Here is a 115343-nt window from a genome sequence, read left to right on the forward strand (position 1 = left end):
GCTGACCAATAGTCAGGTTGAGGGGGTGAAAATGACCCCAGAAGATGCCAATAAATTTTGTTTGCTTAACTTCGGTGCTCCAGGTGTTGCAAGTCGTTATATTCATAAATACAACGGTGTTGGTGTTGGGCTAATGCATGGTTGGCCAGAAGACCTGCTTTCTCAAGACTTTATGGTTAAAGAGCCTGACGGTTTCTTTGTGGATAGTGAGGAGAAGTTTAGTGCTGTAGAATCGAATGAAAAATATGCTTTTTCTTGTATGTCGATTGTACAATAGCTGAATTTAAGGTATGGAATTAGTTGTTGGTTAAGTATTCAGGTGGTGGTTTTCTGGTGTGGAGAGCGCTCGCCTCTAATATTAACAGGATGAGTGTGAGTGCATATAATCACCAATAACGACCATACATTATTACGTAAAAAAACGGCCCTTTATTGGGCCGTTTTTTTATCTGTATTTAAGTTGTTTGTAAAACGACTTAATGATTACTCAGCTACAGTAATTACGTTTTTATAGTGTTTCGCACGTGCACGAAGAAAATCGACATCTGGCGGGAAGTCTTTATTTGATTTTGCATGGCGCATAACATCAAATACTTTAAATTCAGTCAGAATAGCATAGCGGTAAGGTTTAAAATCACCTTTGATTTGTAACGTAGGATCAAAGTACTCATCACCTCGCTTAATAATCGCGTGATCAACAACGTCACCTTCGTTTTCGCAGCGGTAACCTAATACATAACGATCGCCTTTCGTGAAGATTACATTCATATAGCTGTTATAAAAACTTTCGTCTTCTGTAGTCGTACAGCTTTCTAGTAGTTCTTCATCCATCGCGTTTACAGTTACAAAACGCATATTTTCAGGCTTTAGGTTTAAAGCCGCTAGTTCTTTATGAGCAGCTTCGAGAGTCAGTTGGGTCACTTTTTATACCGAATTATCAATAGAATCCCCTACATTATACATCTAAATTCAGCAAGTTCACCTTAAGAGTGTAGATGTGATAAAAGCATAAAAATGCCTTCTTGGCGTATTTAGGGTTTACAAAACTTTACGAATGCAAAGAATGTAAATTTAACTGCAAATAATAATGGTTATCACTAATATTTCGCTAAATTTTGCAGTGGCCGAAAGGCTGCGATGAGCCATCTAAACCCAAAAACAAAAATTAGCTCATTACATACTTATTTGGAGATAACGGATTATGTTTTCTAAAACTCAGCTGGCTTTACTTATTGGTGCAGTACTCACTGTTCCTGCTGCTTATGCAGAAACAACGCAAGTGGATGAGCACATGGTTGTTACTGGCCGTGATCACGGCTACAAAGCAGATACCAATACGACCGCAATGAAAATTGAGGCGACTCAGCTTGAAACCCCAGGACAAGTTACCGTTATTGATGAGCAAATCATCGATGAGCAACGTGCAAGTACGCTAGGTGACGTTCTAGCAAATGATGCAAGTATTGCAGCTGGTGGTGATAGTCGTAACCGTGAGCGCTTTTCGCTACGTGGTTTTGACTTGGAAGTATTGCGTGATGGTCGTAAGCACTGGTCTCACTATAAGCAGCCAATTGAACTTTTAGAGCGTGTAGAAATCCTAAAAGGCCCATCAGGTTTGCTATATGGCACTTCGGCACCAGGCGGCATGGTGAATATGGTTTCTAAGAAACCAACTTACGAAACACAAGTTAACGTAAGCCAAGATATTGGCTCAAATAATCATTCTCGTACAGTTGCGGATATTAGCGGTGCATTGAATGAAGATAAGACATTACGTGCGCGTGCTGTATTGTCGAAAATGACCGAAGATTCATGGCGTAAATATGGTGATGGCAGCACTCACTCAACAGAACGTTTTGTTGGTGGGCTATTTGTTGATTATGACTTTAACGATGATGTCACTTTGTCTGTTCATTATGATAATACGCACGACAAAGGCAGTGTAGATTCTGGTGCATTCGTTGTTGATGGTAAAGTTGTAAATGGCCGCGAACATATTTGGGATGCACAATGGTCAACTATAGAGAACCGTTCTGAAAACATTGGATTTGATGTTAATGCTCAGATTACTGATGCTTGGGCGGTTACAACAGGCTTTAATTATCAAGATTTCAATCGTCAAGATATCGAGAGTTTCCCTAGCCTATCTGCAGTTAACCCAGACGGAACGGGTTCAGTCACTCATGGTGGTTCAGACCGTAAAGATCATTGGGTACATCAAACAGGTTATGTTGATTTTGTTGGTAACTTTGACGCTCTAGGTGTATCTCACCAAATGTTGGTTGGTGCAAACTGGTTAGGCTATAGCTACGATAGAGATCAAATGAGCTTTAATAAGGTTTCGACAGATCCAAGCGAACCAGTTCCAACACCAACACCAAAACCATCGACAGGGAAGAAACCAAATCCAAGTCAGTCACATAGTCATTCCGATTCATACGGTGTCTATGTACAAGATATGATCACGTTTAATGATCAATGGCAAGCACTTGCTGGTGCTCGTTTTGACGAAACGCGTAGTAGTGGTCGTAAAGATAACGCTCTATCGCCTAAGCTAGCTGTGATTTACCATCCTGCAGAAAATGGCTCACTGTACCTGACTTATTCTGAAAGCTTTGAGCATCAAGGCGAGGTATCAGGCAGTGAATACGTGAATGATGGTCAACAGCTAGATCCTCGTCGTGGTAAGCTTTACGAATTTGGTACGAAGTGGAATCTACTAGACGATTCACTGTACTTAACAGGTGCGCTTTTTGATATTACAGAAGAAGGCCGAACGTTTGTAGAAGAACTTAGCAATGGCATGAAAGATATGACACAAGCTGGTGAACAAAATCACCGTGGTGTTGAAGTTTCTGCGCAAGGCTTTATTACTGAAAAGTTATCATTAAGTGCTTCGGCGATGTACCTAAATGCAGAGTACGTGAAATATCAATCACGAGGTACAGACTATTCTGGAAACCGTCCAGCAGACGTACCTGAATACTCAGCTAGTGTATGGTCTCGTTACAGCTTCGTGACTGGCACTGACATGAACTTAGGTGTGATTTACGTAGGTGAGCGTTTTGGTGATGCAGCAAATACCTTCCAAAAAGACAGCTACACGCGCGTAGATTTAGGTGTGGCACACACTTATAAATACGATGAAAAGCTAGACATCATTGGCCGACTAAACGTGGAAAATGTATTTGATACTGAATACTTTGGCGGTGGCGGCAGTAAAGATGGTGAAGGTTACAAAAACGTTGTTGTTGGCGAAGGTCGTAACTTCATGGCTTCAATTCAATTCCGTTACTAATCGAATTTAAGGGGAAAGCAGATGCTTTCCCCTTTATTTGTTTAAATGAGATTTGTTTTCAATTAGAATCGATATTGTTTTAAGCCCGGCTTGGTTCGGGATTCTTTATTTTTAGTTTTTATTATTTTTTCTATTACGTCATTTTATGTTTAAGAGTAAGAAAATGAAGGGATTTAAGCCTTCGCTAGTATGTCTAGCGCTGAGTATTGCCATGGGTGCACAAGCGAACAGCTTGGACAGTGCCCGTGCTGTCGAAAACAAGATCAACAAAGCTTCTGCTGTTAGTCAGACCAAAATTGATAAAAGTGCAGAAGCAGCTTTGACGATGCAGGCTGAAATTGAACAGCTTCAGGAAGAAGTGAAAAACCTGACAGTTTACCGTGATCACATGGCACGCTTAGTGGCGAACCAAGAGCAAGAGAGTGCGAGCCTAACCGATCAAATTCAGGGCATTAAAGATACGCGTCAAGGCGTGGTCCCTCTAATGTACAAAATGATCGATGGCCTAAAGGTTATCATTGCACAAGATAAACCGATTAAGCGTGACCAACGATTAGCACGTATTGCCAAGCTAGAGCTGATGATGTCACAAGCTGATATCAGTGATGCAGAAAAATACCGCCGTATTTTAGAAAGCTACCAAATTGAAATGGATTACGGCACTAAGCTGGGTGTTTATCAAGGTGAGCTTGCACTTACCTCCAGCGATACTATTGAAGCTGAACTGCTTTATCTAGGTCGTATCTCGCTAGTGGCTCGTAGCTTAGACGGCAAGCGATACTGGACGTGGAACGATCAAAATGCAGGCTGGCAAGCCCTTGATTCACAGTTCTCATCAGGGGTTGATAAAGCCTTCGCGATTGCAAACAAACAAGTCGCGCCAAGCTTGATAAACCTTCCTGTATCTTTGCAAGCAACAACAAATAACGTGGAGACGAAGTAACATGAAAATCAAAGCGTTAGTTGCAGCACTGTGCCTATTTAGCTTACCGCTTACGGCAACAGCGAATACCGAATTATTACAAAGCACTCAACAAGAGCAAAAAGTACAACGCGCACACGATCAAGCGCGTGAATCTGGCTTTAAGCACACAGAACAAAACATCAAGGCACAACGAAACGCCTTGATTGCACAGCGTAACCAGCTACAGCAAGAAACAGAACAGCTGAGCGATACCTTTAGTGATAATGAAAATAAACTCGCTATTCTTGAAGAGCATTTACGTTTAGAAACGGGCAGTTTAGGCGAGTTATTTGGTGTGGTTCGTCAAACCGCGAAAGATTTGAAAAGCGAGCTAGGTGCTTCTGTTACCGCCGCTGATCGTCACCAATACAACCATGTTATTGGCGATATTGTGGATGCGAAAGCCTTGCCATCATTACCTCAGCTAACAGGCTTGTGGTTAAGTATGGAAGAGCAGATTAAGGCAAGTGGTGAACTTGCTGATGTTAACGTGCCATACATTAACGGTGAGGGTCACAAATCGAGTGTTCATGCGTACCGTTTAGGTAGCTTAGGCATGATTGCCGATCACGGTTACATCGAATGGGATGGTGCTAAAAACACGGCAAAACCTTACTTAAAACAACCAGACAATGGCCCGGTATTTTCTGACTTTACTCAAGCAAACCAAGTCCAGTCGGTTGTGGTCGATCCATCGCGTGGCATGATGTTGGCGCAGCTTGCCAATGAACCCGATTTGAAAGATCGTCTCGCACACGGCGGTGTCGTCGGTAAGATTATTTTGGGCTTATTAGCTATCGGTGCTGTGATTGCGCTGTTCCGTGGCGGTAAATTGATGATGACTCGTCAACAGATCCGTACGCAGTTGAAAAATCCAGAACAGCCGGGCAATAACCCATTGGGCCGTGTTCTTTCTGTTTACAATAAAGAACAAAACCGCAGTGTTGAAGCGCTTGAATTGCGTTTGCTTGAAACTATCGTCGATGAGCAGCAAAGCCTAGAAAAAGGCCTATCCATGCTGAAATTATTAGCGGCATTAGCACCGATGTTAGGCTTGCTGGGTACAGTAACCGGCATGATCGAAACCTTCCAAGTGATTACTCAATTTGGTAACGGCGACCCTAAAGTGATGGCTGGCGGTATCTCGACGGCCTTGGTAACGACGGTACTGGGTTTGATCTCTGCGATGCCACTACTGTTAGCGCATAACGTATTAAGCACACAAGCTGAGAACATCCGTAATATCTTGGAAAAACAGGGCATCAGCCTCGTTGCTGAACAAGCCGAGAAAGTAGGAAAAGCAGCCTAATGGGATTCAGTCTTTCAGAAGCCTTGCATTCAACGGTTTTCGAAGCCTGGTGGTTGTCACTATCACATTTCATGGACCAAGGCGGCCTTATTTTATGGTGGTTGGCCGCCGTGGTTGTACTGTGCTGGTTGTTGGTGATTGAACGCGTCTTGTATTTATTTGTGACTTATCCTGCTCAGAAAAAGCAGTGGTTAGCGCAATGGCATCAACGTGACGATCAAACATCTTGGTATGCGCATGCTATCCGCGATGGTTGGTTAAGCGAAGCGCGTATCGCCCTTAATCAGAATCTGAATTTGATTAAAGTGTTAGTGGCTATTTGCCCTATGTTGGGCTTACTTGGCACGGTAACCGGTATGATCTCGGTATTTGATGTGATGGCAACGCAAGGTAGTAGCCAACCACGATTAATGGCATCAGGTATTTCTTTAGCGACTTTACCGACGATGGCGGGCATGGTTGCTGCGTTAGCGGGAATGTTTGTTCACGCACGTTTATCAAAAGCGTGTTTATGGCGTGAACAAAAACTAGAAAAATTATTAAGGAGCCGATGATGAGACTTAGTCGTCCATCTTCCGCACGTGAAGAAGCACAAATCGATATGACTTCCATGTTGGATATTGTATTCATCATGTTGATTTTCTTTATTGTTACTAGCTCTTTTGTGCGCGAATCAGGTGTCGAAGTGAATCGCCCACAGGCAAGTAATGTTGTGAGCAAAAAAGATGCGGGCATTTTTGTTGCTATCACTTCAGCTAACGATATTTACATTGATAAGCGTGTTATCGATGTAGAGCGTGTGCAAGCCACGTTAGAGCACTTGCTGCTCGAACAACCAGAAGCCTCATTAGTGATTCAAGCGGACGAACATGCTTATAACGGCACAGTCGTTAAAGTGATGGATGCGGCAAAAGGTGCGGGTGTTAAGAGTATTGCATTGGCTGCGGAGAAGAGCTAATGCGTCGATTATTGATCGCTTTACCTTTAGCGGTTGTGGTGACTTTGGGCTTGTTCACGTTTATGGCATGGATGGTCGATAACGGCCATCGAGGTAAACCTGAGTCAGGTGAAGTCTTAGCTTTTGATATGGTGATGGTCGAGCAAGAACGCGATGCGCAGCGTCGTCAACGTGCCGTACCTGAAAAGCCTGATACACCAGAACCACCGCCAGAAGCAAAACCGATGGCGAAAGCACAAGCTGTTGCGACCTCGATGCCGAACACACCGACCTTAGCACTAGATATGGCAGCGACAGGTGTAGCGATTAGCATGCCTGAGTTTTCTGATTTTGGCGCTAATCAACAAGCGATGCCGCTCTATCGTGTCGAGCCCCGTTATCCTGCTCGCGCCTTGAAACAAGGTGCTGAGGGTTTTGTGGTGATGTCGTTCACCATAGATCCGCAGGGTAGGCCAACGGATGTCGCTATATTAGATGCAAAACCACGTCGCTTATTTGAAAAAGAAGCGATTCGAGCACTGCGTAAATGGAAGTACCAGCCTAAAGTTGTTGATGGTAAGGCGATTGCGCAAGTTGGACAAACGGTAAGACTGGAGTTCAAATTAAGCAAATGATCAAGACATTAACTAAAACCTTAGTGCTACCTTTAGGCGTCGCACTTGGCCTTGCTTTTAGTAGCAATATCGCCACCGCAGGTGAACAACTGTCGCAATATACGGCGGGCAAAGTTCAGCGTGCACATCAATTGCAGCAGGACGAAAAAACAGCAGAAGCGATTGCGTTATTAGCGGGTTTAACGCCGTCAAAAGCTTACGATAAAGCTTTTGTTCAACGTATGCTCGGGGTTTTTTATTGGCAACAGGGTAATACTAAACTAGCGATTAGCAATTTAACTCGAGCGGTTGATAGTGGTTTGTTGCTCGATGAACAAGCGTGGATCACTCAACGTATGCTGGCTGATATCTTGTTATCGAATGAAGAATTTAAACAGGCGCTACCGCATTACTACGCGTTAACCAAGTCTATCCCTGAGAATCAAAAAGCCGATGAACTGTGGCTACGTATAGCGCAGTCTCACTATCAGCTTGAAGATTGGAAGCCGGTATTATCTGCGATCAAGCGCTATGAAAGCCTACATCGTAAAGATGAAGTTCAGCCGTTAACAATCAAGTTGGGGGCACAGCTTCAGTTGCAACAATGGAAGTCATCATTACCAACTTTACAGCGCTTGATTATCTTAGAGCCGAATAAGTTGGTTTGGTGGCAACAAACGGCTGGGATTCAATTACGTCTGAGCCGTTCAAAAGATGCATTAGCTACTTTAGCGTTGGCTAAACGCCAGGGTGTCGAGTTGAGTCAGCAAGATCTTCGCACTTTAGCACAGCTTTATGCTCAGCAAGGTATTCCTGAACGAGCAGCTAAGTTATTAGCTGAACTTGATAATGCGCAAGCGGATGCTCAGCTGTTAGCCGATCAAGCCTCTTATTGGCAAATGGCGAAAGAGTGGGATCAATCTATTCGGTATTGGCGTTTAGCGGCGGCCAAAAACAATAAGCACCGTTGGGCGCTGGCACAGTTGCTATTGCAAGAAGGTAGGCATAAAACGGCATTGAAAGAGCTCGATAAAGTGTCAGGACGAAAATCAGATGTCGAGTTAGCGCGGGTACGTGCTTACTACAAACTGGAATCGTTTGAACAAGCACTCATTCATGCTAAACGTGCCAACAATATTAAAGCGAGTCCTGCGTCAAAAAGCTGGATTAAGTATTTAACGCAGATGCGTAAAATGCAGCAATCACAAGTGAATGAGCCACAACTGACAGCAATTTAATAGCAAGCGTCCTTTCTATCTTGTGCTTATGTAATAAAAGCACAGTTAACATCATCTCTGTTTGTATAACTTCTGAAGCTCCCTCGACACTTGTCGGGGGAGCTTCACGTTTATTTGAGATAAAATGTAACACCAATGGAAAAATCAGACCTAAATCATAATTGAGAACTTTATTATTAACGGCAAGCTAGAGACTAAACGTCTTAAATGTTTTCGCTTAATATTAAATCGCCAAATGTTAGCGTTATGTATACAGAGTGATCTGTTTTCGTTTCATTTCTCTTGTTTTAGTTTGTTTAAATTACGTCAGACTTTCATTTTAACATCTTGTTAACGCCGCGATATCCGTGTCATTACCTTAATGTGCCCCTGTCACACATTGTAAGTATCTTCCAGTTTGTCCTTGTCTAATCCCCTATATTCCCTTCATCGAATCTCCAATGCTCTACACACATAATAAAGGATTGATAACGATGAAAAAGGTTTTGTTCAATGTTGCTGCCCTTACACTTGCTTTAGCTACGGCAGGCGTTCAGGCAAAAGACTATGAAATTGTGAACGTCGTGAAGGTGTCTGGTATCCCATGGTTCAACCAAATGAACAAAGGTATCGATCAAGCAGCTGTTGATTTTGGCGTGAATGCGCGTCAACTTGGCCCATCAACCCCAGATCCTGCTCAGCAAGTTAAGATCATTGAAGATCTGATTGCGAAAGGGGTAGATGCAATCACAGTTGTACCTAACGATGTGACGGTTTTAGAGCCTGTATTTAAGAAAGCTCGTGAGAAAGGCATTATTGTCCTAACTCACGAATCACCAGATGGCCACAGTGCAGACTGGGATATTGAAACCATTGATAATCAAGCTTATGCCAAAGCAACCATGGATGAGCTTGCTAAAAATATGGGCAAGAAAGGCGGATATGCGGTGTACGTTGGCTCGTTAACTGTACCATTACATAACAACTGGGCAAACTTAGCGATTGATTACCAAAAAATGGCTTACCCAGATATGTATGAAGTGACCAGCCGTATGCCGGTTGCAGAGAGCATTGATGCATCATATGCAGCGACCAATGACTTAATGAAAGCGCACCCAGATATGGCGGGTATCGTTTCTTATGGTTCACTAGGCGCTATTGGTGCGGGTGAAGCGATTAAGAAGAAACGTGCTAAGAACAAAATGACCACAGTCGGCATCATGATGCCAAGTCAGGCTGCACCATATTTGATGCGCGGTGAAATTGATAAAGGTTTCTTATGGAACCCAGCGGATGCGGGCTATGCCATGGTTGCTGTTGCTAAGCAAATGCTGGATGGCAAGAAAGTGGCTGACGGTGTGACTATCGACAACCTTGGTGTGGCAGAAATCGATAAAGAAAAACGCGTGATCAAGTTTAACAAAATCCTTGAAGTGGATAAGTCAAACGCACGTGAATTAGGTTTCTAACCGATATTTCTGTAAACCTTATACAGGGCAGTGCAATGCTGCCCTTTAGCTGGAAATCCATCATGTCAAACGAAGCATTCATTACCTTAAAACGTGTATCCAAACACTTTGGTTCCGTTAAGGCCCTTGATGGCATCAACTTAACCTTTAATAAAGGGGAAGTGCATTGTCTTGCAGGAAAAAACGGTTGCGGAAAAAGCACGCTATTTAAAGTTATCTCTGGGGTTCATGCACCTGAAAAAGGGGCAGAGATTATCCTGGATGGTAAAAGCTATTCTCAGCTAAATCCGCAACAATCCATTGAGCACGGTATCCAAGTTATTTACCAAGACTTATCTTTGTTTCCCAACCTGACTGTCGCTGAAAATATTGCAGTACAAGACCACATGGCTTGGACCAAAGGCCTTGTTAAGCAATCTCGTTTGAATACTATTGCGCAAACAGCGATGGATAAAGTGGGTGTCTCGCTACCGTTAACCAAACGTGTAGAGCAACTGTCGATTGCAGAATGTCAGTTGGTTGCTATTTGTCGTGCCATGGCTTCAGACGCCAAGCTGGTGATCATGGATGAACCGACAGCTTCGTTAACCCGTACTGAAGTGAATAATTTAATAAGCGTTGTTGCTGATCTTAAGTCTAAAGGCATCACAGTGGTGTTTGTTAGCCACAAGCTTGATGAGGTAATGGAAATCTCTGACCGTATAACGGTTATTCGCGACGGTAAAACCATAGGTACCTACCCAGCAGAAGAGATGAACAGTGATGAACTGGCTTTCTTGATGACAGGACAGCGTTTTGAATTTTCGCCATTGGGAGAGTACAAGCAACAAGGCGAAGTGAAGCTTGAGGTCAATAATCTAACCAAAAAAGGCCAGTTTGATGATATTAACCTGCAAGTACGTGCTGGTGAGATCGTGTCGATAACGGGTTTACTTGGCTCTGGTCGTACAGAATTATGTTTAGCGCTATTTGGTATGACGAAGCCCGATAGTGGTCAAATAAAAGTGAATGGTAAACCGGTGGCGTTTAGCTCAAATAGAGATGCGATTGAGCACGGTATTGGTTACGTGTCAGAAGACCGAATGAGCACAGGGTTAGTCATGGAGCAATCGATCCAAGACAACACAACCGCGACGGTTTTACCTCGATTAAGAAAACAAAATGGTTTCCTCGACCACGTTAAGGCGACCCATTTAGTTAAAAAGCTTATTTCTTCGTTATCAATCAAAGTTGCCGATCCTATGTTACCTGTGACGAGTTTATCGGGTGGTAATGCGCAGCGTATTTCTATCGCAAAATGGATTGCCGCAGAGCCTGAGGTATTAATCCTCGACTCCCCAACGGTTGGCGTTGATATTGCGAATAAAGAAAGTATTTACCAGATAGCAAAAGATCTCGCGTTGAAGGGGATGGCAATCATTATGGTCAGTGATGAAATTCCTGAAGTGTTTTATAACAGTCACCGTGTGATCGTGATGAAAGATGGACGTTTTTCTCATGATTTTCATCCAGTAACATCGTCAGAAAAAGAGATCATGGAGGCCGTCAATGCGTGATCGTATTTGTTTAAATTGGGCTGCTTTAATCAAGCGCCACGAGTTTTATCTCGCTGCTCTAATTGGTTTAATGGTTGTTGGTTTAGGTGTGAGTTCAGAGGACTTTCTAACCTTAGGCAATATCTTCGATATGTCAGTAAGTTCGGCCATTTTGGGCATCATGGCTTGTGGACTGTTTGTTGTTTTGATTGCGGGCGGGATTGATATTTCATTTCCAGCAACCGCCGCAATTGCGCAGTATGTGATGGCGACGTATGTACTGTCGATTGGTGGCAACTTCTTTATCGCATTTTTGATTGCAGCAGCCGTGGGCATGTTACTTGGTCTTATTAATGCCGCATTGGTGTATAAGCTCAAAGTGCCAGCCATTATCATCACGATTTCAACACTGAATTTGTTCTTTGGCTTACTGATTTACTTTAGCAATGGCGCTTGGCTATACGGTTTCCCTGATTGGTTTATGGATGGCGTTGAGTTGTTCAGCTTTGTGGGTAGCGATGGCTACGATTATGGGCTTTCACTGCCAATCATAACCTTGGTTGCTGTTGTTTTATTTACGTCTTTCTTAATGTCTAAAACCCGTCTTGGACGCCAGATTTATGCGATGGGCGGTAATGCCGATGCTGCAAGTCGAATTGGTATTAATTTATTCGGCATTCATTTGTTTGTATACGGCTACATGGGCGCACTTGCTGGTATTGCTTCTGTTGTCCAAACCCAAATCACTCAATCAGTGGCGCCAAACTCGTTAATGGGTTTTGAGCTTACCGTACTTGCAGCCGTGGTATTAGGCGGAACAAGCATGACAGGTGGTAAAGGAACACTAATGGGGGTGGTTCTTGGGGTGGCATTATTAGCCATTATGAAGAACGGATTAACATTGCTCGGTGTTCCATCTTATTGGCATGCGGTTGTTACTGGTCTCATCATTGTATTCAGTATCAGTATGACGGCACTGAATGAAAAGAAACAAGCATTGCAGGGGGCATAATGGATCAGGTATTGAACGCATTAAAACTACCGACTGATAGAAATATCCGTTATTTATTAGTTATTTTAGCCAGTATTATTGCCATCATGGCTATCGCGAGTGGGGACACTTTTTTCTCGATAGCAAATTTACAATCGATGTCATCGCAAATGCCATTACTGGGAATGTTAGCGCTCGCGATGGCGGTATGCATGCTAACTGGTGGTATTAACCTTTCTATCATTGCAACAACCAACGCGTGTAGCCTAGTGATGGCAAGTATTATCACCATGGCGCCCGATAATGTCATGGTACTGCTATTAGCCTTAGTAGCTGGTTTAATTACTGCGATTGTTATTGGCTTACTCAATGGTGCTTTGATTGCTTATGTCGGGGTTTCGCCAATATTAGCAACACTTGGGATGATGACATTAATCAATGGTCTCAATGTGCTAATTTCTGGCGGCAGTGTGATGTCTGGATTCCCAGAGGCATTACTGGTGATCGGCAATGGCTCGATATTGGGCATTCCTATGCCGTTGTTCCTCTTTGTCTTTTTCGCAATTGGTTTATGGGGTTTACTTGAGCATACCAGCCTTGGACGCACTATTTACTTGATGGGCTCGAACGAGAAAGCAACGCGTTTCTCTGGTATTAACACCCAAAAGGCAGTGCTGTATGTCTATGCTATTTCATCGATTCTTTGTTGGGTTGCTGCCCTTGTCATGATGGCGAAATTCAATTCAGCAAAAGCTGGTTACGGCGAGTCTTACTTACTGATTGCTATCTTAGCATCGGTACTTGGGGGGATTAACCCTGATGGTGGTTTTGGCCGAATCATAGGTATTGGCTTGGCATTGGTTGTATTACAAACGTTAGAAAGTGGCTTGAACTTACTTGGTGTCAGCAGTTATCTGACAATGGCTCTTTGGGGGGGCATTTTAATTCTATTCATTACCCTGCAAAAACGTAAAGCTTAGTGGAGAGAGCAAGATGAGTATTTATTTTATTGGCGTTGATGTTGGTAGTGGCAGTGCAAGGGCGGGAGTTTTCGACGCCTCTGGTCGAAAACTCGGGGAAGCAAAACGCGACACAGAAATGTTTAAACCTCGTGCAGATTTTGTTGAACAATCGTCAGAGAACATCTGGCAAAGTGTGTGTATGGCAGTAAAAGATGCTGTCTCTAAAGCGAATATTGATCCAGTCCAAGTCAAAGGTATTGGCTTTGATGCAACCTGCTCACTGGTTGTGCTTGATAAAAAAGGGTTACCACTCACGGTGAGCCCAACAGGTCGCAGTGAACAAAATATTATTATGTGGATGGATCACCGTGCAATTGCGCAGGCTGAGCGGATTAATGCAACTGAACATCCAGTATTGGCTTATGTTGGCAACCGTATTTCACCTGAAATGCAAACGCCTAAGTTACTTTGGCTAAAGCAAAATATGCCAAATACATGGTCTCAAGCTAAGTACTTTTTTGATTTACCTGATTTTCTAACATGGAAAGCAACGTTTGATGATAGTCGTTCGCTTTGCTCTACCGTGTGCAAATGGACGTACCTTGGCCATGAAAATAAATGGGATACGCACTTTTTCGAGCGTATTGGGTTAGAAGATTTATTGGCTGATGATGCAAAAGCCATCGGTAATGTGATTAAACCAATGGGTGCCCCGGTAGGTGAAGGTTTAACGGCTCATGCAGCCAATGATTTAGGTTTGATGCGTGGTACGCCTGTTGGCACATCAATTATCGATGCTCATGCTGGTGGTATTGGTGTGTTAGGCGCTGCGGGTATGACGGGTGAAACGGCAGACTTTAATAAACGCTTAGCATTAATTGGTGGTACATCATCGTGTCATATGGCCGCGTCAAAAACAGCGCGTTTTATTGATGGCGTGTGGGGAGCTTATTACGGTGCGATGATCCCCGATCATTGGCTAAATGAAGGTGGTCAGTCTGCCACTGGGGCATTAATTGATCATGTGATTACGTCGCATCCACTTCATGACCAATTGAAATCGCAAGCAACAGAAGAGGGAACGACGGTTTATCAACTACTCAATGATCACTTATTGAAGCTAGCAGGTACCAAAGAAGACATTGCGTTTTTAACAAAAGATATTCATGTGTTGCCTTATTTCCATGGTAACAGGTCGCCACGCGCAAACCCTAACCTAACAGGTACAATGACAGGGTTAAAAATGTCGAAAACAATCGATGATATGGCGCTGGCATACCTAGCGACAATTCAGGCGATAGCATTGGGTACTCGACACATCATTGAGGTGATGAACCAAGCAGGGTATGAGATTGATACCATCATGGGTTGCGGTGGTGGTACTAAGAACACGATTTTCATTCAAGAGCATGCTAATGCGACAGGGTGTGTGATGGTACTCCCTGAAGAGAGTGAGGCCGTGTTATTGGGCTCTGCAATGCTTGGCTCGGTGGCGTCTGGTTTTTATTCGGATATTCCTAATGCCATGAATGCGATGAGTCGTATTGGACGTGCTGTCACACCACAAACCGATAGAATTAAGCGTTTCTACGATATGAAATATCAAATATTCCATCAAATGTATGAAGACGATATGAAGTACAAACAGCTAATGTCTGAATTCTAGCGTTACCCTTCATTCTCTGCCTTCCTTGTTATAAGCCGCTGCTCAGCGGCTTTTTTTTATCCAATGTAAACATTGTAAATTGAATCACAATGAAAATTATTATCACTTAAAATGTGATTCATTCTGATTTACCACTGAAACGTAATTGATGCTAAAGAATAAAACAGTGCAGCTATGGTCTCGTCGACTGCATATCTACATTTCCATGGCCTTACTGCTTGTCGTGCTGTTTTTTGCCATTACGGGCATCACGCTAAATCGCCCACACTTATTTGTGAAAAGTCAGCCTGATATTACAGAAATAACGTTAGCTATCCCCGAATCATTACTGCATTCAGAAAAAGGGCAGTTCAGCCCCGATGAAGCGCGTTTACTGACTTATTTAACAAAAGAAGCGCAGGTATCCGGTCAACCTTCTGGCTTTAATGTTTACCGTGATATTGAAGACGGTGAGCTGATTGAAGGCGAAGTCGCAGTGGATTTTAAAGGCCCTGGTTTTAATTCGGCAGTTTTCATCGATATGACAACCCAAGAAGCTGTGATTGAAAAAACACATTATGGCTTAGTAGCGGTGCTGAATGATTTACACAAAGGCCGTAATAGTGGGGAAGTCTGGCGCTGGTTTATTGATATTACCGCCTTATTAATGGTGTTTTTCGTTCTTACTGGCGTGTGTCTACTTATTCCTAAAAAGAAAACGTTAAAAACGTCGTTGAAATGGATGACGCTAGGTACAGCAGTCACTTTATTTATCTTTTTTGTTGCAGTGCCTTAATGGGCGTTTATTCGGTCAATACCGCTCTGCAATCGTAATGCTTCACCTTAACTCTATAGAGTTAATTGCTTCATATATCAAGGATTATCTGATGAATTTGGCATTAAAAACCGTGTTGAAATCTAGCGCACTTGTTGCTGCATTATCAGCACCATTAATGGCACAAGCAGCACCAATACCAACAAACGCCCAAATGGATGTGGAGTTTGAAATACCTTACATCAAGGCGTCGCCATATGCGCGCCCTTACGTCGCAATTTGGATTGAAGATGCTAACCGTAAACCTGTTCGCACCATTGAGCTGTGGGTTGGTAAAGATGAGTGGCTAAAGGATTTACGCAGTTGGTGGCGCAAAGTAGGGCGTTACGATCGCGAACTGGTTGATGCAGTGACGTCTGCAACCCGTACTGTCGGTGAATACCGTTTCACGTGGGATGGATTAGATGATTCAGGTCAGCGTGTCGAGCAGGGCGAATACACATTTTATGCTGAATCTGTGCGTGAGCACGGTGGCCGTAGTGTTATTCGTCAAAAACTGAATCTAGCAGATAAAGCTTTCAAAATAGACATTAAGCCAGCAGTGGAAATTGGCAACGTCGTGCTGACATACAAAATTAAATAGGACTTAAGAGAACAATCATGATCAAAAATAACAAAATGAAAGCGGCAGCACTTGCTTGCACTGTATTCGCTGGTTTAGCGGTTTCTGCTGTTGCAAATGCACACCCTCGTTGGATTCTGCCATCTCATTTCACCGTATCAAAAGAGGGTGGTGATTGGTTGACATTTGATGTAACGGCTTCGCACGGCACCTTTGTTTTTGATAAGCCTGCAGGCAGTGAGTCAGCGCAAGTATTGATGCCAGATGGTCGTTTTGAGCGTCCAAACTTTGTGATTCGTGGCAAGCGCCGTTCTATTTTTGATTTCCACTTTTCAGAAGAAGGTACGCACAAAGTTGCGGTAAATAACGAACCATCATACTGGACAGAATATAAAGCGGGTCGCCGTGACACAGTTAAGTGGGCAAAAGCATCAAAAGCTGAGCGCGAAATGCTGCTTCCTGAAAAGGCGCGTGACGTTGTCACTAAAATCAGTTTTACCCGTGCTGAATCTTACATCACTGTGGGTAAGCCAACGCAAAAAGCATTGGAAATTGAAGGTAAGCTGCTTGAGCTAAAACCCATTACACACCCAGCAGATATTGTTGAAGGCGAAGAAGTGACATTCCAAATGTTCTTCAATGGTGAGCCTCAGAAAGGTGTAACTGCCGACATTACGCGTGAAGGTAGCCTTTACCGTAACCACCAAGAGCAAATCGAAGTGGAAAGTGACAAAGACGGTTACATCCGTTTTGTTCCTGAACATGCTGGACGATACCTAATGCGTGCACATTACAGTGGTGACCTTAAAAACCACCCACTAGCAGACAAAGCTGGCGTGAATGTTCACCTAACATTTGAAGCGGTTCTTCAGTAATTATACCCATTTGACCAATTACTTAATTGAATTGGTATTACTTTTAGCTCTTATAGAAAGCCTGCATCGGCAGGCTTTTACTCTTTTTCGAGGTTGTTATGCAAAAGCAAATCGCGCTTTTCTTATTCTCATCAGTTGCTCTTTTCTCTACATCGGCTCAGGCACACTTTCCTCTTATGAGTTGTTGGTTTGCGGCTGATCAGGTTGTCTGCGAGGCGGGCTACAGCGACGGCAGTACTGCGGTTGATTACGATATTAACCTTTATGATTACGACGACAATTTAATTGCGAAAGAGAGCACGGATAAGGCATCAAAAGTGAGTTTTTCTAAACCTGATACTGACTTCTATATCGTGTTTGATGCAGGCCACGAAAATCCTGTGGAAGTTGACGTTGTAGAGATATCTGAAAAATGATCACCCAAAAAGTACACTCCGATAACGGGGGGCGAGAAGGGAAGTGGGTTGCTTTATCGATCATACTTATCTTGCTGGTTTCGGCTGTGTTACTCCCTTATCACAAGCAACAATCAACTACTGCTGAGTTAGCTCAGCATCAAATTGCGGTTGCAGACATCGAGCAGAAATCACTGGGTTTAATCGCTGATTTACGTCTGGCACATGAAGAAGTAAGAAATCTATACTTTGATGCACTTGAGCAACAAGTGAATGTGACTGATGTAGACCTTACCGATAGCACTGTAAGTCAATGGGTTAATATTGCTGAGTTACGCGATATGTGGCTGCCTCCTTTTATTGAAGATAAAAGTTGGGAATTTCAAGGTAAACATCAGTGGACATTGATTGCGCCAGCGACTTACCAGGGCATCGCTCAGACGCATGATGGAGCTAAATCTCTAGTCTTGATTGCCGCGCATGAAGAACCTGAAATTTGGTTAGACCTGAATAATAACGCGGCGCCAATGATGGCATCAGATACGGTTATTTCTGATCAAATGCTAATTGATGCTAGCTGGATCCAAATTGCATTTGAACAATCAGGCTCTGCTCCTCACGGGCATTAATACGTCTTTTTGCTTTAAACATCGATACCCTTACTATCAGTGGTAACACAATGATAAAAACTAAATCATCAGTAATTTCTTTCAAAGCGCTTTCATTCAAACAATTTTCACTGAAAGCAGCCTCTCTCTTTATTCTTTCCTTATTTAGTTCATTTTCTTATGCAGCCGATAAGATCAATATCGGGATCACTCTTCAACCTTATTACAGCTACGTAAAAGCAGTTGTCGGTGATAAAGCGGAAATTTTGCCTTTGGTTGATGCAGGTTTTAACCCACATAATTATCAGCCACAGCCGAATGACTTACGTCGTTTACGTGAAATGGATGTGATTGTGGTGAATGGTATTGGTCACGATGATTTTGCAATGAAAGTGATTCAAGCAGCTAATCGCAGTGATCTTGTTGTGATTGAAGCGAATAAAGATGTGCCTTTGCTTCCGGCAATGGGGCAGTCAGTGGGTGATGGTGCGGTAAATCCGCATACGTTTGTTGGTCTTTCAACCACCATTCAAAAGGTTTACACCATCGCTAATGAGATGGCGAAAATCGATCCAGAGAATGCCCGTTACTACCGTGCTAATGCGCGTAAATACGCTACAACTTTTCGCAAAATGAAACACAACGCCATGATGACATTGGGCGACCTTGATACTGCTGGCATGACAGTGGCAACCACGCATAACGCGTACGGCTACTTGCTTCAAGAGTTTGGTGTGGATGTGGCGACTGTGATTGAACCTGCACACGGCGTAGAACCTAGTGCTAGTCAGTTGCAAGAAACAATCGAGAAAATCCGCAAATCAGGCATTGATGTTCTGTTTTACGAGCTAAACATGCCTAACCGTTATGTTGATACTATTGAGAAAGCAACTGGCGTTCAGCTGTACCGTTTTTCTCATATGACCCACGGCCCGTATGAGGCGAAAAAAGTTGAAATTGAAACGCGTGAGAACCTAAATACCTTGGTTGAAGCGATGAAATTTGCCGCTGAAAAGAAAGGTAGCTAACTGTGGGACCTTCAATTGAATTAAGAAATGTTGGACTGACGTACGGTGAAAACGTCATCTTACAAGATATAAACCACAGCTTCACTGCTGGCGAATGCCATATTGTTATGGGGCCAAACGGTGGCGGTAAAACCTCGCTATTACGCTCTATTTTAGGGCTAACCCCTTTCACTGGTGAAATCGATATTCAGTGGCCTGAAAGCAAAGGCAAGCTTGGTTATGTACCGCAAAAAGCCATGTTTGAAGGCAGCCTACCTCTGACTGTGATGGATTTCATTCTATTAAACCAAAGTAGCAGCCCACTATTTTGGCGTCAAAGTGCGAAGAATAAAGCGCGAGCTCTGACTCAACTTGAACGTGTTGGCATGGCAAGTCGTGCCGATCGCCGTATGGGGCAATTATCCGGTGGTGAACAGCAGCGCGTGTTGTTTGCTCAAGCATTACTTGATGATCCTCAGTTATTGGTTTTAGACGAACCAACAACAGGTATGGATGAGCAGGGTGTACGTTATTTAGAATCTTTGATTCATGAATTAGTGGCTGATAACCGAACTATCTTAGCCGTTCACCATGATGTAACTGCGGTTCGCCGTTTAGATGGTCATGTTCATGTTGTTAACCGCAGTGTTATTGATAACGGCAGTGTCGCGGAAGTATTAGTGCCTGAAAAAATTGAACGCTTGTTTAATCATTACACCGCAGCGTCATCGACTACAGAATCAAACAATAAGAAGGAGGTCGCATGATGGATATTGTTCGTCAATGGGCACTCTTGGGTGTGGATGCGGGTTGGTTAAGCGAAAGCTTTTCCTACGCATTTGTTGTTAATGCTGTCGTTGCCGCCTTGATGGTGGGTCCTTTGCTCGGTGGACTAGGCACCTTGGTTATTGCTAAGCGTCTGGCCTTCTTTTCGGAAGCCGTAGGTCACGCAGCATTAACCGGTATTGCATTAGGCGTATTACTTGGCGAGCCGCCAGATAATCCAATTATCGGCCTGTTTAGTTTCTGTATGATCTTTGCACTACTACTGCATTTCGTACGTAACCGAACCAATGTGCCTTATGACACTTTAGTGGGTGTATTCCTTGCGTTAGCATTAGCTGTTGGTGCGGCATTACTGATGTATGTTGCGCGTAAAATTAACGTTCACTTACTTGAAAACGTGCTATTTGGCTCGATCCTGACAGTAACAGACAGTGATTTATTGTTATTGGCAGGCAGTTGCTTGTTGATTGTATTGGTGTTGATCCCCACGTTTAATCGGATTTTATTAACCTGTATTAGCCCTGATATCGCCCGTGTACGTGGTTATGCGACCAATTTTTACGATTACCTGTTTGTCATGATGATCACCTTAGTGACTATCGCTTCAGTCAAAATCATTGGTGCTGTACTTGTGGGGGCATTATTGCTTATTCCTGGTGCGACGGCGCGATTACTTACCAAAAACATGGGTAGTTTTGTAGTGTTATCGGCGGTGTTAGCAACCATTAGCTGCTTAGTCGGAACGATTCTCCCGATGGAGCTTAAACTACCGATCCCATCTGGTGCGGCGATTATTATTGTTTCTGCTATTTTCTTTTTGACTGCGACTTTCTATCGCATCGTACGTAAAGGGTAATTCTGTGCTTCGATCATTATCGACTAAAAGTGTTCTATCAATCACTGCGTTAGCTATGGCGTTATCAAGTACGACGGCGCTTGCTAAAGATATACTGACTGCGACACCAGTAACATACATGCTAGCGACGGAACTCACGAAAGGTACCGAGCTGACGACCGAGTATTTGCCGCCTAAACGTTACGGTGTTTCACGTTTGCCGAATTGGTTTAGTAGTCAAGGTGCAGCAGCCACTGAAAAAGCAGCAAAAGAGGCAACAGTTGCGTTAACCCTAGGCGCTGTATGGGCCGATGATCCACTGTTTGTTTATGCTCGCCAAGGCAACATTAATATTATCGAAGTGGATGCATCCCAAGCGATATCACCACGTGCAACAGGGGTTGCAGCACTACGTTTAGAGGATGGCTCGCTTTCTCCGTTTGCATGGCTTAATCCCTCAAACCTGAGCCGTATGGCTGCGATTGTGAGCGATGATTTACAGCGTGTATGGCCAGATAAAGCTGAAGTTATCCATAAAAATCAGCAGGCATTAATGGTGAATGTGCGCCAGCTAATCAACAAACAGCAGGCACAATTAATTGAAGCTAATATTGATTCCGTAATTCTCTTATCTACGGAACTCGAAGATTTTGCATCGGGTAATCAGCTCTTTGTGGTAGATCGTTTAACCTCACCAGAATTGGAGTGGACAGATGCTGATAAAGCAAATTTGAAAGCATCGTTAGAAGAAGATGAAACATTATGGATTCTAACCACTCGCAAAATGAGCGCACAGCTAAAATCAATAGTACCGAATACAGATCGTGTTCTTGTGATTGATAGCTTAGATCGTTGGGGTAGGGTTGGCATTGACCAAAAAGCCCCGCTGAAACGTTGGCAGCTAGCTTTATAAAGCGCGTAGATTTGCAGTTTGTATTAGAACAAAACAGCTGATAACACAAAGCCCGATAGCTATCACATGCTATACGGGCTTTTGTTGTTATGAAGCTAGTCATGGAAAGAGGGCTATTTTTAGTCGTGAAAAAGAAAGAGGCTTCCCGAAGGAAGCCTCTTGAAAGTAAGGTTAAAGCCAGTGGAAACGTAAGCTTATTAGCTTAGTCTTTCCACTCTTCCTCGCTCCAGATAGGGTTCAGGCGTTTGATAGATGTGGTGAATGCTTTCTTCATTTCATCTTGTAATTCAGCCGGAATATCTTTAACACTTTCTTCCAACATATCCGTTAGAACAACAGACAGTTCGTCATGAATAACCTTGCCTTTTTGAGTGATGAAAATGCGTTTTGCATTTTTATTTAGCTCATCAGGTGTCGTTGCCACTAAACCATGCTTGGTTGAGTGGCGAAGAATACTACTAATAGTACCCTTAGAACGACCCATACGGCGTGCAAGTACGCTTGGGCGAAGTCCGTCTTCGAAATCAAGTTCAATCAGTAACGCAAGACGCTCTACATTGAGTTCAGGGTGGCGACGTACCACTTCAGCTTGAACTTTATTTTGCAGAAAGTGCGTGAAAATCCAGGATAAACCTGCAAGTGACTCAAATGGTTTCATAATGCTCTCCTATATGTTTAACATCTTATATTGTTTATTGATAAATACAATCAGAGAGCGTTGTTTTTTTTATATGTTATCAAATGTATTTAACGAAATCTCTTTTTGACTGACTTGAAAGGTACTTAATCGTAACTATTTAAATTGTTTTTAAAGTTATGATTTATAGTTATATTGTTTGTGGTGATGAATATAATTCATAGAAAGGTAAATAATCTAACAAAAGTTCTGCGTGTTAACATTCGCAACGAGATTTAAAATTAAACGATATGTTTTTCACATGCTTTAGTGCGTCTTTTTTGCATGGAACGACGTAATAATATGCTGTCTAGTGCGTACTAAGGTTCGGTGTGCCTCTGGCATCGTTGTCAAAAATCATTACAATGGCGCCTTCGTTTTTTATTGAGTGCCATCACCATGCGATTATTAAAATCCTCTACACATCCTGATTTAACTGAATTGGCAGGATCGGTGTTTCATCGCCGTGCTGCGAGAGGAATCATTTTAGATGGCGACAATATTCTCATGCTTTACACTGCGCGTTATCACGATTACACCTTACCTGGTGGTGGTGTTGATGATGGTGAAGATTTGGTTGAAGGTTTGATCCGTGAACTTGAAGAAGAAACGGGTGCACAAAATATTCGAGATATTCACGAGTTCGGCATGTATGAAGAATACCGCCCTTGGTACAAACCAGAGCATGATATTGTTCATATGGAATCTTACTGCTACGTGTGTACGATCGATGCAGAGCTGGGTGAAACCAAGTTTGAAGATTACGAAATCAAAAATGGTATGAAGCCTGTGTGGATGAATATCTTCGACGCCATTGTCCACAATGAAGACACCATGGCCAATAGCGATAAGAAAGGCATGTCGATAGAGCGTGAGACCTTCTTATTGAAGAGAATTGTCGAAGAGCTGATTGAACAGCCCTTGCAGAAAGCATCGTAAGCCTTATAGCAAACGTATTGTTAAATGAAACCACCTTCGGGTGGTTTTTTGTTAGCTATCGAATCAGTCAAATTAAGCTGATTCGATAGAGATTAATGAAACTAGCTTGTTAGGCGACACAAATACCATACTTAGGAAGCACATCTCTTATAATGTCTAGCCTATATGTTTTGAGTGCATCGTGAAAATATTTCCAGTCAGAAGTTATAAAGCTTTCATCGTAGTGATAAGTAATTAGATCACTAGACATTGGAGAAGCAACAGCTTTTCCTCGTGCAATTTCTTTCCAACTACCTTTTCCGTGAGCTAAAAATTTCAGCTCAACAGGATCAAAATTAAACTTTCCTTGCGATATCCACTTTAACCATTGTTTGTGTCGCTCTTCTCCATTCTCATCTTTGAACTGTTTCAATGCGTTTTCAATAAGTTTTAATTTTTCTGGAGGCATATCATCTTGACTATCAATATTCATTGATTCATCTTCTTCAAGGTAACATTTAATGACTTTGTACATTTGGTTGGCTGCTTTTAAGAAGTCTTGAGTGTTATCTCTCTTGATAGTGTTACCTTCTCCATCTTCGTAAGTCCAAGTAATGTATGGACGGTCTGGAAAAGAAAGTGCAGGCCCATGGCTGATGACACGCTCCAGTTCAGAATGCTATCCCTAACTCTATCTAGTAAGCTTTCATCTTCGTCAGATTCAATATTTTTCACATCATTAATTTTATGGCTAACACCAGCGAAGCCTTGGTGAGAAAATGTATCGGCATACACATGTAGAGCAATTCCCATAATATATAGACTAAGTGGGGTTTGACGATATTTACTGACTGAACGGAGCATATCTCGAGCAACAGGGCTATCTGGTTTACAGACTAAACGCTCAATAAAACCACCATTCGGTATCGAGCCGCTCTTCAGACCATCGTTTCCAGGCAAAAAATGAAATGGGATCCATGCTAAGTGGTTAGCGAGTTCATTTCCATTTCTATAGTCCAGCATTTTATGAGCGGATGATATTCGATTGAACATTGCACCATTTTTGAATCTTATAGGCTCCGAGTTTGTTGCTTCATCTACATATTGTGCGCAGTATGCTAGTTTTTCTGCATTGGTATGTTCCATACCTGCCATTCTAGCAACAACATAAGTTAAAGTGTGATGTCCATCAATTTGCATTTTAAATACTCCAGTGTGATTGTTTTTTATACAGTACTGGATGTTTGGCTAGTATTCTTTTGTTGTAGTCACAAATAGAAATGTGCAGCTAGATGCTTAAAGCGAAAGAGTGCTCTGCGGTGTTACGCTGCTCACCCAATAAATCATCTATAGTTTTAATCATCACAACTCATTGTAAGGGAAAATGAATGTTTAAAGCTAAAGCGCTATTGGTTGCACTCGCGATGGTTAATGCACCTGCGGCACTCGCGGATTGGATGTTAGAGAATGACAGTTCATCGATAAATTTTTTATCGGTTAAAAACGCAAGTGTTATCGAAAACCATTCCTTTTCTGCACTCGAAGGCACACTGTCAGATTCGGGAAAAGCGCATGTTGTGATTAGTTTAGCGAGTGTCGATACTAATATTGATATTCGTGATGAGCGTATGCGCACCATGTTGTTTAATACCGATTTGTTTCCTAGCGCAATTTTGGATGCTCAGCTTGATAGTAAACAACTAGAAGCGATGCAGGTTGGTCAAACTCTTATGCTCCCAGTGTTGTTTACCCTAGAGCTTCACGGTCAGCAGCAAACGCTAGAAACAAACTTGCAGATCACCAAGCTTGAAAATGGTGATCTTCTTGCTAATTCTCTTCAGCCTGTGGTAGTTGATGCGGCTAAGTTTAAGTTAGATGCCGGGGTAGAAGCACTACGAGAAATCGCCAAGTTGAATACCATAGTGCCGAGTGTGCCTGTTTATGTTTCGCTTCATTTTAAAAATACCCAAGTGCCATTAGATAGCGACAAATAACCTTGGTATTATCTATGCAAAGTTAATACAGGTTTGAACTATGTTTCAGAAAGAACACTTGGTAAAGCTCGCGAACATGAAAATGCCATTTGGTAAATACAGTGGTCGCGTGCTTATTGATTTACCAGAAGAATACTTACTCTGGTTTAGAAAGCAGGGCTTCCCAGAGGGTGAGCTGGGTACATTAATGGCCTTGGCTTTAGAGTTTCAAATTGAAGGGCTTGATAGAGTGGTTAAGCCCTTAAAGCGCATGTAACCTGCCACAATATCCATAACCTCTTAAGAAACAAACCTCTCTCATTTAAAAGAGTCAGACCGTCAGGCTGACTCTTTTTTGCCCCATTGTTTGTTAGGTTGCTTTTCTGCATAACATTCAGTTTGGTCTTTGGCTTACTTTTTTATAACAAATGTTCTAGCTATATGGCCAAATTTTTAATCCGCTACACGAATTCATCAGTGTGATGTGCTGACATGGCATAAGATACGGTTTGTCTGTACTATAAACTTTATTGAATGATGAGTCGAAAATGCACAGATGCGATTACCGAAAAGAACCAGAGCCCACATATTAGAAGAATTATCTGTAGACAAATTTAAATCTCTACTTCCTCACGAGTGGGTGTACCGCATACCGACACACGACTACGGGATAGATGGAGAAGTTGAAGTTTTTGATAACGATGGCCTTAGTACAGGGATTAAGTTTCTCGTACAACTCAAGGCGACCGATGAGAAAAATAGTATCAAAGCGCTGAAGCTTCGCATGAACATAGAAAAGTTAAACTACTTTAAACAACTCGATTGCCCTGTATTGGTTGTGCGCTACTTGGCTCATTCGGATACAATTTATAGTCGCTGGTTCCACTCGCTAAATCCAACCACCGATACCCTAGCTGAAAAAAGTTTCTGCATGCAGTTCTCTTCTTCGGACGAATGGAACGAACATTCAACAGAGCTACTTTACGAAGGGCTGAAAGCCTATAACAACTTCAAAAGTAAAACCCTTCAAAAGCCTATAAAAATAAATGCATCAATAAAATCATACAAGGGATTATCCACGCACTCTGCGCTAGTAGCTTCCAACCTAATCAATTCAACAAAAGAGAATGAAAACACGTTTACATTCGAATTTAAACCGACCAAATCCTCCCCCTCCATCTTGGAAATTGATGAAAATGACTACTACATAAATCTTGGAGGAGTCGGAAGCAGTCGAGGTTCATTTGACAATTTGAGTAATGTTACTGACGCTTTAACGTTAGTTGCCGACATAAACGTAACTATCGGATTGTTACTACAGCACTTGGGGCATACTAAGGAAGCTGAGGTTCATTTCGATAATTACATACAGGCGTCAAAAATAAAAAGCCATGGATTAACTCTCATCAGCTATACGCAGTGCAAAATAGCTACAAGAGCACCCTCCGATGCATTACTCCTTATCGAAAGCATTGCCAATACAACTAATATACTTGAACACGACTTGATAAATGAAATCCAAGTTTGTTTAAGTTTTATCACTAGCTTATCTAATAAAGTCGATGTAGAAAGCGTAATAAAAACATACAAGTGTATCGACCGATCAATCCCGTCAGATCACAAAGACTTGAAGGCAACTTTACACTACAACCTCGGTAACTTTTTATCTGCAAGAAGTGAACTAAGCAAAGCGATACATCAATACAATAAAGCTGCAAAGATGAACCCAGATTACAAAAAAAGGGCTTACTGGCTGAAAGAAGTCGCTGGGTTATTATTCAGCACAAGCAAGTACACAACTGCCTCCAAGTTCTATACAGCCGCAATTGACATCGAAGATACAGCAGAGAATGCGGTGTTACTGGCAGATAGCCTAATCTTTTGTGGACGTTTTGAGGAGGCATTTGATTTGCTCGAAACCTCCATTCCGAAACTTAAAGTAAGAAGCTCTATCTGGTGCCTAAAAAAATGGACTCTTGATCTATTAGTGAATGACTTAGGCATAAAGAAACAACTTATAGGTAAAGTTGCCACTGCTAAGTTTATCGAAAATGCTAACGAAGACGAAATAATAGAATACTTAGTCAAGACAAATGCTACATGTCCAGAGTGCTGGTACTCATTGGCTCAAAAGTTTGTTACTGCTCAAGACTACAATAGAGCATGTATTAGCTATTTACTTTCAGCATTTTCAGATGAACGCTACAGAAATACATGGATGAACGCATTGCAGTGTGCCTACAACATAGAAGACCTAACTGCATTTTCTCATTTAATAGAAGTCATTGGTAATAAGTTTGGAAGTGAAGTCATTGGTGAGTTCTTCTCTAACTTCCCTGTAGATACAAATGATGATTTCCATGAAAAATTAAGTGACGCTGCATTACAAGCAATACAGCACTGTGAAGACTATAACAATGAACAAAAAAACAACACTTATGAAATTAGGTTTGGAGATAGCAACTCAATCAATACAGTTGCTCTAAAACGCCATTGATATAATGGATTAGTATAGTTGGTCTAAGCTAGAAGCTCTGCTTTAACTCTAGTAATTCGCGAAATACTAATTTAGCAATATCACTGACTCACTTATGTCCAGAGGTGTGCTGACGTGAATGTGTAACACACCTTTGCCCCTTTATGCGTTAGAGTAGAAGCGCTCTAATCCCTCAAAGCTGTAGTTTTGCCCAACCAAAACTTATCCGAAACGCGAACTTTTATCTGAATAGTGACATTAGATTAACCTTAGCAATCTAACTCACACCTTTTATCGATAAGCTACTGATTTTAAATTGATATGATTTTTTAAAAAAGGCATTATGGTGGAATTAAAAAACGGCTTTTAGTCGTCTGAATAGCGTTACATTTTTTGGTAAGTATGATGGAAGTAACAAGCTTTATAGTAAAACATATAGCGGTAGTTTTGCCTGCTGCTGTTGGTGTATCAACATTGATTGGTAAGTATTGGTTTGATAAATCTTTACAAAAGCATAAACAAGCATTTGAAAAAGATATCAAAGAAAGCGACGCAAACAATGCGAAGAAAATTAAAGAACTAGATAATAAACATGCAGCAAGCATGAAAGCTCTAGATGAAAAACATGCGCTGGAAATGAAAAGAAATGAGCGTTTTTTTTCTATATCTCAATCGACCTTTGAAAAACTCTTTGATAAGAAAGTAAATGTATATAATAGGTTGTTAATGGTGAGTCTTGAATTTAAAAAGTTCAATTCTGAAAACGGATTTAATGAGGTCTTCGACTATCAGTTTGATTCATGCCTAAACTACGTCAATATCCTAAAGAAAGAGATAGAAGATAATCGTTTGTACTTGTCCGACTCATTAGTTAATGACTTTAATTTTTGGTATGTAAAAGCGGCACCATTCTATCTTCGCTTGGATACGATTGAGATCAATATTCGACGTGATAACAGTGATAATGAGCATATAGGAACGATAATTTCTGAAGCTCAAGAAGAGGTAATTAGAGAGATGCTAATTGAGACTAATGACGCTCTAAATAATATCTTTAATCAAATTGAGGCTGATGCATCTGCTTTTCGAAAAAGCATGCATATCATTTAGTGCCTGCAAAAAACTTTACAAACTGTTTAAGAGTGATTCGCAATGCGTGGCATTTTTACTATTCGCTGAGTTTAGTTTTTAAGAGAGAATTGTGGAAAAATTACTAAATATATTTGGCTATTACAAAAGAAAGCCCAAGAGCACTAGCCCTTCAATTATTACGTATAGGGAGCCTCAATCCCCCGAAGAAAACACTCGAAAATTGAAAGAAATCGTAGCAGAGGGAAATAAGTGGTTTAGGGCTAGAACGCAGGAGTCCAACGCTAAAACTGGTATGTTTTTTAGTATTGTTCTTCTCATTGAATTCAAGCTAAGTCATCTACTAGTGTGCATTGAGCCTGATATCAAAGGTGCGATGTTAGGTAAGAAAATTGATACTTTTAAGTCCTTTATTAATATTTATGACTTTGAGGATGCTAGTGAGAAGAAAGAGGTTAGGGAGTTGTTACCTGCCCTGCATGAAATAAAGAATATTCGAAATAAGCTCGCTCACGACCTTATGAAATCAAATATTGAGTTCAAAGAACTTCCTAGGACTATGGCTTATGTCCGAAAACGAGATAAAGACTTTGTTAAGGATGTTCTCGGTAAAATCGAAGATGATGGTGAAAAATCCTGTGTGTTGTTGGCTAAGTTCGGCTTCATGTTTTCAGTAGAACTGGCACATTTAGCTATAACAGTAGATCTGTAGCCCAACATATACAGAATTTAAGAGAGATTCTCAATGCTTGGCATTTTCAGTCTAAGGTTGGGTTTTGTGTGAAAAGTACCATCAAAACTGGACTCTAAGTTGAGCGATTTTCAGTTTTGCCATACCTGAATTAATTCATGTAATGCTAATGTTCGATTTTCTGAAACTGATTTATGTCCATAAATGAGTTATGAGAGTGAGACGCATGCTGCGAACCAAGTTTCGTTTCCCGAAGGTAACTGTTTTGTTTTTGGTTTGATAAAAAGGGCTGGCCGAAAGGGGGAGTTGGGGGGATTTAATGCAGATCTGTTTGGCTCTCAAGATTGAGGGCTTAGATTCTGTTGTGAAGCCACTGAAAAATATTGATTACCCCAGAAATCTATAACTATGTCCGCGTTAGCACTACCAAGCAGTTGCAAGGCGTTGGTTTAGAAACGCGGCAGCAGGAAAGCGTGCTTGAAATTGCTGGCTTGGCATTTGTCATGGCGATCTGGTATCGCTACCCACCTTCTAATACTTTTGCTTTATAGCAACGAAGGCAACTTCATCGTCCCAAATGCTACGGGCATCGCTTGTGTCATTGTAAAAGCCAGTACCGCACTCGCTACACGTTACACTGTCTGACTCTGGTTCTGCGTTGTAATAGCCATATGCATTGAACGTTTTTTCTTCTCTTCAAATAACACCATTACTTTTTCTACGCTAGTCGGTATCACGTTCTTTGCTGCACATGCCGAGCAAAATATTCATAGCGAAAATCATGTAGGCGGTTCCTAATCCCGCTCCAATACTACCAGCGAGTGCGCCGAACACACAACCGCCAATCGTAAAGACCGAAGCGCCAATTAGAAGTCGCTTAATCGATAGGTTGAAAAAGCCGATCTTATCGAGAAAGAGAATAACGAATGATGCGCAACCAAGCAGGACGAATCCGTTCATTAGTAGATTGTAGAAATCATCAGAATCGGCTGTTGCAATCACTCGAATGAAGTCTTCTATATATTCCATTTTTTCGTATTCTGGCTGTTCATTGTGCTTTGGTAGAAACTCAGCGTATTCTGGTTTTAGGTGATCCACTTCCACTGTCATTTTTACCTCGATATAAATTGAGGCGAAGTATACCCATAAGAATTATTCACTAGATTGTTTTTTATCAAATTAAAATTGCATCTTAATTTGAAATATTTATCTTAACGATAAATGAAACGTATCAATTAATAACGAAGCGGAACTCTTCTCAAACCATTGTTTTTTCTTTATGTCTTTTTGTTTTCTCTACGTTGACGTTCGACAAGTTTTGCCAAATTTTAAAAGCGAAGAAGCGAAGAAGCGAAGAAGCGAAGGAGGTTTCTGTTAGTTACTAACACGTACAACGGTGAACGGCAGATGCAGCGACTTCAGGTCGATTACAGTCTAATGCTTGGGCGCTCGAAACTTCGCATAAATTATGAATTGCATAAAGAAAGAGACTAAAAACCTAAAGAAAGTTGTTTTCTTTTGGTTTCGCAAGCAGGGCTTCCCTGAGGGTGAGCTAGGTACACTGCTGGCGCTGGCATTAGAGTTTAAAATTGAAGGCTTAGAATCTGTGATTCGGCCTTTAAAGCAGGTGTAACTCCTCTGAAGGCCTTAAATATTTCACTGCAATCCCCTGCCATTACTGATCAGTTTCGGGGTGGCTAATATTAGGGTCTGCATAAAATTGAGTGCTAACTTCAGGAAGTAGTAATACCCGAGAGCCTGAATTAAAAATACGAAATGCATTATCAGCAAAATTTGTAGATTTCAGGCTTTGGCTATTGTAGCTGGGTTGATGCGCATAAATGAGGAGCGATTCGAGATTAGAAATTGTTATTCCTTTGGTTTCTTGAAATTTACCATACCTTTCTCGCTTGTCTTCTCCCCAGTTTTTCCAGTTCGAGAAAACCCCACATGTCGCGATGTAAATGCTACACATGTCCGCTTGGTTAGAAATCCAATTATGCTGCCGAATACGCTGATCAGCTGTTTGTGCTTCTGTTTTCCCAATGTAAAGCAGAGTGCTAGTACCATAGACTGGGTGAGGGCCATAAATTTGATATAAACAGTGAGCGCTGTCTTGTACGGTATCAATATTATCTATGGTGTAAGGGCCTTCCCAGTAGACATCAATGATTGGCGGGTTGTGTATAAAATCATCTCTAATTGTCATGTCTAATCCTCATAGTATGAAATACTTGTAACTAATATATCTTTGATCTCTTTGCGTAGCGTTTCGGGAGATAGCACAGTAGCGTGATTACACATTGATAAAATCCAATGCCTTAATTCATCGGTATCATCTACCGATGCGGTCAAAATGAAATCATCCTCTTTGGGACTGAACACTTGATCTTTAGATAGTGGTGTTTCTGTTAAAATCTCCGCTAAGATAGGGGTAATCCATAGCTTTATTGCTAACTTATGCTCACTTCTTATGACTCCCATATTTCCATTTTCAACATAATTTGAAAGGGAGAAGTCAGCGTCGATATCTGCCGCTCTTTTTGTTTGCTCTGCTTTAATTACGCGGCTTAACAGTAATGATCTGATATCCTCATAGCCATCATATTTTCCGACAAGGTATGAACGTTCGCTACGCACAACAATGCCATAAGGGTGAAAAGTAAAGTCGTTTTCTTCGCTTGTTGTCAATGACTTATAGGTAAGTCGTAGGCACATTGCTGAGAATAAAGAAGCATAGATCGCCTCTATGGTTTCAGCTGAAATATCACTTGTGTGTAGAGGCTGTCCTTTTGTGTGAACGATTATCTTTTGGGGCCATTGACTCTGAGGTTTTTTGTTTTCTGTGACTAAAAATTGATTCGCCGTTCTGATATAAGGATCCAGTCGTTCACGCATGACGGGTGGAAGCAAGTTAGAGAGATATTTATCAGCCATCGTAAAGGTAATGGCTGTTGTTAAATCATAATCTGGCAAGGTTAATTCAGCATCTTTCGTTAGATGCCACCCAATAGGCTTACTTTCGTCACTACATACTGGAAACTTGCTCGCAAGTTCGACTAAATCCCTCTGCACAGTCCGAAGTGACACTTCTTCACCCTCATCCATTAATTGTTGTTGGATTTCTGGCGCTGATATTTTCCTGTGTCGAGATAACTTAGCCAATACAGATAGTTTTCTCATTCCACTGTCCATTATATCCCTTTATATCAGTCGGTTATTGGTCTTATTCTTGAATGATACGCTATGCGTCAGTATATGTCGCATACCATATTATCATTAATTCCAAAGGTTTAAGCATGGGAGCAAATGATGGTGAATGAGATAAAAAAGAGGAAGATTGTTGTTTTTACAGGGGCGGGCATAAGTGCCGAAAGTGGATTAAGCACTTTTCGAGACAGTGACGGTTTATGGGAAAATTATTCTGTTCATGAGATAGCAACGAAAGACGCTTTTGAGCACAACCCTGAGTTGGTGCTGAGCTTTTACAACCAGCGTAAAATCGCGGCCGCAAAAGCATTGCCAAATAAAGCTCACATTGCATTAGCTGAACTAGAGGCCGTCTATGACGTAATTATTATTACGCAGAATGTTGATGACTTGCATGAAAAAGCTGGTAGTTCGAAAGTTATACACTTGCATGGGCAGTTAAGTCGCGCTCAAAGTAGTCTTGATTCTACGATTACTTATGACTGGGATAAGCCGATTTATATTGGTCAACATTGTGAATTAAATAGTCAATTAAGGCCTAATGTTGTGTGGTTTGGTGAACCTGTCATGCAATTGGAAGAAGCGCGAAATTATATAAAGTCTGCTGATAAAGTACTTGCCATTGGGAGCTCCCTAACTGTGCAGCCAGCCGCAGGGCTACTCAAAAAAGCCCCGTATAAGGCAGAGAAAAAGCTTGTTTCTCTTGATATTAAAGGGAGAGTGCCATTTGGTTACAAGTTCATCAGAGGTAAGGCCGCAAGTATCGTTCCTGTTATATGTAAGAATTGGCAAGCGTTATAAATCAACAGAGCCGTTTGCTTTCTTCATTATTACGTATTTAGCTGTGATTCACTCTATGTATGACTGAATAGGGATTGTTTCGTTTTATCTCATTGTTATTTAATGGTTTTATTGAAGGTTATTATCTGTATGGATAAATTGTAGAAATCGTCAATTTTTAAATATCGCTAATTCTAAAATTGTGACAGAAGATCTCAATCTTATAAAAAACAGTACATTGAAGTAGAAGTTTCTATACCTAAACACAAAATTTGATGACTAAAATAAGTTTCATGGCTGTGACAACCACAGCGACTTTTGTGGAAATAGAAATGTTAAAACGTAATGCACTCCAACTAGCAATATCTGTAAGCATCGCTGCTTTCTCTGGTGCAGCATATGCTGATAGCGCAAAAATGGTTAACCCGGAAGCGGGTGTAGTCGTTGGTTACTGGCACAACTGGTGCGATGGCGCTGGTTACAAAGGTGGTAATGCGCCATGCGTGACATTGGAAGCGGTGAACCCAATGTACAACGTGGTGAATGTTTCCTTCATGAAAGTGTTCGATGTGGCTGAAGGTCGTATTCCGACATTTCGTTTAGACCCAACTATAGGTTTGTCTGAACAAGAATTTACTAATCAAATTGGTGAGTTGAATAAGCAAGGTCGTTCAGTGTTAATCGCGCTAGGTGGCGCAGACGCACACGTTGAATTGAAAAAGGGTGATGAGCAAGCATTTGCTGAAGAGATCATTCGCCTCACCGATGTTTACGGTTTTGATGGCTTAGATATCGATTTAGAACAAGCAGCTGTGACAGCCGCTGATAACCAAACCGTGATTCCTGCCGCGCTGCGTATCGTGAAAGATCACTATAAAGCGCAGGGTAAAAACTTCCTGATTACCATGGCACCTGAGTTTCCATACTTAACTTCGGGCGGTAAATACGTGCCATACATAGAGAGCCTTGAAGGTTACTACGACTGGATTAACCCGCAGTTTTATAACCAAGGTGGCGATGGGATTTGGGTTGAAGGCGTTGGCTGGATTGCTCAAAACAACGATGCGTTAAAAGAAGAATTTATTTACTATATTTCAGATTCACTCGCCAATGGGACGCGTGGCTTCCATAAAATCCCTAGTAGTAAACTGGTATTTGGTATTCCATCAAGCATTGATGCTGCCGCAACAGGCTATGTACAAGATCCACAAGATCTCTACGATGCATTTGAGCGCCTTAATAAGCAAGGTCAACCATTACGCGGTGTGATGACATGGTCGGTGAACTGGGATATGGGCACCAATGCGTCAGGCCAAGCCTACAGTGAGACGTTCATTAACGACTATGGTCCATTCGTACATGGTCAAACACCACCGCCACCAGCAGAAGGCGAACCTGTTTTTAAAGGGGTAGAGAATACTCGCGTATTGTATGGTGAGATGTTTAATGAATTAGCGAGTGTTACGGCGTTTGATAAAGAAGACGGTGACCTAACAGGTTCAATCATTGTTGAGGGCAGTGTCGATGTACGTCAGCTTGGGACATACGTCTTAACTTACCGAGTACAAGACAGCGATGACAACGAAACCGTCAAAGCGCGCAGTATTGAAGTTTATAGCCAAAAGCCGGTATTGAACGGCGTGAAAGATACTAATGTAATGATTGGTGCAACGTTTGATCCTTTAGCCAATGTCACAGCAACGGATGCGGAAGACGGTGAATTGACCAATCAGATCCGCGTAACAGGGGCTGTTGATACAAACCGTGCAGGTAGCTACACCCTGCAATATTCGGTGACTGATAGCGCCAACCAAACGGTGCGTGCTGAGCGTAAAGTTGTTGTGAGTGACGGCAGTAGCTGTGCAAATGAATGGAATGCAGCCACAACCTACGTAGAAGGTGATCAAGTTTCGCATAATGGTGCGACTTGGGAAGCAGGCTGGTGGACGCGTGGTGATGAACCAGGCACAACTGGTGAGTGGGGCGTGTGGAAAAAAGTGTCCGACACCACATGTGGCGGTGAAACACCTGACCCGGAGGCTGAACTTAACATTGCAGGTCTTGCCTCTGAGTATGTGGCTGTGAATGGGGAAGTGCGTTTGTCGCTAACGTTAACCTCGAATGAAGCACTTGATGTCACCGTGATGGCAGCTAATAGTGCAGGCGTTGTGATGAATCAAGCGAAAGTAAACCTTGTTGATTCCAAAGCGATCACGCTTGATATCTTTAACGCTGATGCAGGTCGCTACACATTAGACGTCGCGGGTACAACAGCGGACGGTGAAATGGTGGTATTTACCGCGCCATTTACCATTAAAGAAGAAGGCACAGTAACGCCACCTCCAGGTGATTACCCACCATATCAAGCAGGTGTTAGTTACCAAGCGGGTGACAAAGTACTAGGTGCAGATAACGGGGTTTATGAATGTAAGCCGTGGCCATATACAGCGTGGTGCGCCAGTGCATCGTATGCCCCAGCTGATAGCCTGTACTGGCAAGATGCTTGGGCAAAATTGTAATGATTTAGAGATAAAACACTTCGATTAGCAAGATGTTGATCGAGCTATAAGTGCCTAAGCATAGGTTTAGGCACTTAATTTGTAATGCAAAAATCGCTTAATACGTAAACACCTTAGTGCTTAAATGTATTGCTTTCATTGTCACTGGTAGCCGTTAAATCGCCCGCAGGGTTGATCAGGTGCGGTAATATTTTAGCTAGGTTCAACTCTATATCTTGGTCTTGCACCGGATCGATCACCTCGTTATACCAGCCCAGTAAGCCTAGTACTGAATAGCCAATCGCATCATCGCTTTCGCGGTGCTCTAAAATGATCTGTAGAAAGCGTAGGATTGCTTTGTCATTGGATTTCGCTTGCTCACGCGTTTCATGAAAGATCTGCGTGGCTTCAACAATCAAACCTTCGTATTCAGTCTCAATTGCGACCTTAAATGAACCACCATCAACGGAAATTTTCATATCAATACAGCCTGTTATTCTAATTGCTATGAATTTTAACGGATAATTAAAGACTTGTCGCTAAACGGCGAATGAATCGCGGCATCAAAATAGCAACCTCAGCAATGGTGAGGTTGCTATTAAGACTATTATTTATAGCCTTATTTCTGGTCTTACTTAATGTATAAAGTACATAAGAAAGCTAGATAGCCAGTCGATATTGCGCATAAGTTGGGTAATCGGTTAACCCTTTTTCGTCACCGCCAAACAAGGTACTTGGATCGTGTTGTGCTAGTGGATAACCTTGTTCAATACGGCTAGGCAGATCGGGGTTCGCCACAAATGGGCGCCCAAAACCAACCATGTCAGCCACGCCGTCTTTAATGGCTTGTTCTGCCCGTTCGTTATCGTAGCGCCCCGCATAAATAATGACGCCTTGATAAGCATCACGTACCGCTTGTTTGAAGCCTTGTGGTGTGTCTGGTGCATCATCCCAATCGACTTCTGCAATGTGAAGATAGACAATCTTGTAGGTGTTTAGTAAAGCCGCGGCTGCGGTATAAGTGTCTACAGGGGTCGCATCAACAGTGCCGTTTAATGAAGTGAATGGTGCTAAACGCACACCCACACGATCAGCGCCAATGGCCTCTACCATAGCGGCAACCACCTCGCCTAAGAAACGTAAGCGATTTTCAATCGAACCACCGTATTCGTCGGTACGGGTGTTGGCTTCGGAATCAATAAATTGGTTGATCAGGTAACCGTTCGCGGCATGAAGTTCAATGCCATCAAAGCCTGCTTCAATCGCATTGAGGGCGGCTTGACGGTATTGTTCTATTACCATGCTAATGTCAGCTTTAGTCATCTCACGCGGTTCAACCACATCAACAAAGCCAGGTTCATCCGTACCATTGTCGATAAACACTTTTACGTTTTCAGCTTTTAACGCTGAAGATGAAATTGGTTGTTCTCCACCAATGTTGTCAGGGTGGGTTACGCGACCGACGTGCCAAAGTTGGGCAAAAATAGCACCGCCTTGTTGGTGAACGGCGTCAGTTACTTTTTTCCAGCCTGTGATTTGCTCTGCCGTGTAGATCCCTGGTGTCCAAGCATAGCCCTGACCCATAGCTGAAATTTGTGTGCCTTCAGCAACAATAAGCCCAGCAGAAGCGCGTTGTGCGTAGTAAGTTGCCATGATCTCATTGGCCGCGTTGCTTGGCTGGCTAGCACGAGAACGCGTCATTGGTGGCATGACAATTCGGTTTTTAAGAGAAAGTGTGCCTAGCTGAATAGGTTGAAATAATGCATTTTTCATGTGTTCTTCCTCAGAAAATTAAGCTAGTTGAATCAGTTCGATTTGGTAGCCATCAGGATCGGTAATAAAAGCGATATGGGTTGTGCCACCTTTCACCGGTCCTGGTTCGCGGGTGATATTGCCACCTAAGGATCTAATTTTGTCGCAGGCGAGGTAAATATCGTCGACACCGAGCGCTAAGTGACCAAAGGCATTGCCCATTTCATATTGTTCAGTATCCCAGTTATGGGTTAACTCTATGGTCGTGCCATTTTCTTCATACCCAACAAATACAAGCGTGTAGCGATATTCGGGATTGTCAGAACGATCAAGTTCTTTCATTCCAAGTACTTTGGTGTAAAAGGCGATTGATTTTTCTAGGTCAACAACGCGGATCATGGTGTGTAAAAATTTCATATACGACCTTTGTAAATGTGAGTTAGCACTGAGCGGTAGAGATGTGACGAGCTACCTAAGCCTCATTCGATAGGGCAATCTTAATGGTGATAGGGAATAAACTAAAATTATGGTTTTTTATCAATATAATAATTTTAAGTTATCCTTTCTTGGGAGGATTGAATCGAAGACACATTCAGTTGTGCTCAATAAGCGGCTATTGATAGGGTGGTTTTTAATGCTATTGGGAATGTGGGAGCCTGTTCACCTTTATTTAAGGTCACATATTTTAAAGTTTGACCGCAAGCTAAACGGCGATGGTTAAATTGGTTGCCAAAGTAAGCCTAAGCGATATCAAAGAAGGCTATTAGCAAACAAGATTTAACAAATAAGCAGAATCAAAAACTGAATAAAAAGTAAGTGTGGAGTATGAAGATGACTGAATTTGAAAAGATGGTACAAGGGTTGAACTTTGATGGACTCGATCCAGAAATTGTCGAGATCAGAAATCGTTCCTTTGCGCTCCAGCAAGAGATTAACAAAGTCCCCGTTGGGCATGCTGAGCACCTGTGGCAACAGCTTTTGGCGAGTATTGGTGAGGAAACGCTGATATGCCCGCCGTTTAATTGTGAGTTCGGCAAAACTATTTCTATAGGCTCAGGGACATTTTTGAATATGGGCGTCACCATGCTCGATAATGCGCCGATAGAAATTGGTAATAATGTGCTTATAGGTCCGAGTGCCCAGTTTTATACGGCCAGCCATAGTTTAGATTACCGTTCTCGTCGAGCATGGGAAACACACAGTAAACCGATCAAAATCGAAGATGATGTGTGGATTGGCGGCAATGTTGTGATTAACCAAGGGGTGACGATAGGGGCGCGTTCAGTGATTGCTTCAGGTTCTGTGGTGAATAAAGATGTTCCGCCAGATACGCTTTATGGTGGTATTCCTGCCAAGAAAATTAAAGACATTATCCCACAAGATTAGATTATCAATGTTTTGTTAAAACTGTTTTTGATCAGCCGCTAATTATCACGGATGGTAATTAGCAGTATGCTGATAACTCATCTATACAGGGTTCTGTAGCATTTTTTCAAGTTGGGAATACACCATGATAAAAAAAATTCTGGTAACAGGGGCAACGGATGGCATTGGCTTAGAAACGGCTAAAAAGTTGGTTGCTCAAGGGCATCACGTTTTATTACATGGGCGTAGCCAAGCTAAGTTAGCTACAGCGGAAACTATGCTTGTAAGCCTTGCTCAAGAAGTAGGATCTGATGCGGTAATTGAATCCTTTATTGCTGATTTGTCTGTAATGAGTGATGTAGTTCAACTGGCTAATGATATTGCCCAAAAACATCCAGCCATCGATGTGGTGATTAATAATGCAGGTGTATTTACCACGCCACAGCTAGCAACCGCTGACGGATTGGACGTACGTTTTGCGGTGAATACAATCGCTCCTTATTTGTTAACCAAGCACTTAATGCCCTTACTAGGAGCAGAAAGCCGTGTTGTTAACCTGTCTTCAGCAGCGCAATCACCAGTGGATGTTTCTGCATTGGCGGGTAATGGTCAACTTTCTGATGGTGCAGCGTACGCACAAAGTAAATTAGCCTTAACCATGTGGTCTCGCGTGATGGGATTAGCGCTGAAAGATACAGGGCCTATGATTGTCTCGGTTAACCCTGCGTCTATGCTTGGCAGCAAAATGGTAAAAGATGCTTATGGTGTCGCGGGTGGGGATCTCACCATCGGTGCTGATATTCTTTGTCGTGCTGCGTTATCGGATGATTTTGCAGGTGCATTCGGCTTGTATTTTGACAACGATATTGGCCAGTTTAGCCAACCTCACCCTGATGCGCTTAATGAAGCAAAAGCACAACAGGTTGTCGATACGATTGATGCAGTCTTGGCGTCTATTTAATAAAAAACACCCTAATAAACGCCTGTTTATTAGGGTGTATCTAATCAGTTCAGAAAGGTAGAGTCGCTACCTTTTTCTCGTTAAAGCCCAGCATGTTAAAGATGCAATAGTCACCATGACAACCCCTTGCCAAAAGGTCGCGGTGAGTTCGATATCGAGTAGCATCGCCGAAAAGAAAGTCGAAAAAATAGGGGTGAAATAAGACATAGTCGCTAACATCACCATATTGCCGTTAATGATGGCGATATTCCACAGTGCATAGCCTGCGCCCATTGCAGTTGCCGCTAGAACCAAATCGATGCTTGCGTTTACCGAGAAAGTTAATGCAGGTTCGTTGCTAAAGGCGTACTTGATCCATAGCGCGATAGCTGTGCCAATGAAGAACCAAGTGATCGCATTTTCACCTTTTGCTAAGCGCTTAGTGAGGTTGCAATAGGTGGCCCACAAGAATGCCCCGATAAACGCCAAGCAGTAGCTAACAGGGTTAGAGGCGATATTTGTCGCAAGTTGAGCGATCGATAAGCCCTCATCGCCGCTTACTGTCCAAGCAACACCAAAGAATGAAAGTGCCATTGCAGGGTAAAGGGCAGGGTTAATCGATTTTTTGCTGGCTAATACGGCAAGTAAGACCGTTAAACTTGGCCATAAGTAATTAATGACACCCATTTCAACAGCTTGGTGTCGATCATTTGCCATGCCAAGTGCTAATGCTAAACACATTTCGTACGAAACAAATAGCGCACCACCTAATGCTAGGTATTTAATTGAAAAGCGTTTAAGGCTTGGTAAGCCGATAAAAATGGCCAGTAACGTTGAACTGACGGTATATATCATTGCAGCCCCACCAATGGGGCCTAGTTGTTCTGTAACATTACGAATGAAAGCAACATTTGTGCTCCACAATAAAATGGCCATACAGCCAGCGAGTGTGTATTTATGGGTGGTGTTCAAGGTGGATACCGCAATAGTTAAGATAAATAGTAAAAAGCGCGGCTCTGTAATGCCTAGAAGGCGTCATACCTAGTTAGGTTAAAGGTAGAAGGAAAGTGTTCGGTTTACAGAGCAATAAACATGATGTGTATCGAAGAGATACTTTTCACCCGCGCACAATACATTAGGACTTGGCCTGGCGAAAAGGGAAAATTGCCAAAAGGGCAATATATTTCACCTTGAGGTACAAGTGTGCATCGCAGGGGGAGATTTATCTTGGTAAGCACGGCTAGTCAGAAAACTCAGCCAGCGCAGACATGGCAATATCGATTTTCTCTTCTTGAACAAAAATATGGTCATGGTAATAGGCTGCGATCACATTGGCACTGACATCATAGGAGGCTAATTTACTGGCAACTGCAGCGGTTAAACCAACCGCCTCTAAGCTAGAGTGTACGGTTAGGGTAATCAGCTTAAAAACGCCATCAAAAGGTAAGCTTGCATTGCGTGCATCTTGTTGTTTCAGTACCAGTGTTACACCTTCATCTTCATGGAAGAAGGCGATAGGTTTGAGTGTGAGGTAATCTTTGATCTCGCCTGTGACGGTACAAAAGACATAGCTATCTGCTTTTACTTTCGGTGACATTGTTTGTAATAATTCATTTAAGTCAGTAATTGCAGCCATATCATTTCCTTCCTATTTATTGCGCTACACCCTGTTTTTATTATGGATTAACTTGTGATGATGCGCTGTTAAAGATATTGAAATCTGGTATCTTTCTTAATTCTATAAGTTGTAATTTTGAATGTTATGCCGAGGGATAAATGGCGACAATTTCTGATGTATCTCGTATTGCTGGTGTATCAAAAGCGACGGTATCACGTGTTATTAATGGAACAGGGCAGGTTAAAGAAAGTACGCGTTTATTAGTTAGGCAGGTTATGTCTGAGCTGGACTACAAGCCCAGTTCTGTGGCGCAAGCATTGGCAACGAAAAGTGGAAATAGTGTCGGTCTGGTGCTCTCTGATTTCACGGGTAGTTATTTCGGCATCTTGTTGAAGCAGGCATCTGTTAGCGCTGATTTGATGGGAAAGCAGTTATTAATTGCAGATGGGCATAATCACGCGGAATCAGAATTAAAAGCAGTTCATTCGCTGGTGGAAAAAAAAAGCGATGTGATTGTGTTGTACAGCCGTCAATTATCACCAGATCAGATCATCGCACTGAATCAATCGATTGATATTCCCTTGGTGAACGTAGGCCGTGAATTGCCTCAAGAAGCGGGCTATTCTATTGCGTTTGATCAAAAGCATGCGGTAGAGATGGCAGTGGATCACCTTGTTCAACTTGGTCACCGTTCTATGATGTACCTTGGACCAGAGCCTATTACACCGACATCAATTTCTCGACTAGCAGGCTTTAAAGATGCGATTAGTCATCGAGCTGAATTAGGAATCTCGACTCAGTTTAGTACATCTGAATTTGGTTACATTGAAGGCTATCAAGCTGGTAAAAAGATAGTAGCAAGTGGCATCTTACCCACTGCCATGGTAATTGCTTCGGATGATATTGCGATTGGCTGTATAAAGGCGTTCACTGAATCAGGGATACAGATCCCGCGCGATATTTCTATCGTAAGCATTGATAACGATCCTTGCAGTCCATTTGTCACCCCCTCACTTACCACGGTTGATGTTCCTATTCAGGAAGTAATGGCACAAGCTATGTTGGTTGCTCAGCAACTGGTAGAAAGGAAAGGGGCTTTTGAGTCAGACATTATGCGTGGTCAGCTCATTATACGAGATTCAACCCAAGCCGCTTCACCGTAATACCGTTTACTCGCCACACATTCCTCCTCGATGCTAAATAGGCTGCTTTTTCATAAATGTTATGAGAACACAGCCTATAGAGCGTCTTATCTATTCTTCTAAAGATGCTCACCCTCTCAAACTTACCTTTAATACTCACTTTGTTGCATTCAAATAGATTGACTGACTTGGCAATTATAGCCAAATGAGCATGCGTTTTACTGCTTTCCTTAGTATAAATGAAACCGGTTTCAGTAACCGGTTTCATTAATAAGTAACATGATTAGAATGACGCTATTGAATATCAGATCGTGACGACCAAATTGTGACTACCTAAGGAGAGACAGTATGAAAATATTTTTATGTTGTGCTGCTGGCATGTCGACCAGCATGCTCGTGAGTAGGATGGAACAAGCAGCAAAAGAAAAAGGCTTAGTATGCGAAATTTCCGCGCATTCAATTTCAGAGTTTGAAGAGTGCATCAAGTGGAGCGATGTTTGTTTAGTGGCGCCACAAGTTAAATTTAAATACGAAGAATTTAAACGCATCGCGAACGAGCAAGGGAAAGGGTGCGGCCTGATAGATATGATGAATTACGGTTTATTGAAAGGTGATGCGGTGCTCATTCAAGCAGTGAGTTTGTATCACGAGCACGCAACAACTACCACAAGTACGGAGGGGTAGTGCAATGGCTATATTTGATAAAGTCCTTAGCTTTATAGAAAACGTTGTGGCCCCTACCGCTGGAAAAATATCAGCACAGCGACATATTAATGCGATAAAAGATGGTTTTGTCGCGACTATGCCATTTCTTATCGTGGGTTCATTGTTACTTGTCTTAGCATTTCCCCCGTCAGAAGGAAATTTCTTCTTTGATGGCTGGCACGGGTTGATCGACATCATTGGTAAAGACAATATCATGGCACCCTTCCAACTAAGCATGGGTATTTTTGCTTTATACGCCACGTTTGGTATCGGGTTCAGTTTGGCGGAATCTTATAAATTACGTGCGATGAACAGTGGAATGTTGTCGATGTTTGCCTTCTTACTTGCCGTTGCGCCAATGATCAGCGTGAAAGATGTAGGTAGCGTACTTCCTGGGGCATTTTTAGGGGGAACTGGCGCGTTTACAGCAATAATCTGTGGTTTATTTGTACCTGAGATGCAGCGATTACTGATTAAATATAATATTCGTATCAAAATGCCAGAAGCTGTCCCACCTAAAATTTCGGCATCGTTTGATCTTCTTATCCCTATCGTATTTATTTCCGTTATTGTTACAACAATTAACGTTTATCTAGGTCAGTATGATCTGCAGATCCCTTCTGCCATTATGCAATTATTCCAGCCTTTAGTACTTGCATCGGATAGTTATATTGCTTGTTTAGTCGCGGTGTTAATTGTTCAATTGCTTTGGTTTAGTGGCATTCATGGTGGTTCGGTTGTAGGCGGTATTATAGGTCCAATGCTATTAATCAACCTTGGCTTAAATCAAGATGCTTTAGCTGCAGGACAACCTTTACCCGCTATATTCATTAACCCTGTGATGGATTTCTTCATCTTTGTTGGGGGAGCTGGTGGTACTTGGGGTTTGGTTGTATTAATGATGCGCTCTAAATCTACCCAATTGAAAACCATCGGTAAAATGTCGATTGTACCGGGCACATTTAATATCAATGAACCTGTGATTTTCGGTACACCGATAGTCATGAATCCTGTCTATTTCATTCCGTGGTTACTCGCGCCAACATTAAACACAACCATCGTCTGGTTGGCTTTCAAAACCGGCTTTGTTGCTAAAATTATTGCGATTCCACCTTGGACAATGCCTGCACCTATCGGGGCAATTATTGCGACGAATTCGGGAACAGCGGCGCTGGTTGTATTAAGCAGTGTTGTAGTAAGTAGCATTGTTTTCTATCCGTTCTTGAAAGTGCATGAAAAACAATTACTCGCAGAGGAAAAAGCGAATACTTCAACGGATGAAACCGAGGGCCTAGTCCCAACGGAGGCGAACTAAATGGACATGGTTATTCACAGTAGTGAGGATATTTCAGAAGAGTTTCTAATGACCTTACTGTGCCAAGTTGGAGAAGCGCGTGCGGCATGTATGGAAGCGATGGTCGTAGCCCGGCAGGGTGATCATCTGAAAGCGCAGTCTTTGCTTAAAGAAAGCGATAAAGCACTCGTTGCGGTTCATAAAACACAAACGTCTTTGATCGGCTTTGATGAAGGGGCTGGAAAAGTCAAAATGACCTTAATTTTGACCCATATTCAAGATCATATTATGACCACCATGCTTTGCCGAGACTTAGCCGAAGAGATGGTAGCTATTCAACATAAATTAACGCAATTAGAAGTTCAAAGGAATGAAAGCTATGCAGAAGCGAATATTTGATTATACAGCGCATGATTTTAAAACAGCATCTCGCCAGCAATTGGTTGATAGTATTAGAAATTCGGAAGGCCGTACCGTTATGGTAGAGAATGTTGTCGCGATAACGCCTCCGATTGACATGGTATCAGGCGCTGAAATAGCGGCAGCCTTTGGCGCAGATATGATCACACTTAACTGCCTTGATGTGACCAAGCCTGCGATAAAAGTGTTAACTGAAACACCAGATGAAGTCATGACGGTTCAGCAGGTTAAAGCCGCAACAGGGCGTTTAATTGGTTGTAACTTAGAGCCAGTACCAAGTGATGTAACGCATGTTGATATTGGTCGAACAGTAACAAAAGAAACGGTAGAGCATGCGATTGAAATTGGGCTTGATTATGTAATGCTTACTGGCAACCCGGGTAATGCTGTTACACAAGAAACCATACTCGAAGCGATTGCATTAGTACGTAGCGTCTCGAAGGATATCATCATCATTGCAGGTAAAATGCATGCGGGGGGAGTAGGGAATGATTATAACTTAAGTATTGTTAGCCAGTTTGCAGAGGCGGGCGCTGATGTCATGATGTTCCCAGCCCCTTATACAACCCCAGGAGTAAGCGCCGAACTGGCAAAAAGCATGATGGATGCTGTACGTGAAAGTGGCATGTTAGGCATGCTTGCAATTGGTACTTCACAGGAAGGTGCATCGCAAACCTATATCGAGCAAGTCGCCATGGCGTGTAAAGCCGCTGGCGCTGATATTGTTCATATAGGAGATGGTGGTTACAGCGGCATTGCACCACCAGAAAATATCATGCAATTAGGATTAACGCTTCGCGGTCGTCGTCATCAATATAAAAGAATGGCGAATCGACGTTAATTAATCTGTTTTAAATAGATACGGAATTTTATAAGAAATAACCTATAGGGGCATATGTATTTATATGCCTCTGATTAATGAACATTAAAAACAGTTTCAAATAGATTCAAATTAAAATTTTATGTTATATGCGATTTATCATGGAGAAGATTATATGAATAAGATAAAACTTCCGCTAAAAATACTAGCGGTTGCCTTAATGTCGCAGCTTTCCATTAGTAATATTGCTTATGCAGAAACATTTCACCCTAATGCAAACGAACTTGAACTATTGTGGAAGGTCGTAGACCATGATATTGGCGAGAATATATTTTTAGGTAGCTTAACAATAACAAATAATGGTACAGAAGTTCTTGGGGATAAAGATTGGTCACTCTATTTCAGCTCGGTAAGGCCGCCAGCATCTGTTCTACCATCAGATAATATTGATGGAATAAATGCTCGAAAACAAATGTTAGCCCAAAACGTATTAATAAAAAATGCTGATGCCGCCGCGAGCGGTGACTATTTTGTACTAGAGCCAGTAACAGGATTTGAGCCTATTTTACCAGGTGAATCCAGAGAGATAATGATTACTGCACAGTACTGGCAAATGCTGAAGAATGATTCTCCATCAGGTTTTCACATTTCATACAATGGCAAGGCCCCCCAGGCTGTATCTGTCGGTGTGATGATGGACCCGTTAGATCCTAAGCAAACAAGACAAAGCATTCACGATAACATGCCAGTTCAAACGGCAGAGTTACGCTTTATTGAAAACAACACTGAAAAATCGAGTGTTTTCGTTCAGCATCAAGTCGTACCGCAGATACAGACAGCGGAACTGAAAGACGGTGCTTTCTTAACCCTGCTTGGTTGGACTGCATCAATCAAAGCACCTGAAAGCCTAAATAAAGAGGCGTTATATCTGCAAAGTGCGCTAAAAGACTTAATGAAAGGGGCGTTCCCCATTAATGCTACAAATGCAAATGTGGCGGGAATTATCAACTTGAAAATAACCCCTCAGTTAGACACTGATGTAGACGGTGTTGCTGATAACGAAGGTTACAAGCTAGAAATCGATCCTTTCAATGGCATCACCATTGAAGGTAAAGACGCTAGTGGTGTGTTCTATGGTATTCAAACACTGCGTCAATTAATTCCGAATGATGTTTACCAAGCATCGGTCAGTGCTAATAAAATGCAACATGCCGTACTTCCTGCAATGACATCGCTTGATGCCCCTCGCTTTGAGTACCGCGGTATGATGCTGGATGTTGCGCGTAATTTCCAAAGTAAAGAAACTTTATTAAAGTTAATTGACTTATTGGCCTATTATAAAATTAATAAATTTGAAATAAATGTAGCTAATGATGAGGGTTGGCGCATAGAAATACCAGGCATTCCTGAATTAACAGAATTCGGCGCTAAACGAGGTTATGACTTAAACGAAACTAAGATGTTGCATACCTTTATGGGAGCAAGTAATGGCTTCTTACCGGGAGATGGAATTGAAGGTAAACCAGCAGATGTTGTTGAAGCAAATAACGGTGTAAAACCGGATTTCCAAGGTTTTGAAACTGCGCAACAAAATTTTCTTGGGCAAGGCTGGGGATATTATACTGTTGATGACTTTAAAGATATTTTGAAATATGCAGCCGACCGCCATATTGATGTGATATTAGAGTATGACTTCCCAGCCCATGCTCGGGCTGCAATTAAAGCGATGGAGTATCGATACAATAAATATAAAGATACCGACATTGTTGAAGCAAATCGCTATCGTTTAATCGATCCGTTAGATGAGTCAAAATATTACACGCCACAGTTTTATACCGATAATATCGTGAATCCATCGTTAGATGGCACGTATGCTTTTTTAGAGAAAGTTATCAGTGAAACCAAGGCCATGTACGATGCAGTACCGGGCGCTGAAGTTACTCGCTTGCATGGTGGAGGGGATGAACTTCCGCATTTAGATCCCAATGAGTGGTGGGCTAAGTCTCCTGCAATTCAACAAAACCCAGAAACGGCTGGTAAAACAGATGCAGAGTTGTTTGATTACTTCTTTACTCGCTGGGTATCCATCATTAACCAGAATGGATTTAAAATGGCGAGTTGGGGCGATGTACTCACTCATAATGGTACAGGTAATATCGACTACGGTGAGTTGTATCCTATTTTTTGGAATAATGTTTGGGGCTGGGGCAATGAACATCAGTCATATGCGTTTGCAAATAAGGGTTATCAAGTTGTGCTTTCGCATGCGACAAACTTGTATTTTGACTTAGCATACAGCAAGCACCCAGACGAAATTGGGTATCACTGGGCAGGATATACCGATACCAAGAAGGCGTTCGAGTACCGTCCATTTAACATTTATGCAAACGGTAAAAAAGATAAGCTTGGTAATCCTGTCGAGTGGAACCCTAACTGGGTAACATTAACAGATGAAGGTAAGAAAAATATTGCCGGACTTCAAGGTCAGCTTTTTTCTGAAAACTCCAAATCACCTGAAATCATGGAGTATTTGGTTTTCCCTAAATTGCTAGGTGTTGCTGAGCGCGCTTGGGTAACCAAGATGCCTGCAGAATTGCCGATTGATAAAAATGGTAAATCACCGATGGACCAAGCTTGGGATACGTTCTCGAATACGCTTGGTCAGCATGCTCTTAGTAAGCTTGAATATATTCAGCCTGTCGATGTTTATGATCAATTAACGCCACAGCATGGTGTCAATTATCGTATTCCTCTTCCTGGTGCCGTAGTAGAAGCGGGCGTATTGAATATTAATACGCGATTCCCAGGGTTGAGGAGCCAGTATTCATTGGATGGTGGTCAAACTTGGCTACCATATTACGCTCCGGTTAAAGTTGGTCATGCAACTATAGTTAAAACACGTAGTGTAACGGTTTCAGGAAGAAGTAGCAGAGTGGAGTCAGTCCCGAAATCTTGATTCTGAAATTTTTTATTGATTGAATAATTAAGCCAGCTAAAATCCCCCTTTAGCTGGCTTTTATTAACGATAAATACGACAGGGAAACAAATAAGATGACATCGGTGGGTGAGTGCCTATACGTAAAATAATATTATCTGTAATGTTATTATTTTCCGTTTTCATTACGGATGTACATAAGAGCAACCATCCCAAAACCAAGGAGTTGCCATAAATATTGACCATCACTTGCGCCTGTAATTGTTTGAGTAAATGCCATACACGATGTTACCAATAAAGAGGCAATACCCGCTCTTATTAGCCACACGCGATCTTTACCTTGCATAAATTCACCTGCAAAAACAGAGCGAAGAATAAGTAGAAATGGAATACATTGTAGAATGATTAAAATAGGGAACATGAAGTCAAATGTTGGGCTAATAAACAGGTGTCCAATAGCGCTTTTATCCCAAGTGCCGACAATATATGTTTTCCAACCTACCCAAGTATCGCCTTGATAAGCGGTTTCTGGCGAAATAAACCCGAGGAGCACACCACAGACTTTATCTATGAAGCCATTCTTGAACCAAAAGACAAATAAGAATATTTGTACTGGGATAACATTGAATGCAAGTGATTTGATAAAGGTTGATTTTTGAGTGTCTTTCATAATGTTCACATCTATTGGTTGTTAATATGATTTATTGATGTGAAGAGTATGGAATGAACGTGTTTTTTCTGAACTGATGCAAGACAAACTTAGAAATAAACACACAAAAATCAAACAGCAGAAAAACGCATGCTTGATGTGCGATAGAGGTGAAAGCACCGTGTAATAAGGGATTCACGGTGCTGAGGTAAGCGAGTTAATCAACTTGTTTTGCTGTAGGGAAAAGGTTTGATTTTTGTAAAGATGCTTTAAGTTCAGCAAGTTGACTCTTTTGTCCCTTGCTCAGACGGTTAAAGCGTTGGTAATTGTACTCTGCACCTTTAGGGTTGTTTGCTTGTTGATCAGCAATGCTCAGTAAGTAATAGCTAAGTGGGCTTGGTGAGTTCTCAGCAGCATAGAAGAGATAAGGGTATGCTTGTTCACTTTGATTGTTCACAATCAGTGCGAGCCCTAAGCTTATATTGGCAATATTACAGCGTGGATTCTTTTCAAAAGCTTCTTTAGCGTAACTAAGTGCCAACCGTTTATCTTCACTGCTGCTGGTATTTAAAGAATTCATCGATGATATGTAAGAAAACAAAGCCTCAAGTAAGTAATTATCTCTGCCTTGTCTTTTAATCATCTCAAGTTCAGATGATAACCCTTTGAAACTTTCAGCACCTTTACCTTGATAAAAAAGAGAAATACCTTTTGAGATAGCCTGCCAATCATTGTAATTTTCTACCGAGGTTACCCTGTGGTTAGCAAAACTGTAGTCAGATGTTGTTGGAGATATGGTGGCTTTTAACGAAAGAACAAGATCGCCAATTGCTGAAAAGAAATTATCTTTAGTAAAAGTGACATCAAGTTTTTTTATTTCACCTGAGTGTGAAGGTATATCAATAAGAAGCTTAAGGTGATATCCCTTTTTAGTCTCTTTAATCCAGCCCTTGAGTGAAATAGCGTCTGGCGTTAACTGTTTTCTTGCCGCAGGCGTAAGCTGAGAATAGTGATAACCCACAATATTGTTTGATGAGTTAAGGCCAAAGAAAAGGTAGTTATAGACATTGCGGGCGACAGTGAGATCTTTATTTTGGTCTAATTCAATGTCGTGAAATATAACAGGGGTAATTTTATTATTTTCGCTTGCTGTCTGGTTGATGCCTGCATTATTCGATTTTGAAAAATAAGTGATACCCGTTGAGATTGTCAGTATTACAGCAATAATGATGGAAAAAATCATTAAATGCTTCATTGGCTGTGTTGTTTTTACTGTATTTGTTTTCGCTTTCGGCGGGTATGGCTGGCTGCTTGTTAAAGCTGGGTCTTTGAGTGATTTTTCAGGCGTATTTTCTTGTAAATTACCTAGTAAATTATCGGGCAAACTGTCAGATGGGGTACGGTTTGGAATTTCTTGCTCAATCACTTCTCTATCGAACAAGTAACCTTGTTTGGGAATAGTTTTAATTATTGAATATGGACGTTCTTTATCGTTTAACTGGCTTCTAAGCTGGCTAATCACTTGGCGCACTAAGTTGTCTGATACTTGGCTACGATCCCAGACAGCTTCCGCTATTGTTCTGGCATTTTGTACATTGCCTTTATGTTGAATGAAGAAGCTGAGCATACGCGCTTGAAGCGGTTCGAGATGACGCTCTTCACTGTGACCGTCTTCATCAATAATTAGACGGTTTTGTTCTGGTATAAAAATGACTTTAGAATCAGTGCCTAGTCGATAACTTACAGCTGATGGCATAACTTCCACGCGATAATAAAAAACAGCAGTGGTGAGGTTATTAATTTTACAGTTCAGAAGCAAGCAGTAGAGCGGTATCTTGCTTATTGAAACGTCTTTGAGAGGAAGTTAATCCATTTAATTAAATCGCAATTGCCAATTGGGAGCATGAAACTGGTTAGTTAGGATGTTATTCGGGATAAATTGGCCAGTCTGCAGCGTCGACGGCATCAAGGTTGCCATCGAAGATATCACCTTGCCACTTCCTAATAAAGACACCGTGTGGGTCGTACTGCTCAGTTTGTTTTTTTAGATTAAAGTGCCGATGTTCACGAGCGTCGGCACCTACGCCTGCAATGTACTGCCAATTACCCCAGTTAGCAGCAACATCGTAATCCAGTAAGTGTTGTTCAAAATAGCTAGCGCCATATCGCCAATCGACGCTGAGTTCATTCACTAAACAACTGGCGGCTAACTGCCTGCCACGATTCGACATATAACCCGTGAGGTTTAGCTGGTTCATACAAGCATTCACAATGGGATAGGGCGTATTGCCTGAGCACCAGCGGCGAAAACGCTCGCTATAGTAGCTAGTGTGCGGGGCTTTGTTTTTTATCCCTTTGAAAAGAAATAAATCTTGCTGGTAGCAGTGGGCATACCACTGGAAATACTCACGCCACAACAGCTCGAATTTGATCCATTCAGTCGATGGATTTCTTTCAACGCGATTGTGGTAGGCATCGAGCGCTTCAATGATCTTTCTTGCAGATAAACAGCCTAACGCGAGCCAAGGTGAAAATTTAGTGGAACTTTGCCAGTCATCAAGGGCATTTCTTGTTTGTTTATACTGGCTTGGTTGCTGGCTAGCGAAATAGTGTTGCAGATGCTCAAGACCTGCTGTTTCACCACCATAGAAGCTATGGTGGCTAGGAGCTTGCGGTTCAATTGGTAGATCGACACGCATATCAAGAATTTGTGATGGTGGCGGCGGAAGACTCGCTGTGTTCACTAAGCAGGGTTGGATGGGTTGATCTTCGACTAATTTCCTAAATTTGGAAAAGCTGACGGGTAACTTTGAAAGTTCAAAAGACAGTTCAGCTTGATCGAACAAGGTGTGCGTGGCCGTTGTTGTAAAGTGTAGAAATGGGTAACGTTGTTCCAATAATTGCCATTCTTTGTTTTCATAGTAACCAGCATTCTCGCTGCGATAGATCGCGGTAATATCAAAACGCGTGATAAGCGATGGGAGAGCTGTCAGCGGGGATTCAAACAGTACCAGTAAAACCTGTTTTTGATTCGCCAGCTGTTTGTTTAAGCAAGCCAAAGATTCTAGCTGAAATTGTTGACGAGCTTGGCCAAAAGAGCGAACTGAAAAGGGCCGTTGATGGGATTGGTTATAGGGAAAGCAATAGACACAGATTAACCTATCCACTTCTTGTGCGGCGAGTGATAAAGCACGGTTATCGTGCAAACGAAGATCGTTTTGAAAAAGGAAAAGTCCTGTCAACATGTGTTGTAACCGATAAAAGATCCCTGAGTTGATACGTTACTCGGCGATGTAAGGATCTTTTTCGAAGCAACATGGCGTTTGGTGAATAAAGAGACTGAGTTTGACGAATGCCTTTAAAGGTCTGCCAGCGACAGACCTTTTGTAACGCGTGTATCCCGTTGTTTTCGCATGCACTTTGATTCTTGGTGGCCTGTTTAGGCGAATTGCCATAGACAAGGGAAATACAAGTAAAGCCAATAGCAAATCCATGGGTAAGCGATGGCGACGAGGAACAATAGAATCAACTTTAGCAGATTTCGATATAGAAACTGTTTGGTAATCAGCAGCATAAAGCCTCTCATTAAAGAGTTATCATTTGCCGCACATCTTGTGATGTTTGCTTAGACGGCAGTCAATAGATGTTGTGCTATTCACTGCCTTTGCTAAGCGATTTGAGGTTGCTTGAGATAAGCGATTTGATTAACAGCAGTACATTCTGTTGGACAAGCTGACATCAGTACTCCTGAAAAGAAATGGAATCAATTATGAAACTGTACTCTTAAAAAGCAACGAGTCAATGGGTGTAAAGCCTTAGAAGCCATTTAGCTCTTAAATATCATCACAATTCTGTGTCTATGCACTATATTGTGACCGCAAATTTTACTAAATCACATATCACTGCTTGAATGGACAGCTATAAGTATGGTGTTTATCTTCTATGCAACCATACTACTATTTGAGATCTTGACTAATAATCTGATACAAACGACGTGGTCTGCCGCCAGTATTGTAGTTTAGCACTAGGCGTATTAAGCCTTCAGACTCTAAGAATTCTAAATAGCGCCTAGCTGTAATTCGGCTTACATTCATTAATTTACCTATTTCATCAGCAGAAAAGTCATGCAATTTTTTTTGAAGTAGAATTGTTTTTAATGATGCTAGTGTTGTCGCGTCTATCCCTTTTGGCGTTTGCCGTGATTGCTTGGTGGGAACCTTACGTAAAATTTGGTCGATCTCACCCTGATCAACAGTAGTGGCACGCGCAAATTGTTGTTTGTATTGCTTGTAATCTTCTAGTGCTTGATTCACACGCGACATGCGAATGGGTTTGACTAAGTAGTCAATGACACCGAGTTGAACAGCTCTTTCTACTGTCGTAGTTTCACGCTCAGCTGTTGTCATAATAAAGTCGCATTCTGCATTTTGTTCGCGAAGCTGGCGGATGACGTCGATGCCATTGCCATCTGGCAAACTGATATCCACAAAGATTAAAGTTGGTTTGTATGTATTATATTGTGATAAGGCTTCAGAACAGGTTTCGCTGATCGCGACTACCGTAAAGTCGGGGTGCTGATTAATCGTAGATTCGAGTGTGTAGCTTGCACGAACATCATCTTCAAGAAGCATTACAGTGATTTTAGTCATAACGAGCCATTTCTTTTTTATCTAAATAAATACTGAATAGTGTTGTATTTTGTTCTGTACGTTCCCAGTCAATACTTCCCTGAAAGTAATCAACAAGTTGTTTGACAAGATACAAGCCAATACCGCTCTGTTCGTCATGAAGCTTAGAGCTCACACCAAATTCTAAAATATGTTCGCAAATGTCTTCAGGAACACCCGCTCCGCTATCTTGAATTTCAAAAATGACGTGGTTACTGCGATCGCTCAAATATATATGTATTTCTGGTTCTGCGTTTTCTCTGTTTTGCCAAGAAGCGAGTAGGGCATTATCAATTAAGTTACCTAGCATAGTGACAAGCTTTTCAGAAATGTTCTTTTCATAGCTTGATAAACTAGTGTCTACGTCAATCGTATATTTCACTCCAATTTCTGAAGCTTTATTGAATTTTGCGAGCAGCAGGCCTGCAACAGCACTGTCTGTAATAGATAAGACAATATTACGGATAACTGATTGGTAACGATCGGTTTCTAGTTGAATAAACTCAATGGCTTCATCGTATTTCTCGATTTGCAGCATACCGGAAATAACGTTGAGCTTATTGGAGTATTCGTGCGTTTTGCTTCTGAGCAATTCTGTGTAATTTTTGAGGTAAGTAACTTCTCGTTCAAGTTCACTTTGATCAAGGTTTGCAAAGAATACAATGGCATGACCGAGTAATCCTTTTGGGGTTTGGATTGGGTAGACATTCGCTTTGTATTTTAGCTTCCCTATATTGAATTCTCCCTGATGGAATACGCCTTGGTTTGCTAGAACTAAATGGCTTAATGGCGTGGAATAGCGAGATAAAGGGTGGTTCACATAATCATAACGATCGAGGATACCCATAGAAAGCATTTTGATCGCGCTGTTATTGATTGTAGCTATATTCATGTTGCTATCTACAGCTATGATGGCATCACGAATACTGTCTAATACCATTTCATGCTCGCGAAACTTATTAACAATAAATTCAGGTTCATAATCTAGAAACGTACGCTTCATTTTGAAGACAAAGGCAATAATAGTGCCTATCCCCAGCAAGTAAACAATACCGAGAAGCGTACCTATATGGCCATATTGTTGTAATAAAAGAACAGACGTTTTTTCGGATAAATAGCCGATACAAATTGCACCTATTACTTTTTCATTTAAGAATATAGGTGAAAAGTTTCGGATTGCTTTACCAAGAGAACCAGATGCAACGCTGCTATATTCTTTGCCTTGCTCTAATGCTTTATAAATATCCTCACCAATAAAGTGTTTTCCGACTCTATTAGGATCTGGGTGGCTTAATCGCATTGCATTTTTATCGACGACGACGATAAAGGAGGCGTCTGTACGTGTTCTTATGTCTTCAATATAGTTTTGTAGGCTGTACGTTTTGTTTTTATTTTTTGCATGAACAGCTTGGATGACAGTGGGGTCATGAGCAATGACGCGTGCAAGTTCTAATCCTCTTGCTTCAATGCCTTCTTGATGTGAATTTTGCAATAAGAAAAAGATTGCAGTTGTTACAACAATCACAATAGAAGAAGTGGCTGCAACTGTAGTTAAGGCCAGATAGCTCTTTAGTTTCATAATAGGCCTTTAGCGTGAACACCTTGGTTAAGGGCAGTATAACGGGCTTTTTATCGTTATTAATATGTGCTACATCAGAAATTATGATGATCAAGCCCCGTCATATTACTAAACATTCCTATCACATTCCCGCTTACAAAAGTTACAAAAGATAAAGATAGTTACATTAATGATGCTCTCAATATTTCAACTTGTAAGTGTTGTTAGACTGCAAGCGAATAATAATAACCCTACAAATAAAGGTGAAATATGTTTACTAATGACGTGATAGATATTAAAGATAAACGTATGATTAATATAATCTTTGCTTTATCTGCTGCAGTTATCCTTTTTTCAACAATTCAAAATAAAATGCCAACGGGAATCATTGGTGCAATTGGTGTCATGGCTGTTGTTGGCTATATATTAAATGTGATAGGCGACAAAACACCGATCGTAAATCAGTTCTTTGGTGGTGGTGCTATTGTTATCATTTTTGGGTCTTCATACATTTTCCACAGTGGCATTATTCCTCATGAAATAGCGGGTTCGATCACCACGTTTGTAAAGGGTGGGGGCTTTCTTTCTTTTTTCATCGCCAGCTTGGTAACTGGGTCGATTTTGGGTATGGACACAAACGTACTTAAAAAAGCGGCTTTGAAATATATTCCCGTTATATTTGGCGGTGTTGCATGTGCATTTTTGTTTGTCGGTATTGTTGGTAGCTTCTTGGGTGAGGGGTTCTTTAATTCGGTTATGCTGATCGCCTTGCCTATTATGGGAGGCGGCATGGGAGCTGGTGCCGTACCACTTGTCGAAATCATGTCAGGTAACTCCAGTATGTCAGCGGAAATGTTGATGTCGAAAATGGTACCTGCGTTAGCTATTGGTAATGCCATCGCTATTGTCATGGCAGGTTTGCTGGACAAACTTGGCAAGTTTTATCCTTCTTTAACGGGTAACGGTAAGTTAATGCGTGATAAAGATGCGCAGCCTGATGAACAAACTACAGAGCAAGCTACATCAATTAATGTGTTAGGTATTGGTGCATTACTTGCTATCACTATGTATTTCGTTGGTGCCATTCTGAGTAGCGTTATTAGTATGCACACTTATGCATTGATGATTATCTTTGTTGCACTTGTAAAAGTAACGGGCTTTATGCCTCGTGAATTAGAAAATGCCGCTCACGCTTGGTATAAGTTTGTCGTTGATAACTTAACACCAGCGTTATTGGTGGGTATTGGTGTTGCTTATACCGATTTAAACCAAATTATCGCATCTTTGAGTTTGGTGTATTTCTTAATGGTATTTGCGACAGTACTTGGTGCCATTGTAGGTACAGCTATTATTGGTCGATTAATGGGTTTCCATCCAATCGAAGCTTCAATTACCGCTGGGTTATGTATGGCGAATATGGGCGGTACGGGTGATGTTGCCGTACTTGCAGCCAGTAAACGTATGGAGCTAATGCCTTTTGCTCAAATTTCATCTCGAATTGGTGGGGCATTTATGTTGATTCTCGCCACTCTTATTCTTGAAATGTTGAAGTAGGATAAGACCATGTCATATATACAACCACACTTAAGTGAAAATAAAGTCTCTACTAATTATGCTACGCAACATGTGTCACTGGGTAATATTACTAATCAGACGACACAAATTCGTTTTTCAATTGATGTTGCAGGTAATGATTTATCAAAATATCTGATGTTAAGGCATGTTCAAGACCAAAATGAGCGTCTGTTTTACCATTATATTCGTAATAATATAAAAGACAGCTTACCGTATATTTATACACCTTCTGTTGGTGATGCATGTGAAAAATACAGTTATCTAAATTTCGCTCCACGCGGGTTGTATTTTTCTTATCGTGGTGATGAAGATGTGAAAGCAACGATTGCTAGTATTTCTAATGATATTGATGTGATTGTAGTCACCGACGGGTCCCGAGTGTTGGGGTTGGGCGACCTAGGCATAGGTGGTATGGGGATCTCGATTGGTAAACTTTCGCTATATACCGCGGTAGGAGGTATTCCTCCAGAACGTACATTACCTGTGTGTATTGATGTGGGCACCAATAATGCCCGCCTCAAGCAAGATCCCCAGTATTTAGGCGATAAGGAGGATCGCCTTGATGATGAGACTTTCTATAACTATCTTGATGAAATTATGCAGGCTCTTGTCGTTAAGTGGCCAAAAGCAATTATTCAGTTTGAAGACTTTAGCAATAACCATGCTTACCCCTTGTTAGAAAAATACCGCAATCAATACCGTTGTTTTAATGATGATATTCAAGGTACAGCTACCGTGAGTGCTGCAACGATTAAGCGGGCGTTACTCAAAGCTGGAAAGGAGCCATCGACATCGCGAGTTTTTGTGGTTGGAGGAGGCTCTGCAGGTTGTGGCATTGCCCAGTTAATTAAAGATAGTTTTCAGTTTGATAGCAGCCATGGTGTTTGCATTGTCGATCAAGAAGGCCTGTTATTTGATGATTCTAATGAACTTTCAATTATGCAGAAAAGCCTTGCCCGTCCTTTTTATGAGCGACCATCCGGTAAGTCGACATTGAGTTTGATTGAGGCGATTGAATATTACCAACCAGATGTGCTGATTGGTGTTACTGGTGTCGCTGGCTTGTTTACTGAAGAAATCATTAAAGCCTTGGCGAAGCACACCCAAACCCCAATCATAATGCCATTGTCTAATCCTATTAGCGCTTGTGAAGTAACGCCACAACAAGTTTATGACTGGATTGGCAATGATGTCATTGTCACTACAGGTAGCCCTTTTGCGCCCGTCCAGTATGACAATCAGAGTTACACCATTTCTCAGTGCAACAATGTGTATGTTTTTCCTGGTATTGGTCTGGGAGCCAAAGTGGCCAGTGCTAAGTCAGTTTCAAATGGCATGTTATTAAAAGCTGTTGATGCATTAGCAACATTTGAATGTACACGTTGTTCCGACAATGAAGTGTTACCGGCAATTGAGTCCACGCTAGATGTATCAAAGTCGATTGCGATTGCTGTTGCAAAACAGGCGATGAAAGAAGGCTTATCAGATGTAATGAGGTTGTCTGATGATGCTGATATTACCGCAATGATTGAACATGCTTTCTGGAATCCTGAGGTTGATAAGGCAAGCCGATAACAGGGGGTTATTTAAGCCGGAACTCAATACACATTTAAGCAGAAGCTGTAAAGCCGGTTGGAATAATGCCGGCTCATACTTTCACAACAAAAATTCAAGCACTTTTTATTTATACCTTATTGCTTATCGGAGGATAGCTGTGAAAATTATTACTACAGATATTGCTGTAATCGGTGCAGGTGGCGCAGGCCTACGTGCTGCCATCGCTGCTGCAGAAGCAAACCCAGACTTAGAGATCTCGCTGATTTCTAAAGTTTACCCAATGCGCTCACACACAGTAGCTGCAGAAGGTGGCTCCGCTGCCGTCATCAAGGATGAGGATAGCTTAGACAATCACTTCAACGATACCGTTGGTGGTGGCGACTGGCTATGTGAACAGGACGTTGTTGAATATTTCGTAGAAAACGCGACTCGCGAGATGACCCAACTAGAACAATGGGGTTGTCCTTGGAGCCGTAAAGAAAACGGTGACGTGAATGTTCGTCGTTTTGGTGGCATGAAAGTTGAGCGTACATGGTTCGCAGCCGACAAAACTGGCTTCCACATGCTACACACGCTATTCCAAACTTCTATCAAGTACACGCAAATCAACCGCTTTGATGAATACTTTGTGGTTGACCTTCTAGTAGAAGATGGCGAAGTACAAGGTCTAGTTGCTATTCACATGGCTGAAGGCGAACTGATCTGTATTAAAGCGAAATCTGTTGTACTTGCAACAGGTGGTGCTGGCCGCGTTTACAACTGTAATACCAATGGCGGTATCGTAACAGGTGATGGTATGGCTATGGCGTTCCGCCACGGTGTACCACTACGTGATATGGAATTCGTTCAGTACCACCCAACGGGCCTTCCAGGTACCGGTATCCTGATGACCGAAGGTTGTCGTGGTGAAGGCGGTATCATGCTGAACAAAAATGGCTACCGTTACCTGCAAGACTACGGCATGGGCCCTGAGACACCAATCGGCCAGCCAAAAAACAAATACATGGAACTGGGTCCACGTGACAAAGTTTCTCAAGCGTTCTGGCACGAGCTACAAAAAGGCAACACCATCAAACACCCACTGGGCGATGTTGTTCACCTTGACTTGCGCCACCTAGGTAAAGAATACCTACACGAGCGTCTACCATTCATCTGTGAGCTTTCAAAAGCCTACGTAAACGTTGACCCTGCGGAAGAGCCAATTCCAATTCGTCCAACCGTTCACTACACCATGGGTGGTATCGAAACAGACAAGAACAATGAAACACGCATCAAAGGCCTATACGCTGTTGGTGAATGTTCATCTGTTGGTCTTCACGGTGCAAACCGTCTTGGTTCAAACTCACTAGCAGAGCTTGTTGTATTCGGTCGCCTAGCGGGCGAAGGTGCAGCAAAACGCGCAGCTGAGTTTACAGGCTGGAACGACGATGCTATCGCTCAACAAGTAGCGGCTGTTCAAGCTCGTATCGATACACTTCTTTCTCAAGAAGGTGACGAGAACTGGGCTGATATCCGTACTGAAATGGGTCACTCCATGGAAGCGGGTTGTGGTATCTACCGCCAAGAAGATCTAATGCAAGCGACTGTCGACAAACTTGCCGAGCTTCGTGAGCGTTACAAGAAAATCAGCATTAAAGACAAAGGCAAAGTATTCAACACTGATTTGCTATACGCAATAGAAGTGGGTTACGGCCTTGAAGTTGCAGAAACAATGGCTCACTCAGCGATTCTTCGCCGCGAGTCACGTGGTGCACACCAACGTCTAGATGACAACTGCACAGAACGTGATGACGTGAACTTCCTGAAACACTCGCTAGCATTCTACAACGGTGATAAAGCACCTCGTATTGAATACAGCGACGTGAAAATCACTAAGTCTCAGCCAAAAGCACGTCTATACGGTGCAGCGGCAGAAGAAGCAGCGGCGGCGGAAGCAGCAGCTGAAGCGAAGAAAGCAGAGGAGCAGGCATAATGTCAGGCAATCGTATCCAAAAAGTTGAAATCCTGCGTTATGACCCAGCAAAAGACGCAGAACCGTACTTCGAAATGTTTGAAGTACCGTTTAACGAAACTATGTCTGTGCTTGATGCACTGGGTTACATCAAAGATAACCTAGACAAAGATCTCGCTTACCGTTGGTCTTGCCGTATGGCGATCTGTGGTTCTTGCGGCATGATGGTTAACAAGGTACCAAAACTGGCTTGTAAAACTTTCTTGCGTGATTACCCGAATGGTCTAAAAATCGAAGCACTGTCTAACTTTGCTATCGAGAAAGACTTAATTGTTGATATGACGCCGTTCATCGAACGTCTAGAAGCAATCAAGCCTTACATCATTGGTAACGATCGTACACCAGAAGATGGCCCGAACAACCAAACACCAGAGCAAATGGCAAAATACAAGCAATTTGCTGGCTGTATCAACTGTGGTCTTTGCTACGCAGCATGTCCTCAGTTTGGTTTGAACCCAGAGTTCATTGGTCCTGCGGCGCTAACACTGGCACACCGTTACAACCTAGATAGCCGTGACAACGGCGCGGATGAGCGTATGAAGCTTATCAACGGCGAAAATGGCGCTTGGGGTTGTACGTTTGTGGGTTACTGTTCTGAAGTTTGTCCGAAGAGCGTTGATCCAGCGGCAGCAGTTAACCAAGGCAAAGTAGAATCTTCTAAAGATTTCGTTATTGCCATGATTAAGCCTCAGGAGGCATAAGGATGAGCAACCGTAAACCTTACGTTCGTGAAATGACACGTACATGGTGGAAAGATCACCCTTTCTACCGCTTCTACATGGTTCGTGAAGCAACAATTTTACCTTTAATTTTCTTCACTATCTGCCTGACTTTCGGTCTAGGTAGCCTAGTGAAAGGCCCTGAAGCATGGGCGACTTGGTTAAGCTTTATGGCGAATCCAGTTGTTGTTGTGTTGAACATTCTTGCTCTAGCGGGCAGCCTGTTCCACGCACAAACATTCTTCAGCATGATGCCTCAAGTAATGCCGATTAAGATCAAAGGCAAAGCACTTGATAAGAAAATTGTTGTGCTAGCACAGTGGGCCGCTGTTGCAGCTATCTCACTATTCGTTCTAGTACTAGTTTAAGGAGAACCACGTGGTCAATCTAAATCCTAAACGTTCTGACGAGCCAGTATGGTGGGGTCTGTTCGGTGCTGGTGGTACTTGGTTCGCAATGCTAACACCAGTAACAGTACTTGTGCTTGGTATCATGGTACCGCTGGGCATGATCGATGCTGAAGCAATGAGCTACGAGCGTGTAACAGGCTTTGTAACGAGCATCATTGGTGCGCTATTCACTATCGCGACATTAGCACTACCAATGTGGCATGCAATGCACCGTTTACACCACGGTATGCATGACCTTAAATTCCACACAGGCGTTGCTGGTAAAATTGCGTGTTACGCAACAGCATTCCTAGTGTCGGCGCTGGCTGTTATTTTCATTATTCTCATTATTTAGGTAAATCGTTTGGCTATCCGCCCTGGGTAGCCATGTCGTTATTCAACGAATAAGTGTTTCAATATAAGGGTTAAAAATGTTTTATGTTCATATGATGCTACTGCTTGCCGTAATATTCATTGGTATTCGGCATGGTGGAATTGCGTTTGGTCTTTTAGGTGGTTTAGGCGTTTCTGTATTAGCCTTTGTGTTTGGCGTGACACCCGGAACGCCGCCTATTAGCGTAATGCTAATTATTTTGGCTGTGGTTGCAGCTTCTGCGACTTTAGAGGCAACAGGAGGACTTAAATTACTTGTTAAATATGCAGAAAAAGTATTGCGTAAACATCCAAATAAGATTGTCTTTCTTGGGCCGCTGAGTACTTATTCATTAACGGTTCTTGTGGGGACTGGTCACTCTGTTTACCCACTTCTTCCTGTTATTTATGATGTGGCCTATAAAAAAGGTATTCGTCCTGAGCGTCCAATGGCGATGGCGTCAGTCGCGTCACAAATGGGTATAACGGCCAGCCCAATTGCGGCTGCGGCGGCAGTGGTGATGGCGACAGCCGTTGATAATAATCTTGATGTTGGTTTGTTAGATGTACTGATGGTGACGATCCCTGCAACATTAACGGGTTTACTTGTTGCTTGTACTTGGAGTTTAAATAGAGGGAAAGATCTGGATAAAGATCCTGAATTTAAAGCTCGTTGTGAAGATGAAGAATTCCGTAAAGAGTTACTCGATACCAGCGCGGAAACACAAGAAGGTTCAACAGAAGATAAGAAAGCTAAAACTGGACTGACTGTTTTTGTGTTGGGTATTGCGTCAGTTATTTTTGTAGCCATGTTTGGAAAGGGACTCGGTTTATTACCTGATGGCGTCAAAATGTCTGTAGCAATACAGTTTCTAATGTTGTCTGTCGGTGCGATAATTTTATTAACAACAAAAGTTCAGCCCAAGAAAATTGTAACTAGCAATGTGTTTATTGCGGGTATGACAGCGGTTGTTATTATTTTTGGTATCGCTTGGATGAGTGACACGATTATTAGTTTCCATAAACCATATTTAATTAGTATGGTCAGCGATATTGTTAATGTTCACCCATGGACTTTTGCTATTGCGATGTTTGTTGTTTCAGTTTTTCTGAAAAGTCAGGCCGCAGTTCTTACGATTATGTTACCTCTTGGTTTTTCTCTTGGGATCCCCGCAGAAGTTATTATTGGTGTATTACCAGCATGTTATGCATATTTCTTCTTTCCTTTTTATCCTAGTGACCTTGCTGCAATTACATTTGACCGCTCTGGCACGACCCGAATTGGGAAATATATACTAAATCATAGCTTTATTATTCCTGGTTTCATTGGTGTAACAACTGCAACCGTTGTCGGCTATTTTTTGTCGATGGCAATTAATTAACGCACGATAATTATGTTGTTGAAATAACAACATAACTTTACACAACATCCGTAAATAATATTAATGACACCTATCATAGTGGGGCATTGACTGGGTGTCATTTAATAAAAACAAATAACGAGGGTAATGATGACAGTTATTAAAAAGCACGATGTAATTGAGAGTGTTGCCGATGCATTACAATATATCTCATATTATCACCCTTTGGACTTTGTACAGGCTTTAGAAAAAGCCTATAACAAGGAACAAAGCGCTGCGGCCAAAGATGCCATTGCACAGATCTTGATTAACTCACGCATGTCGGCAGAAGGTCGCCGTCCAATTTGTCAGGATACGGGGATTGTGACCTGTTTCGTGAAGATCGGTATGGATATACAGTGGGACAGTGATTTGACTGTTCAAGAAATGATAGATGAAGGTGTCCGCCGCGCCTATACCAATCTGGATAATCCGCTGCGAGCTTCCGTGGTAGCAGATCCTGCGGGCTTACGAAGTAACACGAAAGATAATGCACCTGCTGTTGTTCATATAGAAATGGTGCCAGGCAACAAGCTTGATATTCAGATTGCAGCCAAAGGTGGCGGCTCTGAAAATAAAACGAAAATGGTGATGCTCAATCCTTCCGATGACGTTGCAGAGTGGGTTGAAAAAACGGTTCCCTTGATGGGGGCAGGCTGGTGTCCTCCGGGCATGCTAGGCATAGGTATTGGTGGTACAGCTGAAAAAGCGGCCGTGTTAGCCAAAGAATCCTTGATGGAATCTATAGATATTCATGAGCTTGAGGAACGAGGCGCTCAAAATGCTGAAGAAGCCTTACGGCTAGATATTTATAACCGAGTTAATCAACTGGGTATTGGGGCGCAGGGGCTGGGTGGTTTGACAACGGTTGTTGATGTCAAAATTAAAACAGCGCCAACCCATGCGGCCTCCAAGCCTGTATGTATGATCCCTAATTGTGCTGCAACCCGCCATGTTCACTTCACATTAGATGGTACAGGGCCTGCTAAATTGACGCCACCTAAGCTAGATGATTGGCCAGAAGTTACGTGGGAAGTTGGGGAGAATACGCGTCGTGTGAATGTCGATGAAATCACTAAGAGTGATGTTCAAGAATGGAAATCAGGCGAGACAGTATTACTGTCGGGTAAAATCTTGACGGGGCGTGATGCGGCGCATAAACGTATTCAAGACATGTTGGCGAGAGGGGAAGATTTTCCTGTTAATTTTAATAATCGCTTTATTTACTTTGTTGGCCCTGTGGATGCGGTGGGCGATGAAGCTGTAGGTCCTGCGGGTCCAACCACATCAACACGTATGGATAAATTTACAGAGATGATGCTTGGTCAGGCTGGTCTAACTGGCATGATTGGCAAAGCCGAACGTGGGCCAATGGCGATAGAGTCAATTAAAAAGCACAAAGCTGTGTATCTGATGGCTGTGGGTGGCGCTGCTTACCTTGTAGCCAAAGCGATAAAGAGTGCGCGTGTTGTCGCATTTGCTGATTTGGGCATGGAGGCGATTTATGAATTTGAGGTCGAAAATATGCCTGTCACAGTTGCTGTTGATGCTGAAGGTGTGAATGCGCACCAAACGGGCCCTGATACTTGGAAGATTAAAATAGCAGAAATGGAAGCGTAATCCTTAACAAGGTCTATGTTGTGAAGTGCGTATGATTACAATAAAAAAGGGTCTGGATATCCCAATTTCAGGGACTCCTACCCAGGCGATAAATGATGGTAATGCCATCACACGTGTTGCCTTGCTTGGCGAAGAATATGTTGGTATGCGTCCTACCATGCATACCCGCGTAGGGGATGTAGTGAAGAAAGGTCAGGTTCTTTTTGAAGATAAAAAGAATCCTGGCGTTAAATTCACTGCTCCAGCCGCTGGTAAGGTTACTGAGATTAATCGTGGTGCTAAACGTGTTCTACAATCGGTTGTTATCGATGTAGAAGGCAACGAGCAAATCACATACAACCGCTATACCGCTGATCAACTAGCACAACTCGATCGTGATGTTGTGGTTGAACAGTTAGTTGAATCTGGCATGTGGACAGCGCTTCGTACCCGTCCATTCAGCAAGGTGCCGGCTATTGATTCAGAAACAAAGGCTATCTTTGTTACTGCAATTGATACCAATCCTCTAGCTGCAAGCCCTGAGCTAATCATCAACGAACAAAGCGATGCGTTTGTTGCTGGTCTAACTCTACTTTCTCGCTTAACTAGCGGCAAAGTCATGGTTTGTAAAGCAGGTTCGAGCTTACCGCGTAGTTCTGAAGCTAACATTGAAGAACACGTATTCAACGGTCCACACCCTGCTGGCCTAGTTGGTACTCACATCCACAAACTATTCGGTGCTGATGCAGCGAATGTTGCGTGGCACATTAACTACCAAGACGTTATTGCGTTCGGTCAGCTTTTCTTAACAGGTGAGCTATACACTGATCGCGTTGTTGCCCTTGGTGGTCCTGTTGTGAACAACCCACGTCTTGTGCGTACTCAAATCGGTGCTTCTATTGAGCAGCTAACTGATTCTGAGATGATGCCAGGTCAAATTCGTGTGCTTTCAGGCTCTGTTCTGAACGCGACGAAAGCGGTTGGTCCACTGGCTTACCTTGGTCGTTACCACCTTCAAGTAACGGCGCTTCGTGAAGGCTATGAGAAAGAATTCTTAGGCTGGATCGCACCAGGTAAAAACAAATTCTCTGTAACGCGTTCGTTCTTGAGCCAATTCTTCCCTGGTCAGTTGTTTAACATGACAACCACGACTAACGGTAGTGAGCGTTCAATGGTGCCAATTGGTAACTACGAAAAAGTAATGCCACTAGACATCGAACCAACACTGTTACTTCGTGACCTTTGTGCTGGTGATAGCGATAGCGCGCAACTACTGGGTGCGCTTGAGTTAGATGAAGAAGATCTGGCTCTATGTACGTATGTATGCCCAGGTAAGTATGAGTTTGGTCCATTGCTACGTGAGTGCTTGGACAAAATTGAGAAGGAAGGGTAATTCATGGGTCTCAAGAATTTCCTCGAAGATGTTGAACATCACTTTGAACCTGGTGGTAAACACGAAAGATGGTTTGCGCTTTACGAAGCATTCGCCACTCTTATGTACACTCCAGGCCAAGTGACGCGTACTGGTTCACACGTTCGCGATAGTATTGACCTTAAACGTATCATGATCATGGTATGGTTTGCGGTATTCCCAGCAATGTTCTGGGGCATGTTCAATACGGGTCATCAAGCAATCACTGCACTAAACCACATGTACGTTGGTGAACAACTGGCGACTGTACTTGCAGGCGATTGGCACTACTGGCTAACGCAAATGTTAGGCGGCACACTCACAGCTGATGCTGGGTGGGGTAGCAAAATGCTACTCGGTGCGACTTACTTCCTCCCTATCTACGCAGTGGTATTTGCTGTAGGTGGTTTCTGGGAAGTGCTTTTCTGTATGGTGCGTAAGCATGAAGTTAACGAAGGTTTCTTTGTAACTTCTATCTTGTTCGCATTGATCGTTCCAGCAACACTTCCACTTTGGCAAGCTGCACTAGGTATTACCTTTGGTGTTGTTGTTGCGAAAGAGATCTTTGGTGGTACTGGTCGTAACTTCCTTAACCCTGCGCTTGCAGGTCGTGCCTTCCTGTTCTTCGCATACCCAGCTCAGATCTCTGGTGATCTAGTATGGACTGCGGCTGACGGTTTCTCAGGTGCAACTGCGCTAAGCCAGTGGGCTAACGGTGGTCAAGCTTCTGTACTGAATACAGTGACAGGCGAAGCGATCACTTGGATGGACGCGTTTATCGGTCGTATTCCAGGCTCTATCGGTGAAGTTTCTACACTCGCTATCATTCTTGGTGGCGCAATGATCGTTTACATGGGCATCGCTTCATGGCGCATCATCGCGGGTACTATGATTGGTATGGTTGCAGCAGCGACTCTGTTTAACATCGTTGGTTCTGACACCAATGCAATGTTCAGCATGCCATGGCACTGGCACCTAGTTCTAGGTGGTTTTGCATTCGGTATGATGTTCATGGCAACTGACCCTGTATCAGCGGCATTTACCAATAAAGGTAAGTGGTGGTACGGTGCGTTAATTGGTGCAATGGCAGTGATGATTCGTGTAGTTAACCCAGCTTACCCTGAGGGTATGATGCTGGCGATTCTATTCGCGAACCTCTTCGCGCCTCTATTTGACAACCTAGTTGTTCAGGGCAACATCAAACGGAGACTAGCTCGCCATGGCAAGTAATAACGATAGCATTAAAAAAACGCTGATTGTTGTTGTCGCGCTGAGCCTAGTCTGCTCGATCGTGGTATCAACTGCAGCTGTTGCACTGCGTCCTCTACAGCAAAAAAATGCGGTAGAAGATGTTCAGCGTAACATCTTGTCTGTTGCTGGCCTGCTTGACGGTGCTGCAAACATTCAAGAAGCATACGGTCAGTTCATCGAGCCTAAGCTTGTTGACTTAAACACTGGCGAGTTTGTTGATCAAACTGAAGCGGGTCAAACACCTGCACAGTACAACCAACGTTCAGCTGCGAAAGATCCAGCACAATCTGTGAAGCTAAACGCTGAGCAAGATCTGGCTAAGATCATTCGTCGTGCAAACGTGGCGACTGTTTACCTCGTTAAAGACGCGAACGATAACATCGAGAAACTGATCCTACCGGTTCACGGTAACGGTCTGTGGTCTATGATGTACGCATTCGTTGCGGTTGAGACTGATGGTAATACTGTTTCTGGTATCACTTACTACCAGCAGGGTGAAACCCCTGGACTGGGTGGTGAAATCGAAAACCCGAACTGGCGTGCACAGTTTGAAGGTAAGAAACTGTTTGATGACAACAACCAACCTGCTATTCGCGTAGTGAAAGGTGGTGCAACCCCTGGTGATATCCACGGTGTTGACGGTCTTTCTGGTGCGACGCTAACTGGTAACGGTGTACAACACACCTTCGATTTCTGGTTAGGCGACATGGGCTTCGGTCCTTTCCTAGCTAAGGTTCGTAAGGGAGGCCTGAACAATGGCTGATGCTAAAGAAATGAAAAAGATCTTGTTTGCGCCGTTTCTCGACAACAACCCGATCGCGCTTCAGGTTCTTGGTGTATGTTCTGCACTAGCGGTTACTACGAAACTAGAAACAGCGTTTGTAATGACGCTAGCGGTAACGTTTGTTACAGCATTTTCTAACTTTTTCGTATCGTTAGTTCGTAACCATATTCCTAACAGTGTACGTATCATCGCGCAGATGGCGATCATTGCATCACTAGTAATCTTGGTTGACCAAGTACTAAAAGCATTTGTTTACGATATTTCTAAACAGCTTTCTGTATTCGTTGGCCTGATCATTACTAACTGTATCGTAATGGGTCGTGCTGAAGCATACGCAATGAAGTCTGCACCACTACCGTCGCTTATTGATGGTATTGGTAACGGTCTTGGTTACGGTTTCGTACTAATCACTGTTGGCTTCTTCCGTGAACTACTAGGTTCAGGTAAGTTATTTGGCATCGAGGTTCTACCTCTAGTATCTGACGGCGGTTGGTACCAACCAAACGGCATGATGCTACTCGCGCCATCAGCTTTCTTCCTGATCGGTTTCATGATCTGGGCTATCCGTATTATTCGTCCAGAACAAGTAGAAGCGAAGGAGTAAGGGGAACATGGAACATTATCTAAGCCTTTTAGTTCGTTCGATTTTTATCGAGAACATGGCACTTTCGTTCTTCTTAGGTATGTGTACATTCCTTGCGGTATCTAAGAAAGTAAAAACCTCTTTTGGTCTGGGTGTTGCGGTAATCGTTGTACTAACGATTGCGGTACCTGTAAACAACCTTGTTTACAACCTACTACTAAAAGATGGTGCGATTGTTGAAGGTGTGGACTTAAGCTTCCTTAACTTCATCACGTTTATCGGTGTAATTGCAGCACTTGTTCAGATTCTAGAAATGATTCTGGACCGCTTCTTCCCACCGCTATACAACGCACTTGGTATTTTCCTTCCGCTGATCACAGTTAACTGTGCAATCTTCGGTGGTGTATCTTTCATGGTACAACGTGACTACAACTTCCTTGAGTCTGTAGTGTACGGTTTCGGTTCAGGCACCGGTTGGATGCTTGCAATCGTAGCCCTAGCGGGTATTCGTGAAAAGATGAAGTACTCAGACGTACCTCCGGGTTTACGTGGTTTGGGTATTACATTCATCACTGTTGGTCTTATGGCGTTAGGCTTTATGTCTTTCTCTGGCGTACAGCTGTAATCAGGATAATAGGAATAGTCAATGGATATTATTCTTGGCGTAGTCATGTTCACTCTGATTATCCTGGCTCTAGTTTTAGTGATTCTTTTCGCTAAATCTAAGCTAGTACCATCAGGCGACATTACTATCTCAGTAAACAACGATCCGGAAAAAGCGATTACAACCGCTGCCGGTAGTAAACTACTTAATGCTCTTTCAGCAAGTGGTATCTTCGTTTCTTCTGCTTGTGGTGGCGGTGGCTCTTGTGGCCAGTGTCGCGTTAAAGTGAAATCGGGTGGTGGTGACATCTTACCGACTGAACTTGACCACATCACAAAAGGTGAAGCACGTGAAGGCGAGCGTCTAGCATGTCAGGTTAACGTTAAATCTGATATGAACATCGAGCTTCCAGAAGAAATCTTTGGTGTTAAGAAGTGGGAATGTGAAGTTCTTTCGAATGACAACGAAGCAACGTTCATCAAAGAACTCGTGCTTAAAATCCCAGAAGGCGAGGAAGTTCCTTTCCGTGCGGGTGGTTACATTCAGATTGAAGCTGAACCGCATCACATCAAATACGCTGACTTCGATGTTCCTGAGGAATACCGTGGTGATTGGGACAAGTTCAACCTGTTCCGTTACGAGTCAGTTGTTAAAGAGCACTCAATCCGTGCTTACTCTATGGCGTCATACCCAGAAGAGAAAGGCCTGATTAAGCTTAACGTGCGTATCGCAACGCCGCCGCCAAACAACCCAGATGTACCACCAGGTGTGATGTCTTCATACATTTGGTCTCTGAAGTCTGGCGATACATGTACTATTTCTGGTCCTTTCGGTGAGTTTTTCGCGAAAGAAACGGATAACGAAATGGTATTCATCGGTGGTGGTGCTGGTATGGCACCTATGCGTTCACACATCTTCGACCAGCTTCTACGTCTTAAATCTAAGCGTAAGATGACTTACTGGTACGGTGCTCGCTCTAAGCGTGAAATGTTCTACATTGAAGATTTCGATACGCTAGCTGCGGACAACGAGAACTTCGAGTGGCATGTTGCACTGTCTGATCCTTCTCCAGAAGATAACTGGGATGGTTACACAGGCTTCATCCACAACGTGATCTACGAGAACTACTTGAAAGATCACGAAGCACCAGAAGACTGTGAATACTACATGTGTGGTCCACCAATGATGAATGCCGCTGTTATCGGCATGCTGAAAGATCTTGGTGTAGAAGACGAAAACATCCTTCTGGATGACTTCGGTGGCTAATTAGCCCTTCGAGCACAATACATTGGCTGACCCTGTTAAGGGGCAGCCTTTTTTCATTTTGGTGCTCGTTATTTTATTATGGTGTTGAATTACTCTACTGCTTCTGCAATCTGCATCGCGGGGTAATCTGTGTAACCACGTTCATTTCCACCAAACAAGGTTGCACCGTCTAAATCGGCTAGCTCATAACCGTGTTCTAAACGAGACACCAAGTCTGGGTTAGAGACAAATGGGCGCCCGAAGGCCACTAAATCCGCATAACCTTTGCTAAGAACCTCATCGGCGCGTTCTTGGGTGTAACTACCTGCCACAATGATGGCGTTGGTGAAAATTTCGCGTAGTTCAATGCGGAAACTCTCAGGAATAACGGGTGCATCGTCCCAATCAGCTTCAGATAGGTGCATGTAAGCAATATCTCGCGCTTGTAATTGACGAGACGCTTCAAGAATTGTTGGCACAATATCAGGGCAGTTCATGTCTTTGAATGTAATGAAGGGCGCTAAGCGAACGCCTACTTTATCTGCGCCAATTGCATCAATAACGGCATCTACCACTTCAATTAAGAAACGAATACGATTTTCACGTGTGCCGCCGTAGTTGTCGGTTCGTTTGTTGGAATTGGTGCGGAGGAATTGGTCAATGAGATAACCGTTACCGCCGTGAATTTCCACACCATCAAAGCCTGCTTCAATGGCTCGTTTTGCTGAATAGGCAAAGTCTTTAATGACACGATCGATATCACTTTGATCCATTTCACGAGGTTGAATACAGTCCACCATATTGCCATTACCTTGGTCATCAGAAATCCAAACTTTGGTTTCGATTGGCGCTAAGGCTGAAGGACCCATTGGCAGCTCACCTTTTTGGAACGTGGGGTGAGAAACACGGCCTACATGCCATAGCTGACAGAACATGGCTGCCCCTTGCTCGTGCGCTGCTTTCGTGACAGGTTGCCAGCCTTCGACTTGCTCGTCCGTGTAAACACCTGGGGTGAATGAGTAACCTTGTGAGTCGTCAGAAATCTGAGTGGCTTCAGAGATGATTAAACCCGCCGTGGCACGTTGTTGGTAGTAGGTCGCCATCATATCATTGGGAATATTACCGGGTTGGCTAGTGCGCGCTCGTGTCATGGGTGCCATAACAACACGGTTTTGTAAATCTAGGCTTTTAAGTTGTGCTTTTTCAAATAATTTTTTCATGGTCTTCATCTTATTTTAGTAATCGAACATTCGCTTCTTTACTGACAAGTTCCATCCATTCTTTTACAGATGGCTCCCAATCAATTTCAGCTGCACTAAAGAAGCCACGAAGAATAGAGAACAGGATGGCTTCATCGACGATAGCGATAGGGATTGTGGAATCAAGTTTCAGTAAAATGCCGGCTTCACGGATCAACGTTTCCACTTCTTTTGCAATAGTGGGGGTCTCTGTTAACAGCGCATCAAAGTTAAGTGCTTCGGTTTCTTTTTTACTGCGCCATGCACGTTGAGATGATGCGGTTGTGAATTCAGCGAGATCCATCGAAGACCATCGTGGGTAACCAATTTTTTGTAATGGTAAGAAGGCGCGACGTTGCCATTCTAGAATTGCCTCAGATGGAATATTGGTTTGAATTGAGTCCGCAATAGATAGAAAGTGATCAATAATATCTAAGCTTTCAGCGATTGCCGTGCCATCATCTTTTACAAGTACTGGGACTTGTTTGCTACCCACGATGTCAGTGGTTGTTTTGTCATCATCGTAAGCAATGGTTACTACATCAAGCGGTAAATTCAGCATGCCAGCAACAAAGCGTACACGTGCACTGAATGGGCAATGTTCATAAATATAGAGTTTCATGTGAATTCCTGTTTATAGCTCTAGCGAAGGGCTGAGTGGTTATATTTGTTCTGCTATTAAGTAAGTTGAGATTTGAATCAGTTAATTAATGCGCCGCCATCAACATCGATGATAGAGCCTGTCATATAGGGGTTAGTGATAGCCATAACATAGGCATGAGCGACATCTTCGGCAGTGCCAACACGGCCAGCAGGAAGGTTATTGCGTGCGTTTTCATACATGGACTCACGGCTTTGTTCATCCAGACCTTGATAGGCGGTTGTCATTGTTAAACCGGGGCTAACTGCATTAACGCGAATAGGGGAGAGTTCTTTAGCCAATACTTTTGTAACGGCTTCTAGCGCGGCGTTAATGGCTGTTTTTGTATAGGTATTTGCAACCACTTTACGTGATAGCATTCCTGTGGTTAACGTAATCGTGCCATTCGGTTTGATATAACGGCTAGCATGTTTAGCAGCGTTAATTGATCCCCAGAACTTAATATCAAAAGCGGCTTTAGCGTCTGGAATTTTTACGTCTACCACTTTACCTGCTGGTGCCGCAGAGCCTGCTGTAACGATGAGATGATCAAAAGCACCAATGGATTCGAAGTAAGCGTGCACAGATTTCTCATCACTGATATCAAGGCCTGTTTGGCGGCTTGCAACATGGATGATGTTTTCTCCATTATCAAATTGTGTTGCTACCGCTACGCCGATACCTGATGTGCCACCTAAAATGACATAGCTTGTTTTATCCTGACTCATAATCTGTCTCTCTCTGGCTGCTCTGATTTATCTATTTTTCTTCGATGTTTGTTATTATATTTATTCGATTTATTTTGATAATTGGGTAAAATTCGAATTCATTATTTCATTTGTCTGAATAATTGAGGTATGAGTGGATAAATTCTCTGATATGAACATGTTCGTGAGTATTGTGAAGCGTCAGGGGCTGGCAGCTGCTGGCCGTGACCTAGGACTTTCTCCCGCGACAATGACGGCAAGGCTTCAATCGTTAGAAGAAAGGTATGGTGTTAAGTTACTGAATCGAAGTACAAGACATGTTGGGTTAACCGATGCTGGTGAACTGTATTACAAAGCGTGTCTCGACATTTTGGATAATGTTAGCGAGGTAGAGAACCTTATCCAGAATGGTATGAAGGAAGTTAAAGGTGCGCTCCGAGTTTCTGCTCCTAAAGATATAGGCAAGCAATATATCATGCCTATTTTGAATGAGTTTGTAGCGCAGTATCCAGATGTTGTGCCTTATTTATACCTTGATGATCGTATTTCAAATATTGCGGAATCTGGTCGGGATATTGTTATTCGCTACGGTGAATTGGTTGATAGCAGCCTGATCTCACGCCGTTTATCGCCTAGCCGACGGGTTTTGTGTGCCTCACCTGAATACCTTGCTAAGCACGGTACACCCTTGAAGCCTGAAGATCTGGCAGCGCATGATTGTTTGGTGATGCTACGCAGTAATGAAGAGCTGAAAACCTGGCATTTTCAAGAACAAGACAAAAAAGTCTCGATAACGGTGTCGCCAAAGCGCTTTTCTGACGATGGTGAAATCATCAGGCAATGGGCACTAGAAGGGGCGGGAATTGCGCTTAAATCTGTACTGGATGTTCAAGCGGATATTAATAGCCAGCGTCTTGTGACCGTACTTAATGGTTACATGAAGAACTTCAATACTTCAACCATGGTCTCTAGTGCTGATTTGAACGTGGTGTATATCAGTAAGCAGTTTCAACCAAAGCGAATTAGACTATTTTTAGATTACTTGTTTAAGCGCTTTCCAGAGCTGATAGAGAAATCAGGCGATGTGAGTAACTAATACCTAAATTTTGTTAATTTATTGGATTTTGTCTGATGGAAGAAATGTATTTTGCGGGTGGGTGTCTCTGGGGCGTGCAAGAGTTTATGAAGCACCTGCCTGGCGTGATCTCGACAGAAAGTGGCCGTGCGAATGGAACCACAAACGCCACCCAAAGTGATTATGATGGCTACGCTGAATGTGTTCGCACTCAGTTTAACCCTCAGCTGGTGACGATTACGCAGTTGATGGATTATTTCTTTGAAATTATTGACCCTTATAGCTTAAATAAGCAGGGCGATGATGTTGGTGAAAAGTACCGAACGGGCGTGTACAGTGTTAACCCTTCACATCTTGAGCAAGTAAAGGCGTATATCTCTGCGAGAGATGATAGCGATAAAATTGTGGTTGAAGTATTTGCTCTGACTAACTACGTCAAAAGTGATGACGAGCACCAAGATAGGTTGACGCGCTTCCCTAATGATTATTGTCACATTCCTTTCGAGTTATTGAATAAATACAAGAAAAAATAATGAAGTGCCATTCGTTGTATCAAAAAGCGAAGCCCAGCAGGTTGTTGCTGGGCTTGTTTCACGAGCAAATGGATAAAGCGTTTATTGTTTGATGACGGCATTTGCGATGGCAATGTCTTGCGGGGCGATCCCCGTAAAATCAGCGATGGTCAATCCTGAAGTGCTAAAGCGTGCTTGGTCCTTAAAGAAGGTGCCAAACTCTGTGCTTTTACGCTTGATGTGCTGCTGACTTCTATCATTGTACAGGTACTGCAATTCACCATGGTGTGAGCATTGCGCAAGGCTATCAGCCAAAATAAGGCTCGCATTCTGAAGCACGTTTTCAGTAAGCTCTTGCTTACCTTCGGTATCACAGCCAAAGGCGTTAATATGTGCATTCGGTTTTAACCAGTCATATATGATATAGCCGCTAGTGGCTGGTGTGACGGTTGTTATCACATCGCAAGATTCACACAAGGCTTTTATCGACTTACAAGGGACAAGCTCAATGTCATGTTTGGCTAATTGCTCTGTGAGTGACTGGATATTCTCTGGCTTGATGTCATAGGCTAACACTTGATTAATTCCAAGAGCGTGGCAGGTGTAAACGCTTTGAAAATACCCTTGAATACCGCACCCCACAATGCCGAATGTACGCGCTGAATTATCACCGATCATGGTTTGAGCCATAAGGGCGCCAGCGGCTGCTGTTCTGTGGTCGGTGAGTATGCCTTCATCTTGTAGCATGTATTCAGGAAAGCCCGTATTCGCGTTAATAACCATGATGCAACCGTATGAGTTAGGTAAGCCTATTTCGTGGTTGGTATAGCTGCCTGATGCTATTTTTATCGCTGCATACTTTTGAACGTCACTAATGCCATATTTAATGTGCAGCTCACCGTTAGGTAATGGCATATGGCCAACAGGGGGGACAACATATTTTTTGTCACTGAAATCGATATAGCACTGTTTGATGATTGCCATCAGCGTAGACATGTCAGGTAAGTTTGCTTCGATTGCTTGTTTGTTGATGATTTTCATTTATTTCACCATTGCCATTGCTGAGTTAAAGGTTTCGTCGGTCACGTTGCTGCCGCAAAGTACGACACATACATTCTTATTTTTATAGGCTTCTTTATTTTTAATGAGTGTCGCGACAGCTACGCCTGCTGCGCCTTCAATGATCATGGCGTGATTTTCTTTAATCAGCTTCATCGCTTCCGCTATTTCGTATTCAGTGACAGTTTCTGTGCTATCAATAACATCCATACAGAGTGCTAGCGTGATACTGCCTTCTTCGATTCCGCCCGCAGTACCATCAGATAAGGTATCGGATTCAGGAACTTCAATGATTTCCTGTGCTTCCATACAGACTTTCATTACTGGGGCATTTTCAGGAAAGGCGCCGATAATCTGAGTTTCAGGTTTATGCGCTTTGATGTTAGAACCAATACCACTGATGAGACCACCACCGCCAACACTAGCGATAACAGCGTCTACACTTGGCGTTTGCGCTAAAATTTCTAAGCCAATCGTGCCCTGCCCAGCAATGATATCTTCATGGTTATAAGGGCTAATGTAGGTTGCGCCAGTTTCTTTAGCATCAGCTAATGCGACGGTTTCGGCATAATCAGCGCTGCCGTCAACCTTAATAAGGGTTGCGCCAAGTTTGCTTATTTTTTTCTCTTTTTTACTACTGATCTTAGCGGGAACATAGATGGTAACAGGTATCCCTAATGCTTTTGCCGCCGCTGCAGTACCAGCCCCATGGTTACCTGAGCTGGCTGTTAATACGCCAGTGTTTTTTAGTTCTTGAGGCAAGTTGAGTAGGGCGCTTGATGCACCTCTGATTTTGAAACTACCTGTTGTTTGTAAGTTTTCGCATTTTATATATACATTACCACTGCAAAGATTTGATAACGCTGGGGAGTAAAGCATTGGCGTTTTATATACGCCTTCTTTTGTATAGAAGTTATTTTCCAATAAATTTGCAGTCTTCTCTACAATAATATTTTTATTATTCTTCATGTTAACGCCTCATCGTTAATTCAAGGACAATTTATATCAGGCGTTTTTAGCTGTAATTTACATATGTAAAGATTGAGATGTTTTTTTTATGAAATATCGAAAATAATCTCGAGTGCTGAAATCTCGATATGTAGGTTTTGAATTTGTTTAAAATGTGGTCTTTGTGTGACGAGTCAGCGTCATAGGCTTTCAAACTGGGAATTCAATACTGAAAATATTTCCTAGTTTTTAGTGTTTGTTCTTTGTTTCAGGCAAGCAGTGGCTACCAAATGCCAAAATGAGGAACAGATTCCTCCTCAAATACACTCTTTTTCTTCCTGTTATATTCATCAATACTAACGTCATGTTCCGTATGATTTGCTCGGCGCTTTTAATTTAACTATGCATATAACAGCATGAATGCAACAGCGACTAAACAGAGGCTTGTATGACTCAATTTCCGAATGATTTTTTATGGGGTGGTGCAATTGCAGCTAACCAAGTTGAAGGTGCTTATGAGCTGCATGGTAAGGGGCTGTCAACGTCCGACATGCTGCCATCAGGTATTTTGAGTCCGCATCAAACTAGAGAAGCACGCACCGCAGGCATTAAGGATGTCGCGATTGATTTCTATAACCGTTACCCAGAGGACATTTCGCTGTTTAAAGAGATGGGCTTCAACTGCTTACGCTTGTCGATAGCGTGGACGCGTATTTTTCCTAATGGTGACGACCAAGAGCCGAATGAAGCGGGTCTTGCTTATTATGACCGCATTTTCGAAGAGCTAGCAAAGAACGATATTCAGCCGTTTGTGACCTTGTCACACTATGAGATGCCTTATGCACTTGTTGAGAACTATGGAGGCTGGGCTGATAGAAAGCTAATTGCGTTCTTTGAGCGTTACGTCAGCACTGTTTTTGAACGCTATAAAGAGAAAGTAAAGCTGTGGCTGACTTTTAATGAAATTAACATGTCGCTTCATGCGCCATTTACTGGTGTAGGCCTGCAGGAAGATGCGACAGAGCAGGCGATTTATCAAGCCATTCACCACCAATTGGTTGCCAATGCTAAAGCGGTAAGCCTATGTAAGCGTATGATTCCAGATGGCAAGATTGGCAATATGCTATTGGGTGCGATTAATTACCCGTACACCTGTAACCCTGATGATGTGATTGCAGCCATGCATGAAAATAACAAATGGCTGTTCTTTGGTGATGTGCAAACACGCGGTAAATACCCTGGTTACATGTTGCGTTATTTCCGCGAGAATAATATCACTATCGCAATGGAAGAAGGTGACTTAGATACTATTGCCCAGGCCTCGGTCGATTTTATCTCATTTAGCTATTACGCCAGTGGCTGCGCAAGTGTTGATCCTAAACAAAAAGAAGTCGGGAACATTATAGATAGCGTACCAAACCCATATTTAGAGAAAAGCCAATGGGGTTGGCTCATTGATCCTAAAGGTCTGCGGATTTTGCTGAACTTCCTCTACGATCGGTACCAAAAACCGCTGTTTGTGGTAGAGAATGGTTTGGGTGCGCGTGATGAGGTAAATGAAGACGGTGAGATACACGATGATTACCGCATTCAATACCTCAATGATCACCTTGTACAAGCAAGAGAAGCCATTGCCGATGGGGTTGAATTAATGGGTTTCACTAGCTGGGGACCGATTGATCTGGTTGCAAACTCAACGGCAGAAATGAGTAAACGTTATGGGTTTATTTATGTTGAACGAGAAAATGATGGTAGCGGTTCGTTACTTCGCAAGCGTAAAAAGAGTTTTCATTGGTACCAAGAGGTTATCGCTACGCAGGGCAGATCGTTGCTAGATGCTCGTTAATAAAGAACTGGATTGAGTTTGATACTGTGTTAACCCGTCAGATGAAATGATGGTTTCAGTATCTGCTCAATTATATGTGTTCACTATTTCTAGAACGATGTTTCTTCTCCTAGCTGTTAACTAGCAATAGTGAATTTGCTCTTAATTGATTCAATAATCAATGATTTTAACCATTGATGAGGCGGACTACTCGCTGTTCTTTTATGTTCAACAAGGTAAATATTGACGGCGAAATGTGCGAGGTTAAATGACGTTATAGCCTTGAATTTTGAACCTAAAATTGCGTCTTGCTCTAGCAAATGCCCCCCAATAATAAGTCTATTAGTTCCTTCAATTGATTCTAGTAAGGTTGATAGTTGGCCCGATCTAAATGCAATTTTCCTGCTTTTTCCTTGCTTTAATAACTCAACATCTAATGGATTGAGGTATTCACCTATAGAGCGAATATCGAGAGATAAGTCTACAAATGAATATTCGAGGCAATCATCAATACTGACTTGCTTCTTTTTCAATAAAGGGTGATCTGCTACGCCATAGATAACTGGGTAAGTATGACCAATTTTTTCAGAAAGGTATTCATTCCCGATAGCGGTGTCTTTTATATGTATCGAAAAATCAACGTGATTCTCTTTTAGCAATAGTGTTGGATCTGCCGCTGAAGGATATTCCTCTAATGTAACGCTTGGTGCAAGGTCATAGATTTTTTTTGCTAATGGGGCCGTAAGCAGCTTACTCATCAAGGGCGGTGTTGAAATCCTAAATGCTTTTTCGCACGTTTTTGGGGAAAAATTGGTGCTGTTTACTAAGCTATCGATGGAAAACAAAATTCGGTCTAAATGCGTTTCTAACTCTAAGGTTTTGGCTGTAGGTTGCAGTCCGTTGGATTCACGGTAAAAAAGAGGATCATCGAATAGGTCTCTCAATCGTCCTAAAATTCGGCTCATAGCGGGCTGAGAAAGAAACATTTTTTCGGCGGCGCGTGAAACGTTTTTCTCTTTGATTAAAACACTTAGAGATACAAGTAGGTTGAGATCAATGCGGGAGAGTTCTTGTTCAAGTGTTTTCATTCTAGCCTATCTTCTTTTCGCCAAGGGTACTGATATTACAAAATAGCATATCAGGTATTTGATTTTATGATTTTCACTAATAATACGATCTGTATATTATTCGCTCAAACCTTAAGAATAGATTGTCAGCTGAGGAGCTATAAGATGAAGTTATCTCAAATTACTAAAAGTGTTTTATTGAGTACTGTTTTAGCCGCTAGTTGTGTATCTGCTGCGCAACCAGCAAATAGTTTGGATACCTTTTTTACGGCTGATGGATCGGTTGTAACGCCAGGTACTTACCCAACAGATGAGACATCTCATCAGATCCTTAAGAATCAAGATTTGGTGGGGGTAAATAAGTTTCTGCATAAACGCCAACTAACTCCCACTGATGAGCAACCTGTGGTACGAATGAATCGTGATACCTATTACTCGATGGCTGTGGTTGATGTATCAAAAGGGGCAACCGTCACTATGCCTGAACTACCTGAAGGCAAGTACATATCGGTTCAGCCGGTAACAGAAGACCATCGCATTCAACCAATGTACTACGGTGGTGGTACATTCGAGTTGTCTACTCATACTGGTGATCACTTGTATTTGGTTATTCGTCTCGATGCGACGTTTACTGAAAAAGAAGCAGCGATGTATCAAGATAAAATGCAGATCAATGCCAATAGCGCGAAGTTGTTTACATCCGAACCTGTAAACGAAGCATCTTTCAAACGTGTTGAAGATGAGTTGAAAGCTAAAATGCCGATGTTAAATGAACGTGATGGCAGCAATGCATTAACGGGCATGTTTACAGGCTTTAATGATGAATCTAGTAAGTTATTTACGCAAGAAAAGTATGAAGTTGGGGCTGCGATCGGTTGGGGGGGCGCACAAATGATAGATAATATCTATGAAGTTTCAGGTAATTACCCAGCAGATCTGTGTCACCAAGCGACGTTTAAAGACCCCGAAGATAAAGCGTTCTGGTCTATTACTGTTTATAACAAATCTGGCTTCATGTTTAATGATGTTGCGAACGTTAGTTCTAATACCGCGACAGTCAATAAAGATGGTACTTATACTGTGAGTTTTGGTTGTGGTGCTGATGCCCCTAATAACATTGAAACAGCCAATGAGTCAGGTGTGTTTAACTTAGGTATCCGTCATTATCAACCGAGTGATATGGTGCGTATCGATGGTTACCGTATTTTACCTATGGTCAAACCGCAATAGTTTAGATTTGCTTAAATGCAGCCACAGTGTCGATAGTAAAAATAGTGCTAAGTAAGTAAAAATAAGCCGCTAGGGTAAAAGCTAGCAGCTTTGCTGTTCCATTCCATATTGGTAGTTATTGATGGCAACAATATGCTGAAAAGCAGATCAGTGAGTTTCGTATTCTCTTCTTTAAATCAATTAATTGCGAAAGGCGGTTAGCCGCAAAATTAGATTCCACTCGATATAGGGTATGGTTTATGGCATATGCCAATAACTAGGCGTATAAATGCGCTATACCATGATGGGTATTGAGCAGAAAGAGTGGAAAATGGATAACCCAAACAAAAGCTTGTTACAAGCAGATATAGATAAGTGCGAGTCATTTAACGCGATACGTTTAGTCGAGAAAGTGGCTAAACACCAAAGTCATCAACATTGTATGCTGTGTGGTACTGAGCCAACTTTTGGCTTAAAACTCGACTTTTATAATGATCAACAAGGGGCTGTTTGGAGCAAAGCAAAAGGCAGCATCCATCAACAGGGCTATCAAGGTATTTTACATGGTGGCTTTATCGCATCATTGTTAGATGCTGGTATGTGCCAAGCGATATTTAATCAAAGAATTGAAGCTGTTACTGGCGATATGAATATTCGTTATCTTGCAGAAATTCCCCTTAATGCAGAAATGCTTATTCGAGGTGAAATAAAATCGTCTTGTTTAACACTCTATAAAGTTGAAGCAGGAATTTATGTTGAACAGCAACTCATGGCAAAAAGCACTGCTCGTTTTATGAAGCGTCAATGAGTATTTACATAAAGTATCAAAAATTAAGCATCAATCGCGTCTTGTGATACTTAATGGTAGGTGGTTGTCGTTTGGAGCTAATATACTTATTTCGAACTCAACACTTTCGAAGCGCTATACCTTAAAGTGACATACCTCGAAGTGGTTTACCTCTCTTAAACAACGAAGGACTCCATCATGAAATTTTTGATTAAACCGGTTCTCGCACTCAGCATATTTGCCCTTGTAGCGCCAGTGTATGCATTCGAAGTTAGCAGTAAAGATATTCAAGAAGGTCATCCAATGGCTAAGACTTTTGAATATAAAGGCTGGGGGTGTGATGGCGGTAATCTGTCACCGCAATTAATGTGGAAAGATGCCCCTGAAGGGACGAAAAGCTTTGCCATTACAGCGTTTGATCCTGATGCGCCTACTGGCAGTGGTTTTTGGCATTGGGTTGCGATTAATATTCCCGCCTCGGTGAGTGAGCTACCCCGTGGTGTGAACATTGAAAAATTGGGGGGCCAGAATCTACGGATTGATTACGGTACTGTCGGGTTTGGTGGTGTTTGTCCGCCAGAAAATGATGGCATGCATCGCTATCAATTTACGGTTTGGGCACTACCGACAGAAAAGTTAAATTTGAATGAAGATACATCGGCTGCCGTTGCAGGATTTACGTTGAACAGCATGGCACTGGATAAAGTAACCTTAACTGCGACTTATACGCGTTAAACTTAGATATGAAACATCAGGGGAAGTGATGAATAACCAATACCAAGTCACTATATTTAGGGCTGAACAGCTCCAGCAGTTGCGTAATGTTAGGATTCACTCCCCAAGTATTATCCAAATTATTTCGGGCAGTAAGCAGTTATATTGGAAAGAGTCGACGATTGCGCTCTCTCCATCTCAACTTTTATTGTGTGAAGCATCGGCTTGCTTAAGCTTTGAAAACCTGCCCCAAAAAGGACACTTTCTTTCTAGAGTCTTTAGTTTTCACTGTGCGCCGGCTGAGGCTATGCTAACGCTGAGCCAATCAATAGCAAGCGATCTAGATGCACCTATGATCAATGCTGATCGTGCTTTGCAATCGACATTAGATGCATTGTTTTCGTTTGAATTAAGTCAATTAAGCAAAGAAACGCAAACATTTTTGGTGATGGGGCTCTATCAACAACTGGCTGAGAGGGGAGTATTACATTTGTTATTTCCCAGTGCTAATACGCGCTTTAGTCATAGGTTGAGCCAGTATTTATCACACTCCCCAGGGGAAGATCATCCGCTAGAATCTGCAGCTGATCACTTTGCGATGAGCCGCGCCACCTTAATACGCAAGTTGAAGCATGAAGGGATGCAGTATCGCGAATTGCTGGCAGAGGTAAGGTTAAATCATGCGTTATACCTGATGCAAAATGAACAATGTAGCGTCGCATTGTTATCGCAATTATGTGGTTATCAATCCGAAGAAAGATTTAGTCAGCGCTTCAAGCGAAAGTTTGGTTTAACCCCAAGTGCTTATATGAAAACGCTATAAATTGATATTTACCAATAAGTCTTAAATATTTTTGGCAACTTTTCGAAGATAACGTCTAAGTATTTAAAGTGGCGGCGTATTTCATGAGAGTGGCAGAATTATCCTCCCAAAAAAACGACGAAAGCCTCGACATTTCTGTCGAGGCTTTCTGAATATGGCGGAGTGCTACGTGTAGTGGATTATTCAATTTCGCCTCCTTATGGGAGGCTGATAACCTGAACTCGGAGAGAAGCCGATATAGCTTCAAACAAGTAAACTCTGCTGTTAAGTCTGGTTTTTGATATTAACTCTTATAGGGGGAAATCAACTTATGCCCAGTTGTAATCGTACGTTTATATCGACAACTGATAAGCGCATATATTAACAGCGCTAGCCAAGTTTAATGAATCAATCTTACCGCTACCTGCGATAGTAAAAGGCTGCGCGTTACAATCAGCTAAGGCTTGTTTTGGTACGCCACGAGCTTCGTTACCAAATAGGTAACAATCATAGTCGGAAAATTGGGGAGTGTTAACCTTATCACCCTGCATATCAAGATAAGCAAAACGATTAAAACGCTGATTTAACTCAGTAATTTCAACGCCTTGCTCTAGAGGCAAGTGAAAAATGGCTCCCATGCTAGAGCGCACTACTTTTGGATTGTAGGGATCGACACTGTTGTTACTTAATAACAAGCGAAAGTGCCCAAACCACGCTAGGCTACGCAAAATAGTGCCCAGGTTACCGGGATCTTGTACCTCATGTAAGTAGATACAGCGCTCACCGTCTTGCAGAGGTGATCTCTCTGTTTGAGTCGGTAAAGGAACGCAGGCGATGATACCTTGTGGTGTTTTGGTATCACTCAGTCCAGCCATCTGGTTTTTATTAATCTCAATGATCGTGTAAGAGTGATTGAGCTGCTGTGCCCATGCTTGATACTCATCAGTCACATATAAAATGGTGTTTTTTAGATAGGGCTGAGCCAGTGCTGCTTTATCCAGTTCGAGGATCAGGTGCTCCCCTTCAACTAAATAGTGGCCAAACTGCTCACGATATTTTTTTTGATGCAGCTTCTTTGCATTATCCAATTTCATAGATGGTCCAGTTTAATATATTGTGCCTTACCAAGTTTTCGCAGGGATTGTACTCTTTTGTTTGGCAAAATGTCACCACTGGAAGTCAGGAGATATTTGCAAAACAACGGGACATGATTACAATAGCGCTCCTATATTTTACCAGCACGGCGAACAACCTATGGCACGTTCAAAAACCAGTAAGAAATGGCTCGATGAACACGTTAACGATCCTTATGTAAAAAAAGCTCAAGTCGATGGTTATCGATCACGAGCAAGCTATAAGTTGATTGAAATTAACGAAAAAGATCAGCTTATCAAGCCGGGAGATATCGCTATGGACCTTGGTTCGGCACCGGGCGGTTGGTCACAGATTGTCGCTCCGATCGTTGGGGATAATGGCAAGGTGATTGCCTCTGATATTTTACCTATGGATAGCCTAATGGACGTCACCTTTATTCAGGGCGATTTCACTGATGAAGCTGTGTATGAGCGTATCGTGGAAACCATAGATGGCAAAGGGGTTGATGTGGTGATCTCGGATATGGCACCTAACTTGAGTGGCGTAAAAACGACTGACCAATACAGCTCAATTTATCTGGTTGAGTTGGCGTTAGATATGGCGCGTAATGTCCTAAAACCGGGCGGTAACTTTTGTGCTAAAGTTTTCCAAGGCGTTGGGTACGAAGAGTATGTGAAAGATGTTCGAACTTCTTTTAACAAAGTCATTATTCGTAAGCCTTCAGCTTCACGTCCACGTTCTCGAGAAGTCTATGTGGTAGGCAAAGGATTTAAAGGCTAGCACGAGCCAATTAACTCCCCTTTACATTTTTGTACCATGATAAATGTGCCGAGGGGAGAAATCTTATTTCACTTTCTTAATTTTACTTTTCCAGCATTGGACGTTTGTTTTCTACGCCATTCTATTCATCTGCATCCTCAGGTGGCGCTATAACTTCAACACTATTCGCCAAATCGTATAGAGCTTTGCATTGAGCTCGATAAACTCAATTTAATCCGGCGGAATTTCCGTATTCTGAAAAATGGCATCGGCAGTACATTCGGGCGCACATAATGAGCAACCGATGCATATATCTGGATCGTTCACTAAAAAGTTAGTGTTTTCAAAAAAGCGCAGCTGTTGTCTTTTTCAACATTAAGCTAAACGCTGTTACTCGCTGGATTGAGCTAACGCTGATATCCCCACCGTGCGCTTGAACTATCGACTTGGTGATAGCAAGCCCCAACCCAGCACCTACACTACTCGTATGTTTACGGGATTTATCGGCGCGATAGAAACGGTCGAAGAGATAAGGCAGAGAGCTAGCAGGGATTGGCTCGCCAGTATTGATGATTTTTATTGCGTTGTAGTCGTCATCAGATGATAGCTGAATTGTGATTACCGAATTTGAGTCACAATGGCGTAAAGCGTTAGACAGTATATTGCTGATTGCACGTTGCAGCATTTGTTTGTCGCCAAGCTGAATACCATCTTCAGTCAAATTAAGTTCGACTATATCAATAGTCACATTTTTATCTTCAGCTAATAATTCGTAGAATTCGATCAGAGGTTGGATAATTGTCGTTAATTTAAGTGGCTCTTTATTGCTATGGAGTAGTTGATTCTCTGATTTAGCGAGATATAAGGTATCTTTGATTGTTTTATTTAGCCGCTCAATTTCTTCTGCGTTTGAACCTAGAACATCTTGATACTCAACGGGGGTACGGGCTGCTGATAAAGCAACCTGAGTTTGCGTCATCATATTGGTGAGCGGTGTTTTGAGTTCATGAGCGATATCAGAAGAGAATTCACTGAGTCGGCTAAAACCACACTGTAAACGATCAAGCATCTTGTTCTGCGTTGCGACTAGCTGAGAGAGTTCTACCGGGAGCTTGTTGTTTGGCACTCGAACATCAAGGTGTTGGATACTCACCTTGTCGAGGTAGCTTTGTAGTTCCTGTAAAGGCGATAATCCTTTTTTGACCGTGAAGATGGCGTAAGCACCTGAAATCAGGTTACTGATAAGAAACGTCCAAAGTAGCACTATATCTAATTCGTTAATAAAGCTTTTGTGGTAATCCATGTTTATTGCTAGCACGATAGCGTCATATTGTGGGTGCTGCATTTTGAATCGGAATCCTCTATAACTGTGCCCGTTATCCTTCCATTCTAATGCATTTTGAACTGAAAGCGCTGGTGGTAAAGCCAGTGTAGAGTTGCTATAGGTAAGTTTGCCATCATGGTTGATAACCCAAAGAAATGCGAAGTTTTCAGTAAGTACTGGGGATGAATTACTTTGAAGATCGTCTAACGTTGCTGCTACGGTTAAGAACTTACTATTGAGCAGCTGATAATCTTGAGCATAGAAGTGATGCTTGATGGCGTATTGGACGATTAATGTAAAAGAAGCGAGAACAATAAAGGAAGAAGCCATGTACATTGCTATCAACTTTGTCGCCATTGAGTTTTTCAATGCCAGCTTCATGCGGTTAACTCTTCAAGTTTGTAACCCATGCCACGTACCGTGTGGATGAGTTTGATTGGATAGGGTTTATCTATCTTGGCACGTAACCTTTTAACAGCGACATCGATGACGTTCGTATCACTATCAAAATTCATATCCCAAATTGTTGAAGCGATAAGTGTGCGAGAGAGGACTTCCCCTTTTTTGTTCAAAAAAAGCTCAAGCAGCGAAAACTCTTTTGCTGTGAGAGATATAGTATCGCCACCTCGGCGCACAGTGCGTTTTAATAAATCCAATGATAAGTCAGCGATGGATAAGCTTGTTTCGGTTTTTGTGTGACCAATTTGGTGTCTGAGTGCATTTTTGACTCTGGCGAGAAGCTCAACAAAAGCAAAGGGTTTGACGACGTAATCATTGGCGCCTAGCTCGAGTCCTTTTACTTTATCCTCAACCTGATCTTTAGCTGATAGCATGATAATGGGAGTACCTAGCTGGCTACCACGTATTGTTTGTAATATCTGCCAGCCGTTTAACTTAGGGAGCATGATATCGAGAATGATAAGGTCATAGTCATTACTGGTTGCTTGATATAGCCCATCGACACCATCTTGCGAGAGATCGACAATATACCCTGATTCAGTAAAGCCTTTTTTTAAATAGCCGCCAGTTTTGGGCTCGTCTTCTACGATTAATATTTTCATTCTTTAACTATTTAAATGGGTGAGGACTTTATTGTCATGAATACTAAACTAGGAATTATCTTATCTCATCAGACTTGATAAGGTCATTGATTTTGTGGCTGTTTGAAGGGATTGATTGTTATGTCAGGCAGCATAACGCTTCTATATGTAACCAGAGGCTTACCGCTTGCCTCTGGCTAATTTGGCTGAATAAATTAGTTATTTGAATCACGCTCAGGATAATGGAAGCTGACGTTTATTTTGCCTTTGTAATTTATTTGACCATCCGTATTCATAAATTCTTCTACTGTTACGTAACCACCTTCATTAAGGTGTATTTGACGTCGATCTATGTTTACGCCTGAGATTTTGAGCTTTTTACTAAGCTCTACAGGTTCATCTTTACTGAGTTGGTGAAGTTGGTTTAACCCAATTTGATAGGCTTCTTGCTTTGTTTGAACCGCATCAGTTTTAATGGTTCGCACACCCAATCTTTCCACTATATTTCCTGCAGAGTAGCCAAATTGGCTTGCAAATACACTTGTGCTTAATAGAGTCAGTGTTGTAGTGACTAAGGCTGCTTTGATCAGTTTCATTTGTTTTCCTTTAAGGGCTCTCTAGTTAACTTGAGCTCATTCTATTCCTTAGATGATGACTTAAAGGGGGACTAAAACATGACATTTTTGTCAGAATTAAGAGGGGGGAAATAGCTAACGCTGTGATGCTTTTATTAATACCTCTAGCTTGGCGGGAGCAGAACCAAATAAGCCATGCAGCTGAGCGAGATAAAGTTCAGCCGTGGCAATCGCGTCCATCAAGGCGTGATGGGCGGGGTAGTCAGGAAGGTGATAGCATTTACGCACAGATGCCAAGCGCCAATCAGGCTTGGTTGAGCGGATCTGGCTACGATATTGTTCTATTTTCAGCGTATCGAGCCATAGTATAGGCAGTGATGATAAGTGGTAATGCTGGTTGATATAGTGTTCTAAGAACCCTTTTTCGATAACGCTACCATGAGCAATAACTATCTTTCCTACCATGGCTTTCAATAATTGTGAAAAAGCCCGATGTTCATCTAACCCAGCTTTATTCAGTTGTTCAGGTAATAGGTGATGAATCATGGCTGAATCACCTGTGATAGCAGTTTCACTGCGGATTAAATAGTGCCGAGCAGAGCCTAGGTTAATGATGCCATTCGTTATTTCTACCCAACCCATGCTCAAGACATTGTGTACCTGCGGGTTAAGTCCATTCGTTTCAAAATCGAGCACAATGACATCGAGTAATCGGGCATCTGTCAGGGTATCCGCAAGGGGTGTACTTACCAATGATTGCAATGGTTCAGGGTAAACCTGTGTTGCAATCCTATCCCGCTGTGCCTCAAGTTGCTTTAGTGGCGTCGATTTGAACCAAGCTAACATCTTAGGCTCCAAACTTCATTTTTACAGCATCTTGAAATCCACTCACAATACGGAAAGCATCTTTCAAATGCTGTCGGCTAAAACTACCGAAATGATCAGGATTTAAGGTGTTTGATAGTGGCTTGCCACTTCGTAAACAGCGAAGGTGGTGGCTATAGCGTAACTGCATCATATATTGGTATGTGCCGCTGAGGTCCTGATATGAGCTTTCATTGATGGATTGATGGTCTAAAGCAAAACGCAGACGAGCTTCGGTTGCCAGCATTTCGCCGCCATCGTGTAGCGCATAGATCCGCGCTAAATCAACCAAGTGACCAATAGCCGCTTTCTTTATATTCAGTCGTTTGCCATTTTTTCCTTCTTTTTCTAGCACAAGGTTATTGAATATTCCTAACGGTGGTCGAGTTTGCAGGGCATTTCGCACTAATGCTGATATCAAGCGTGTATTACCTTTCACTTGGACGACACGTTGTTTTTCAAGGATATCAAATAAAGTATTATCACCAGCGAGTGGGCGAATCTCTAAAAATACCGTTAAGCTGAGTAACATGTCATATTCAGGGTTGTTGGCCCATTTTCGGTAATATTGCAGCCATACGTTAAGAGGTTGGCACCATTTGGGAGTCGCAGCCATAAAACGGCCAGTACAGAGCGCGTAGCCACATTCAGCAAGACCTTTACAGACATACATAGCGAAGTGATTGAAATAAACGCGGTCACTGTCTGTCGCATTATTCTCGAGTACTAGCGCATTATCTTGGTCGGAGAGGAGATGGATTTCACTTCTAGCATGTGAGCCTGCAGCAAGCCAGACATAGCGACAAGGTATGGGGCCGAGTGCTTTCTCAGCTATATAAATCAGGCGTTGAGTGAAAGCATCATAAATCATTGTTAACACTTGACCGATCAGGTGTGAGGGCAGGTTAGCTTCAGCCATGGCTTCAAAGATTGCTTGTCGCTCAAGCGCTAATGCGGTTAACTCTTCCAATGATTGGCATCGACCAATTTTCTCTATTAAGAAGACGGCTTGTACGCTGTGCTTTTGTACTAAAAGCTGTGGTGTTATTAAACCGACGACTTGTTTATTGGCATCTAAAACGGGCACATTCTGAATATTGTGTTTCATCATGACATGGACAGCGGATAGCACAAGTTCATCATTGCCAACTGTCCAAGGGTGTTCGGTCATCACGTGAGTGATCGGCAAAGTGACATCGACAGCATCCGCAACAACGCGCTTTGTCATGTCTTTATCTGTCACCATCCCGACTAAGGTGTTGTTTAAGCTGCTGTTATCAACAATCACAGCGCAAGAGCAGCCTGTCTCATGACGCATCAGACGAGCAACCTCCTGAATGGTCATTGAGGGAGGGACTTGAACAATTCGAGTACTCGCCACCTCTTTTACTGACTTGAAGAACAGTCCTTTTTCGCCTTCAGACCATTGCACATTCACACTTGATTGCAATCGACGGTTTGCACTTAGCGCTAATTGTTCAGTGACGATAGGGTAGTCGGCAACACAGTGCAATAAAGCCGCATAATCAAAGCGGTAAATCAGACTGTTTTCTAATGCATTTGCTTGATAGTTTTCATTTTCGAGACTGAAACCAAAAATGTCTTTTTCACCTAATCGCGATCGTAAGCTCCCATCGGGTAGCCGTTGTTCGATAACACCAGAGCGAATAATAAAGAGGTTTTGCTTTTGAGTAAGGAGAGGGGCGAGTGACTCGCCTTTACCTAGAAATTGAATCTCCATATTAATAGCGATGCTGTCTAATACAGCATTAGGTAGTTGATTAAATGGCTCTATTGCGCCAAGGAAGGCCACAATATTGGGCAGTAATGTTGAGTCCATCATCGTTTCCGAAATAAATCCAAAAAGAAAAAGCTCCAACCTTAATGGCTGGAGCTTAGATTATAGGGGGAAGTATAATTACCAGAACAGAGTATACAGAACGGCTAGCACAATCATGATGCCGTAGGCGGCTAGGTTGAAGCTGCGGTCTGTCGTGAACATCGCGGCTGTTACTGAAATACCTTTTGGATCATCATCGTTCACCGATGTGCTTAAGCTGGTGAAGGCTATGACAACCAGAGTGAACAGTAATGTGTATAGCATTTGATCCATGAATGGCATTGCTAATGGCATCATTTTTAGGAAAAGAGCGAATGGTATGGAAGCAACTACGCCAGTAATTGCACCTTTGCTGGTGGTTTTCTTCCAGAAAAGACCCAGTAGGAACACTGCAAGAATACCTGGGCTCACTAGGCCTGTATATTCTTGAATATATTGGAATGCTTGGCCAATACCACCCAGCATAGGGGCAACTAGACACGCAATAATCAGAGCCGCAATTGCAGCCATACGGCCCACATTTACCAGTTTGTGGTCACCTGAGTTAGGTGCAATGTACTCTTTGTAGATGTCCATCGTAAAGATGGTTGCCGTTGAGTTCAGCATCGATGCTAAAGAAGAAACAATAGCAGCAGCTAATGCAGCAAACACAATGCCTTTCATACCCACAGGTAGGAACTGAGTTAGCCAAGGGTATGCTTTGTCTGCGTGAACGGCACTAGGCATGTTGTTTTGTGCAACGCTACCTAGGTTTGCCATCAATTCAGGGTCATTGGTGATGACATAGGCTGCAATGCCTGGCAGTACCACAAGGAAAGGAACAATCAGTTTAAGGAATGCTGCAAAAACAATCCCTTTTTGTGCTTCGGCAATAGATTTCGCAGCCAAAGTACGTTGGATGATGTACTGGTTGAAGCCCCAGTAGTATAAGTTAGCTACCCACAAGCCACCGATAAGTACTGCGATACCCGGTAGGTTCATGTACTGCGGATTGCTCTGATCGAGGATCATCTCAAAGTGTGAAGGTGCAGCTTCCACCATTTTAGATAAACCGCTAAACCAACCGTCATCACCACCAATATAACTTACCGCCATAAAGGTTGTCATGAAGCCGCCCAATACCAAGAAGAATACTTGGATTACATCGGTCCAAACGACGGCTGAGAGGCCACCGTAGATAGAGTAAACAAGGGCGAAGAGTGCAAGGCCAAGGATAGAGTACATCAGTGGGATGCCTAGAATGGTTTCCAGCGCCAAGCCACCAAGGTAAAGAACTGACGTTAAGTTAACGAAGATATACAGAGCAATCCAAAAGATCGCCAAAATGGTTTTTAACTGTTTATTAAAGCGCTTTTCGACGAATTCAGGGATGGTATATATTCCCTTGTCGATAAAGATCGGCAGGAAATACTTACCGACAATAATCAGCGTAATGGCAGACATCCATTCATAAGATGCGATAGCAAGGCCAATCGAGTAGCCAGAACCTGACATCCCAATAAATTGCTCAGCAGAAATATTGGCAGCAATCAGTGACGCACCAACCGCCCACCAAGGTAGAGACTTACCAGCAAGGAAGTAATCCTCAGTACTTTTTTGTGCCCCTTTCTTATCACGAGATACCCAAAGGCCTACACCAATAATAATGACGACATAAAGTGCAAAGACTGTTATGTCGATAAAGCTCAGACCATTTTCCATATTCAACATTATTTTGTTCCTGTTGTATTGTTATCTGGGCTGGATTGTAAACGTTTACCCTTGTTGAATTTGTTAAGATTGTCACATCTGCTAATTTTACCCTGAGAAATACGCAATCTTGTTAGTGCTGCTGCTGCGTATCCCTGTGTTTATTCTTCTGTAGTATTGGTTTTATTCTCGCTGTGGTAACGCTTACACTTGTCGCTTGGATAAGTAACATTAGGTTTCAATAAAAAAAACGTTCACTTTCTTAAGGAGTGGTGATGGGCTCGTGTAAGTACCCCCTGATTAGGAAGTATTATTATCTAGGTAAAGAGATAAGGAAGGTCTGCATTTTTTGTGTTTTTAATCCAAGTGCTTTGCATACAAAGCACGGATGACAAAAGCACTAACAATTTAGCGCCTTGCATTACTATGACGGAGTTTTAGTGGGTTATCCGCAGGTAATTCCCCACTGTAAGTAGTTTGTGGGGTTAGTCTTTAATACAAACTCGATTACGCCCTGTTTTTTTTGCTTCATAGAGCGCTTCGTCGGCATCGCTTAAAGCGCTCTTCATCGTATCTGTACCATTAAAGTAAGCGATACCAATGCTAACCGTGATGTTAATGTGTAGGTGTTGAATGAAAAACGGTGCTTTTGCCACGCTTTCTCTGAGCTGGTCACAATACTGCTTAGCTTGAACTTGGTTAAGATGAGGCATCAGCATCATAAACTCTTCCCCTCCTGTTCGTGACAAAGTGAATTCTGAATTTACTTTGGCAGCACACAGCTTTGAAAATTGCATTAAAACCTTATCACCAACTTCATGCCCATAAGAATCATTAACGTTTTTAAAAAAATCGATATCAAAGATCGCGATAGAACCAGATGTATTTTCTTTTTTTAAAGTTTCAAACCTGTTTTCGAATCCTCGGCGGTTGAGAAGTTCCGTCAGGAAGTCGGTGTGCGCTTCATTTTGTAAGTCACAGCGCTCTTTCTCTGAACGACGGTATTTATTAAAGTATTTTATCGGTGAAATTATTAGAAATAAAATCAATAAAAGCGCAAAAAAACTCAGTAGTCTAAATTCTATACCAGTGTCACCTGATGATATTGATATTTGCCAATTAGTGTTGAAAATGTTGATTATGTCTTTATGGGCTCTACAGTTAACGATACCTTTTGAACTAATCACTTTCTCGTAATAGTTTGCGTTATCTGGGTCATAGCCGATGATAGAATAGTTATTTACATTCTCGCTTTTCAATGTTTTTTCAAGAGTATTTAATATGGACTCTAAATAGATAACAGAAGCCGAGAAGCCGATAAAACCATCTTGATTTGAAATGCTTTTACGTAGAATAAAAGCTTGTTTGCCATTTTGAACAAGCTTCACTGGTCCGATAATGACGTTTTTTTTGCCAATAATTGACTGGTTAGCACCCAGTGTTCTGTATTTATCTTGTGAAACGTTATGGCCAATAGCCCGTTTGTGTTCTTCATACGGGTAGACAAGTGTGACAATACCATTTGGTAGAAATAACAAAGAATCCACATTGTTATAGGTTGATAATAGCGTCTGACTCAACTTATGAAATGCATCTAAAGATACAGAGTTATTATCAGAAATTAAGATCATTTCTTTTAATACTTCAGCGGTAATCAAGACATCATTAAAGATGGCTTTCATTTCTTTATTTATTATATTAACTGTTTTAGCAGATTCTATATTGTTTTTTACTGTGCTTAATTCAGAGGCAAGCAACTCAGTTAACATGAATAATAAAATGATTAATATTGCTTTTATTGTTCTATTCATTTCGACTACCACAGCTAAGTTCTTTTTCCACACCCTTAGTTAACGTCTAAAAACTTGTTTAAGCCCTATATATACGTGTTAACCATTATGCTTAATGAGAATTAAGAGTTGGGAATTATACACATAATTGAATAACGAATGATGAGGATATGATGTATATACAACTAAAGATTTTTATCGATCGAATTAACTGATCGAGTTGATTTGTGTTTTCGTTCGATGGGTTTGCTTTAAATGCGGTTAACATAGCTTAAACGTAAAAAAGGCGCTAATAAATTAGCGCCTTTCTTGAATATGGCGGAGAGATAGGGATTTGAACCCTAGGACGGGATAAACCGCCGCCGGTTTTCAAGACCGGTGCTTTCGACCACTCAGCCATCTCTCCGTAAGTGCGGTGAATGATATAGATGTTAGTTGGGGGTGTAAATAGTGAGGGGAGTTGACTGTTGTGGTTTTGAACGTTTTGTGTGTTATGTGAGAGGGTCGGTTTGGGATTGATCACTGCGCTGTGGCTTATTTGAACAAAGTCAGCATGTTAGCGGTAACATGCTGACAATAAAGCCATTCAAATTAGTAGGTTTCATCTAAAATGATGAGCTTTTTCATAAAGGCTTGGATTTGAGTTTCATTATTGCTGTGAAAATCTGTGGTTGTTTGATTAATAATACCTTCAGGATCTTCATTGGCAGTATGGAAGTGGTAAGTATTGTGGAAATTAATGTCTAAGCTGACATTATCATCGGCAAGCGTAATGCTATAGCCGTCATAGCTTTCCTGACAGGTTATACCGTCTAATTGGCTTCCTTTCTCACCTATGGTTTGACCCTGTGATTTTATTTTTTCGCATACACTTAGCAGCGTGCGAACGTCTGCATTGTTTCTCATTACTGCCTCCTGACTGTGCATATTTTCATTTATCTACTCTTACTGTAGAACGTTGCTGCTTCCTTTCCAGTGTAAGTTGAATTTTCATTAATTAAGATCAAACAGCATGCCTTCTGATGTCACACTTTCTTGCTTTTATGCACCCCAATAGTCGTTATTAACAGTGAATAACACCGTGATATTTTTAATGAGTGTGATACTTTGAAGATATTACCAGCCTGAAATGGAATTTTTACGCAATGTTTAAACAACTTAGCCCTGCACAATTAGATCCTATATTGTCACTTTCATTAGCGTTCCGTGAAGATGCGCGAGCAGATAAAGTAGATTTAGGTATTGGTGTTTACCGTAATACTCAGGGTGAAACCCCCATCATGTTGGCTGTTCAAAAAGCACAGCAACAATTGTTGGCCGAACAAACCACTAAGGCTTACGTAGGTTTAGCGGGCGACGAAGTATTTAACCAATCCATGATGGATCTTTTGCTGACTGGGACATCAGCTCATAGTCGCTCGGCAGCAGTGCAAACACCAGGTGCGAGTGGTGCGTTACGTATGCTGGCTGATTTAATGCATATTGCGCAGCCAGATACGACAGTTTGGCTCACCAATCCAAGCTATGTTAACCACAAACCAGTGATGGAAGCGGCAGGTTTGAAAGTAAAGTTTTACCCCTACTTTGATACAGCCACTAAACAAGTGAACAGCCAAGCCATGCTGGCTGAAATAGCGAAAGCTGGGCCGAATGATGTCGTGTTATTACATGGTTGTTGCCACAACCCGACGGGTGCTGACATAACATTTTCAGATTGGCAGGCTATTACTGAGCTTGCCAATAAAAACGGCTTTTTGCCATTTGTTGATATTGCTTACCAAGGTTTCGGTGATGGCCTTGAAAAAGACGCCGCTGGCTTACAGCACTTAGCGGATAATGTCGAAGAGATGATTATTGCTACCTCGTGCTCTAAGAACTTTGGTTTATACCGCGAGCGTACTGGTGCCGCCATTATCGTCAGTGACTCTTTGAAAGAGGCGCAAAAAGCGAAAGGGCGAATTTTGAATTTAGCGCGTTCAACTTACACTATGCCGCCAGATCATGGTGCTGCTGTTGTTGCTAAGATTTTACAAGATGAAGCGTTAACGAAAGATTGGAAGGCAGAGCTTTTAACGATGAATCAGCGTTTGTTGAATTTGCGTAGTGGCTTAGTGAAAGCGATTCAAGCGGTAGGATCGAATGAGTTTGATTTTATTGAGAAGCACAAAGGGATGTTCTCTGTTACGGGTTTATCACCTGAGCAAATTGGACGTTTGCGTGATGAATTTGCGATCTATGCCGTTGCTGATGGTCGTGTGAACATTGCAGGCTTACAAGAACAGAAAATAGATTACCTTGCGAATGCATTGGTGACGGTGTCACGTTAAGGTTTTTAAGATGGGGATTACATATTATCTATAGTCCCCATTTCTCTATCATGCTTCTTAATTCTGATGACTGGTAAGGCTTACACAGAATATCGTTCATGCCTGCATTCAGACAATCTTCTCTTTCTGCTGTTGTTGTGCCAGCGGTTAATGCAACGATCGGCCTGATGTAGCCTTGTTCACGTAATATTTTAGTTGCACTATAACCATCCATGATTGGCATTCGGCAATCCATTAAAATAAGGTCGAATTCACAGTGTTCTAGCGTATCAAGAGCAATTTGACCGTTGTCTACTATTGCTGGTTCTATGCCCATTTTGTTGAGCATTAGTTTGATGATCATCTGATTGGTCTTTAAATCTTCGACGACAAGGATTGATAGCTTATCGAGTGGTTTACTTATTGATTGTGAAGCTGCTTCTTGCACGATAGGTTGGTCATGAATGGCAAGAGGGAGCATCACTGTGAAAGTAGAGCCTATCCCGAGATCGCTATCAAGCGTAATTTTTCCGTTCATTTGTAAGGTAAGTTGGCGACAAATAGCGAGCCCTAACCCTGTACCTTCATGACTTCGTTTACTCGAAATGTCTACCTGACTAAAGGGTTTGAACAGCTTACACTGTTGTTCGATGGCGATTCCACAGCCTGTATCCGTTACGGAAAAAACAAGTTGTTCGTCTTGCCAATCAATGTACGTATTTACACAGCCATCTTGAGTAAACTTAATCGCATTACCTATTAAGTTCACGAAAATTTGTTTAATTCGGTCTTCGTCACCAATTAAATAAGAGGGAACCTTGTCGCTAATCGTTACTTTGAAATCGAGCTGTTTTTCAGAAGCGCGGTGCATGAATACTGCTTGGAGCTTTTCGGCAATAGAATTACTATTAAAGGGATTATTAATAAGCTCTAGCATTCCTGCGTTGATCTTACTGTAGTCCAACAGATCATTAATGATCGCGCGGAGTAATTCGCCAGAATGGTTTAAAGTTGTTAGCAATTTGCGTTGTTCGATATCAAGAGTGCTTTCACCTAACAGTTCGGCAGTGCCTAGTAAGCCATTGAGCGGGGTGCGAAGTTCATGGTTTATCATCGCAAGGAAATCACGAGTGGCTTGTTCAGATGCTTCTGCACGCTCTCGTGCTTGAATAGCAAGTGCCAGAGTAATATGACGGCCAATTGTGGTTCGAAGCATTTCGCCAAATAATGCGACGTGCTTTTGAATCGTTGTGAGCCAAGACCCCGAAGCTTTTATACGAGCGGCAAAAAAACCAACATTGTCATCTCTTATATTTAGCGCGACCCAATATGTGGCTTCCTTCTTATCCCAATAATTCGAATTATCTGTCAAATGTTTAGGTGGCGTCCATTGTTGACGGCGCCCACTAAAAAAATCACCGTCAAAGTCGAGTGTACTGCGGTGATTTATATGGATGCAAATAGCCCTAACAGAGTGGTTATCAACCAGTTCATTGGCAAGTTGGTTTAGTAATTGAGGCGTAAGTGTTTGTGATAGAAATGACTGGCCGTAGCTTAGCAACATAGTTTCGATTTTAGTTTGATAGGCAAGGCGCTCAGAGTCGAGTTCGGCCTGTGCCTTGTGCTTCTCTGCTGATTGAAGCAAGAGTTGATTGGCATTGTATAAATCGAGGCTTTTGTTTTCTAGTAGCTTTTCAGCCGCTTTACGCGCAGCTCTTTCTCTGTCGAGTTTTTTAAGTAGAAGCTCAATTTGTCGTTTATCATCCATAGCTAGCCAGCCAATAACTGTATATGGAAGCGAACATGGCTTTGATCTGGTTGTATAGCTTCCATCTCAACGTGAATTTTTTGATTGAAATGATCTGCGCAGCCTTGAATTAAACCAAGGCAAACGTGCGCCATACAACGAGCTGAGTGGTAATCCATTGTCATGACGGAGTTTGTTTCTGAGATAAAGTCAAAACGGGGCGGTGTTGCATCAGGATAGAGCTTTTTAACTTCAATATGAATGTGTTCTTCGACTTTGCGAATAAATTCGAAGGTTGAGGTTTCATTGTCCACGGGAATGGGTAAGCTTTCTAGTAATCGTGTGAAAACAGCTTTGCCATAGACTTCTTGTAAATCTGTGGCTGGAACGTTAGTAATTTTGCTTAACGTGATAATGAGTTTGACTAGGTCTTTATGGTCATAACTACCAACAGTCGTGTAGGTTCCTTCGTCAAGGGCCTCGTCTAACATCTGTTGGCAAACGTCTAAGCCAAAAGAGCTTTCAACGATATCAAGAAATTCAGTAAAAATGATTCCCTTCATTAATTTTTCCTATTCTTATGTCCCGTACCGCAAGTATGGTAAGCAAAATAAAAATCGTCAAAAATCAATTACAAAAAGTAAGAATAGGTAGCGAGCTGACAATATTGCCAGCCCGTTATTAGGTGTTTACTAAATCGTTTTTTCAAGGAAAACAGATGGGTTTGTCGCTGTTAGCTGAGTGGTAAGATAAGCCGTCATTTCTTCAATAAGCTCATCTTGATTTGGAAGAGGAAGTGCGTGTACGTCGCTGATAAGTGCACTCTCTTCATTTTGGAATACCATACCACAAGCTGCCGGCTTGCCTTTAAAGAAGCCGACAAACAAGGTTGCGGCAGAGTCGGCCTCGAACATGATTTGTGTTAAATATTCGATAACAGCATCGCGTTGTTTTTCATCATTCCATAGGCTTGCTAATGTCACGGCATAGCGAATAGTAAGAGGATGGCAATCGACGGGGTAGAAGGACAGGCTGTTAGTGCGAGCAGTAAGCGGTAAAACGAGTTGTGAAGTCGAGGATGAGGCATGGAGCGCTTGGTACGATGCTAAACCGCTTTGGCTTAATTCGGTTGGGTATTCTGCATCGGTGATATGGCTTGCCATCCAAGTGTTTTTTGATTCTTTTAGTTGCTCAATCATTAACTGCATAAATTCGTTTCTGTTGTTGAGATGTCACCACCTTACCGTAAATAAAATCAGCATGATATGGTTTATCTGCAAACAATTTGAAATGATGCCTTTTCATCGTGATAACAAACAAATCGACAGTGATATACGAGTAGCACTGTCGATTTTTTATCGAATAGCTGGGTGTCATGTACTATCGAGTAACAAGCGATCAGTGTTCAAACATGATCTCTGCATTATCAACACGATGACGTTCACTGTAAATGCCGTCTTCTGCGCGTTTACCACAACCAATGATCATCGTAATTTCAGCCCCTTTTTGTAGACCAAGTAGCTGTTTTGCTCTTACTGAATCAAAACCCTCCATCGGGCAGGTGTCGTAGCCTTCTGATCGCATTGCTGTCATAAATGTCATTGCAGCAAGAGAGCTACTTTTATGTAAGCAGACGCGGACATCGGCTTTACTGACTTCACGCATCATAGGCTTGTTTCGGCCTAAAAATGCACACAGCACTTTTCTAGCCATGCCGTATAGACCAAAACGGTCATTACGGTAGACAAATGGGATCAACTTTTCATAGTACTTGAGTGCGCGTTTAGAAGTGGCATCTTCACGACCTTCAAATGCATCACGAACTGTTTTTGCATTCATTTTTGCTCGTGACTCCCATTTATAAGGCGTCACAACAAATACGATAAGCTCATTGGCTGTTTTAGCCGCATTTTGGCCCATGCAGATACGGCTTAATTCTGCTCGTTTATCTTCTGTGATTACACGGTGAAATTCCCATAGCTGCATGTTAGAGCTATTAGGAGAAAGTGCGGCAAGCTCAAGAGAGCGAGTTACTGCTTGGTGATCGAAAGGGGCACTGGCGTCATATTTACGCACTGAGCGTCGGCTATGCACTAGCTGCTCAAACGCTGATTTCTGTTCAGTCATAATCGTCAATTCATAGAAAACTTACTGGGTTTCTACCTCTATTTTACCGTTATTACAAGCCAGAGAAAAAAGACTTTCATCACTTCATTGATATTGCGCGTTGAAAATAAATATGAATGTCATGTTGAATAAATAAACTTGAACTAGCTCTATGTTTTTGCAACTTGATGCGCAATAAGTAACCAATTGGTCTAACAAGATTATAAACGATTCATTTCTCTTAGACTGGCACATTCCGAAAGGGACTTTTTATGCAAACAACTAACATGGCATTGCTCAATCCGTTACAGGGATCAACGCTGATTGATCCTAATATTTACTTCCTTCAGATTAAATCATGGCTAGAAGCAGGAAAAGCACTTGAAACTATTACGGCTAATCAACTTCAACAAGCGGTGGGGGGGAGCTATCAAAATGCGCTGCAGGTATTAGAGGAGCTCGATAGTTATATTGCAGGCGAGCAGCCAGCTCAAACGAGTGTTGACTTCCCTTTTAGTTTGATAAATCAAATGCACAATATGTATTTTGATGCTTGGCGCGTCATGTTTGGCGTGAACTTTGTGCAAGACACGGCTCAAGGTAAAGCACAGGTGGCTGAACTAAGTGCTACTCAGGCTGAATTGGCCTCGGTGCAAGCCTTGTTGGCTGAAAAGGAAGCGGATGTTGAGCGTCTGGTTTCTGGGCAAAAAGCCGTCCTAGATGAACTGGAAAGTGATGTAAATAAAGCGGTGAAGGCAAAACAGACAGCGCAACAAAATGCGAGAAAAACTAAAGCAGCGCATACGTCATTGCAAAAAGATCACAGTAAACTGATAAAGCAACACACTGCGCTAACGGTTTCACTTGAAAAGCAGCAAGCGTCTTCTGAGCAAACTAAAGCTGAGTATGAAAAATTAGTGGAGGAGATGGAGGCACAATCAAAGCATCAACTTGATGCTCAGCGTCGGCATGTTGAGGAACTGAATGAGCAGTTAGCGCGCGTTAAACAAGAACTTGTCGATAAGAATCAGCAGTTAGGTCAACAACACCATGAGAATCAAAATTAGTGTAACGCTATGAAAAAAGTCTCGAGGGTGTACCAATAGTGGCGGTGGATGGTTCTAATTACAGGATGCTGTTGGTCAGTATAGAGACAAAGTAACAGTGAAAAACAATAATGAAAAATAAGGGCAGCGTTGGCTGCCCTTACTAATGATGGACGATGCAATCTATATGTTGGGGGAACATATAGCTCAGGCGCACGGTTACCCTCGATATATCATAAAAAGAGGATAAGTTTGTTCATCGAGAGCGAGTTTAGATGTAAAATAAGGAAGTAAAAACAGAACACATTTTAAAATTAGGTTCCCCTTTTATGAGTGGTCAACGTTTAAAAACGCAGTTCCATCGCCTGTACAGCCATTTTTCTGGTCAAGACAGTGATACAACATTACAAGAGATAGCAGAAGTCCTATTCTGTACTCGTCGTAATGTACGTATGGTCATGAATAAAATGGCGGACAAAGACTGGATCGATTGGCATCCTGCAGTCGGCAGGGGTAAGCAGTCACGCTTGGTTTTTCATAGCACTGATAGTGAATTACAGCAAAGCTATGCGCGAAAACTAGTGGCGCAAGGTAAGCTAGAGCCTGCATTAGAAGCGCTGAACAATGATGCCAATATGCTTGCCCAGCTTATTCAAGAGCAACTTGGTGTGTCGACCCAGCAGGGTAAGCAAGTTGTACGCTTACCGTATTACCGTTCGTTTGGTGATTTAAATCCTCTCTTGCCGTTACGTCGTTCAGAGCAACACATTGTCCGCCAGATATTTAGTGGTTTGACTCGAATTGATGAAATAAAAGAGGAAGTCGAGGGCGATTTAGCTCATCATTGGGAGGCTATTTCTCCTCGTCACTGGCGGTTTTATTTACGTCCTGCAATACGCTTTCATAATGGTAAGTTACTGCAATGCCAAGATGTCGTTGCAACGCTGAATGAAGTAAAGCAACAGCGACTTTTTAAGCATATTCTTACAGTAGAATCTGTCGCTGCATATACGATTGATATTTATCTTAAGCGCGATGATGTTCATTTGCCCACATTACTGGCTGATACATCAGCGGTGATACAACCAGAAGAGATGCTTACGCATCGTGATCTTGATGCACTACCTGTTGGGACTGGGGCATATAAGGTTATTCAAAATGATAAGCAGCGTCTGAAATTAGAAGCATTTGATCAATATTATGGCTTTAGAGCGATGATCGATATTGTTGATATTTGGATTCTGGCCGATTTTGATGTGTTTTATCTGAAGCCTGATGCTGAAGAGCTAGAGGCGGGCAAGAATACGATTACATCGCGATTACACCTTGATGAAGGGTGTAACTATTTAATGTATAACCGCCAAACAGGCTTAGCGAATAATGAAGATTGGTTAAACTATTTTTCGCATCGATTTTCTACGTTGGCGATGCAGTGTCTGCTCGATCAGCCGAAATTTAGTGAGTTACGTCTGGTTAATGCTTACGGTTTACTTCCTGGCTGGGTCCATAACCCTGCGATTAGTGTATCGGCTATTCAACCTCCAGCAAAACGAACGGTTACTATCGCCCATCTACAAGATCATCCTATTTACCCGCTTATTGTCGAAAAGATAACTCAGTTGCTGAGTGATGATGACCTGAAAGTGAAAGTATTGGCTTTGACAACGGCGGAAATGCTATCGGGTAAACAGTCGAGTAAAGTGGATATTTGGATCAGTGGTATGAGCGTGTTCACTAAGCGTGATGACGCGATTTTGCCGTGGCTATATAATTTTGATCATCTTTACCGTGCGATGCCATCAGATGATTTTAAGGTAATGGATAGCTTAATCGCTAAGTGGCGTAGCGATAAAACATTGCCTTTTCCAGCTCATGATATTGGTTTCTTGTTAGTGCAAAGCCAACAAATTCAGCCGTTATTTCATGCTTGGTTAGGCGTGGATAATACGGGTGAATTGCAGGGGATGACGTCGAATTCACTAGGCTGGTTCGACTTTACTTCTGTGTGGAGAAAGCCAGTCTAAATAATTTCCGATAACAGGTTCAAACTGTGTATTGGTTTAATATTAAGTGATGAGCTAACAGTTACCAAATTTGTTAGCTCGAACCTAGTTGTATCCTTTAACCTGATGACTACTCTGTTTTAGTCGGCTCAGGAGACCAGTCCTGGCTATCAAACCATTGGCCGATAGGTCGCCAAACTACGTCGATCATATTTTTGTACCATGGCGCTTTATTAACGGTTTCGGCCGTTATGATTGGTTGTTCAGTCAGTAATTCTTCATTAAGATACCATTCAACTTTACCCACCATCGTTCCTTTTTCTATTGGTGCTTCAAGGTCGTGGTTGTAATACACCTTATGTTCTAACTCTTTTCTTTGGCGGCGAGGTACTGTAATAACACCGCCTTCACCTAATTCTACTGTGACGTTTGAAGGACTACCGTACCAAACGCGAACGGGTGCGAGTTCTTTATTGTTGAACTTAGGTGTTAAATCTTGAAAGAAACGAAATCCCCACGTTAATAATTTTTTACTCTCAGATGTGCGTATCTGGGTGCTATCAGCCCCCATGACAACAGCAATTAATCGTTGATCGTTTTGTTCGGCAGATGACACCAAACTGTAACCCGCCTTAGAGGTATACCCTGTTTTCACACCGTCAACATTTAACGTAGAGTCCCATAAGAGGGCATTTCGGTTACCTTGTTTGATTTTACCAAAAGTGAAAGACTTCTCTTTAAATAAGCCATAGGTGTCAGGTAAATCATGAATGAATGCGCGAGTCAGTAATGCAATGTCATAGGCTGTCGTAAATTGTTCATCAGCATCAAGACCATGTGGGTTGGTGAAGTAACTGTCGAACATTTCAAGCCTTTCAGCATGATTGTTCATCATTTCAATGAATGCTGATTGATGCCCTGCAACGTGTTCTGCCAGAGCAACAGTGGCATCGTTACCTGATGAGATAATAACGCCACGATTGAGATCATCAACGCTTACCTCATCACCAACGTTAAGGAACATTTTCGATGATCCTGGGAATTTTTTCCCCCATGCATTTTCACTGATGATCACAATATCATCATTGGCTATATGGCCAGCTTGAAGCTCGTGTCCGACTACATATGACGTCATTATTTTGGTTAAACTGGCGGGGGCGAGCGGTGCAGTTTCATTGTTGCTTGCAATAATCTGTCCTGAACCATAGCTCATTAACACCCATGCTTTAGCGCTTATCTCTGGGGGGGAGGGTAAAGGCTCTGCGTTGATCAAAGCGACATTCATGGATGTCGCAGCAATAAATGCATATTTTATAATGGTTCTGGTTGGTGTCATTGCTTATCCCGTCGTCACTGCTATCCCTACTTTGAGCTTAGTAAAATATTGAGATAGTTAGGATAAATTTATGATGTAAATGAACGTTAAGCACAGGAAGTGACTCGGCTAGCTTGCCTGTATTAGCCATCTGCTAGCCGAAATAACCGTTATAAAGAGGCGTGGTTACCTTGCTTATCGGAGGGTTCATAGGAAAGATTCAGGTTGTTTTGACCTTCCATGAAAGTCACATGAAGATTAATCAATTGTGTGCTTTCATCCAACCATTGTTGACTGTTCTGTTGCTGGCAAAATTCCATCATGGCAATAATCATTCGATCTAACTTCTTAAGGCACCAACGCTTTAAGTCTGGTTCTAGTGCTTGATCGCAAATCATGCATTGCAGTTTGGCGTACCCAAACTGCATATAGCTAAAGGCCTTTTCGATATTAGGTAAATCTTGATAGTAAAAACTTAATCGCTGACAGGCATCTAGCCAGTAAGCCAGTGCTTCGTTGTGAACTTCACAGCTAACATCAGTAAAAATGATATCGGGAGCGTGGTTAAGTGCATCGATTAATGTTTGGATATCACGTTGCTGAGGTGGAGGCGGTGTTTGGTACCATACCTTGATATTGTCTAGCCATATGTGGAGTTCTGTCATGCAACTTGCTCCTTGTCTGCGGGGGCAGAAGTCGGTATTTGCTCAGCATTCCAATTGGCCACATAATGGTTATCAGCAACTTTTTGGAATCCCTCTACTGACTTCAAGCTTAGCTGACGAATTTTATCGGCACTCACTGAATAGTCTGATTCAGATTCAAGTAATTGATGAAACGGTAAATCTGGATCTGGCACGGCAGAGATTAATAAGCGCGTGTAAGGGTGTTGAGGATTACGTAAAATACTTCGGGTATCTCCCCATTCTACAATACGGCCACGATACATGACGGCCGTTTCTTCGGCAACATAGTGAGCAGTAGCAAGATCATGAGTTATATATAAAAAGCCGATCCCCATTTTATCTTTCATTTCTTTCATTAAGTTAAGCACACCTAAACGAATAGAAACATCAAGCATGGATGTTGGTTCATCAGCCAAGATAACTTCAGCACCAACCGCAATAGCTCGCGCTAAGTTGATACGTTGACGTTGGCCACCGCTGAGTTGATGAGGATACTTTTCTAAATCTGAATACGGTAACTCCACTAAATCGAGTAGTTCTTTTAATCGTTGATCCACTTCACTTTGGTTTGACACTTGGTTGTGGATCATCAGTGGGCGAGTCAGGTGGTGTTTGATGGTATGTGTTGGGTTTAATGATCCAAATGGGTCTTGGAATATCATTTGAACTTTACCACGATAATCTAAAATATCTTTTCGTGAGTGTAAGGATTTAATATTTTTCCCCTTGAAAAGAATTTCACCATCAGTGACATCATGCACTTTGGTAATAAGACGAGCACAGGTGCTTTTACCGCACCCAGATTCACCGACAAGGGCTAACGTTCGGCCCTTGTATAAATTAAAGCTAATATTATCAAGTGCACGAAAGATATCTGAGCTGCCAAAGCCCCCCCCAGCAATAAACTCTTTAGTGATATTTTTGACTTCAATTATTGGCTGTTCGTTGTGATTTGATGTGTTATTCGCTGTTACCTGACTCATGCACTTGCCTCCTGAGATACGTTAATAGGGTTAGCGGATTCTTCATGAATGTTAGGGAAAGAGGCCCAAAGCTTTTGAGTATATGGATGCTGTGGATTATTGCGGATTTCTTTTGAAGTGTTCACTTCCACAATTTCACCATGGCGCATAACGGCAATACGATTACAAAGTTGGCTCATGAGCGCGAGGTCGTGGGTGATGAAGAGTACCGAGAAATCAAACTCATTTCTGAGTTGGTATATCTGTTGCAAAATTTCACGCTGGACAACGACATCGAGCGCCGTTGTTGGTTCGTCCATGATGATTAATTTAGGGTTTAAGCATAAGGCGATAGCGATAACTAAACGTTGACGCATACCACCACTAAATTGGTGGGGATATTCAGACAAACGTTCTCGCGGGATATTGACAAGATCGAGTAACTTTTGTGCGCGCTCTTTTGCTTGAGCATTGGTATAACCGAGGTGGTGACGCATAACATCGGCAAATTGTTCTTGAACGGGGATCACGGGGTTTAACGAGTTCATGGCACTTTGGAAAACCATTGCTATTTCTTTCCAGCGAACAACCCCCATTTCGGCTTCTGTGAGTGAAAGCAGGTCTCGCCCTTGGAAACTAACAGAACCGTTAGTTATTAATGCTGGTGGCTTATGTAAGCGATTAATAGCGAAAGCGATGGTGCTTTTTCCACAGCCAGATTCACCCGCTAAGCCGAATATTTCACTTTTCCCGACATCAAAGCTCACTTTTTTAACGGCTTGAAAATCGCCATTGTCAGTGACATAAGTCACTTCTAGATCTCGTACTTTAACAAGTGGGTTAGGGTGGAAAGCTTGTTCCATGTCTTTCTCCTGATAATTCTCAATACAAAATAACATTGACTGAAAACTATTCTCATTATCAGTTAATGTAAAGCATGATTTTGTAATCAGTGATTCAGCTAGCAAAGTTTTTTTGGCTGTTACATTACAAATTTGTTGTGTGAATGTTACTAACTTTCCTGCGTTACGATATTGTTCACAGTAGTTTTTTGTTTAGTCATCTATAGTTTGAACACTCTGATTAGAATCATCTTTTTGTTTTTAAATAACGGATAACAAGGTTGTTATCTTAAGAAATGCTTAGGGAGCTATACGTATTATGAATATTCGGCAACTTTCACTTGCTGTGGGGCTTTTATTATTTGCCCCTCTGACCTTGGCAAGTGGAACCGTAATTGACCTCACGCACTCCAACATTGGTTATGCATCGTTAGTGATTTTTGCCATAGCTTATTGCTTAGTAATGGGGGAAGAGTACCTACAACTGAGGAAGTCAAAGCCGGTACTTTTGGCTGCTGGTCTTATCTGGATGATGATCGGCTATGTGTTTCAGCAGAACGGTCAAACTGACATTGCTAAACAAGCGTTGGAGCATAACTTACTCGAATATGCAGAATTACTTCTGTTTCTACTCGTGGCGATGACATATATCAGTGCAATGGAAGAGCGTCGTTTGTTTGATGCGCTACAGGCATGGATGGTCAGTAAAGGCTTTAACTATCGCACTTTGTTTTGGTTAACAGGCATACTCTCTTTTTTCATCTCACCTATTGCTGATAACCTAACAACAGCACTTTTAATGTGTGCTGTTGTAATGAAAGTTGGTGGTAGTAACACTAAATTCATTAACATTGCCTGCGTTAATATTGTGGTTGCTGCCAATGCTGGTGGGGCATTCAGTCCATTCGGTGATATTACAACCTTAATGGTATGGCAGGCGGGACATGCATCGTTTAATGAATTCCTCTTGTTATTCATACCTTCCGTTGCTAATTACCTTATTCCCGCTGTTATTATGTCGTTTTTTGTACCTAAAACGCAGCCAGATACGATTTGTGAACATGTAGAGCTTAAACGTGGGGCAATGCGCATTGTGTTCCTCTTCTTGCTAACTATTGCAACAGCGGTTGCTTTCCACGGTTTCTTCCATTTTCCTCCTGTAATGGGAATGATGATGGGATTGGCTTATCTGCAGTTTTTTGGTTATTTTTTACGAAAAACACTGCCAGGCTCGTTGGCAAAGAAAAGGGCTATTGCAGAAGCGAACCATGATGAAGAGGCACTAAGGCGTATTGGTTCTGTGGTTCCATTTGATGTTTTTCGTCGTGTTTCTCATGCCGAGTGGGACACGTTGTTATTCTTCTACGGCGTCGTTATGTGTGTTGGTGGTTTAAGCTTAATTGGTTACTTGGGCGTGGTATCAGAGGTGCTATATACCCAATGGGACCCGATAGTGGCTAACAGCTTAGTCGGCGTACTATCAGCTATAGTGGATAATATTCCAGTTATGTTTGCAGTCTTAACGATGAACCCAGAAATGACCTTGGGAAACTGGTTGCTAGTCACATTAACTGCGGGTGTAGGCGGCAGTTTATTGTCGGTTGGCTCTGCTGCTGGGGTGGCATTAATGGGGGCTGCGCACGGTAAATATACATTCTTTGGGCATTTGAAGTGGATGCCTGTCATCTCTCTTGGTTATATTGCAAGTATATTTATGCATTTATTATTAAATTCTAATGCGTTTTAATTAATTAGAAATAAGCACCTAAATTGTAAATTTGGGTGCTTATTATTTCATCAAATAAGCCAGGTGCGCTTTTATTCAACTATTATTCCTTTTTCGTATTTAGTCTGAGTGTGACACTTATATTACTGATTATATTTTAACCGCCAAATGTAAGTTGACGTATAAGTGTGGTTTTAAAGACTGAAATACCCACCACGTTAAACCTCTTTTAAGTTAGTGACTTATGTCTATATTTACGTTTAAGGTATATATATTGGCTAAAATGACATCGTTATGTCTGGCTACTGAGTCTTGAACATTGTTACAATAACCAAATAAGAAAACTATTATAAACGCTGCAAATAATTAATAAGAAAAAGCAGTCATGAACAAGAAGCCACTGTGAAAAATATTTCAAATATAACCCAAGCTATCATCGTTAAAAAATTAGTTCATTTTCTACTACTACCAACAAGTTACATTATTTCAATTTCTTCAGTTAATGCATCGCAGGAGCTTGAAGCATTGATGGATATGTCTTTGGCAGACTTGTCTCGTGCATCAGTAACATTAACGTCAGTAGCAAAAAAAGAACAATCGCTCAATAAAGTACCAGCTGCAGTTCATGTTATTACGGCAGAGCAAATTCGGCGCTCTGGTGCGAGAACGATCCCTGAAGCCTTATCGTTAGTTCCCGGTGTCCATGTTGCACGTCTTTCAGATAATAATTGGGCCGTTGCTATTCGTGGTGCCAATGAGATCCTCTTTAATAAATTATTAGTGTCTATCGACGGGCGAAGTATTTTTAACCCAATTACATCTGGTGTGATTTGGGAAAATATTCAGATGATGATGGCGGATATCGATCGTATTGAGGTTTTACTGGGCCCTGCTGGCACAATGTGGGGAGGTAATGCCGTCAATGGTGTCGTTAATATTATCAGCAAGAGTGCCGATGAGACCCAAGGGTTATATGCAGAGGGAACTATTGGTGATAAAGGTCATGAAGAAGTAAATGTTCGTTTAGGCAGTACAATAAATAATCAAACCGACGCGCGCCTTTCGGTTAGTGGTGTTCGCTCTGGTTATGCTGTGGGTGAAGAAGGCACTTTTCGTAATTATAATGTAAACATGCGAGTTGACCATTCTACGTATGGTAGTGAACTCACAGTGCAGCTTGGCGGTTATAATACGGATATACATACTGAGACTGAGACGGTTCATTTTGTGAGTATTGATTTACCACCCAATGAATATGATGAGTATAGCCGCGGTATTTCCGGTATGTTGAATTATGATACTGAAATAAAAACAGGCGTATTAACAGTTAATGTGTGGGCTGATAGCCATACGATAAATTACGAGTATTTCAAAGGGAGCTACCGTAACTGGGATGCTGATGTGTACTATCGTCTGCCCGTTTTAGATGCCAGTGAGTTGACCATGGGTGGTGGCGGACGCACCACACAAACAGAAGTCCTCCCTATATTAGGATTACAGCCTTCTGATTATAGAAAGGGGACAAGAACGCAGCTGTATAAAGACCAAGCATCAAAATACGATAGCTATAATGTCTATTCTCAACTAGAAACGGCTGTTACCGATCAACTAACGACTTATTTTGGCGTTAAAGTTGAGTACTTTGGTTTAGTCGATCGTTATGAAGTACTTCCTCAAGCGCGTCTGTCTTACGACTATTCACCCCGTCATCAATTTTGGACCGGCCTAGGCCGCGCTGTCGTGACACCTTCTATTATAGACACGGCATCCACAATGGTTGATTTCTCGGTTGAGCAAATCACTCAAAATTCTTACCAAGAAATATCGTCGATTGTACGTGGCAATGAAAATTTAAAAACAGAAGCGGTAACGACGTTAGATATTGGGCATCGATACTTTTTATCGAATGCATTTAGCACTAGTACTACATTGTTTTTTAGTCAATATAAAAATATCCGAGGTGTAGGTCTCGATACGTCAATGCCAACAGGGGAGCCCCAAGTAGAGCTAGCTCCTTGGGAGTCTGAGCCATTAACTATGTACCAGTACATTGATGATATAGAAGCCAAAACGTGGGGGACTGAATTTGCTGTTTTTTGGCAACCTACGTTTAACTTTAAAGTGAATGTGAATTATGCCTACCATCAAGTATTGACGGCATGTAATAACAGCGATGTTTGTATCGATCCATCGATGTCTGAACTGATGGAGCCACAGCCTAATCATATTGCAAGTGCGCAAACCATGTGGGATGTGACTGATAGTTTGCAATTCGACATGATGTATAAATATATTCAGGGTAAAAATACCAACAATGCAAACATGGGTTGGGATACGATCTCAACACTAGATGCACGTTTAGCGTGGCAGAAAAAGCAGGATTGGCCAAGGCTCGAGCTAATGGTTGATGGTATTTTGAATAACCAACCATACTATGAGTCTAATCGTAACACCGCATATAAGATTGAGCGTCAAGTTTATCTAAAAGCTGTTTGGATGATGCAGTAATGAAGCGAGTGCTGTTTAGTGTTTTTACCTTGTTAATGTGTATGACTGCGAATGCTGGCATCACATTTTCGGCAGATAAGGTAAAAGCGGTCTACTTGGTTCGCTTTGCCAACTTTATTCATTGGCCCCAAGAAGAGAGCTTCTCGCAGATAAATTACTGTGTAATGGGTGAGAGTAAAGTAACGTATACGTTGAAGGCGCTTCTCGTCGAGCATCAAGTTAGGAATATTTCTGTTGTTTATCGCCAAATCGAAAATGTACAAAGTTTAAGCCAATGTCAGTTGGTATATTTTACACCGGAAGCATACAGTCACCTCAATAATGATAGAGGCAGTACGATATCACTTGATAGAGTGGGACTTGTGACGGTCAGCGATCAGTACGCATTTGCAAAGACGGAAGGAATGGTTGAGTTTCGTGAGAAATCAGGGCGAATAGTCCCAGTGATCAACATTGATAATGCGGCAAAAAATAGAATCACCATTCGCTCTCAGTTATTACGTATTTCGAAGCTCATCTCAGAACCTCAGGGAGATGAATAATGCGAAATAAATTTAGAAATCTTTCGATTCGAAGAAAGATGACGCTACCTGTTAGTTTTATTTTAGTCTTAATGTTTTGTGCCTTCAGCTTGTTTAGCGTTTTTTCAATCATTAATACAGAGCAAGATAACTTGCTAGCACGCTCAGTTATTTTAGGCAAAGGCGTAGCGATAAACTTAAAAGCGGCATTACTGTTTGATGATCAGCGAAGTGGTGACGAAATTTTATCGGCTTTTCAGGCTGATAATATGGTTAATTTTGTTGATGTAACGAAAGTGGATGGTAGTGTTTTTGCGAGTTACCGTTCTTTTGATGAACAGAATGAATGTCCCCATATTGAGGATAACTTTTTGTTACTGGGCAAAACACACATCGATCACTCTTTTTCCTCTAATTTCCTCTACGTCTCAATTCCCGTGACGGTAGCTGAAATGAATGTCGCGACAATGGAGATCTGTACTTCTTTAGATGAATTACATCAAGCCAAAAATGACATGCTGAAGTTTTGTTTACTCTTACTTGTACCTGTATTTTTTCTTCGTTACTTCTTACTGAAACAATTACAAGTATGGGTGATTAATCCTGTTGAAAGTTTGAGTTTCGCTATGCAAAGCCTGACTAAAATTAGGCTTCTTAAACAACGGCCTGTTGCTCACGGTGATGATGAAATTGGCAGTTTGGTCAAATGTTTTAATGAGATGTTAGATAATTTAGATGAGCGAGATAAGCAAATATCAGCATCTATTGAGCAAGTAGCTAGCGAAAAATCTTTTGCTGATGATGTCATTTCGACAGTGCAACATGCTTTATTGGTGCTTGATAATCAAGGTCGTATTCTTCTTGCGAACAGTGCATGTGATGGTGTTTTTGGTTGTGTTGTAGGTGATATTCGCGGCTTAACATTACGTACTATTTTGACTGAACGATTTTGGGTGTTACATGACGAAACACTGAAAAAGATATTGGAGACTGATTGTGAGTCTTTTGATGAAATTATTAAAGCGCTTGATTTACAAGGTTCCCCACGCTATTACAGCGTAAAGGCTCGTGCATTAGTAGAAAGAAATCAAGTTCTTATTGCTATTGAGGATGTAACTCAAAAATATTTAGCAGAGAAACAACAGCGTTTGGCAGCCCGTATCTTCGAGCAGAGCCGTGAAGGTATTATTGTCATTGATTATGAGGGCTGCATCCTTATGGTTAACTCGGCATTGTCGTCCATCATGGGGTATGAGGCTGACGAATTGATGGGGGCGCATATTAATGACTTCCTCGAAATTAAATATATCTATCAGATCCATCAAACTATTGAAGGCGCTGGCGGACGCTGGCGCGGTGAAATTTCAGAAAAACATAAAAATGGAACAATGATCCCGCTGGAGGTTAGAGCTAATGTTATCAATGGCAGCAAGGATGAAAGCGCACAAATCGTGATGTCGATAACAGATCTTAGCCATAAAAAAGAATTAGAACAGCTTGAATACCTTGCCCATCATGATGCTTTAACTGGACTGGCGAACCGAAAACGCTTATTTGATGTATTAGAACAAAAGATGCAGGGCTATTTGGAGAACCAGATAAAGTTTGCGGTCTTGTATATAGACTTAGATGGCTTTAAACCTGTGAATGATACCTATGGCCATCACATTGGTGATGAAGTATTGAAACGTGTTGCGCGACGTATGGAAGGCAGCGTACGTGAAAGCGACTTTGTTGCCCGTTTAGCTGGGGACGAATTTGTGGTTTTAGTTGATTCCGTTCAGTCACCGGAAGGTGGCATGCTCGCTGCTGAACAGGTCTTTGCCGCAATTAATGCGCCAATGAGCATTGAAGGTAATGCGCTGGAGATAGGTGCAAGCATTGGCTTTAGCGTGGTGCATGGTGAGGGACAGGTGTCGATTGAAGAAGTACTTCAAAATGCAGATGCGGCAATGTACCGAGCTAAAGAAAATAACCAGCATGGTATTGTTTGTTCAAAGCTATGTGAGTGTAAAGATGATAACGGTGCAGCTCTGCCCGAAATTTAGAGACCTTATAAAAGGCTAAGACGGCTCTTTATGGTTGATCATATGCAATTGGTGTGAATTTTAATTTAAACAAGCCATGTTTGACTACACTATGTATTGCAAGCATGGCTGGACTGTTTAAATCACAATGGTATCAACTAGGGAGGCGCCATCATGTTAGCTGAAAGTAAGCAGGTCATTTTAACCGGTGACAAAACGCAATGTGCCGATATTAGAATCATACCCACAGGGATAATAGAAGTGGATATTCCCAGTGAAGAAAGACACTATGAAGCTGATTTTGCGCAATTGTATTTTTATACTCATACACAGAAAACTGAGTTGGTGTGTCGTTCAGAGCAAAAAAATGACGTTGTACAGTGGAAATTAGAGATTGCGAACGATGATGCGCGGGAGTTATTAAGCATGATTGAACGCGCAGAAGATGAATTTGAGCAGCTCATGCGTAGTTTATGAGGTTTAACTGTTCAAAAATAATGCGTATATGCCCGTTATGAAACCCTGTCGATGCAGGGTTTTTTTGTATCTGCACAGT

Annotated in this window: 109 protein-coding genes, 1 tRNA gene and 2 pseudogenes (1 of these 112 running past the window's edge); 70 read left to right on the forward strand and 42 right to left on the reverse strand. The window is 42.1% G+C overall.

All coding sequences use genetic code 11. The annotated features are described in order from the left end of the window. Positions 1-277, forward strand: the end of a protein-coding gene (locus OCU87_RS19005; RefSeq protein ID WP_261859102.1) for a hypothetical protein. The gene continues 1724 nt to the left of window position 1, outside the view; the window shows 277 of its 2001 coding nt (coding positions 1725-2001); its start codon lies beyond the left edge, outside the window; it ends in the stop codon at positions 275-277. A 206-nt stretch (positions 278-483) separates the two neighbouring features. Here OCU87_RS19005 and OCU87_RS19010 read toward each other — a convergent pair whose 3' ends face one another. Further along, positions 484-921 (reverse strand): hypothetical protein, encoded by a 438-nt coding sequence (locus OCU87_RS19010; protein ID WP_261859103.1) that lies wholly within the window; start codon positions 919-921, stop codon positions 484-486. A 280-nt stretch (positions 922-1201) separates the two neighbouring features. Between OCU87_RS19010 and OCU87_RS19015 the strand changes: the two genes are divergently transcribed. The 21 genes from OCU87_RS19015 (at position 1202) to OCU87_RS19115 (ending at position 21757) form a co-directional block, all read left to right on the forward strand. Next, on the forward strand, positions 1202-3298 hold the full coding sequence (locus OCU87_RS19015; protein WP_261859104.1) for a TonB-dependent siderophore receptor: 2097 nt from the start codon (positions 1202-1204) through the stop codon (positions 3296-3298). Positions 3299-3461: 163 nt separating this feature from the next. Further along, positions 3462-4241 (forward strand): DUF3450 domain-containing protein, encoded by a 780-nt coding sequence (locus OCU87_RS19020; protein WP_062687857.1) that lies wholly within the window; start codon positions 3462-3464, stop codon positions 4239-4241. A 1-nt stretch (position 4242) separates the two neighbouring features. Continuing rightward, a complete protein-coding gene (locus OCU87_RS19025) occupies positions 4243-5571 on the forward strand; it encodes a MotA/TolQ/ExbB proton channel family protein (RefSeq protein ID WP_261859105.1) in 1329 nt (442 codons plus the stop codon). Beyond that, positions 5571-6125 (forward strand): MotA/TolQ/ExbB proton channel family protein, encoded by a 555-nt coding sequence (locus OCU87_RS19030; RefSeq protein ID WP_094957511.1) that lies wholly within the window; start codon positions 5571-5573, stop codon positions 6123-6125. Before OCU87_RS19025 ends, OCU87_RS19030 begins: the two co-directional genes overlap by 1 nt. Continuing rightward, positions 6125-6529 carry an ExbD/TolR family protein gene (locus tag OCU87_RS19035; protein WP_048898951.1) on the forward strand — a complete coding sequence of 135 codons (405 nt, stop codon included), beginning with the start codon at positions 6125-6127 and terminating at the stop codon, positions 6527-6529. Before OCU87_RS19030 ends, OCU87_RS19035 begins: the two co-directional genes overlap by 1 nt. Continuing rightward, entirely contained in the window at positions 6529-7143 is a 615-nt protein-coding gene (locus tag OCU87_RS19040; RefSeq protein WP_062687858.1) for an energy transducer TonB, read from the forward strand. Before OCU87_RS19035 ends, OCU87_RS19040 begins: the two co-directional genes overlap by 1 nt. Then, positions 7140-8360, forward strand: coding sequence for a tetratricopeptide repeat protein (locus tag OCU87_RS19045; RefSeq protein ID WP_261859106.1), 1221 nt, complete (start codon positions 7140-7142; stop codon positions 8358-8360). The genes OCU87_RS19040 and OCU87_RS19045 overlap by 4 nt, the downstream gene beginning before the upstream one ends. A 473-nt stretch (positions 8361-8833) precedes the next feature. Then, positions 8834-9808 (forward strand): autoinducer 2 ABC transporter substrate-binding protein, encoded by a 975-nt coding sequence (locus OCU87_RS19050; protein ID WP_261859107.1) that lies wholly within the window; start codon positions 8834-8836, stop codon positions 9806-9808. Positions 9809-9870: 62 nt separating this feature from the next. Beyond that, positions 9871-11364, forward strand: coding sequence for a sugar ABC transporter ATP-binding protein (locus tag OCU87_RS19055; protein WP_062687860.1), 1494 nt, complete (start codon positions 9871-9873; stop codon positions 11362-11364). Continuing rightward, the gene (locus OCU87_RS19060; protein WP_094957507.1) at positions 11357-12355 is read left to right on the forward strand and encodes an ABC transporter permease; all 999 of its coding nucleotides are present in this window, start codon (positions 11357-11359) and stop codon (positions 12353-12355) included. Before OCU87_RS19055 ends, OCU87_RS19060 begins: the two co-directional genes overlap by 8 nt. Then, positions 12355-13314 (forward strand): ABC transporter permease, encoded by a 960-nt coding sequence (locus OCU87_RS19065; protein WP_261859108.1) that lies wholly within the window; start codon positions 12355-12357, stop codon positions 13312-13314. The genes OCU87_RS19060 and OCU87_RS19065 overlap by 1 nt, the downstream gene beginning before the upstream one ends. 13 nt (positions 13315-13327) lie before the next feature. Continuing rightward, a complete protein-coding gene (locus tag OCU87_RS19070) occupies positions 13328-14962 on the forward strand; it encodes an FGGY-family carbohydrate kinase (protein ID WP_261859109.1) in 1635 nt (544 codons plus the stop codon). Between the two features lie 145 nt (positions 14963-15107). After that, positions 15108-15737 (forward strand): PepSY-associated TM helix domain-containing protein, encoded by a 630-nt coding sequence (locus tag OCU87_RS19075; RefSeq protein ID WP_189337878.1) that lies wholly within the window; start codon positions 15108-15110, stop codon positions 15735-15737. 91 nt (positions 15738-15828) lie between these two features. After that, on the forward strand, positions 15829-16359 hold the full coding sequence (locus OCU87_RS19080) for a DUF2271 domain-containing protein (protein WP_062687862.1): 531 nt from the start codon (positions 15829-15831) through the stop codon (positions 16357-16359). Positions 16360-16376: 17 nt separating this feature from the next. Then, on the forward strand, positions 16377-17213 hold the full coding sequence (locus tag OCU87_RS19085) for a DUF4198 domain-containing protein (protein ID WP_062687863.1): 837 nt from the start codon (positions 16377-16379) through the stop codon (positions 17211-17213). 98 nt (positions 17214-17311) lie between these two features. After that, positions 17312-17629, forward strand: coding sequence for a hypothetical protein (locus tag OCU87_RS19090; RefSeq protein WP_261859110.1), 318 nt, complete (start codon positions 17312-17314; stop codon positions 17627-17629). Further along, positions 17626-18237, forward strand: a complete 612-nt coding sequence (locus OCU87_RS19095; RefSeq protein WP_094957501.1) for a DUF6162 family protein — start codon at positions 17626-17628, stop codon at positions 18235-18237. The genes OCU87_RS19090 and OCU87_RS19095 overlap by 4 nt, the downstream gene beginning before the upstream one ends. A 50-nt stretch (positions 18238-18287) precedes the next feature. Then, complete coding sequence (locus tag OCU87_RS19100; protein ID WP_062687866.1) at positions 18288-19244, forward strand: metal ABC transporter solute-binding protein, Zn/Mn family; 957 nt, start codon at positions 18288-18290, stop codon at positions 19242-19244. 2 nt (positions 19245-19246) lie between these two features. Continuing rightward, a complete protein-coding gene (locus tag OCU87_RS19105; protein WP_062687867.1) occupies positions 19247-19990 on the forward strand; it encodes a metal ABC transporter ATP-binding protein in 744 nt (247 codons plus the stop codon). Beyond that, entirely contained in the window at positions 19990-20865 is an 876-nt protein-coding gene (locus tag OCU87_RS19110; RefSeq protein WP_062687896.1) for a metal ABC transporter permease, read from the forward strand. The genes OCU87_RS19105 and OCU87_RS19110 overlap by 1 nt, the downstream gene beginning before the upstream one ends. 55 nt (positions 20866-20920) lie before the next feature. Next, positions 20921-21757, forward strand: coding sequence for a metal ABC transporter solute-binding protein, Zn/Mn family (locus OCU87_RS19115; protein ID WP_261859381.1), 837 nt, complete (start codon positions 20921-20923; stop codon positions 21755-21757). A 202-nt stretch (positions 21758-21959) separates the two neighbouring features. On the opposite strand, the gene OCU87_RS19120 is transcribed toward OCU87_RS19115, so the two are convergent. Continuing rightward, a complete protein-coding gene (locus OCU87_RS19120) occupies positions 21960-22415 on the reverse strand; it encodes a MarR family winged helix-turn-helix transcriptional regulator (RefSeq protein ID WP_062687869.1) in 456 nt (151 codons plus the stop codon). A 417-nt stretch (positions 22416-22832) separates the two neighbouring features. On the opposite strand from OCU87_RS19120, the gene OCU87_RS19125 reads away from it, so the two are divergent. Further along, positions 22833-23372, forward strand: coding sequence for an NUDIX hydrolase (locus OCU87_RS19125; protein WP_261859111.1), 540 nt, complete (start codon positions 22833-22835; stop codon positions 23370-23372). A gap of 109 nt (positions 23373-23481) precedes the next feature. Here OCU87_RS19125 and OCU87_RS19130 read toward each other — a convergent pair whose 3' ends face one another. Then, a complete protein-coding gene (locus tag OCU87_RS19130; protein WP_315972506.1) occupies positions 23482-24009 on the reverse strand; it encodes a DUF6765 family protein in 528 nt (175 codons plus the stop codon). After that, positions 23901-24551 (reverse strand): DUF6765 family protein, encoded by a 651-nt coding sequence (locus OCU87_RS19135; protein WP_261859113.1) that lies wholly within the window; start codon positions 24549-24551, stop codon positions 23901-23903. Before OCU87_RS19135 ends, OCU87_RS19130 begins: the two co-directional genes overlap by 109 nt. Before the next feature lie 188 nt (positions 24552-24739). Between OCU87_RS19135 and OCU87_RS19140 the strand changes: the two genes are divergently transcribed. The 6 genes and pseudogenes from OCU87_RS19140 to OCU87_RS19165 form a co-directional block, all read left to right on the forward strand. After that, positions 24740-25345, forward strand: coding sequence for a YceI family protein (locus tag OCU87_RS19140; RefSeq protein WP_261859114.1), 606 nt, complete (start codon positions 24740-24742; stop codon positions 25343-25345). A 40-nt stretch (positions 25346-25385) separates the two neighbouring features. Beyond that, positions 25386-25601, forward strand: a complete 216-nt coding sequence (locus OCU87_RS19145) for a DUF3820 family protein (RefSeq protein ID WP_261859115.1) — start codon at positions 25386-25388, stop codon at positions 25599-25601. 279 nt (positions 25602-25880) lie between these two features. Next, positions 25881-27821 (forward strand): DUF4365 domain-containing protein, encoded by a 1941-nt coding sequence (locus tag OCU87_RS19150; protein ID WP_261859116.1) that lies wholly within the window; start codon positions 25881-25883, stop codon positions 27819-27821. Positions 27822-28202: 381 nt separating this feature from the next. Beyond that, entirely contained in the window at positions 28203-28910 is a 708-nt protein-coding gene (locus OCU87_RS19155; protein WP_261859117.1) for a hypothetical protein, read from the forward strand. 91 nt (positions 28911-29001) lie between these two features. Next, a complete protein-coding gene (locus tag OCU87_RS19160) occupies positions 29002-29601 on the forward strand; it encodes a hypothetical protein (protein ID WP_261859118.1) in 600 nt (199 codons plus the stop codon). Between the two features lie 242 nt (positions 29602-29843). Next, positions 29844-29986, forward strand: a pseudogene (locus OCU87_RS19165) (putative quorum-sensing-regulated virulence factor); the annotation flags it as partial. A 317-nt stretch (positions 29987-30303) separates the two neighbouring features. On the opposite strand, the gene OCU87_RS19170 reads toward OCU87_RS19165, so the two are convergent. Next, complete coding sequence (locus OCU87_RS19170) at positions 30304-30690, reverse strand: hypothetical protein (RefSeq protein WP_261859119.1); 387 nt, start codon at positions 30688-30690, stop codon at positions 30304-30306. Between the two features lie 409 nt (positions 30691-31099). Here OCU87_RS19170 and OCU87_RS19175 point away from each other — a divergent pair. After that, positions 31100-31213 (forward strand): annotated as a pseudogene (locus OCU87_RS19175) (putative quorum-sensing-regulated virulence factor); the annotation flags it as partial. Positions 31214-31255: 42 nt separating this feature from the next. On the opposite strand, the gene OCU87_RS19180 reads toward OCU87_RS19175, so the two are convergent. Both OCU87_RS19180 and OCU87_RS19185 read right to left on the reverse strand, forming a co-directional pair. After that, the gene (locus OCU87_RS19180; RefSeq protein ID WP_261859120.1) at positions 31256-31789 is read right to left on the reverse strand and encodes a hypothetical protein; all 534 of its coding nucleotides are present in this window, start codon (positions 31787-31789) and stop codon (positions 31256-31258) included. A 2-nt stretch (positions 31790-31791) separates the two neighbouring features. Continuing rightward, positions 31792-32763 (reverse strand): helix-turn-helix transcriptional regulator, encoded by a 972-nt coding sequence (locus OCU87_RS19185; RefSeq protein ID WP_239685971.1) that lies wholly within the window; start codon positions 32761-32763, stop codon positions 31792-31794. A gap of 126 nt (positions 32764-32889) precedes the next feature. On the opposite strand from OCU87_RS19185, the gene OCU87_RS19190 reads away from it, so the two are divergent. Further along, entirely contained in the window at positions 32890-33591 is a 702-nt protein-coding gene (locus OCU87_RS19190; protein WP_261859121.1) for an SIR2 family NAD-dependent protein deacylase, read from the forward strand. Positions 33592-33902: 311 nt separating this feature from the next. Beyond that, on the forward strand, positions 33903-36089 hold the full coding sequence (locus OCU87_RS19195) for an immunoglobulin-like domain-containing protein (RefSeq protein WP_261859122.1): 2187 nt from the start codon (positions 33903-33905) through the stop codon (positions 36087-36089). A 113-nt stretch (positions 36090-36202) separates the two neighbouring features. On the opposite strand, the gene OCU87_RS19200 is transcribed toward OCU87_RS19195, so the two are convergent. The 3 genes from OCU87_RS19200 to gloA all read right to left on the reverse strand — a co-directional run bounded on the left by OCU87_RS19200 (position 36203) and on the right by gloA (position 38237). Further along, on the reverse strand, positions 36203-36547 hold the full coding sequence (locus OCU87_RS19200) for a hypothetical protein (protein WP_062687875.1): 345 nt from the start codon (positions 36545-36547) through the stop codon (positions 36203-36205). A gap of 181 nt (positions 36548-36728) precedes the next feature. Continuing rightward, positions 36729-37841 (reverse strand): alkene reductase, encoded by a 1113-nt coding sequence (locus OCU87_RS19205; RefSeq protein WP_261859123.1) that lies wholly within the window; start codon positions 37839-37841, stop codon positions 36729-36731. Positions 37842-37859: 18 nt separating this feature from the next. Then, the gene (gene gloA / locus OCU87_RS19210) at positions 37860-38237 is read right to left on the reverse strand and encodes a lactoylglutathione lyase (RefSeq protein ID WP_261859124.1); all 378 of its coding nucleotides are present in this window, start codon (positions 38235-38237) and stop codon (positions 37860-37862) included. Positions 38238-38651: 414 nt separating this feature from the next. Here gloA and OCU87_RS19215 point away from each other — a divergent pair, with 414 nt between their 5' ends. Both OCU87_RS19215 and OCU87_RS19220 read left to right on the forward strand, forming a co-directional pair. Continuing rightward, entirely contained in the window at positions 38652-39206 is a 555-nt protein-coding gene (locus OCU87_RS19215) for a sugar O-acetyltransferase (protein ID WP_062687877.1), read from the forward strand. Between the two features lie 124 nt (positions 39207-39330). Continuing rightward, on the forward strand, positions 39331-40146 hold the full coding sequence (locus OCU87_RS19220) for an SDR family NAD(P)-dependent oxidoreductase (protein ID WP_261859125.1): 816 nt from the start codon (positions 39331-39333) through the stop codon (positions 40144-40146). A gap of 66 nt (positions 40147-40212) precedes the next feature. Here the strand turns inward: OCU87_RS19220 and yddG are convergent, their stop codons facing one another. Both yddG and OCU87_RS19230 read right to left on the reverse strand, forming a co-directional pair. Continuing rightward, positions 40213-41097 (reverse strand): aromatic amino acid DMT transporter YddG, encoded by an 885-nt coding sequence (gene yddG, locus OCU87_RS19225; protein WP_261859126.1) that lies wholly within the window; start codon positions 41095-41097, stop codon positions 40213-40215. Positions 41098-41365: 268 nt separating this feature from the next. Beyond that, positions 41366-41761 carry an ACT domain-containing protein gene (locus OCU87_RS19230; RefSeq protein WP_261859127.1) on the reverse strand — a complete coding sequence of 132 codons (396 nt, stop codon included), beginning with the start codon at positions 41759-41761 and terminating at the stop codon, positions 41366-41368. Between the two features lie 140 nt (positions 41762-41901). Here OCU87_RS19230 and OCU87_RS19235 point away from each other — a divergent pair, with 140 nt between their 5' ends. The 6 genes from OCU87_RS19235 (at position 41902) to OCU87_RS19260 (ending at position 49080) form a co-directional block, all read left to right on the forward strand. Beyond that, the gene (locus tag OCU87_RS19235) at positions 41902-42906 is read left to right on the forward strand and encodes a LacI family DNA-binding transcriptional regulator (protein WP_261859128.1); all 1005 of its coding nucleotides are present in this window, start codon (positions 41902-41904) and stop codon (positions 42904-42906) included. A 327-nt stretch (positions 42907-43233) separates the two neighbouring features. Continuing rightward, a complete protein-coding gene (locus OCU87_RS19240) occupies positions 43234-43569 on the forward strand; it encodes a PTS sugar transporter subunit IIB (protein ID WP_062687880.1) in 336 nt (111 codons plus the stop codon). A 4-nt stretch (positions 43570-43573) separates the two neighbouring features. Beyond that, entirely contained in the window at positions 43574-44905 is a 1332-nt protein-coding gene (locus OCU87_RS19245) for a PTS sugar transporter subunit IIC (protein ID WP_062687881.1), read from the forward strand. Then, positions 44906-45283: a PTS lactose/cellobiose transporter subunit IIA gene (locus OCU87_RS19250; RefSeq protein ID WP_062687882.1), complete on the forward strand. Its 378-nt coding sequence runs from the start codon at positions 44906-44908 to the stop codon at positions 45281-45283. After that, entirely contained in the window at positions 45264-46145 is an 882-nt protein-coding gene (locus OCU87_RS19255) for a DUF7916 family protein (protein ID WP_062687883.1), read from the forward strand. The genes OCU87_RS19250 and OCU87_RS19255 overlap by 20 nt, the downstream gene beginning before the upstream one ends. Before the next feature lie 154 nt (positions 46146-46299). Next, positions 46300-49080, forward strand: coding sequence for a family 20 glycosylhydrolase (locus OCU87_RS19260; protein WP_261859129.1), 2781 nt, complete (start codon positions 46300-46302; stop codon positions 49078-49080). Between the two features lie 148 nt (positions 49081-49228). On the opposite strand, the gene OCU87_RS19265 is transcribed toward OCU87_RS19260, so the two are convergent. The 5 genes from OCU87_RS19265 to OCU87_RS19285 all read right to left on the reverse strand — a co-directional run bounded on the left by OCU87_RS19265 (position 49229) and on the right by OCU87_RS19285 (position 55954). Beyond that, complete coding sequence (locus OCU87_RS19265) at positions 49229-49729, reverse strand: hypothetical protein (protein WP_062687885.1); 501 nt, start codon at positions 49727-49729, stop codon at positions 49229-49231. A 196-nt stretch (positions 49730-49925) separates the two neighbouring features. Next, entirely contained in the window at positions 49926-51464 is a 1539-nt protein-coding gene (locus OCU87_RS19270) for a transcriptional regulator (RefSeq protein ID WP_261859130.1), read from the reverse strand. Between the two features lie 169 nt (positions 51465-51633). Then, complete coding sequence (locus OCU87_RS19275; protein WP_062687888.1) at positions 51634-52953, reverse strand: DASH family cryptochrome; 1320 nt, start codon at positions 52951-52953, stop codon at positions 51634-51636. A gap of 711 nt (positions 52954-53664) precedes the next feature. Then, positions 53665-54357 carry a response regulator gene (locus OCU87_RS19280; protein ID WP_261859131.1) on the reverse strand — a complete coding sequence of 231 codons (693 nt, stop codon included), beginning with the start codon at positions 54355-54357 and terminating at the stop codon, positions 53665-53667. Further along, positions 54350-55954 carry an ATP-binding protein gene (locus tag OCU87_RS19285; RefSeq protein ID WP_261859132.1) on the reverse strand — a complete coding sequence of 535 codons (1605 nt, stop codon included), beginning with the start codon at positions 55952-55954 and terminating at the stop codon, positions 54350-54352. Before OCU87_RS19285 ends, OCU87_RS19280 begins: the two co-directional genes overlap by 8 nt. A gap of 288 nt (positions 55955-56242) precedes the next feature. On the opposite strand from OCU87_RS19285, the gene OCU87_RS19290 reads away from it, so the two are divergent. From OCU87_RS19290 to nqrF, 14 genes are all read left to right on the forward strand, one after another. Then, positions 56243-57487, forward strand: a complete 1245-nt coding sequence (locus OCU87_RS19290) for a 2-hydroxycarboxylate transporter family protein (protein ID WP_241148759.1) — start codon at positions 56243-56245, stop codon at positions 57485-57487. 9 nt (positions 57488-57496) lie between these two features. Then, complete coding sequence (maeA, locus tag OCU87_RS19295; protein ID WP_261859133.1) at positions 57497-59083, forward strand: oxaloacetate-decarboxylating malate dehydrogenase; 1587 nt, start codon at positions 57497-57499, stop codon at positions 59081-59083. A 139-nt stretch (positions 59084-59222) separates the two neighbouring features. Continuing rightward, positions 59223-61037: a fumarate reductase (quinol) flavoprotein subunit gene (frdA, locus tag OCU87_RS19300; RefSeq protein ID WP_261859134.1), complete on the forward strand. Its 1815-nt coding sequence runs from the start codon at positions 59223-59225 to the stop codon at positions 61035-61037. Then, on the forward strand, positions 61037-61777 hold the full coding sequence (locus tag OCU87_RS19305; protein ID WP_094958446.1) for a succinate dehydrogenase/fumarate reductase iron-sulfur subunit: 741 nt from the start codon (positions 61037-61039) through the stop codon (positions 61775-61777). Before frdA ends, OCU87_RS19305 begins: the two co-directional genes overlap by 1 nt. Before the next feature lie 2 nt (positions 61778-61779). Next, positions 61780-62163 (forward strand): fumarate reductase subunit FrdC, encoded by a 384-nt coding sequence (frdC, locus tag OCU87_RS19310; RefSeq protein ID WP_062687953.1) that lies wholly within the window; start codon positions 61780-61782, stop codon positions 62161-62163. A 10-nt stretch (positions 62164-62173) separates the two neighbouring features. Continuing rightward, on the forward strand, positions 62174-62539 hold the full coding sequence (gene frdD, locus OCU87_RS19315; RefSeq protein ID WP_261859135.1) for a fumarate reductase subunit FrdD: 366 nt from the start codon (positions 62174-62176) through the stop codon (positions 62537-62539). 76 nt (positions 62540-62615) lie between these two features. Then, complete coding sequence (locus tag OCU87_RS19320) at positions 62616-63938, forward strand: anaerobic C4-dicarboxylate transporter (protein WP_261859136.1); 1323 nt, start codon at positions 62616-62618, stop codon at positions 63936-63938. Between the two features lie 129 nt (positions 63939-64067). After that, positions 64068-65576, forward strand: a complete 1509-nt coding sequence (locus OCU87_RS19325) for a fumarate hydratase (protein ID WP_261859382.1) — start codon at positions 64068-64070, stop codon at positions 65574-65576. 31 nt (positions 65577-65607) lie between these two features. Further along, complete coding sequence (locus OCU87_RS19330; RefSeq protein WP_261859137.1) at positions 65608-66948, forward strand: Na(+)-translocating NADH-quinone reductase subunit A; 1341 nt, start codon at positions 65608-65610, stop codon at positions 66946-66948. Between the two features lie 3 nt (positions 66949-66951). Beyond that, positions 66952-68196 (forward strand): NADH:ubiquinone reductase (Na(+)-transporting) subunit B, encoded by a 1245-nt coding sequence (locus tag OCU87_RS19335; RefSeq protein WP_062692701.1) that lies wholly within the window; start codon positions 66952-66954, stop codon positions 68194-68196. After that, a complete protein-coding gene (locus OCU87_RS19340; RefSeq protein WP_062692702.1) occupies positions 68186-68980 on the forward strand; it encodes a Na(+)-translocating NADH-quinone reductase subunit C in 795 nt (264 codons plus the stop codon). Before OCU87_RS19335 ends, OCU87_RS19340 begins: the two co-directional genes overlap by 11 nt. Next, positions 68973-69605 (forward strand): NADH:ubiquinone reductase (Na(+)-transporting) subunit D, encoded by a 633-nt coding sequence (locus tag OCU87_RS19345; RefSeq protein WP_062692704.1) that lies wholly within the window; start codon positions 68973-68975, stop codon positions 69603-69605. The genes OCU87_RS19340 and OCU87_RS19345 overlap by 8 nt, the downstream gene beginning before the upstream one ends. 7 nt (positions 69606-69612) lie before the next feature. Next, the gene (gene nqrE / locus OCU87_RS19350) at positions 69613-70209 is read left to right on the forward strand and encodes an NADH:ubiquinone reductase (Na(+)-transporting) subunit E (protein WP_048898159.1); all 597 of its coding nucleotides are present in this window, start codon (positions 69613-69615) and stop codon (positions 70207-70209) included. 21 nt (positions 70210-70230) lie between these two features. Further along, positions 70231-71454 (forward strand): NADH:ubiquinone reductase (Na(+)-transporting) subunit F, encoded by a 1224-nt coding sequence (gene nqrF / locus OCU87_RS19355; RefSeq protein ID WP_062692706.1) that lies wholly within the window; start codon positions 70231-70233, stop codon positions 71452-71454. 89 nt (positions 71455-71543) lie between these two features. Here nqrF and OCU87_RS19360 read toward each other — a convergent pair whose 3' ends face one another. The 3 genes from OCU87_RS19360 to OCU87_RS19370 all read right to left on the reverse strand — a co-directional run bounded on the left by OCU87_RS19360 (position 71544) and on the right by OCU87_RS19370 (position 74039). After that, positions 71544-72653, reverse strand: a complete 1110-nt coding sequence (locus OCU87_RS19360; protein ID WP_261859138.1) for an alkene reductase — start codon at positions 72651-72653, stop codon at positions 71544-71546. A 10-nt stretch (positions 72654-72663) separates the two neighbouring features. After that, on the reverse strand, positions 72664-73293 hold the full coding sequence (locus OCU87_RS19365; protein ID WP_094958317.1) for a GrxB family glutaredoxin: 630 nt from the start codon (positions 73291-73293) through the stop codon (positions 72664-72666). 77 nt (positions 73294-73370) lie between these two features. Beyond that, on the reverse strand, positions 73371-74039 hold the full coding sequence (locus OCU87_RS19370) for an SDR family oxidoreductase (RefSeq protein WP_261859139.1): 669 nt from the start codon (positions 74037-74039) through the stop codon (positions 73371-73373). Between the two features lie 133 nt (positions 74040-74172). On the opposite strand from OCU87_RS19370, the gene OCU87_RS19375 reads away from it, so the two are divergent. Together OCU87_RS19375 and OCU87_RS19380 are read left to right on the forward strand one after the other, a co-directional pair. Continuing rightward, positions 74173-75114, forward strand: a complete 942-nt coding sequence (locus tag OCU87_RS19375) for a LysR family transcriptional regulator (RefSeq protein ID WP_261859140.1) — start codon at positions 74173-74175, stop codon at positions 75112-75114. A 35-nt stretch (positions 75115-75149) separates the two neighbouring features. After that, positions 75150-75626 carry a peptide-methionine (S)-S-oxide reductase gene (locus OCU87_RS19380; RefSeq protein ID WP_261859141.1) on the forward strand — a complete coding sequence of 159 codons (477 nt, stop codon included), beginning with the start codon at positions 75150-75152 and terminating at the stop codon, positions 75624-75626. Between the two features lie 81 nt (positions 75627-75707). Here the strand turns inward: OCU87_RS19380 and OCU87_RS19385 are convergent, their stop codons facing one another. Both OCU87_RS19385 and OCU87_RS19390 read right to left on the reverse strand, forming a co-directional pair. Further along, complete coding sequence (locus OCU87_RS19385; RefSeq protein ID WP_261859142.1) at positions 75708-76646, reverse strand: ornithine cyclodeaminase family protein; 939 nt, start codon at positions 76644-76646, stop codon at positions 75708-75710. Next, positions 76647-77633, reverse strand: a complete 987-nt coding sequence (locus OCU87_RS19390) for a threonine/serine dehydratase (RefSeq protein WP_261859143.1) — start codon at positions 77631-77633, stop codon at positions 76647-76649. A 427-nt stretch (positions 77634-78060) separates the two neighbouring features. Between OCU87_RS19390 and OCU87_RS19395 the strand changes: the two genes are divergently transcribed. After that, the gene (locus OCU87_RS19395) at positions 78061-79458 is read left to right on the forward strand and encodes a glycoside hydrolase family 1 protein (RefSeq protein WP_261859144.1); all 1398 of its coding nucleotides are present in this window, start codon (positions 78061-78063) and stop codon (positions 79456-79458) included. Between the two features lie 116 nt (positions 79459-79574). On the opposite strand, the gene OCU87_RS19400 is transcribed toward OCU87_RS19395, so the two are convergent. Beyond that, positions 79575-80525 carry a LysR family transcriptional regulator gene (locus OCU87_RS19400; RefSeq protein ID WP_261859145.1) on the reverse strand — a complete coding sequence of 317 codons (951 nt, stop codon included), beginning with the start codon at positions 80523-80525 and terminating at the stop codon, positions 79575-79577. 144 nt (positions 80526-80669) lie between these two features. Between OCU87_RS19400 and OCU87_RS19405 the strand changes: the two genes are divergently transcribed. The 4 genes from OCU87_RS19405 to OCU87_RS19420 all read left to right on the forward strand — a co-directional run bounded on the left by OCU87_RS19405 (position 80670) and on the right by OCU87_RS19420 (position 84037). After that, positions 80670-81734 (forward strand): DUF1254 domain-containing protein, encoded by a 1065-nt coding sequence (locus OCU87_RS19405; RefSeq protein ID WP_261859146.1) that lies wholly within the window; start codon positions 80670-80672, stop codon positions 81732-81734. 268 nt (positions 81735-82002) lie between these two features. Further along, positions 82003-82521, forward strand: a complete 519-nt coding sequence (locus tag OCU87_RS19410) for a PaaI family thioesterase (RefSeq protein WP_261859147.1) — start codon at positions 82003-82005, stop codon at positions 82519-82521. A gap of 177 nt (positions 82522-82698) precedes the next feature. Continuing rightward, a complete protein-coding gene (locus tag OCU87_RS19415) occupies positions 82699-83235 on the forward strand; it encodes a YbhB/YbcL family Raf kinase inhibitor-like protein (protein ID WP_062687904.1) in 537 nt (178 codons plus the stop codon). A 28-nt stretch (positions 83236-83263) separates the two neighbouring features. Then, complete coding sequence (locus tag OCU87_RS19420; protein ID WP_261859148.1) at positions 83264-84037, forward strand: helix-turn-helix domain-containing protein; 774 nt, start codon at positions 83264-83266, stop codon at positions 84035-84037. A gap of 332 nt (positions 84038-84369) precedes the next feature. Here OCU87_RS19420 and OCU87_RS19425 read toward each other — a convergent pair whose 3' ends face one another. After that, positions 84370-85110 carry a TrmH family RNA methyltransferase gene (locus OCU87_RS19425; RefSeq protein ID WP_261859149.1) on the reverse strand — a complete coding sequence of 247 codons (741 nt, stop codon included), beginning with the start codon at positions 85108-85110 and terminating at the stop codon, positions 84370-84372. Between the two features lie 160 nt (positions 85111-85270). On the opposite strand from OCU87_RS19425, the gene rlmE reads away from it, so the two are divergent. Then, the gene (rlmE, locus tag OCU87_RS19430; protein WP_062687907.1) at positions 85271-85891 is read left to right on the forward strand and encodes a 23S rRNA (uridine(2552)-2'-O)-methyltransferase RlmE; all 621 of its coding nucleotides are present in this window, start codon (positions 85271-85273) and stop codon (positions 85889-85891) included. A gap of 210 nt (positions 85892-86101) precedes the next feature. Here the strand turns inward: rlmE and OCU87_RS25075 are convergent, their stop codons facing one another. The 10 genes from OCU87_RS25075 to OCU87_RS19475 form a co-directional block, all read right to left on the reverse strand. Continuing rightward, positions 86102-86197 (reverse strand): 4Fe-4S binding protein, encoded by a 96-nt coding sequence (locus tag OCU87_RS25075; RefSeq protein ID WP_390961309.1) that lies wholly within the window; start codon positions 86195-86197, stop codon positions 86102-86104. A 16-nt stretch (positions 86198-86213) separates the two neighbouring features. After that, positions 86214-87575 carry a heavy metal sensor histidine kinase gene (locus OCU87_RS19435; RefSeq protein WP_261859150.1) on the reverse strand — a complete coding sequence of 454 codons (1362 nt, stop codon included), beginning with the start codon at positions 87573-87575 and terminating at the stop codon, positions 86214-86216. Beyond that, positions 87572-88255 (reverse strand): heavy metal response regulator transcription factor, encoded by a 684-nt coding sequence (locus OCU87_RS19440; RefSeq protein WP_261859151.1) that lies wholly within the window; start codon positions 88253-88255, stop codon positions 87572-87574. Before OCU87_RS19440 ends, OCU87_RS19435 begins: the two co-directional genes overlap by 4 nt. Positions 88256-88449: 194 nt before the next feature. Next, positions 88450-88830, reverse strand: coding sequence for a DUF3316 domain-containing protein (locus OCU87_RS19445; RefSeq protein ID WP_094958550.1), 381 nt, complete (start codon positions 88828-88830; stop codon positions 88450-88452). A 114-nt stretch (positions 88831-88944) separates the two neighbouring features. Then, positions 88945-89655 (reverse strand): exonuclease domain-containing protein, encoded by a 711-nt coding sequence (locus OCU87_RS19450; RefSeq protein WP_261859152.1) that lies wholly within the window; start codon positions 89653-89655, stop codon positions 88945-88947. A 1-nt stretch (position 89656) separates the two neighbouring features. Then, positions 89657-91516 carry a DUF294 nucleotidyltransferase-like domain-containing protein gene (locus OCU87_RS19455; RefSeq protein WP_261859153.1) on the reverse strand — a complete coding sequence of 620 codons (1860 nt, stop codon included), beginning with the start codon at positions 91514-91516 and terminating at the stop codon, positions 89657-89659. A 75-nt stretch (positions 91517-91591) separates the two neighbouring features. Then, the gene (locus OCU87_RS19460; RefSeq protein ID WP_062687913.1) at positions 91592-93223 is read right to left on the reverse strand and encodes a sodium/sugar symporter; all 1632 of its coding nucleotides are present in this window, start codon (positions 93221-93223) and stop codon (positions 91592-91594) included. Positions 93224-93687: 464 nt separating this feature from the next. Continuing rightward, on the reverse strand, positions 93688-95013 hold the full coding sequence (locus OCU87_RS19465; protein WP_261859154.1) for a sensor domain-containing diguanylate cyclase: 1326 nt from the start codon (positions 95011-95013) through the stop codon (positions 93688-93690). A gap of 295 nt (positions 95014-95308) precedes the next feature. Continuing rightward, a tRNA-Ser gene (locus tag OCU87_RS19470) sits at positions 95309-95398 on the reverse strand. Between the two features lie 185 nt (positions 95399-95583). Continuing rightward, the gene (locus tag OCU87_RS19475) at positions 95584-95898 is read right to left on the reverse strand and encodes a DUF3081 family protein (protein ID WP_094957995.1); all 315 of its coding nucleotides are present in this window, start codon (positions 95896-95898) and stop codon (positions 95584-95586) included. Between the two features lie 239 nt (positions 95899-96137). Between OCU87_RS19475 and OCU87_RS19480 the strand changes: the two genes are divergently transcribed. Then, a complete protein-coding gene (locus OCU87_RS19480; protein ID WP_062687915.1) occupies positions 96138-97319 on the forward strand; it encodes an amino acid aminotransferase in 1182 nt (393 codons plus the stop codon). 28 nt (positions 97320-97347) lie between these two features. Here the strand turns inward: OCU87_RS19480 and OCU87_RS19485 are convergent, their stop codons facing one another. From OCU87_RS19485 to OCU87_RS19500, 4 genes are all read right to left on the reverse strand, one after another. After that, entirely contained in the window at positions 97348-99066 is a 1719-nt protein-coding gene (locus OCU87_RS19485) for an ATP-binding protein (protein ID WP_261859155.1), read from the reverse strand. A gap of 2 nt (positions 99067-99068) precedes the next feature. Continuing rightward, on the reverse strand, positions 99069-99608 hold the full coding sequence (locus tag OCU87_RS19490; RefSeq protein ID WP_062687917.1) for a heme NO-binding domain-containing protein: 540 nt from the start codon (positions 99606-99608) through the stop codon (positions 99069-99071). Between the two features lie 129 nt (positions 99609-99737). Then, positions 99738-100253, reverse strand: coding sequence for a hypothetical protein (locus OCU87_RS19495; protein WP_261859156.1), 516 nt, complete (start codon positions 100251-100253; stop codon positions 99738-99740). 190 nt (positions 100254-100443) lie between these two features. Beyond that, on the reverse strand, positions 100444-101172 hold the full coding sequence (locus OCU87_RS19500; protein WP_261859157.1) for a nitroreductase family protein: 729 nt from the start codon (positions 101170-101172) through the stop codon (positions 100444-100446). 251 nt (positions 101173-101423) lie between these two features. Here OCU87_RS19500 and OCU87_RS19505 point away from each other — a divergent pair, with 251 nt between their 5' ends. Both OCU87_RS19505 and sgrR read left to right on the forward strand, forming a co-directional pair. Next, positions 101424-102218 carry a hypothetical protein gene (locus tag OCU87_RS19505; RefSeq protein ID WP_261859158.1) on the forward strand — a complete coding sequence of 265 codons (795 nt, stop codon included), beginning with the start codon at positions 101424-101426 and terminating at the stop codon, positions 102216-102218. Positions 102219-102526: 308 nt separating this feature from the next. Next, entirely contained in the window at positions 102527-104221 is a 1695-nt protein-coding gene (gene sgrR / locus OCU87_RS19510; RefSeq protein ID WP_062687921.1) for an HTH-type transcriptional regulator SgrR, read from the forward strand. Between the two features lie 109 nt (positions 104222-104330). Here sgrR and OCU87_RS19515 read toward each other — a convergent pair whose 3' ends face one another. From OCU87_RS19515 to OCU87_RS19530, 4 genes are all read right to left on the reverse strand, one after another. Further along, the gene (locus tag OCU87_RS19515; protein ID WP_261859159.1) at positions 104331-105536 is read right to left on the reverse strand and encodes a serine hydrolase; all 1206 of its coding nucleotides are present in this window, start codon (positions 105534-105536) and stop codon (positions 104331-104333) included. A gap of 149 nt (positions 105537-105685) precedes the next feature. Then, complete coding sequence (locus OCU87_RS19520) at positions 105686-106180, reverse strand: hypothetical protein (RefSeq protein ID WP_261859160.1); 495 nt, start codon at positions 106178-106180, stop codon at positions 105686-105688. Then, the gene (locus tag OCU87_RS19525; RefSeq protein WP_261859161.1) at positions 106177-107184 is read right to left on the reverse strand and encodes an ABC transporter ATP-binding protein; all 1008 of its coding nucleotides are present in this window, start codon (positions 107182-107184) and stop codon (positions 106177-106179) included. Before OCU87_RS19525 ends, OCU87_RS19520 begins: the two co-directional genes overlap by 4 nt. After that, positions 107181-108026: an ABC transporter ATP-binding protein gene (locus OCU87_RS19530; protein WP_261859162.1), complete on the reverse strand. Its 846-nt coding sequence runs from the start codon at positions 108024-108026 to the stop codon at positions 107181-107183. Before OCU87_RS19530 ends, OCU87_RS19525 begins: the two co-directional genes overlap by 4 nt. A 298-nt stretch (positions 108027-108324) precedes the next feature. Between OCU87_RS19530 and nhaD the strand changes: the two genes are divergently transcribed. From nhaD to OCU87_RS19555, 5 genes are all read left to right on the forward strand, one after another. Continuing rightward, positions 108325-109752, forward strand: coding sequence for a sodium:proton antiporter NhaD (nhaD, locus tag OCU87_RS19535; protein WP_261859163.1), 1428 nt, complete (start codon positions 108325-108327; stop codon positions 109750-109752). Positions 109753-110133: 381 nt separating this feature from the next. Then, the gene (locus OCU87_RS19540) at positions 110134-112239 is read left to right on the forward strand and encodes a TonB-dependent receptor plug domain-containing protein (protein WP_062687923.1); all 2106 of its coding nucleotides are present in this window, start codon (positions 110134-110136) and stop codon (positions 112237-112239) included. Then, complete coding sequence (locus OCU87_RS19545; protein ID WP_062687924.1) at positions 112239-112781, forward strand: YfiR family protein; 543 nt, start codon at positions 112239-112241, stop codon at positions 112779-112781. Before OCU87_RS19540 ends, OCU87_RS19545 begins: the two co-directional genes overlap by 1 nt. Next, complete coding sequence (locus OCU87_RS19550) at positions 112781-114808, forward strand: diguanylate cyclase domain-containing protein (protein ID WP_261859164.1); 2028 nt, start codon at positions 112781-112783, stop codon at positions 114806-114808. Before OCU87_RS19545 ends, OCU87_RS19550 begins: the two co-directional genes overlap by 1 nt. A 153-nt stretch (positions 114809-114961) precedes the next feature. After that, positions 114962-115264, forward strand: a complete 303-nt coding sequence (locus OCU87_RS19555) for a hypothetical protein (RefSeq protein WP_062687926.1) — start codon at positions 114962-114964, stop codon at positions 115262-115264. Positions 115265-115343 lie beyond the last annotated feature (79 nt).

This window comes from Photobacterium sanguinicancri (genome assembly GCF_024346675.1).
Classification (GTDB): domain Bacteria; phylum Pseudomonadota; class Gammaproteobacteria; order Enterobacterales; family Vibrionaceae; genus Photobacterium; species Photobacterium sanguinicancri.

Excerpts from the sequence above, each read along its gene's own strand:
- rlmE (WP_062687907.1), top strand. The coding sequence starts at position 85,271 with ATGGCACGTTCAAAAACCAGTAAGAAATGGCTCGATGAACACGTTAAC.
- OCU87_RS19140 (WP_261859114.1), top strand. The coding sequence starts at position 24,740 with ATGTTTAAAGCTAAAGCGCTATTGGTTGCACTCGCGATGGTTAATGCA.
- OCU87_RS19525 (WP_261859161.1), bottom strand. The coding sequence starts at position 107,184 with ATGAGTCAGGTAACAGCGAATAACACATCAAATCACAACGAACAGCCA.
- OCU87_RS19290 (WP_241148759.1), top strand. The coding sequence starts at position 56,243 with ATGATTAATATAATCTTTGCTTTATCTGCTGCAGTTATCCTTTTTTCA.
- OCU87_RS19035 (WP_048898951.1), top strand. The coding sequence starts at position 6,125 with ATGAGACTTAGTCGTCCATCTTCCGCACGTGAAGAAGCACAAATCGAT.
- OCU87_RS19240 (WP_062687880.1), top strand. The coding sequence starts at position 43,234 with ATGAAAATATTTTTATGTTGTGCTGCTGGCATGTCGACCAGCATGCTC.
- OCU87_RS19325 (WP_261859382.1), top strand. The coding sequence starts at position 64,068 with ATGACAGTTATTAAAAAGCACGATGTAATTGAGAGTGTTGCCGATGCA.
- OCU87_RS19275 (WP_062687888.1), bottom strand. The coding sequence starts at position 52,953 with ATGTTGACAGGACTTTTCCTTTTTCAAAACGATCTTCGTTTGCACGAT.
- OCU87_RS19200 (WP_062687875.1), bottom strand. The coding sequence starts at position 36,547 with ATGAAAATTTCCGTTGATGGTGGTTCATTTAAGGTCGCAATTGAGACT.
- OCU87_RS19260 (WP_261859129.1), top strand. The coding sequence starts at position 46,300 with ATGAATAAGATAAAACTTCCGCTAAAAATACTAGCGGTTGCCTTAATG.
- OCU87_RS19180 (WP_261859120.1), bottom strand. The coding sequence starts at position 31,789 with ATGACAATTAGAGATGATTTTATACACAACCCGCCAATCATTGATGTC.
- OCU87_RS19485 (WP_261859155.1), bottom strand. The coding sequence starts at position 99,066 with ATGGATGATAAACGACAAATTGAGCTTCTACTTAAAAAACTCGACAGA.
- OCU87_RS19100 (WP_062687866.1), top strand. The coding sequence starts at position 18,288 with ATGATAAAAACTAAATCATCAGTAATTTCTTTCAAAGCGCTTTCATTC.
- frdC (WP_062687953.1), top strand. The coding sequence starts at position 61,780 with ATGAGCAACCGTAAACCTTACGTTCGTGAAATGACACGTACATGGTGG.
- OCU87_RS19230 (WP_261859127.1), bottom strand. The coding sequence starts at position 41,761 with ATGGCTGCAATTACTGACTTAAATGAATTATTACAAACAATGTCACCG.
- OCU87_RS19115 (WP_261859381.1), top strand. The coding sequence starts at position 20,921 with ATGGCGTTATCAAGTACGACGGCGCTTGCTAAAGATATACTGACTGCG.
- OCU87_RS19400 (WP_261859145.1), bottom strand. The coding sequence starts at position 80,525 with ATGAAAACACTTGAACAAGAACTCTCCCGCATTGATCTCAACCTACTT.
- OCU87_RS19015 (WP_261859104.1), top strand. The coding sequence starts at position 1,202 with ATGTTTTCTAAAACTCAGCTGGCTTTACTTATTGGTGCAGTACTCACT.
- OCU87_RS19025 (WP_261859105.1), top strand. The coding sequence starts at position 4,243 with ATGAAAATCAAAGCGTTAGTTGCAGCACTGTGCCTATTTAGCTTACCG.
- OCU87_RS19555 (WP_062687926.1), top strand. The coding sequence starts at position 114,962 with ATGTTAGCTGAAAGTAAGCAGGTCATTTTAACCGGTGACAAAACGCAA.
- OCU87_RS19530 (WP_261859162.1), bottom strand. The coding sequence starts at position 108,026 with ATGGAACAAGCTTTCCACCCTAACCCACTTGTTAAAGTACGAGATCTA.
- OCU87_RS19445 (WP_094958550.1), bottom strand. The coding sequence starts at position 88,830 with ATGAAACTGATCAAAGCAGCCTTAGTCACTACAACACTGACTCTATTA.
- OCU87_RS19205 (WP_261859123.1), bottom strand. The coding sequence starts at position 37,841 with ATGAAAAATGCATTATTTCAACCTATTCAGCTAGGCACACTTTCTCTT.
- OCU87_RS19040 (WP_062687858.1), top strand. The coding sequence starts at position 6,529 with ATGCGTCGATTATTGATCGCTTTACCTTTAGCGGTTGTGGTGACTTTG.
- OCU87_RS19270 (WP_261859130.1), bottom strand. The coding sequence starts at position 51,464 with ATGCCATCAGCTGTAAGTTATCGACTAGGCACTGATTCTAAAGTCATT.
- OCU87_RS19095 (WP_094957501.1), top strand. The coding sequence starts at position 17,626 with ATGATCACCCAAAAAGTACACTCCGATAACGGGGGGCGAGAAGGGAAG.
- OCU87_RS19345 (WP_062692704.1), top strand. The coding sequence starts at position 68,973 with ATGGCTGATGCTAAAGAAATGAAAAAGATCTTGTTTGCGCCGTTTCTC.
- nhaD (WP_261859163.1), top strand. The coding sequence starts at position 108,325 with ATGAATATTCGGCAACTTTCACTTGCTGTGGGGCTTTTATTATTTGCC.
- OCU87_RS19050 (WP_261859107.1), top strand. The coding sequence starts at position 8,834 with ATGAAAAAGGTTTTGTTCAATGTTGCTGCCCTTACACTTGCTTTAGCT.
- OCU87_RS19135 (WP_261859113.1), bottom strand. The coding sequence starts at position 24,551 with ATGCAAATTGATGGACATCACACTTTAACTTATGTTGTTGCTAGAATG.
- OCU87_RS19320 (WP_261859136.1), top strand. The coding sequence starts at position 62,616 with ATGTTTTATGTTCATATGATGCTACTGCTTGCCGTAATATTCATTGGT.
- OCU87_RS19070 (WP_261859109.1), top strand. The coding sequence starts at position 13,328 with ATGAGTATTTATTTTATTGGCGTTGATGTTGGTAGTGGCAGTGCAAGG.
- OCU87_RS19420 (WP_261859148.1), top strand. The coding sequence starts at position 83,264 with ATGAATAACCAATACCAAGTCACTATATTTAGGGCTGAACAGCTCCAG.
- OCU87_RS19265 (WP_062687885.1), bottom strand. The coding sequence starts at position 49,729 with ATGAAAGACACTCAAAAATCAACCTTTATCAAATCACTTGCATTCAAT.
- OCU87_RS19220 (WP_261859125.1), top strand. The coding sequence starts at position 39,331 with ATGATAAAAAAAATTCTGGTAACAGGGGCAACGGATGGCATTGGCTTA.
- OCU87_RS19455 (WP_261859153.1), bottom strand. The coding sequence starts at position 91,516 with ATGATGGACTCAACATTACTGCCCAATATTGTGGCCTTCCTTGGCGCA.
- OCU87_RS19280 (WP_261859131.1), bottom strand. The coding sequence starts at position 54,357 with ATGACTAAAATCACTGTAATGCTTCTTGAAGATGATGTTCGTGCAAGC.
- OCU87_RS19110 (WP_062687896.1), top strand. The coding sequence starts at position 19,990 with ATGGATATTGTTCGTCAATGGGCACTCTTGGGTGTGGATGCGGGTTGG.
- maeA (WP_261859133.1), top strand. The coding sequence starts at position 57,497 with ATGTCATATATACAACCACACTTAAGTGAAAATAAAGTCTCTACTAAT.
- OCU87_RS19460 (WP_062687913.1), bottom strand. The coding sequence starts at position 93,223 with ATGTTGAATATGGAAAATGGTCTGAGCTTTATCGACATAACAGTCTTT.
- OCU87_RS19415 (WP_062687904.1), top strand. The coding sequence starts at position 82,699 with ATGAAATTTTTGATTAAACCGGTTCTCGCACTCAGCATATTTGCCCTT.
- OCU87_RS19235 (WP_261859128.1), top strand. The coding sequence starts at position 41,902 with ATGGCGACAATTTCTGATGTATCTCGTATTGCTGGTGTATCAAAAGCG.
- OCU87_RS19480 (WP_062687915.1), top strand. The coding sequence starts at position 96,138 with ATGTTTAAACAACTTAGCCCTGCACAATTAGATCCTATATTGTCACTT.
- OCU87_RS19520 (WP_261859160.1), bottom strand. The coding sequence starts at position 106,180 with ATGACAGAACTCCACATATGGCTAGACAATATCAAGGTATGGTACCAA.
- OCU87_RS19340 (WP_062692702.1), top strand. The coding sequence starts at position 68,186 with ATGGCAAGTAATAACGATAGCATTAAAAAAACGCTGATTGTTGTTGTC.
- OCU87_RS19505 (WP_261859158.1), top strand. The coding sequence starts at position 101,424 with ATGCAAACAACTAACATGGCATTGCTCAATCCGTTACAGGGATCAACG.
- OCU87_RS19195 (WP_261859122.1), top strand. The coding sequence starts at position 33,903 with ATGTTAAAACGTAATGCACTCCAACTAGCAATATCTGTAAGCATCGCT.
- OCU87_RS19055 (WP_062687860.1), top strand. The coding sequence starts at position 9,871 with ATGTCAAACGAAGCATTCATTACCTTAAAACGTGTATCCAAACACTTT.
- OCU87_RS19120 (WP_062687869.1), bottom strand. The coding sequence starts at position 22,415 with ATGAAACCATTTGAGTCACTTGCAGGTTTATCCTGGATTTTCACGCAC.
- OCU87_RS19030 (WP_094957511.1), top strand. The coding sequence starts at position 5,571 with ATGGGATTCAGTCTTTCAGAAGCCTTGCATTCAACGGTTTTCGAAGCC.
- OCU87_RS19145 (WP_261859115.1), top strand. The coding sequence starts at position 25,386 with ATGTTTCAGAAAGAACACTTGGTAAAGCTCGCGAACATGAAAATGCCA.
- OCU87_RS19500 (WP_261859157.1), bottom strand. The coding sequence starts at position 101,172 with ATGACTGAACAGAAATCAGCGTTTGAGCAGCTAGTGCATAGCCGACGC.
- OCU87_RS19170 (WP_261859119.1), bottom strand. The coding sequence starts at position 30,690 with ATGACAGTGGAAGTGGATCACCTAAAACCAGAATACGCTGAGTTTCTA.
- OCU87_RS19360 (WP_261859138.1), bottom strand. The coding sequence starts at position 72,653 with ATGAAAAAATTATTTGAAAAAGCACAACTTAAAAGCCTAGATTTACAA.
- OCU87_RS19365 (WP_094958317.1), bottom strand. The coding sequence starts at position 73,293 with ATGAAACTCTATATTTATGAACATTGCCCATTCAGTGCACGTGTACGC.
- OCU87_RS19060 (WP_094957507.1), top strand. The coding sequence starts at position 11,357 with ATGCGTGATCGTATTTGTTTAAATTGGGCTGCTTTAATCAAGCGCCAC.
- OCU87_RS19285 (WP_261859132.1), bottom strand. The coding sequence starts at position 55,954 with ATGAAACTAAAGAGCTATCTGGCCTTAACTACAGTTGCAGCCACTTCT.
- OCU87_RS19390 (WP_261859143.1), bottom strand. The coding sequence starts at position 77,633 with ATGAAGAATAATAAAAATATTATTGTAGAGAAGACTGCAAATTTATTG.
- gloA (WP_261859124.1), bottom strand. The coding sequence starts at position 38,237 with ATGAAATTTTTACACACCATGATCCGCGTTGTTGACCTAGAAAAATCA.
- OCU87_RS19255 (WP_062687883.1), top strand. The coding sequence starts at position 45,264 with ATGCAGAAGCGAATATTTGATTATACAGCGCATGATTTTAAAACAGCA.
- OCU87_RS19090 (WP_261859110.1), top strand. The coding sequence starts at position 17,312 with ATGCAAAAGCAAATCGCGCTTTTCTTATTCTCATCAGTTGCTCTTTTC.
- OCU87_RS19080 (WP_062687862.1), top strand. The coding sequence starts at position 15,829 with ATGAATTTGGCATTAAAAACCGTGTTGAAATCTAGCGCACTTGTTGCT.
- OCU87_RS19125 (WP_261859111.1), top strand. The coding sequence starts at position 22,833 with ATGCGATTATTAAAATCCTCTACACATCCTGATTTAACTGAATTGGCA.
- OCU87_RS19370 (WP_261859139.1), bottom strand. The coding sequence starts at position 74,039 with ATGAGTCAGGATAAAACAAGCTATGTCATTTTAGGTGGCACATCAGGT.
- OCU87_RS19475 (WP_094957995.1), bottom strand. The coding sequence starts at position 95,898 with ATGAGAAACAATGCAGACGTTCGCACGCTGCTAAGTGTATGCGAAAAA.
- OCU87_RS19215 (WP_062687877.1), top strand. The coding sequence starts at position 38,652 with ATGACTGAATTTGAAAAGATGGTACAAGGGTTGAACTTTGATGGACTC.
- OCU87_RS19155 (WP_261859117.1), top strand. The coding sequence starts at position 28,203 with ATGATGGAAGTAACAAGCTTTATAGTAAAACATATAGCGGTAGTTTTG.
- OCU87_RS19440 (WP_261859151.1), bottom strand. The coding sequence starts at position 88,255 with ATGAAAATATTAATCGTAGAAGACGAGCCCAAAACTGGCGGCTATTTA.
- OCU87_RS19085 (WP_062687863.1), top strand. The coding sequence starts at position 16,377 with ATGATCAAAAATAACAAAATGAAAGCGGCAGCACTTGCTTGCACTGTA.
- OCU87_RS19545 (WP_062687924.1), top strand. The coding sequence starts at position 112,239 with ATGAAGCGAGTGCTGTTTAGTGTTTTTACCTTGTTAATGTGTATGACT.
- OCU87_RS19330 (WP_261859137.1), top strand. The coding sequence starts at position 65,608 with ATGATTACAATAAAAAAGGGTCTGGATATCCCAATTTCAGGGACTCCT.
- OCU87_RS19405 (WP_261859146.1), top strand. The coding sequence starts at position 80,670 with ATGAAGTTATCTCAAATTACTAAAAGTGTTTTATTGAGTACTGTTTTA.
- OCU87_RS19045 (WP_261859106.1), top strand. The coding sequence starts at position 7,140 with ATGATCAAGACATTAACTAAAACCTTAGTGCTACCTTTAGGCGTCGCA.
- nqrF (WP_062692706.1), top strand. The coding sequence starts at position 70,231 with ATGGATATTATTCTTGGCGTAGTCATGTTCACTCTGATTATCCTGGCT.
- OCU87_RS19550 (WP_261859164.1), top strand. The coding sequence starts at position 112,781 with ATGCGAAATAAATTTAGAAATCTTTCGATTCGAAGAAAGATGACGCTA.
- OCU87_RS19435 (WP_261859150.1), bottom strand. The coding sequence starts at position 87,575 with ATGAAGCTGGCATTGAAAAACTCAATGGCGACAAAGTTGATAGCAATG.
- OCU87_RS19250 (WP_062687882.1), top strand. The coding sequence starts at position 44,906 with ATGGACATGGTTATTCACAGTAGTGAGGATATTTCAGAAGAGTTTCTA.
- OCU87_RS19380 (WP_261859141.1), top strand. The coding sequence starts at position 75,150 with ATGGAAGAAATGTATTTTGCGGGTGGGTGTCTCTGGGGCGTGCAAGAG.
- sgrR (WP_062687921.1), top strand. The coding sequence starts at position 102,527 with ATGAGTGGTCAACGTTTAAAAACGCAGTTCCATCGCCTGTACAGCCAT.
- OCU87_RS19450 (WP_261859152.1), bottom strand. The coding sequence starts at position 89,655 with ATGTTAGCTTGGTTCAAATCGACGCCACTAAAGCAACTTGAGGCACAG.
- OCU87_RS19465 (WP_261859154.1), bottom strand. The coding sequence starts at position 95,013 with ATGAATAGAACAATAAAAGCAATATTAATCATTTTATTATTCATGTTA.
- OCU87_RS19305 (WP_094958446.1), top strand. The coding sequence starts at position 61,037 with ATGTCAGGCAATCGTATCCAAAAAGTTGAAATCCTGCGTTATGACCCA.
- OCU87_RS19395 (WP_261859144.1), top strand. The coding sequence starts at position 78,061 with ATGACTCAATTTCCGAATGATTTTTTATGGGGTGGTGCAATTGCAGCT.
- OCU87_RS19515 (WP_261859159.1), bottom strand. The coding sequence starts at position 105,536 with ATGACACCAACCAGAACCATTATAAAATATGCATTTATTGCTGCGACA.
- OCU87_RS19335 (WP_062692701.1), top strand. The coding sequence starts at position 66,952 with ATGGGTCTCAAGAATTTCCTCGAAGATGTTGAACATCACTTTGAACCT.
- nqrE (WP_048898159.1), top strand. The coding sequence starts at position 69,613 with ATGGAACATTATCTAAGCCTTTTAGTTCGTTCGATTTTTATCGAGAAC.
- OCU87_RS19020 (WP_062687857.1), top strand. The coding sequence starts at position 3,462 with ATGAAGGGATTTAAGCCTTCGCTAGTATGTCTAGCGCTGAGTATTGCC.
- OCU87_RS19490 (WP_062687917.1), bottom strand. The coding sequence starts at position 99,608 with ATGAAGGGAATCATTTTTACTGAATTTCTTGATATCGTTGAAAGCTCT.
- OCU87_RS19425 (WP_261859149.1), bottom strand. The coding sequence starts at position 85,110 with ATGAAATTGGATAATGCAAAGAAGCTGCATCAAAAAAAATATCGTGAG.
- OCU87_RS19495 (WP_261859156.1), bottom strand. The coding sequence starts at position 100,253 with ATGCAGTTAATGATTGAGCAACTAAAAGAATCAAAAAACACTTGGATG.
- OCU87_RS19150 (WP_261859116.1), top strand. The coding sequence starts at position 25,881 with ATGCGATTACCGAAAAGAACCAGAGCCCACATATTAGAAGAATTATCT.
- OCU87_RS19410 (WP_261859147.1), top strand. The coding sequence starts at position 82,003 with ATGCGCTATACCATGATGGGTATTGAGCAGAAAGAGTGGAAAATGGAT.
- OCU87_RS19065 (WP_261859108.1), top strand. The coding sequence starts at position 12,355 with ATGGATCAGGTATTGAACGCATTAAAACTACCGACTGATAGAAATATC.
- OCU87_RS19185 (WP_239685971.1), bottom strand. The coding sequence starts at position 32,763 with ATGAGAAAACTATCTGTATTGGCTAAGTTATCTCGACACAGGAAAATA.
- OCU87_RS19190 (WP_261859121.1), top strand. The coding sequence starts at position 32,890 with ATGATGGTGAATGAGATAAAAAAGAGGAAGATTGTTGTTTTTACAGGG.
- OCU87_RS19245 (WP_062687881.1), top strand. The coding sequence starts at position 43,574 with ATGGCTATATTTGATAAAGTCCTTAGCTTTATAGAAAACGTTGTGGCC.
- OCU87_RS19385 (WP_261859142.1), bottom strand. The coding sequence starts at position 76,646 with ATGAAAATCATCAACAAACAAGCAATCGAAGCAAACTTACCTGACATG.